Below are 115,343 nucleotides of genomic sequence, written 5' to 3'. Positions count from 1 at the left end.
TTTCGCTCGTAGAACAAGCCAACGCATTCAGAACATTAGCAAATATGGGGAACTGGTCACCGGTCCACTTCGTCGATATGCGCGATGATCGTGAATTTCCGCCGCGCCAGATCGTCACCCCCGCCGCCGCCTTCATCGTCGGCGACATCCTCGCCGACGCCTCGGCGCGCACCGACGCCTTCGGCGCCGACAGCGCGCTCCGCCTCCCCTTCTGGGCCGCCGCCAAGACCGGGACGTCGAAGGGCATGCGCGACAATTGGTGCATCGGCTGGTCCGACCGCTTCACCGTCGCCGTCTGGGTCGGCAATCTCGAGGGCGATTCGATGCGTGCCGTCTCGGGCACCTCGGGCGCCGCCCCCGTCTGGCGCGACGTGATGCTCGCGCTCCACGCCGGCAATCCCGGCAAGCCGCCCGCGATGCCCGAAGGCGTCGAGGCGCGGCAGATCGCGCTCCCCGGCACCCGCGAACCGCCGCGCCGCGAATATTTCCTCGCCGGCACCGCGCAAAGCGAAATGGCGGCCGCGCCGCACGCCGCGCGCCGCCCGCGCATCACCAGCCCGGTCAGCGGCAGCGTCTATGCGCTCGACCCCGACATTCCGATCGATCGCCAGCGCCTCGCCGTGATCGTCAGCGGCGATGTCGCCGGCTACCGCCTGATCCTCGACAAAAAGCCGCTCGGCGACGCCGATAGCGGCCAGCAGATATTGCCCCGCCCGGGCGGCCATATGCTGACGCTCGTCGATCCCGGCGGCCGGATGATCGACCGCGTGCGCTTTACCGTACGGTAAAGCCGCGCGGCGTGCGACGAAAGCTGGCCGCGCCCCCTGAAATTAAGTTGCGCTGACGCGCGGAGCGGCTAGTCTGCCCCGCCATGAGACGGGCGGCAGCTCAGCCGCTCCAAAGGGGAAGAATATGCTATTTGACCGCGTAAAGCCGTTGGATGCCATTTTGGCGACAGCGGAGAAAAAGTCGCTTACGCGCACACTCGGCGCTTTCCAGCTGACCATGCTGGGGATCGGCGCCGTCATCGGCACTGGGATTTTCGTGCTGACCGCCGAAGCCGCGCAAAAGGCCGGCCCGGGCATGATGATCAGCTTCATCATCGCCGGTTTCGTCTGCGCCTTTGCCGCGCTCTGCTATGCCGAAATGGCCTCGATGGTCCCCGTTTCGGGCTCGGCCTACACCTATAGCTATGCCGTGATGGGCGAACTCATCGCCTGGATGGTCGGCTGGGCGCTGATCCTCGAATATGCGGTCGCCGCGGGTGCCGTGTCGGTCGGCTGGTCGGGCTATGTGGTCGGGCTGATCGAACATGCCTTCAGCATAGACATACCCTCGGCGTGGGTGCTCGGGCCGTTCGACGGCGGGATGATCAACCTGCCGGCGATGTTCATCGCAGGCGTCGTGACCATGCTGCTCGTCATCGGCACGCGCGAATCGGCGACGATCAACGCGATCCTCGTCGTCATCAAGGTGACCGCGCTGACGCTGTTCATCATCCTCGCGGTCCCCGTGATGAACATGGAGAATTTCGAACCCTTCGCGCCGCTCGGCATCGGCGGCATCGGCGCCGCCGCAGCGTCGATCTTCTTCGCCTATGTCGGCTTCGACGCGGTCTCGACCGCGGCGGAAGAAACCAAGAATCCCCAGCGCAACATGCCAATCGGCCTGATCGGCAGCCTTGCGATCTGCACCATCTTCTATCTGCTCGTAGCCGCGGGCGTCATCGGCTCGGTCGGCGCACAGCCGGTCGGCATCGATGCTGCCGCGGGCCATGCACTCGAACCCGGCAGCCGCGAACTCGCCGCGGCCTGCGGCGCGATCGGCGATCAGGCGGTGGTCTGCTCGAAGGAAGCGCTGGCATGGACGCTGCGCGAAATCGGCTGGCCGCAGATCGGCAACCTGATCGGTCTCGCCGCCGGCCTCGCGCTGCCGTCGGTCATCCTGATGATGATGTTCGGCCAGACCCGCATCTTCTTCGTGATGAGCCGCGACGGCCTGCTTCCGCAGGCCTTCTCGAAGATCCATCCCAAGTTCAACACGCCGCACGTGATCACGATCATTACCGGTATCGCGGTCGCGCTGTTCGCTGCCTTCTTCCCCGTGGGACAGCTGGCGAACATCTCGAACTCGGGCACGCTCTTTGCCTTTGCCGCGGTGTCGATTGCGGTGATGGTGATCCGCCGCACCGACCCGGGCCGCCACCGTCCGTTCAAGACGCCGCTGATCTATATCACCGCGCCGATCGCGATCCTTGGCTGCCTCTATCTCTTCTTCAACCTCGACCAGAAGAGCATCAACCTCTTCCTGATCTGGGCCGCCATCGGTCTGGTCGTCTACTTTCTCTACAGCCGCTCGCGCAGCCATGTGGGTCAGGGACATGTCGAGGTGCATGAGGACGACGCCGACGCGCCCCCGCCGCCGGTCCCGCCGGCACCGTCGTTCAACGGATAAGGAAAAGGGGGCCTCGGCCCCCTTTTTTTGGCAAGTGCACCGGATGGTTCGCGTCGGCCGACGATCGGGAAGCGGACCTAATCCCACTCCCTCAAACGGGTAGGGAATTCAATTCACCAACGACAGGCTCACCATCCCGGAGCAACCCCGACCGCAGCCCACGGCCCGCGGATCGTCAAAAGGGGCTTTTCGGTGCGGTTCCCGGTCGGGTGAACAGCTTTCCGCGCTCGGCCCACAGAACGAGCAGCAATCCGATGGTCGCACAACCGAGAAAGGCATAGGCCAGCGGCACGGTCGATCCGTCATAGAGCTGGCCGATCAAGGCTCCCGCAGCAGCGGCGAGCAGCGTCTTGGCAAAGCTCTGGTACGAGGATGCGACGCCCGCCATATGACCGAAATCTTCCATCGCGATCGATCCGAAATTGCTGCCGATGAAGCCGATCAGACCGACATTGATCATCATCAGCACGGTGAACATCGCGAGCGTTTCCGCGCCGCTCAACGCCGCGCCGATCTGCGCGATCGACGTTGCGATGAAGGCGAAGACCGCCGTCTGCGACACCCGCCGCGCGCCGAAGCGCTCGACGATACGCGAGTTGGAGAAATTGGCGATCGCGATGCCGACGGCAACACAGGCGAAGATCAGCGGGAACAGCGCCTGCGCATCGAACACTTCGGCGATGATCTGTTCGCTGCTGTTGAGATAGCCGAACAACGCACCCTGCATCACCCCCGATGCGATCATATAGCCCGCCGCGCGGCGGTGGCGCGTCACCGTAGCCCAACCCGCGACCATCGTCCGCCAGTCGAGCGGCCGTACATCGGCGGGATCGAGCGTTTCGGGTAGCCGACGCAGCCAGAGAAGCATCACCACGCCCATCACCGCGAGGACGAGGAATATCCAGCGCCACCCCGCGATCGCCGCGACGCCCGCGCCAATCGTCGGCGCGATGATCGGCACGATCATGAAGACGAGGAAGATCAGCGACAGCCGCTTCGCCATCGCATCGCCCGCGAACAGGTCGCGGATAACCGCAACGACGATGACACCCAGCGCGGCGCTGACCATGCCGTGCCCGAAACGCAGCGCCAGCAGCATCGGAAAGCTCGTTGCAAGGCCGCAGCCGATCGCAAAGACGACATAGGCGATCAGCGCCGGGACGAGCACGCCCTTCCGGCCGAACCGGTCGGCGAGTGGTCCGTAGAGCAGGGCGCCGAGCGCGGTCCCGAGGAGATAGGTCGAGATGACATATTGGCGGTCGTTCGGGGTCCCGACACCAAGCGCTGCGCCGATCGCGGGCAGCGCGGGCAGCATCGCGTCGATGGCAAGCGCGTTGAGCGCCATGACCATCGCCATCATGAACACCATTTCGCGGTCGCCCGGCAGGCTCCGCTGAGGGGACTGGGCCGGTTTGTGCATGGCGGCAGCCTATGCGCCCATGGTGTCGCTTTGGATAGCCCCCAGAGTGAAAGGGCATTGCTATGCAAAGCAAAAGGGCCGCCCCGACAAGGCGGCCCTTCGCATTTTCCTGATCCCTGGTTCAGCCCTGGCGCGTGCCGGTCATCGCCATCGATCCGAACGCGCCAGCCTTGATCGTGCCGGTCAGCGCGTCGCCGTCGATCGTCGCTTCGCATTCGAGCGTCATCGGCATCGGCACCTTCATGTTCATGGTCCAGGTCAGCTTGTTGCCGTCGACCTTGCCATTTTCGACATCGAGCGAACCCATCGCGCCGGCATTCTGGCCGGTGAAGCTGTCGCCATTGCTGGTCACGGTGAAAACCGACTTCTGATCACCCATCGGCGATTTGGTGACGCAATCATAGCTGCCATCGACTTGGGACATTGGGGCTCTCCTTACTGAAACTGTTGTTAGTTAGCGGGAGACACCGTTTCCACCGGCAAACCCAATCCGTCAAGCTGCGGTTTCACCACCGCGGCATCGCCGACGACGACATAGACGAGACCGTCGGCGCTGAGCGCCTTGCGCGCGGCCGCGTCGATCGCGGCGGGGGTCATCGCCTCATAGGTCGCCGGCAGCGACTCATAATATTTGTCGGGGCGGCCGAACTTCACGATGTTGCGCACCCCGCCGAGCACATCGCCCGATGTTTCGAAGCTGCCCGGCAATTCGCGAATGCTGCCGTTGGTGCTCCACTCGCGCTCTTCGGGCGTGACGCCCTTGGCTCCGAGGAAGGTCTTGAGCTCGCTCTGCAACTCCTTGATCGAATCGCCGGTGCGGTCGGCCTGCACGGGCGCGGCAGCGACCCAGGTGATGCGATCCTTGTCGCTCGAAATGCGCGTGCGCACGCCATAGGACCAGCCTTTGGTCTCGCGCAGGTTCATGTTGAAACGCGACAGGAAATTGCCCCCGAAAATATCGTTCGCGGTGCGCAGCGCTTCGAGATCGTCGCCCCCCTTGGCGTCGAGGACGCGTCCGGCGAGGATCACCGACTGCGGCGATTTGGGCCGGTCGACGAGCAGGATGCGCGGCTGCGGCTTCGGGATCGCAATTTCGAAATGCTTGACCGGTTTTGCCGTCGCGGGCGCTTTCCACTGGCCGAGCGTCGCGTCGAGCTGCTTCTTCACCTCGGCCAGCGTCGTATCGCCGACAACGAAGATGCGGGCATTGTCGGGGCGGATCCACGTGGCGTGGAAGGCGGCGAGTTCGTCGCGCGTGACAGCCTTCACCGCCGCCTCATTGCCAAGCCCCGTCGGCGGGATTCCATAGGGGTGATCGGCGCCATAGAGAACCGGCAGCAACACGCGCGACGCCAGCGCATTCGGGTTGTTGAGTTCGGCCTTCAGCCGGTTCAGCTGCTGCGCACGGACGCGCTCCAGTTCCTTTCCGTCGAAGGCGGGATTGCGGATATAGTCGGCGAGCAGGCCGAGCGACGCACCGAGATTGGGCTTCAGCGCGAACAGGCTGAACACGGTCTCGTCGGCATTGGCGCTCGCGTCGATCTGCGCGCCAAGCCGCTCTTTCGCCTCGGCAAAGGCAATCGAATCGAGGTTTTGCGTGCCCTCGTCCATCAGGCTGAGCATCAGCGACTGGGTGCCGAGCGCGCTGTGCGGATCGGCGGCATAGCCCGCGTCGAAGCTCACCGCGACATTGACCGTCGGCACCGTCGTGCGGCGCGCAAAGATCACTTCGACGCCATTCTTGAGCTTGGCGCGTTCGATCGCGGGAAAATCGAGCGCGGTGAGGTCGGCAACCGCCGGCAGCTTCGACCGGTCGGCGAAGGACGTCGTGCCGCTCATCGCCGGGCCCGTATCGCCAAGATCGGGGTTCCAGTAGCGGTCGGGCTGGATCGCCGCGGCGACCTTGCCGTCCTTCACCGCGCCCCCGCGGTTCTCGCCGCCCTCGGTACGCTCGCCGGGCGTATAGGTGAGCGAGAAGGCCGGACGCGACAGCCATTTTTCTGCGACGGCCTTCACCTGCTCGGGCGTTGCCTTCGCCATGCGGTCGAGCTCGACCTTGTAATAAGCGGGGTTGTTCGAATAGAGCGCGCCCTCGGCGAGCGTCACCGCCTTGCCGCCGAAACCGCCGACTGACTCCAGCCCCGAAATCGTCCCGGCCAGATAGCTGGCGGCGGTGCGCTGCAATTCATCGGCGGTCGGTCCGCTGGCAAGGAAGCTCGCAATCTCCTCGTCGAGCCGCTTCGCGACGACCGCCGGTTCGACGCCCGGCTTCACATCGGCCTGCACCAGCAGGATGCCGGCATCCTCGAACGGCTGGGCAAAGGCCGAGACGCTGACGGCGACCGGTTCCTTGCGCACCAGCGCATTGTCGAGCCGCGACGACGACAGGCCGCCAAGTACGCTCATCGCCATCTGCAGCGGCACCGCTTCGGGATCGTTCAGCCCCGGAATCGCCCACATGCGATAGATGCGCGTCGTCGGGATCAGATCCTTGACCTCTTTCGCCAGCGGCGCGGGCAGTGTCGGGACCGAGGTCGCCGGGGCCGTCACTTCGGGGCCGCGCGGGATGTCGCCGAACCATTCCTGCACCTTCGCCTTTGCGGTGGCGATATCGACGTCGCCCGCGAGCACGAGCACCGCGTTGTTCGGGCCATAATTGTCGGTGAACCATTTCTTCACGTCGGTGAGGCTGGCCGAATTGAGGTCGCCCATCGAACCGATCGTGCTGTGGTGATAGGGGTGGCCGGTCGGAAAGAGATTTTCGAAAATCTCGTAACGCAGCAGGCCATAGGGGTTGTTGTCACCCTGGCGCTTTTCGTTCTGGACGACGCCGCGCTGGTTATCGAGCTTTTCCTGCGTCACCGCGCCGAGCAGATGCCCCATGCGGTCGCTTTCGAGGAACAGCGCGCGGTCGAGCGCACCCGTCGGCACCGTCTCGAAATAATTGGTGCGGTCGACGTTGGTCGTCCCGTTGCTGTCGGTCGCACCGACCTGCTGCAGCGGCTCGAAAAAATCGCCCGGCGCATTTTCCGATCCGTTGAACATCAGATGCTCGAACAGATGCGCGAAACCCGTCTTGCCCTTCGGCTCATGCTTCGATCCGACGCGGTACCACACCGACACCGCGACGACCGGTGCCTTGCGATCCTCGTGCACGATCACGCGCAGGCCATTGTCGAGCGTGAAGCTCTGGTAGGGGATATCGACCGCCTTCACGAGCTCCGAAATCGGTGCCGGATCGCCGCCCTTCGCCTTGGCGAGTGCGGGGCCTGCGGCAACAAGCGAGGTGGTGACCGCGAGGGCCAGGGCGAAGCGGTGGAAACGGGGCATGGAAATCCTCTTTGCGGCGCAGGCCGGACCTGCTTTCGACCGGGTGCCGGACGGCACTGTATCAATGGTTTAGGACAGCGATCCGCGGCTTTCAAGGCCGATAGAATCGCGCCCCGCTGGCTTTCAGCGCCGCCGGATCGAACAGCACGGGCTTCAGCTTGTGCGCCACGAACAGCGGCGCCTGATCGTTATAATGCGGACTGCCCGGACGCGTCGTCGCCGAACCGAACGGCTGGATCGACTCCGACCGGACGCGTCCGTCCCGGTCCCATGTCACGAACATGATGAAGCTGTCGCCGTGGCGCACCTTCAGCCGCCCGTCGGGCTCGGCGTCCCAGAGCGTCGACGCGCGCACCGTATCGTTGCCGCCGTCGAGCGGCAGGTCGACGCGGCTTGCACCCTCTCCGTGACGCAACCTGAGCACGGTCCCCAATTTCGGGTCGAGTCCGTTGAAATGCTCCTGCAGATGCGCGACCGTCTCCTTGAGCACGGTCCGCGGATCGGGTTCGGCGCGGCGCTGGTAATGGCTGCCGTTCGCGGGCCGCAGCACCATCAGCGCCAGCGCGTCGCCCTTGCCCCGGCCGTCGAGGTTCCAATCCCATTCGCCGAGCAGCGTCTGCGCGCGCGCCAGCGCCGGATCGTCTTTCGTATCGAGCGCGAGCAGCCGGTCCATCCACCGCTTCGCATAGCCGGTCTTCGCATAGGCGGTGTCATATTTGATCGTCTTCAGCCGCGCCTCGTCGATCTGCCCCGACGCTTCGAACAGCTCGATCAACCGCGTCGCGCGATTGGTCATATCGTCTTCGATCCCGAGCAGCGGCGAGAAGGCGGCGGCATCGAGTTCGTCGCCCGGACCCGCCGCGACCCACGGCGTATTGTTCGCGTTCATCACATAGCCCGAGCGCGGATTGACCAGCGCCGGCACACGGTCGAACGGCAGCGTTTTCGTCCACAGATCCGCCGACGTGTCGCCGGGCAGCACGCCGCGCCAGTTGAACCCCGCCGGTCGATCGGGGAACATCGCATTATAGAACAGGCCGATATTCCCCTTCGCATCGGCGTAGATGAAATTGGTCGCGGGCACGCCCTGCCCCGCCATCGCCGCGCGCCATTCGGCGAAATCCCTCGCCTTGTTGAGCCGGTAATATTGGGTGACCATATTCGCCTGGTCGATCCCGGCATAACGGATCGCAAAGGCGCCCTTTTCATTCTTCACCACCGGCCCGTGGACCGAGCGATAGATCGTCCGCGGGACGGGCAGCACGAACGGGCCGACCTTGACCTTCAGCCAGATGCGCTTTTCCTCGAGCGGCCGCCACTGGCCGTCGAAGCGGTAATTCTTCCCGCTCTCGTCGAGCTTCAGCTGGTACACGTCGATCAGATCGGGCCGGTTCACCGTGTTGGTCCAGCCGAGAAATTTATTGTGGCCGAGGAAGGGATAGGGCGATCCGGGGAAGTTCGCCCCGGCAAAATCCCAACCCTCGCCCGAATGGACGACCAGTTCGTACCAGGCGACGCCGCCGGTCCATGGCTGGTGCGAGTTGGAGACGAGGCGCGTCGCGCCATCGGTCGACCGCGCCGGCGCGACCGCCATGCCGTTCGACCCATTGTCGGCGGGGTCGGTGCCGACCGGGGTCAGCTCGCGCGGAACGAGCTTGCCCGTCGCGTCGAGCGCCGGGCCGCCCTCGCGCCCGATCGCCTTGTCCTCGACGAGCGATCCCAGCACCGAATCGAGCCCGAAGAAAAAGGGCGAGCGCAGCACGAAGCCCGCGACGACATCCTCGCCGGTGACGGGGAACAACCCCGACAGCCGGACCTCGTCGGGATGTTTATCGGCATAATGGTTGAGCCCCGCCGCATAGGCGGTGAAGAGCCTTTTTACATCGTCGGGCAGTCGCGGCCAGTCGCGCGCGGTCGTCGCCCGAACACCGAGCAGCGCCTCGGCATAATCGATCTTCGCGCCATCCTCGCCCAGCATCGCCCCCGCGCGCCCGCGCGTCATCGCGAGCACTTCCTGCAGGGTCGAAAAATCATCCTCGGCGTGAGCGTAAGCGACGCCGTAAGCGACATCGGCGTCGGTCTTGCCAAAGATGTGCGGCACGCCGAACCTGTCGCGCGCGATACGAACGTCGGTCGGCTTGAAATTCGGCGCGGCCGGCGCCTCGGCGGTCAGCGGTTCCCAGAGCGCGAGCGACGCCGCGGTCAGGACCAGCAGCAACAGAAAACCCAGCAAAATCCGTCGCAGCATCTTTGGTCCTCTTGCGCCTGTCCGCGCGACTTGTGACCGCCATGTCGTCCGATGGCAAGCGACTGTCGTTCGTCGAGCCGGATTTGCGGTCGGGACGTGTCGGGCTATGCAAGCGCAGGTCATTGAACAACGGGGAATATCGAACCATGCGTATGAAGAGCCTGCTCCTGTCCGCCTGCCTGTCGTTTGCGCTCGCGCCCGCCGCGATGGCGCAAACCGTCGCCGGATCGGGGGTCGTCCCCGCGACCGCTGCGAACAGCACCGAACGTACGATCGGCTTCGCAGCCAACGCCCCCGCCGGCGCCGCGCTCGTCGTCGTGATGACCGATGCGACGCTGCCCCCGCTCGATGGCGTCGCGCTGGGTGCCGCCGAACGTCAGGCGGTAACCGCGGCGGTTGCGGCGGCGAACTTCGACGGCAAGACGGGATCGACGCTGTCGCTGCGCGGTATCGGTGCGCATCCGCGCATCCTGCTCGTCGGCACGGGCGCGGCGCCCTCTTCGCTCGCGCTCGCCGAAGCCGGCGGCAAGGCCGCGCAGGAACTGAAAAGCGAGGCGCAGCCGGTGACGATCGCAGGCGCCTTCGGCGACGGCGCAGCCGCCGACGTCGCTTATGGCTTCGCGCTCGGCCAATATCGTTTCGACCGCTACAAGACCGTCGACAAAAAGGCGCCGCCCACCGGCGCGGTGACACTTGTCGGTGCCAACCCGTCGGCCGCCGAAGCCGCTTTCGCGAACCGCTGGAAACCCCTTGCCGACGGCGTCCGCCTGTCACGCGACCTTGCGAACGAGCCCGCCAATGTGATCTATCCCGAAAGCTTCGTCGCGCGCGTCCGCGAAGCCTTTGCCGGAACCGCCGGGGTCAGCATCGAGGTTCTCGACGAAGCCGCGATGCGCAAGCTCGGCATGGGCACGCTCGTCGGTGTCGGACAGGGCAGTCCGCGCGGATCGCGCCTGCTCGCGGTGCGGTATCGCGGCGCGGGCGCGCCCGACGCGCCGGTCGCCTTCATCGGCAAGGGCATCACCTTCGATTCGGGTGGCATCTCGCTGAAACCCGGCGCGGGCATGTGGGACATGAAGGGCGATATGTCGGGCGCCGCATCGGTCGTCGGCGCAGCGCTGTCGCTCGCCAAATCGCGCGCGCCCGTCCATGTCGTCGCGGTCGCCGCGCTCGCCGAGAATATGCCCGACGGCAATGCCCAGCGCCCGGGCGACGTCACACGCACCATGTCGGGCAAGACGATCGAAATGCTCAATTCCGACGCCGAGGGCCGCCTCGTCCTCGCCGACGCCAATGAATATATCGCGCAGGCCTACAAACCGCGCGCGATCGTCAACATCGCGACGCTCACCGGGTCGATCGTCGGCGCGCTCGACGATCAATATGCCGGCCTGTTCGCCCGCGACGAAAAGCTCGCCGCCGCGCTCCTCGCGGCCGGAACCGCCAGCGGCGAGGAACTGTGGCGCATGCCGCTACACAAAAATTACGCCGAAAAGCTCAAATCGGACATCGCCGACATCCGCAACATCGCGCCCAGCCAGGGTCCGGGCGCCAGCCTTGGCGCGCATGTCATCGGATTCTTCGTCGACGAGGCGACCCCTTGGGCGCATCTCGACATCGCCGGCGTCAACCAGGCCGACAAGGCGACCTCGCTTGTTCCCAAGGGGATGAGCGGCTTTGGCGTTCGCCTGCTCGACCAGCTCGCGCGGAGCGAGGGCGAGACGAGCGCGGACTAGTCGATCCTAGACCTGCTTCTTGCGGACCGACCAGACGAAGCTGTCGTACCAGAAATGGAGCAACGACGTCGCCACGAAGGGCGCCATCAGGATCGCGATCCCCGCGCCGCTGGCAAGGTGATAGGCGACCCCCGCGGCGCCGCAGGCGCCACCAAACAGGAGGAAGGTCGCACGCCGCGACCGGCGGGCGAGCGCCGTCATGCGCTCGCCTTCCTTCAGCCAGACGAGCGCGAAATACTGGACGGCATGGTAGATGTTGATCGCGATCAAGGCGACGAGCGGCGACGAAAAGCCCCATGCGACGAGCGAGACGAACCCCGTCGTCCCCATCAGCGCCAGCTTGTGTGCCGCCGGACGATATCCCGCCTTCATCGCCGCGCGATAATCGATCGCTGCCCACAGGAGGACCGCGACATAGGCGGTGATCGCGATCAGGCTGACCAGCGGCAATTGCCCTTCCATCACGCCGGGCAGCTCCGAAATCTGTTGCAGGCTGGTACCGCGCAAATCGTCGAACGCGTGCAGGTGCGTCATCAGCGACGCGCCGGCCGCGAGCGGGCCGACATAGAGGATCCAGTTCAGCCGCAAATCGGCCCGGCGCAGCAACTGCGGGCCGTTCCCCGCCTTCATGTCATAGATACGCGACAGGCCGAAATTCTGCATCGCGCTGTGGTGGACATCCCAGAAGAAGGCGACGATCCCGCCGGCGATCAGCAGCAGCGGAAACGACAGCAGCCCCGCGAGCAGGAGGATCGGCACGACCGTCAGCCGGAAGCGGTTCTGTTCGAAAACCTCGCGATTGAAATAGGCGCGTGGCGCAACGGCAAACAGATGCGCATTGGTCAGCACGAGCGTGAAAAGCGTCAGCGCATAGACCATATTCTCGCCGGAATGCTCCGGCAGCGCCGACGCCGCGCCCAGCCACAGATCGACGAACAGAAGCGCAAAAACCGGGCTGCCCCAAAAAAAGAGCAGGTCGAACACCGGTCCCCGGATCGCGCGCGCCGGATCGCTCAGCGCGGCAACGAACCGGCGACCGCGATGCGCCGCAAATACGCCTGTCGGAACCGTCGCCATACCCCACGCTTTCTATGCCAAACGTCGGCGCGGGCATAACCGATCAAGGTTAACAGCCTCTTGAAAGCGCGGTCGCGCAGGATGAGCGGCGGGTTCATCTTGTGTTGCACAATGGCAACACTATCTTGGTGTCGAGAAAGGGGCTTTCCTCAATGAACCTCGAAAAATTTACCGACCGCGCCAAGGGCTTTTTGCAGGCCGCGCAGACGATCGCGATCCGCATGAACCACCAGCGGATCAGCCCCGAGCATATCGCCAAGGCGCTGCTCGAAGACAATGAAGGCATGGCCGCCGGCCTGATCGCGAAGAGCGGCGGCAACGCCGCGCGCGCGGTGCAGGGCATCGACGCGCTGCTCGCCAAGGTCCCCGCCGTGTCGGGTTCGGGCGCGCAGCAGACGCCGGGCCTCGACAATGATGCCGTGCGCCTGCTCGATCAGGCCGAACAGGTCGCGACCAAGGCGGGCGACGGCTTCGTCACCGTCGAGCGCCTGCTGCTCGCGATGGTACTGGCAGCGGGCACGCCCGTCGCCAGGGCCTTCGCCGACGCCGGCGTGACCGCCGACGCGCTCAACAAGGCGATCAACGAGCTGCGCGGCGGCCGCACCGCCGACAGCGCCAGCGCCGAAGACCGTTACGAAGCGCTCAAAAAGTTCGCGCGCGATCTCACCGAAGTTGCGCGAGAGGGCAAGCTCGACCCCGTCATCGGCCGCGACGAGGAAATCCGCCGGACGATCCAGATTCTGGCGCGCCGGACCAAGAACAACCCGGTGCTGATCGGCGAAGCCGGCGTCGGCAAGACCGCGATCGCCGAGGGCCTCGCGCTGCGCATCGTCAACGGCGACGTGCCCGACAGCCTGAAGGATCGTCGCCTTCTGTCGCTCGACATGGGCGCGCTGATCGCGGGCGCCAAATATCGCGGCGAGTTCGAGGAGCGCCTCAAGGGCGTGCTCGACGACGTCAAGGCCGCCGCGGGCGAGATCATCCTGTTCATCGACGAGATGCACACGCTCGTCGGCGCGGGCAAGGGCGAGGGCGCGATGGACGCCTCGAACCTGCTCAAGCCCGCATTGGCGCGCGGCGAACTCCACTGCATCGGCGCGACGACGCTCGACGAATATCGCAAGCATGTCGAGAAGGACCCCGCGCTCCAGCGGCGCTTCCAGCCCGTCTTCGTCGGCGAACCGACGGTCGAGGATTCGATCTCGATCCTGCGCGGGATCAAGGAGAAATACGAGCTGCACCATGGCGTGCGGATCACCGATGGGGCGATCGTCGCCGCCGCAACGCTGTCGAACCGCTACATCTCCGACCGCTTCCTGCCCGACAAGGCGATCGACCTGATGGACGAGGCCGCGAGCCGCATCCGCATGGAGGTCGAATCGAAGCCCGAGGAGATCGAGAGCCTCGACCGCCGCATCATCCAGATGAAGATCGAGGAAGCCGCGCTGTCGAAGGAAAGCGACGCCGCGTCGAAGGACCGGCTCGCCGCGCTCCGGACCGAACTCGCGAACCTCGAGCAGCAGTCGGCCGAGCTCACCCAGAAATGGCACGCCGAGAAGGACAAAATCCACGCCGAAGCCAAGATCAAGGAAGAGCTCGACGCCGCGCGTTCGGCGCTCGACCAGGCGCAGCGCGCGGGCGACCTCGCAAAGGCGGGCGAGCTCAGCTACGGCACCATCCCCGGCCTCGAAAAACAGCTGGAGGCGGCGCAGGCCGCTGCGGGCAATGCGATGCTGCGCGAGGAAGTCACCGCCGACGATATCGCCGCGGTGGTGAGCAAATGGACCGGCATCCCCGTCGACCGGATGATGGAGGGCGAGCGCGAGAAATTGCTGGCGATGGAATCGACGCTCGAAAAGCGCGTCATCGGGCAGGACGATGCGGTACGCGCGGTGTCGACCGCCGTCCGCCGCGCGCGCGCCGGGCTTCAGGACCCCAACCGTCCGCTCGGCAGCTTCCTCTTCCTCGGCCCCACCGGCGTCGGCAAGACCGAACTCACCAAGGCGCTCGCGCGATTCCTGTTCGACGACGACAATGCGATGGTCCGCATCGACATGTCCGAATTCATGGAAAAGCACAGCGTCGCGCGGCTCGTCGGCGCGCCCCCGGGCTATGTCGGCTATGAAGAGGGCGGCACGCTCACCGAAGCGGTGCGCCGCCGGCCCTATCAGGTCGTGCTGTTCGACGAGGTCGAGAAGGCGCATCAGGACGTGTTCAACATCCTGCTTCAGGTGCTCGACGACGGGCGCCTCACCGACGGGCAGGGGCGCACGGTCGACTTCACCAACACGCTGATCATCCTGACCTCGAACCTCGGCAGCCAGGCGATCGCCGCGCTTCCCGACGACGCCCCGGTCGAGCAGGCCGAACCCGCGGTCATGGAAGTGGTGCGCGCGCATTTCCGGCCCGAGTTCCTGAACCGCCTCGACGAGATCGTGCTCTTCAACCGCCTCGCGCAGCAGCATATGGGCGGCATCGTCGATATCCAGGTCGCGCGCGTCCAGAAGCTGCTCACCGATCGCAAGGTGACGCTCGACCTCACCGACGCCGCGCGCGCGTGGCTCGGCCGCGTCGGCTATGATCCGGTGTACGGCGCACGGCCGCTCAAGCGCGCGGTGCAGAAATATCTGCAGGACCCGCTTGCCGATCTGATCCTGAAAGGCGAAGTGAAGGACGGGTCGACGATCCGGGTCGACGAAGGCGACGGCGCGCTGAAACTGGCGCCGGCATAGGAGCGGTTTGCGTGAACGAGGAGTGGGCGCGGCTTGATGCCGCTGCGGGGCGGAGCATCGGACTGGGACGCCATTCGGAAGCCGCCGTGCTGCTCCGGCAAGCGACGGCGCTCCGGCCCGATCACGCCGACGGCTGGTTCAACCTCGGCTATGTGCTGCGCCAGATGCGCGCCTATCCCGAAGCGCTCGAGGCTTATGCCGAAGCGTTGCGCCGGAATGTTTCGGGCCCCGAGGCGGTGCACGTCAACCGCGCCGCGATCCTCTCCGAATATATGGAACGGACGGCCGAGGCCGAGGCCGAGCTGCGTGCCGCGCTGGACAAAAATCCCAAATTCCTGCCCGCCTGGCTCAACCTTGGCGGCCTGATGGAGGATATCGGCCAGGCCGACGCCGCCGCCGACGCCTATCGCGCGGCCCTGCGGATTGCCCCGGGCAACGGCCGCGCGCGCGGCCGGCTCGCGGCGATCCGCGTCCACAAGGGCGAAGCCGAACCCGCGATCCGCGATCTGGAGGAAAGATTGCAAAGCGGCGCCGACAGCCCCGACGATGCCGCCGAGCTTCTCTTCGCGCTGGGCAATGCGCTCGATGCGGTCGGAAGGTACGACCATGCGTTCGCGGTGGTCGCCGAGGCGAACCGGATCAACGAATCGATCCGCCCCGCCCCGCGCCGCTACAATCGCGCCGCGCAGGAACGGCTGGTCGACGATCTCATCGCCGCCTTCCCCGATCGCCCGAACGCATCGACGGCCGACGACAAGGGCGCGCAGATGATCTTCATCTGCGGCATGTTCCGGTCGGGCTCGACCGTGATCGAACAATTGCTCGGCCGCCACCCCTTGGTGCGGATCGGCGGCGAACTCGACCTGATCCCGTCGATGGTCCACGAGCGGCTGATGCCCTATCCGGCTGCAATCGCCGACCTGACCGCGAGCGGGCTCGACGAGCTGCGCGACCAGTATCTGGCGACGATCCGCACCAACTTCCCCGATGCCGCCTGGGTGACCGACAAGCGGCCCGACAATTTCCTGCATATCGGGCTGATCAAGACGCTCTTCCCCGCAGCACGCATCGTCCACACGCAGCGCGAGACGCTCGACAATATCCTGTCGATCTTCTTCCTGAACTTCGCCGAGACGATCAATTACAGCGACCGGATCGAGGATGCGCTCCACTATGTCGGCCAGTATCGCCGGCTGATGGCGCATTGGGAGCGGATCTTCGGCGCCGACATCGTCACGGTCGACTATGACCGGCTCGTCCGTGCGCCCGATACGGTGATCGCCGATGCGTTTCGCGATCTCGGCCTGCCCCCGGTCGATCCGGCGGCGGCGGAATCAGGAGACGCGCCCGTCATTCGCACCCCGAGCAACTGGAAAGCGCGCTCGGCGATCCACAGCCAGTCGTCGGGACGCTGGAAAAATTACGCCGCCGAGCTTGCGCCCGCCCGGTCGGCGCTGACAGCCATGGAGCGCGCGTAATCTTCCGGCGGCCGCAATCTAACGGTCGCGCGACGTAATGTCGAAAAAGCGCGCGAGCAGGTCCTGCTCGGCGGGCGACAGATAGGGATTCCAGACGTCGAAAATCAGCACGACGCGCGGCTCGGCACTGCGATTCCACGCCTCATGCTCGATCGTATCGTCGAACGCGAATGCTTCGCCGACGCGCCATTCGCGCGTCTCGCCGCCGACGCGAAAGGCGCAATCGGACGGAACCACCAGCGGCAGATGGACGATCGCGCGCGTATTGGTGACGCCGGTGTGCGGCGGAATATGCGCGCCGGGTTTCAGGATCGAGAAAAAGGCCGACGGCGCCTTGCCCGGAACGCGGTTCTGCGGGATCGCGTCGAGCGCGGCCGCCGTTTCGGGGCAAAGCGCGCAAATGCTCTCATTCTTCTCGCCATATTCCCACAGGAAGCAGGCGCTCCAGTTCAGCGAATTGTCGAGCGTCGACCATTTATTCTCGGGCGTTCCGGGGTCCTGCCGGACATAGGGGCGGATCGCCTCATTGCCGTTCGCGAGCAGCGCCAGCGCCTCGCCGCGGATGGCCTCGGTCCGCGCCTCGATTTCGGCGAACCAGGGAAAATGCGACCGGTCGAAAAACTCGTCGGCGGGCAGGAACGGATAGAAAAGACCGGCGCATTCATTCTGGTAGATGCGGCGGCGGCCGAGGCTGTTGTCGACGCAGGCCGTGAAGCGGCGCGCCCCCGCCCCCATCGCGGCCAGTTCGGCACCCAGTTCGCGGTCGACGGCGTCGGCGATCGCGCCATTGTGACGTTCGAGGAAGGCGCGGCCGTGTTGCAGCGCCTCTTCGACGCGCGGCGGCCGCTCGTTCATCGCGCTCGCCATCTGCACGATATTGCTCCACCGCTGCGCCGCTTCGGCTTCCTCGCCCAGCCGCTCGTGCAGTTCAGCGATACGGAGCAACGCGATGAAATGCCGGCGGTCGATGTCGAGCGCGCTTTGCAGCGACCGCCGTTCGCCCTCGTCATCGCCCGCGGCGCGGCACGCGGTCGCAAGGTTCAGCCACAGCGCCGGTTCTTTCGGATCGGCGGCCGCGGCGGCGGCGAAGCTCGCCTGCGCCTGTCCGAAATCCTGGTCGGCGAGCGCGCGCATGCCGCGTGCATTGTGCAGCCGCGGATCGGCCCGATATTGCTTCAGGGCTTCATCGAGAATCCGGCGTTCGCCAGCCGCATCCCCACGCTGCCGTGCCTGCATGGCGGTCGCCAGCACCTGTTCGATCGCTTGGATATCGATGGTCATAGGACCGGCTAATCCACTAGCCGCGCGCGCGCAAGCGAAGGCGGCAGTTGAAGCAGCGGCGATATAGTTGCACACCGAATCCATGGCATCGAAGGCCGGCGAAAGGGACGAATGATGAGGACGCCGGAATGGCTCGCCCACCGATATGACGAGGGGCAAGATGCGGTGCATTTCGTGCGTGCGCCGCGCGCGCTGCGTCGTTCGGTCCCGTTTCTGACCGACGACCATCTCGAAGCGACCGACGCCCCGACGATATCGAAGCGCGGCGACGCGCTTGCCGGGGCTGGCGGTGCATCCCCGACGCATTTCATCTTTCATTCGGCCTATTGCTGTTCGACCCTGCTTGCGCAGGCGTTCGACATTCCGGGCGCTGCCCATTCGCTCAGCGAACCGCAGATATTGAACGACATGGTCGGCTGGCGGCATCGCGGCGGCAATCCGGCAGAGATCGGCATGGTCACCGACAGCGCGCTGCAATTGCTTGCACGCCCGTTCGTCGAGGGCGAGGTGACGGTCATCAAGCCGTCGAATATCGTCAACGGGCTGGCGACAGCGCTCTTGTCGATCCGCCCCGACGCAAGGGCGGTGCTGCTCCACGCGCCGCTGCGACTCTTCCTCGGCTCGATCGCCCGCAAAGGCATGTGGGGGCGGCTATGGGTTCGCGAGCTGCTCTCCCGCCAGCTCGCCGAGGGCATGGTCGACCTCGGCTTCGAGCCGCGCGACTATCTGCTGCATACCGATCTCCAGGCCGCGGCCGTCGGCTGGCTCGCGCAGCATCGCCTGTTCGCCGACATGGCACGGAAATGGCCCGAGCGCGTCCGGACGCTCGACAGCGAAACGCTGGTGGCCCGGCCCGGCGAAACGATGGCAGCGCTGGCCGGCCTGTTCGACGTCGCACTGACCGAAGCGCAGATTGCGTCGGTGGTTGCCGATGTCTTCGCGCGCGATTCGAAGAGCGGGAAAGCCTTTGCCAGCGGCCAGCGCGCGGCGGACCAGTCGGCCGCCGAAGCGATCCATGCCGACGAGATCGAAAAGGTCGGCAGCTGGGCCGAGGCTGTCGCCGCTTCGGCGGGCATCGACATGGCATTGCCCGCGCCGCTGCTGGACTGATCTCCACGGCCCTCGGTTACCGCCGCTTAGGGGTGGAGAGCGGACGCTCTACAGTCCAAAATATCGCGCGCGCACAAGTCTACCAAAGTAGAAACCTGCGATGGCCCCTGCCGATGGCCAGAGGGGTCCGAACATAAAATCTAGCGCACTTGTGGAACGCAAATTTTCTGGGTGCTGGTTCTGCCACTGGCTTATGTATGCAATCATGATGATTGGAACCGGCAACAAGGCTAAACATCCTACCTTGTGGCTCGGCATTACCAGGCCGACAAAAGAGCCAACAACGAAACCGATAATTAGAAGGGCTTCGATACCAAGCATATGCACTTTTAGGGACTATGACCGACGTCCGCAATCGGTCGAAACCCGACATGATCGACGGGCAAAAAAAAATGGGGCGGTCCGAAGACCGCCCCATCCTTTTTCCTCCGATCGGTGCGGATCAGAACTTGAAGTGCACCGATGCAGCGTAACGGCGACCGATCGTGTCGTAGGTCGACGGATAGGTGTTGCCGCCGTTGAAGGTGGTCGAACCGGCGCTCGAACCGACGATCGGGGGCTGCTTGTCGAACAGGTTGAACGCCGACAGGGTCAGGTCAACATTGTCCGAGAAGGCGAAGCGCGCCGTCAGGTCGAAATAGTCGTACGCCTTGATGCGGTTGAAGTTGACCTGGCGACCAACCAGTTCGCCCTTGCCCGTGATGGTGCCCGAGAAGAGCGGCGGCAGGCCGGGTTCATACTGCATGCCGTCGATGTGACGCCACAGCAGCGACAGGTCGATCTTGTCGAACGCGAGGGTCGTGCGCTGGGTCCACTGGAACTCAGGCTGCAGCGAACCGACGGTCAGACCGTTCGAGATACCGCAGTTGGTGCTGTAAAAGCCCGTGCACTCGCGCTCGACGGCCGACGGCGACGCCTTGAAGCTCGAGTTGAACGTGTAGTTACCAGCGAAGTTCAGCTGCAGTTCCGCGAAGCCCAGATCGGTGCGGTAGTTGACCGTGAGGTCGATACCGTCGGTCTTGAGCTGGCCGTTGTTGGTCAGCGGCGTCGGCAGACCCGGGATCGGGTTTGCGACGGTCGACGTACCGCTGAGGCGGCCGTTGATCGCGTTACGACGGATGCTCGTACAAGCCGGATCGGCCGCCGAAGCCGCGGTGATGTTACCGAAGCAAGCGGCGATGACGTCGCCCGGCGTTGCTGCCGTGATCGCGTCCTTCACCTTGATGTTGTAGTAATCGAGCGTGATCGTCAGGCCGCTGATCAGATCCTGCGGACGGAGCACGACGCCAACCGAGTAGGAGTCGGACTTTTCCGGACGCAGGTTCGGATTGCCGCCACCCGTCGAGTTCGCCTGACCGGCACTCGGGTTCTGGATCGCGCCGATCGAAGCCACCGGTGCACCCTGTGCGATACAGACTGCCGCCAGGTTGGCGTTCGTGGTCGGAGCCGCGCCCGCGCAGGGGTCGATCAGCAGGTTGGTCAGGCCCGTCGACACCGGTGCGAACAGTTCGCCGATGTTCGGGGCGCGAACCGCGCGCTGATAGTTACCGCGGAACTTGATCGCGTCGGTCGGCGACCAGTTCAGACCGAACTTGTAGGTGGTCGCGTTGAACTTCGGCGTGCCGGTCGCGTCGATCTTGTACTTCGAATAACGGACACCCGCTTCGAAGGTCAGTTCGTCGAAGAAGGGCTTGTCCGAAACGAGCGGAACGATGAGTTCGCCGAACGCTTCCTTGACGTCGAAGCCGCCGTTCAGCGGAAGGATCGCGCCGCCGGCGCCACCGAGTTCGCCCGGGATCGAAGCGAGGTTATCGGGTGCGCGCTGTGCGGTGTAGTTGCGATACTCGCCACCGACCGCGAACGAGACGGGTTCCGATGCCCACGGCAGGGTCGCGCCGCCGAAGTCGCCCGACAGGACGCCATGGACCTGCGCCAGCGACGTGCGGTTGACGATCGTGCTGCTGATGCCGCCGATGAACGCACCCATTTCCGGGGTGATGCTGCCCTGCGGGCCGAACAGGTTGAGCGGAACGCAACCGTTGGTCGTGTTCTGGCAGGTCGTGGTGTTCGTCGCGTTCAGCGCCTGCTGGACGCGCGAGTTGGCCACATAACCCGTACGGGTTTCGGCGTTTTCGCTTTCACCGTACGAACCATAGACGTCGAGCTTCAGCGAGTCGTTGAACGAATACTTCAGGCCGGCCGTATAGTCGAAGAAGGTCGTCACATATTCGCTGATGCGCGGCCCGAGTTCCACCGAACGGCGATAGACCGTCTGCAGCGGAATGGCGGGGTTGTTGTCGCACGTCGGGCCCAGCGCGATGCCGGCGAAGCCGCAAAGCTGGTTGCGGATCGTGGCGTTCAGATAGGGGTTCTGGCCGGGGACGGTCAGACCGGCGGTGCCGAAGATACCCGAAGCGGCGATGATCGAGCTGACGCGGTTCTTCGAGAAGAGGCCGCGGGCATAGACTTCCAGCTTGTCCGAAACTTCGTAGCGCGCCTTGCCGTAGAAGCTGAAGCGCTCGAACGGCGTCGTGTAGACGTTGAACGGGTTGAAGTTGAACGCGTTGTAGAAGGGCACGAGGCTCGAGCCGTCGGGCGAGATCTGGAAATCGTCGGTCGCGGTCGAAATGCCGGTCGGCGACGAGGTGAACGAGTCACCCGACGACACGCCGGTGGCCGACGAAATGGTGAATTCGCCGAACGGACGCGCACCGAAGTACAGCGGATCGGCTTCCTGGTAGCTGACGGCCAGGACGGCGTTACCGCGGCCATCGTCGAAGTTCGCACCGAGAACGAGGTCGGCACGGAAGACGTTGGTGTCGCCGCGTTCGCTGATCTGTTCGCTGATGGTGGCGTCGAGGCCGGCGAAATCCTGCTTCGTGACGAAGTTCACGACGCCCGAAACCGCGTCTGCACCATAGCTGGTCGAAGCGCCGCCGGTCAGGACGTCGACGCGTTCGATCAGCGCGACGGGGATGTTGTTAAGGTCGACGATGCCCGAGAAGCTCGACGGCGCGAGGCGCTGCGAGTCGAGAAGGACGATGTTGCGGTTCGCGCCGAGGCCGCGAAGGTCGACGCGGGCGCTGCCGACGGTGCCGTTGTTGACGTTGCCGCCAAGGTTCGGCGTCACGCCCGGCAGTTCGCGCAGGAGCTGTTCGGCGTTGTTGGTCTGGCGAAGCGCGACTTCGTCGGCGCCGATCACGGCGACGGGCGACGAGCTTTCGAGGTTCGGGTTGCGAATCAGCGTACCGGTGACGACGATTTCGGCGCTGCTGGCCGTGTCTTCAGCCGGTGCGTCCTGCGCGAAGGCAGGAGCCGAAACCAGCGCAACGCTCATGACGAGCGGCGCGGCGCCGAGCTTCAGCTTGGAATATTGAGTTTTCTTCACAGTGCAGTCCCTTGCTACTGATGGATGAACTACCTGGACCCCCGTTGCGACGGCAAAAGCCGGCACGTAAATGCCCCGATAGCGTGCGGGATGGCTTCTCGTTCATCGGGAGTAAAGGAAATTCCCGCCGCTTTCCGTCGTTTCAAAAGCCATTGTGACGTATTTGCAACAAGTGCGGGACGCGGCGAAATACAATGCGCGAAAAGCGCAGCCTTCACGACATTTTGTTTCATCGGTTACGAATTCGCGGGCAAGGTCCGCAGGGCTCAGCGCGCCACTGGCCCCGCGAGTTTTCCGGGATCGAGGCGGGCGTCGCGCCATTTCAGCCCCCAGTGCATATGCGGTCCGGTGGCGCGCCCGGTGCGCCCCACCGTGCCCAATTGCTGCCCCTGGACGACGCGGTCGCCGACCTTCACGTCGAGCCGCTGGCAATGGAGGAAAGCGCTGCTCAGGCCCATGCCATGGTCGACGATCAGCAGATTGCCTTCGAGCGTGAAGGGGGCGCTCGCCGCCAGCGTCACGACCCCATCGGCGGGCGCCACGAACGGCGTGCCCGCGGGCACCGCGACGTCGGTGCCGCTGTGATAGCTGCCCGGCTTGCCCTGATACACGCGCTGCGAGCCGAAGAAGCCCGACAGGCGCCCGGCGACCGGCCAGCGGAACGCCTGCCGCCAGCCGTCGGATTCGACCGGCACGCTGCGCGCGGCGGCGATCTGCGCGAGTTCGGCGGGCCGCCGTCGCTCGAAATCGGCGTCGCTCGACGCGCTGCCGCGATACGGCGCGTTGATATGCTCGAGCCGCCAGCTGCCCGGCGCAACCGCGATGGCGCGCTCGACCGTGCGCCCGTCGGCCAGCGTCGCGACCAGCCGCGCGGTCACCGGAGCATCGCGGTCGAACGCGATCAGGAAGCCGCCGTCGGCCACGACCGGAATCGGCTTTCCGTCGAGCGCGAGTGCGCGCGTGTCGCTCGGCACCCGCCCGACCATCGCCGCGCCCTGTTCGGCGATTCCCGAAAGCGTGAAGTCCCGCCGCGCCGGCGCACGCGGCGGCGCCGGAACCGGGGTGGTCACGGGGCCAGATACCCCCGACGGGCGCGGTGCCGGCTTCGCCTCGGTCTCGGCGGCCGGGACGCAACCGGCAGCGACGATCAGAAGCGCAAGCGCCGTTCCGTGCCGCCGCCAATCCTTCACAAAGCTCATGCCCGGCGCGCAGCGTCCAGTTCGGCCTGCACCGAAATCTCGGCGGTCGCATAGGGCTCCTGCCGCGCGACCGACCAGTAGCGCAGCTCGTCGAGCCCGATCGGAGCGCCGCTCACCGCGCACAGCACATGGTCGCCGGGCGCGAGGACGCGAAAACCGTTCGGTCCGTACTGCAGGCGGGCAAGGCGGTTGCGGCTGGCGATCAACATGATTCTCTATCCATTCGGCGGTACGTCGTTGCGGCGACTATAACAGCATCGCGCCACGCAGCCACCCCCGGAAGCTCAGAAAAGCTCGCCCTGCCCTCGCTTCGGCTCCGCCGGCGGCACTTTGCGGACCGGCTTCGGCGCGGCAGGAGACGGCGCATCATCGCCGCCGATCGCGACCGGCACCTCGCCATCGGCGAACTGCAGCTGCAGATGCCCGGCAGCACGCGCCTTCGCCGCCGTCGTCACGATCGCGCCACCGCTATCGCGCACCATCGCATAGCCGCGCGACAGCAGCGCGCGCGGATCGAGACTGTCGAGCAACCGCCCCAATCCCTCCAGCAGCGCGCGGTCGCGGTCCCAGCGCCGCGCGAGCAATGCGGGCCGCAGCGCCGCACCGCGCGTCGCAAGCCGTTCCGAAATCACCGCCAGCCGGTGGCGCTGACTCCGGTCGAGCCGATCGCCCGCATCGTCGAGCCGCTGGCGCTGCGGCGCGTAAAGCGCGTCGCGCTTCGGCAAATGCCGCGCGAGTGCGGTCAGTCGCTCGCCTGCCAGCGCCTGATGCCGGTTCGCCGCGCCGATGATGCGCCCGTTCCACGTCGCGAGCTGCGACATCAGTTCGGCGCGCACCGGCACCGCCATTTCGGCCGCGGCGGTCGGGGTCGGGGCGCGCACGTCGGCAGCATAGTCGGCGAGCGTCACATCGGTCTCGTGCCCGACCGCGCTGATCGTCGGGATGCGGCAATCGGCGATCGCGCGCACGACAATTTCCTCGTTGAACGCCCACAGATCCTCGATCGATCCGCCGCCGCGCGCGACGATGACCAGATCGGGGCGCGGCACCCGCCCGCCGGGTTCGATGGCGTCGAAGCCGCGGATCGCATTCGCAACCTGCGCCGCCGCGCCGTCACCCTGCACGAGCACCGGCCAGACGATCACATGCGTCGGGCAGCGGTCGGCGAGCCGATGAAGGATATCGCGGATCACCGCGCCGGTCGGCGAGGTCACGACCCCGATCGTGCGCGGCAGATAGGGCAGCCGGTCATATTTGCGCCCGCGGTCGAACAGCCCCTCGGCGCCGAGCCGCGCCTTCAGTTTCTCGAAGAGCAGCATCAGCGCGCCTTCGCCCGCGACCTCGAGCGTATCGACGACGAGCTGATATTTCGACCGCCCCGGATAGGTGGTGAGCTTGCCCGTCGCGATCACTTCGATCCCGTCCTCGGGACGGAAGGCGAGGCGCCCCGCCTGCCCCTTCCACATCACCATGTCGATCAGCGCATTATCGTCCTTCAGCGCTGCGTAGAAATGCCCCGACGCCGCGCGTTTCGTCCCCGACAGCTCACCCCGCACGCGCACGCGCGCGAAGCCATCCTCGACGGTGCGCTTGATCGCCGCCGACAATTGGCTGACCGACAAGGCAGGCGCATTGTCGCCGGGCGCCGCCTCGGCTAACAGCCGCGCTTCGGTGCCATCGTCGGACGCCGTATCGGGAAAAGGGACTGACATGAATATCCTGCTGGTCGGATCGGGGGGCCGCGAACATGCGCTCAGCTGGCAGTTGGCACAATCGCCAAGCTGCGCCAAGCTCTATGCCGCACCGGGCAACCCGGGGATCGAGCTCTATGCCGAATGCGTGCCGATCCCGGTCGACGACATCGACGGGCTGATCGCCTTCGTAAAGGCGCATGCGATCGATTTCGTCGTCGTCGGCCCCGAAGCGCCGCTCGTCGCGGGCCTCGCCGACCGCCTCGCCGCGATCGGTATTCCCGCTTTCGGTCCGAGCGCCGCCGCCGCGCGGCTCGAAGGCTCGAAGGGCTTCACCAAGGATCTCTGCGCGCGGGCATCGATCCCGACCGCGGCCTATGTCCGCTGCACCAGCGCCGAGGAAGCGCTTGCCGTCCTCGAAGGCTTTTCGATCCCCGTCGTGATCAAGGCCGACGGCCTCGCCGCGGGCAAGGGTGTGATCATCGCCGAAACGCAGGCCGAAGCCGAAGCGGCGATCGACGACATGTTCGACGGCGCCTTCGGCAGCGCGGGCGCCGAGGTGGTGATCGAGGAATTTATGACCGGCGAGGAAGCGAGCTTCTTCGCGCTCTCGGACGGCACCGACGTCATCGCCTTCGGCAGCGCGCAGGACCATAAGCGCGTCGGCGACGGCGATGTCGGGCCGAACACCGGCGGCATGGGCGCTTACAGCCCCGCCCCCGTGCTCACCGCCGATCTCGAAGCCGCGGTGATGGATCGTATCATCCGCCCGACAGTTAAGACGCTCGCAGCCGAGGGCACGCCTTATGTCGGCGTGCTGTTCGCCGGCCTGATGCTCACCGGCGAAGGCCCGAAACTGATCGAATATAATTGCCGCTTCGGCGACCCCGAGTGCCAGGTGCTGATGATGCGCTTCAAGGGCGATTTCGCCGCGCTGCTCCACGCCGCGGCAAGCGGGACGATCGCAACCGCCGAGACGCCGGCCTTTTCGCACGACTATGCGCTCACCGTCGTGATGGCGGCCCGCGGCTATCCGGGCACCCCCGAAAAGGGCGGCGCGATCCACCGCATCGCCGATGCCGAAGCGGGCGGCGTGCGCGTCTTCCACGCCGGCACCGCGCGCGAGGATCGCACGCTCGTCGCCGCCGGCGGCCGCGTGCTCAACGTCACCGCGACGGGCAAAAGCGTCACCGAGGCGCAGGCGCGCGCCTATGCCGCGGTCGACAGGCTCGACTTCCCGAGCGGTTTCTGCCGCCGCGATATCGGTTGGCGCGAGGTCGCGCGCGAAGCGGAGTGACGTTTTCGGGCGAGCAAATTCATGGTGGCCCGCTCGTTAAGGTAGACCCGGCGCATAAGCCCGCATAGGCTGACCGAAAATCAGGAGTGGAGACAATCGTGGCCTGGCTTCAGGAAAATTACATAATCGCGGTCGTCGGTCTCGTCGTCGCCGTCGTGCTGCTCTGGTGGCTGTTCGGCCGGTCGAAGCCCGAAGAGATTGCGCCGCCGTCGGTCGAGCCCGCCAAGCCCGCCAAGCCGCTCGAACCGGTGAAGCCCGAAATCATCGCCGCCGAACCCGCACGCTTCAAGCCGATCGAACCCAAAGCGCCGCCCGTCGCGCCGGTCGCGCCGCCGCCGGCGCCCGAACCCGCCGCCAAGGCGCCGCCCGCCACGCCTGAGCCCGCACCTGTCGCGGAACCGGCTGCGGAGGCCCCGCCTCCCGCACCCAAACCCGCGGCGAAGCCGAAAGCGACCGCAAAACCCGCAGCGAAGAAAACCGCTGCCAAGGAACCGGCGGCGAAACCCGCTGCAAAGCCTGCGACAAAGCCGGCCGCCAAGCCCGCAGCCAAAAAGGCTGCAAAACCCGCCCCCGCCAAGGCCGCCGCGGCCATCCCCGAAGAACCGACCGTTCCACCGCCGCCCGCCGCGAAGCCCGCTCCGGCACCGGCTCCGGCGAAAACGGGAGCGGATAATCTGCAATTGCTGAAGGGCGTCGGCCCCAAGCTCGCCGTTCTTTTGAGCGGTCTCGGCGTCACCAGCTTCCAGCAGATCGCCGACTGGACCGACGCCGACATCGCGCGGATCGACCCGCAGCTCGGCGCCTTCCAGGGCCGTATCGCACGCGACAATATCGTCGATCAGGCGGGCTATCTCGCGCGCGGCGACAAGGCCGGCTTCGAAGCGAAATACGGTGCGCTGGGGAGCGAGCTATAAAACCGGTTTCGACCGATGGTGGTCGCTCACCGATGGTCATTCGCGGCCCGAAACCGGCCGTGCATTCAGTGGCAATCGAAAGCTGAATGACCAAATCGTCAGTTAGCTGCCCTTGACCCCGATTGAGACGACGCTAGCCTCTCTTGGATGATAACAGCACGCCTGTACTGCTTCGGCTACGAGACACCAGCGCAGTTTGAGAATAACGCCCGTCACGGTTGGGATGATGAAGATAGCGCGGCTGTCTGGATCGCCGCGGCGTCAGAAGAGGCTGCTCTAGATTGGGGGCGATCCATCGCCGAGGAGTTTGTGTCTTTCTTGTTCAAGTGCGATGGTAAGGAAGGATATTCATGGGCAGGAGAGAATTTCGCTAGCTGGATCGAAACCGATCCTAACATTTTAGCTCATGCACTAGAGTTTCCGGCCGTTTCGGTGGGTGAAATGCCGGACTTTAACATTCTGTCCGGCAGAGCTTAAACTCCGCAAATAGCACCATTGGTGCTGGATACTTTTCCCCTAGAAGCGTCAGCAATCGTCGATCCGTTCCCCAAAAGCAGACAATTCGCTCACCACCCCAAAGCAGACCTTCGAATAACGCTTTCCTACATTATCCGACCATGCTTCAAACTGGTCGATGGAACAAAGCCCCCCGCCCGCCGAGCTGCTCGCCGGCACAGTCCTCGCCTTCCAGCCCGTCCCGCAGCAACGCCGCCGCGCCGACGGATGGACGCCCGAAACGCAAGCCAATTTCATCCGCGCGCTCGCAGCGATGGGCTCGGTCGGAAAGGCCGCCCATGCCGTCGGCATGGGCCGTGCGTCCGCTTACCGCCTCCGCGAACGGAACGCAGCGGCAAGTTTCGCTGCTGGTTGGGAACGCGCGATTGCGATGGGACGCACGCACCAGTTCAGCATCGCGATGGACCGCGCCCTCAATGGGGTCACGATCGTCCGCGTCCTGAAGGGCGGCGCCATCGATGTCAGCGGCGGCCCGGACATGACGGTCGTTCACGCCGCGCTGCGCGACGAGGCGATGCCCCCGCACCTCCTTAAAGCGACAAAGGAGACAGAATGACCGCGAACGTCCGTATCTTTTGTTGCTTTAAGACCGAAATCGGCCCGAGGTCATTCGTCCTCGTCGTCCTTGGGTTTCGACAATTCGGTGACGAGCAGCTTGTCGATCTTGCGCCCGTCCATGTCGACGATCTCGAAGCGCCAGCCCTTGTCGGTGAATTTCTCGCCTTCGGTCGGCAGATGCTTCAGGATCGCAAGGACGTGCCCCGCGGCGGTCGCATAATCGCGGTCCTCACCGAGTTCGATCCCCAGCCGTTCGGCCATCTGGTCGGCGGGCATCGAGCCCGCGATCAGCAGGCTGCCGTCGTCGCGCTCGACGACGAAGGGTTCGCTGCCGATATCCTGGTCCGATGCGAATTCGCCGGCGATCGCCGACAAAAGGTCGGCGGGCGTCACCAGCCCGTCGAAATGACCATATTCGTCATGGACGAGCAGCATCGGCACCTCGGCCGCGCGCAGCCCCTCGAGCGCATCCATCGCGTCGATCTGGTCGTGGATGACCTTCGCCGGACGCATCAATTGCTCGAGGTCGATCACCTCGCCGCGGAACAGCGCCGCCGCGATGTCGCGCGCCTGCACCACCCCGACGATATCGTCGACCGACCCGCGCGCGACCGGCAGGCGGCTGTGCGGCGTTTCGACCAGCTTGTCGCGGACGCCGCGCGCGTCGAGCGAGATATCGATCCAGTCGACATCCTTGCGCGGCGTCATCACCTCGCGCACCGGCCGGTCGGCGAGGCGCACGACGCCCGAAATGATCGCGCGTTCGCTTTCCTCGATCACCCCCGACTTCGAAGCCTCGGCGACGATCAGGTGCAGTTCCTCGGCCGTCACCCGGTCTTCCGATTCGCGGTTGAGCCCGAGCAGGCGGAACACGAGCCCCGAACTATTGTCGAGCAGCCAGACGAGCGGCGCCGCGACGCGCGACAGCCAGTACATCGGGACGGCCACGAAGATCGCGATCCGCTCGGGCGAGCGCAGTGCGAACTGCTTGGGCACCAGCTCGCCCGCGATCAGCGAGAAATAGGTGGTGAGCGCGATGACCGCAGCGAAGCCCGCCGCTTCGGCGGTCTCGGCATCGAGGCTCAGCCAGGCGGCGAGCCGGTCGGCGACCGGCTGCCCTAGGCTCGCGCCCGAATAGGCGCCGGTCAGGACGCCGATCAGCGTGATGCCGACCTGCACCGTCGACAGGAAACGCCCGGGATCGGAAGCGAGCTGGCGCGCAATCTTGGCGCCGCGGCTGCCGCGCTTCTCGGCCGCCTGCAGCCGCGGGTCGCGCGACGAGACGATGGCGAGTTCGGACATGGCGAAAACGCCGTTGAGGAGGACGAGGATCGCGATGATCGCAACGTCGGACCAGGGAAAAGGGCTCATCGGGCGGTCGTGCGGCGCGTCGGCGCCCGGCCCCTGTCAGCGTCGGTCATGTCAGCCCTATAGGCGAAAGTCATCGCAATGCACAATGGCACACACCTGAACACCCGGCTCATCGATCGTTCAGCCGGATTCTGGAACCAGATCGCCAGCCATATGTTATCCGCACGACGGGCGGTATATGCAGGACCAGAGGCAACCGCCGAATAAAGGGAGCGAAAAGATGAATAGCAGGACGATCAAGCTCACCATCCTTACCAGCATCGGAGCGATCGCGCTGACCGGCTGCGTCACCGATCCGGTGACCGGCGAGCGCAAGATATCGAAAGCCGCGATCGGCGGCGTCGGCGGCGCGCTTGGCGGTTATCTGCTCGGCGACCTGATCGGCGGCAAGAACAGCCGCACCGAGGAAATCGTCGGCGCGGGCATCGGCGCGGTCGCCGGCGCGGGCGTCGGCTATTATATGGACCAGCAGGAAAAGAAGCTGCGCGAACGCACCGCGGGCACCGGCATCGATGTCGAGCGGCAGGGCGACCAGCTCGTGCTCAACATGCCCGGCGACGTCACCTTCGACCTCAACAGCGCGATGGTGAAATCGCAGTTCCGCAGCGCGCTCGACAATGTCGCCTCGACGCTCGCCGAATATCCGAGCACCTATATCGACGTTTACGGCCACACCGATTCGACGGGCAGCGACAGCTATAATCAGGGCCTGTCCGAGCGCCGCGCCTCCTCGGTCGCCGACTATCTCGCCGGTCGCGGCATCCAGCGCGCGCGCATGGCGACGCTCGGCTATGGCGAATCGCAACTGAAATGCTCGCCCGAACGCAGCGAGGCCGATTATCAGTGCAACCGCCGCGTCGAAATCCGCATCGCGCCGGTCACACAGGCCGACGTCAACGCGGCGCGCTGACAGGGTTCCATTCCCGTGGAAAAGAGAGGGCGTCGCCTGCGGGCGGCGCCCCTTTTTATCCGAGGCTGGGGAAGCTCGCCTTGAGCCCGTCGATCACGAACTGTGCCGCAAGCGCCGCGAGCAGCACGCCGAGCAGCCGGGTAATCACCGCTTCGCCCTTGTTGCCGATGAGGCGCATCAACGGCCCCGCCGACAGCAGCGCGGCAAGCGTCAGCAGCAGGACGAGCAACAGCGCGCCAAAAATCACGAACGCACGGTCGAGCCCGTTGTTCTGCGACACGAGCAGCATCACCGATGCGATCGATCCCGGTCCGGCGAGCATCGGCATCGCCATCGGAAACACCGACACATCCTCGATCTCGGGGGTCGCCATGACCTTTTCGGCACGCTGCTCGCGCCGTTCGGTCCGCTTTTCGAACACCATGTCGATCGCGATGATGAACAGCATGATCCCGCCCGCGATGCGGAAACTGTCGAGATCGATGTGAAGGAAGCTCAACAGCGCTTCGCCGAACATCGCAAAGAAAACGAGGATCAGCCCCGCGATCACCGTGGCGCGGATCGCCATCGAACGGCGCTGCTGCGGGCTCGCCCCCGTCGTCAGGCTGGCATAGATTGGTGCGCAGCCCGGCGGGTCGATGACCACGAACAGCGTGACGAAGGCGGAGATGAAAAGATCGATCATGGCTGCTTGGGCGCCGCGACCTGATCGTCGATGACGGTCGCCATCGCCTTGCCGTCCCACAGACGGACCGTCAGGCGGCGCGACTTGTCGCCGCGAACGGTCGACGTCCAGCTCAGCGTCTGGTCGGGCGACAGGCCGACCGCCATATCCTCACCCTCGCCGCCCGCCTCGATCGGCACGGCGGGGCGCGATCCGCAGACCGCCTGCTTCGACGCAATGAAATCGGATGCCTCGCGCGGCGTCGCCAGCGCATCGCCATGGTCAAGCGTCCAGGCGAGCTTGCCCTTCTTGGGGTCGCGCAACCAGACCGTGGTGAAATAGCCGTTGGCCGGCCCCTTCTGCCAAGCACCGGTGGTGACACCGACATTGCCGTCGCAGCTGATATAGACCGCGTGCGGCTGCCACTTCACCGCCTCGGCGGGATCCTTCTGCGACTTCAGCCAGTCGCGCGCATTCACGCGCTGCGGCACGAACATCACGGCCTCGGGCGCCGCGGTTTCGCGAAACGCGGTCCACTGGCCTTTTTCCTGCGCAAGCCGCGCAAAGCCGATTTCGGCGGCGATGAAAGCGCTGGGATTCGCGGCGAGGGGGTCGCGTTCGCGTGCGATCACCGCGCCGCCCGCAATCATCGAAAGCGAAGTCGCCGCGATGGCCAGACGCCGCATCAAAAACCCTCCGGATCGACAAGCCCCGCGCGGCGATGCGCGGCGACGAGCGTATTGCGCAGCAGGCAGGCAATCGTCATCGGGCCGACGCCGCCGGGCACCGGCGTGATCGCATCGGCGACTGCCGCGGCTTCGGCATAGTCGACGTCGCCGACCAGCCGCCCTTTCGCCTCGCCTTCGCCAGCCGGCAGGCGATTGATACCCACATCGATCACTATCGCGCCCGGTTTTATCCAGTCGCCCTTCACCATCTCGGCGCGGCCGACCGCGGCCACGACAATGTCGGCACGGCGGACGAGGTCGGGCAGATCGCGGGTGCGGCTATGCGCCATGGTAACGGTGGCATTCGCGCCGAGCAGCAATTGGCCCATCGGCTTGCCGACGAGGATCGAACGCCCGACGACGATCGCATCCTTGCCCGACAGGTCGCCGAGCCGGTCCTGCAACAGCAACAGGCAGCCATAGGGCGTGCATGGCACCATGCCCGGGATGCCGAGCGCGAGCCGTCCGGCGCTGACCGGCGTCAGTCCGTCGACATCCTTGTCGGGGTGAATTGTGGCCACCGCCGCCTGTTCGTCGAGATGGCCGGGAAGCGGCAATTGCAGCAGGATGCCATCGACCGCCTCATCGGCATTGAGCTGGCGCAACAGGGCCTCGACCTCGTCTTGTGTCGCAGTCGCGGGCAGGCGGTGCTCGAAGCTTGCCATGCCGGCCGCAACGGTCGCCTTGCCTTTCGACCCCACATAGACCGCGCTCGCCGGATCGTCGCCGACCAGTACGACCGCAAGGCCAGGCGCGCGGCCGGTTGCAGCCTCGAATGCCGGAACCGCTTCGGCGATCCGCGCGCGCAGGCTCGCGGCGAAGGCCTTGCCGTCGATCATGTGCGCGCCGTCGGCCATGTCAGATTGCCCCGCTGTTCATGCCGAGCGTATAAAGATAGGAAATCACCGGCCCCTGCAGGATGATGATCAGGATCAGCACCACCATCGGGGTCAGATCGAGCCCGCCGAAGTCGGGCATGATACGGCGGAAGGGGCGGTAGAGCGGTTCGGTGATCCGTTCGAGGACCTGCCAGAGCTGGTTCACGAAATCATTATGCGTGTTGATAACATTGAAGGCGATCAGCCACGACATCACCGCCTGCACGATGATGATCCACCACAGGATGTTGAGGAGGATCGACAGGATTTGAAGAAACATCAGATACATTGGGGGCTCCGGCCGGAAGGTCGAGAAAAGCGCTTTTAGCGGTGAATGAGCGTCCCCGCACCCCTTGCGGTGAAAATTTCCAGCAACATGGCGTGCGGGATGCGGCCATCGAGGATGACCGCGGCTTCAACTCCTGCATCGACCGCGGCCACGCAGGTTTCGACCTTGGGTATCATGCCGCCGGTGATCGTGCCGTCGGCCTTGAGCGTGTCGATCGCCGAACGGTCGAGGTCGGTCAGCAGCGCCCCCGATTTATCAAGCACGCCCGCAACGTCGGTCAGCAGGAAGAAACGTTTCGCGCCGATCGCGCCCGCGATCGCGCCCGCCATCGTGTCGGCGTTGATATTATAGGTCGCGCCATCGGCACCGAGCGCGACGGGCGCGACGACCGGAATGAAATTGTCGTTCGCCAAATTGGTCAGGATCGTCGGGTCGACCGCAACGGGTTCGCCGACAAAGCCGAGATCGACATGGCGCTCGATCCCCGAATTGGGATCGGGTTCGGTGCGGCGAACCTTCTCGGCAAGGACAAGATTGGCATCTTTCCCCGAGATACCGACCGCACGGCCGCCGAGCCCGGCGATCCAGCTGACGATTTCCTTGTTGATCTTGCCCGCGAGGACCATTTCGGCGACTTCAGCGGTCGCAGCGTCGGTGACGCGCAGGCCGCCGACGAAGGTCGATTCGATCCCGAGCTGCTTCAGCATCCGGCCGATCTGCGGGCCGCCGCCGTGCACGACGATCGGGTTGATGCCGACCGCCTTCAAGAGCACGACATCCTCGGCAAAATCGCGCTGTGCCTCGGGATCGCCCATCGCATGACCGCCATATTTGATCACGAAGGTCTCGCCGGCATAACGCTGCAGATAGGGCAGCGCCTCGACGAGCGTTTCGGCCTTGGCGAGCAGGTCGGGCATTTTCGAAGGATCGGTCATCGATATCATCCGGCGTTCTTCGCATCGAGGCTGCGGCCGAGTGCAACCAGCCCGGTGATGACGAAAGGAATGACGAGCACCGACAGCGCGACCTTGGCGAGCATCTGTCCGCCCATCAGGTTGGCGATCGGGAACACGCCGTAAAAGGCGATGGTGACGAACAGCAAAGTATCGACGATCTGGCTGAGCGCGCTGGCGATCGCGCCGCGGATGGCGATCCATGTCGCCCCTGTGCCGGCGCCTTCGCGTCCGCGAAGCTTCGAAAAGATCGTGACGTTCAGGAATTGCGACGTGCCATAGGCGACGATACCCGCCGCCATCAGCCGCGGGCTTTGCCCGAGGATCATGTCGAACGCCGCGAGCCGCTCGGGCTGCATTTCGGGCGACGCCGGGAGCGCGAGGACCAGCGCGGTGAGCATGATCGAAAGGACCAGCGGCACGAAACCCCAGAGCACGAGGCGGTTCGCGACCGACTGGCCATGCAGTTCCGACACCGCGCTCGACAGCGCGACGAGGATCAGGAAGGCGAAGATACCCGCTTCGACCGCCAGCCAGCTGCCGAGGGCGACCTGCTTGTTCCCGAGCACCCCGGCGAGCACGACCATGCCGCCGTAGACGATGCTGAACAGGAAGAGGGAAGGCGAAAGTGTGCGCGGCAGCGCCGCCGAGGTCGGTTCGGTCATGCCGCCCGATAGTCGCTTTTGCGGGCGCTGGAAAGACCGCGAAACAACGGCGGCGTCCCATCGCGACCCGGCTCATCCACGCCCGCCGGCACCGTGCATATTTCGCTGTCCTACGTTATCCGCGCGCCATAAGGTCGCCCGATGGCCAACGCCGACCGCTCCACCCAGTCCCCGCACCCTTTCATCGCCCGCCCCGCGAGCGAAACTGAGGGGGTGCGTAGCGTGACCTTCGTGACCTTTGAAATAAAATTACGCCGATCATCGAAGCGACCCGGCAGCGATCCCGGTATCGCCGCGCGCCCGTACCCACGCCCTGCCGCGGAGCTCTTGCCCCGGCGCCAAAGCCCGCTAGACAGGCCCATTAAACTTGCGGGGGACGCAGCTAAATTATGGAACGCCTGATCGGTCTGCTCGGCATTATCGCATTGCTTGCGATTGCCGTGCTTTTTTCGTCGAACCGCCGCTGGATTCGCCCGCGTATCGTCATCCCCGCTTTCCTGCTCCAGGCCGGTTTCGCCGTGCTCGTCATCGGCACGCCATGGGGCCGCGCGGTGATCCAGGCCATGTCGAACGGCGTATCGAATCTGCTGAGTTATGCTGACGAGGGCACGAAATTCCTGTTCGGCGAGGTGCTGACGCAGGCGCCCTATGGCAAAGCCGTCTTCGCGATCGGCGCGCTGCCCGTGATCATCTTCTTCGCCTCGCTGATCTCGGTCCTCTATTATCTCGGGATCATGCAGTTGATCATCAAATGGGTCGGCGGTGCGATCCAGAAGGTTACCGGCATCACCAAGGTCGAAAGCCTCGGCGCCGCGGCGAACATCTTCGTCGGCCAGTCCGAATCGCCGCTCGTCATCCGGCCCTATCTTGCCGGCCTGACCCCGCCGCAGCTGTTCACCGTGATGACGGTCGGCATGGCCGGGGTCGCGGGGACGATCCTCGGCGCCTATGCCGGAATGATCGGCCCGCACCTCCTGCCCTATCTGCTCGCCGCGAGCTTCATGTCGGCGCCCGGCGGCATCTTGATGGCCAAGATCATGATGCCCGACGATCCCAAGGATATCGGCATCGAACCCGTCGTGATGCCCGAGGCAAGCCACGACGAGGAAAAGCCCGCGAACATCATCATGGCAGCGGCACAGGGTGCACAGACCGGCGTCAAGCTGGCGGTTGCGGTCGGCGCGATGGTCATGGCCTTCGTCGCGCTCGTTGCTCTCGCCAACGGCATTCTCGCCGGGATTGGCGGCTGGTTCGGCATCGACGGCCTGTCGTTCCAGGCAATCATCGGCGCGATCTTTCGCCCCGTCATGTGGCTGATGGGCGTGCCGTGGGAGGAAAGCGCGACCGTCGGCGGGCTGTTCGGCAGCAAGGTCGTGCTCAACGAATTCGTGGCCTTCATCGACCTTGGCCGGGCGCAGGGCGACATGTCGATGGCAGCGGTCGCGATCGCGACCTTTGCGCTTTGTGGTTTCGCCAATTTCAGTTCGATCGCGATCCAGATGGCGGTGACCGGCGGGCTTGCGCCGAACCAGCGCCCGATGATCGCCAAGCTGGGCCTGAAGGCGCTGCTGGCGGGCAGCCTGTCGAACCTGATGTCGGCAGCGCTCGCGGGGTTGATGCTCGGCATCGCGCCGCCGCTTGCCAAACCCGTGCCGGCCACCCCCGTTGCACCGGTCGCATCGCCCGAGGCCGCGCCCGCGCTGCCCGCCGCAAAGGCTCCTTAACGCGGAGCGCCTCATCGCCCCGAGGATTTGGGAGAATTTGCAAGCTGCCCGCGAATGCCGTAAACTCAGGGATATAACGAATCCCGGGTCGCGTTCGCAAAATGGGAGGCTGTGATGAAAACCGCTTATCGTTTGTCGATCGTTGCCGCGGTTGCGGCGTCGATAGGGGCGGGGTTCCTCGCCACCTCATACGCGCAGACCGCCGAAACCGAACGATACCGCCCCGAGCGCCCCCCGGAAGCCACCATCTATCGCGATGCGGGCTATCGCGGCCCCGCGGTGTTCATCGGCGAAGAAAAGCCGAACCTTGGCCTCGCCTGGCCGGTCAATTCGATCCGCGTTCCGAACGGACGCTGGGAACTATGCGAGAAGACCCGCTTTCGCGGCAATTGCCGGACGGTCGATCGCGACACGCCGATGCTCAACAACGTCCTGCGCGGCCTGACGATCCAGTCGATCCGTCCGGTCGGCGGCGGTGGCGGCTGGAACCCCAACCCGCCCGCCAATGACCAGGTCGCGCGCGGCAATTTCGCCGAATTCCATACGCAGCCGTCCGAGCGAAACTATCGGGTACTTGCCTGCACCAGGGGTTCGGCGACCGCCAATTGCGCCGCGCAGGCGGCCGATACCTGGTGCCGTTCGATCGGCTGGAACGGGTCCGCGCGCGAACATATGGAAACGATCAACGGTCGGGTATACCTCGCCGACGTCCTTTGCGTCCGGTCGGGCTATTAAGGGGAAATGGGGATGAAAACGACGACATTTTTCGCAGCCGGCGCTGCGATCCTCGCACTCGCGGCCTGTTCGTCGGTACCGCGCAACACCGGGACCAGCTATGATTGCAACCGCGGCACCAAGCTGAAGGTCGATTATGTCGGCAGCACAGCCATCGTCCGTGTCAACGGCATGCGATCGATGGTGCTGAAACAGACCCCGTCGACCGGCGGGGCGGTGTACGAGAACAAGAAGGGCGCGCGGCTCCAGCGCAGTGGCAATGAGGTGACATGGAACACCGCGCTACGTTCGGCGCCCGAAAGCTGCCGGGTCGTCTATACCCCGCTCTGACGGCGGGACTCAGGGGCGGGCCGGCGCCTTGCAGCCGCGTTCGAGACCGACACCTTTCAGGAAACCGCGGCGCACCGTGCCCGCATAGACGGCGAGCGCGTACCGACGCCGTTCGGCATTGGCGCCGGTGACTTCGCCGATAAGGCCGCGAAAGGGGATGATCGACCCCGCCACATTTCCTGCAACGCGGCCGGCGGTTTCCTCGCGCTTCTTGGCACGGCTCTTGTCGACCTGTTCATTAACGTCCGCACCGAGCACCTCGTTGAGCTCGCCGACTTCGCGGATGATCGCAGCGCATTTGCCCATTCCGTCGAGCGAATAGGGATTTTCCTGGATCGCCAACAGTTTCGGTGGAACCTCCTTGCCATCGAACGGCTCGGTCACGTCGTTGGCGGTATCCTTGATCGTCGATTCTTCGGGAGCCCCCTGCTGGGCATGAACGGGGACGACCAAGGCTGCGGCGGCGAGGCAGATCAGAATGGGACGGCGCATCGACTTTCCCCTGTTGCGGTTAATGAACCAACGCACAGCAGCCCAAACGGCTGCGACCCTGCCGTCCTATATCGATTTTCGACCATCCGGTAGCCGCGTTCCGCACGCACCCCGCTGGCCCGGCGCCAGCCTTACCGCGTCGGCACGGGCGCCTCACCCGTCCAGTCATAAAAGCCGCGACCCGCTTTCTTGCCGACCCAGCCGGCATCGACATATTGGACGAGCAGCGGCGCCGGGCGGAATTTGGGATCGCCTGTACCGCTGTAGAGCACGCGGATGATTTCAAGGCAGGTGTCGAGACCGATGAAGTCGGCGAGCGTGATCGGCCCCATCGGGTGATTGAGGCCGAGCCGGCAGCCGGTGTCAATGTCCTGCATCGTCGCAACGCCCTCGCCGAGCGCAAAGATCGCCTCGTTGATCATCGGCATCAGCACACGATTGACGATGAAGCCCGGCGCATCATTGGCATGGACGATTTCCTTGCCGAGCCCGCGGCCGAACGCTTCGACCTTCGCCAGCGTATCGTCGCTGGTCGCAAGGCCGCGGATCAGTTCGATGAGGCCCATGACGGGCACCGGATTGAAGAAGTGGACGCCGATGAAACGCGCCGGGTCGGGTGCGGCCTGCGCAAGGCGGGTGATCGGGATCGAGCTGGTGTTGGTCGCGAGGATCGCCGTGTTCGAAAGATGCTTGCCGACATTCGCGAAGATCGACCGCTTGATCTCTTCGCGCTCAGTCGCTGCCTCGATCACCAGATCAGCGGGGGCAAAGGCGTGATGCTCCTCGACGGGCCTGATTCGGTCGAGCAGCGCATCGACGTCGGCCTGGCTCATCTTTTCCTTGGCGACGAGCCGGTCGAGGCTCTTCGCGATTCCGGCCTTGCCCGCTTCGGCACGGAAAAGATTGATGTCAAAAAGCAGTACGTCATGGCCCGCGGCGGCCGATACCTGCGCGATACCCGCGCCCATCTGGCCCGCGCCAATCACCCCGACGATCATAATCTTCCTTTCGCTGCTTCGTGCCCGCGCCACTAGGCGCTGGGCGGCCTGCGTCAAGGGGCGGATCGAAAGGCGGTGGCTTCGGCTAGGATCAGCGCAAAGGCGGGATCGGCGTCGTCCCACGTCGCGATCGGGGTCCACCCGCCCGCCCGGAGCAAGAGATTCGCGTCGCGCGGACCATATTTATGGCTGTTCTCGCTGTGAATCGTTTCGCCCTTCATCATCGCATAGCGCCGGCCATCGATCGAAAATTCGACGTCGCAGGCAGCCACCAGGTGCATTTCGATGCGCGCATGCACATCGTCCCAGACCGCGCGATGGCTGAAATTTTCGACCGGGATGTCGCCGCCGAGTTCGCGGTTGATGCGTTCGAGCAGGTTGAGGTTGAACGCTGCCGTCACCCCCGCCGGATCGTCATAGGCGAGTTCGAGAATCACAATATCCTTGATGCGGTCGATCCCGATCAGCATCAGCGAACCGTCGCCGAGCGCCGCGCGCCAGTTGCGGAGCAGGTCGATCGCGGTGCGCGCGACCATGTTGCCGATCGTCGAGCCGGGAAAGAAGCCGAGTTTCGGGAGAGGACAGATTTCGCGCGGCAGGTCGACGCGCTGGGTGAAGTCTGCCTCCACCGGATAGATCGGGAGTTGGGGAAAGCGCGCGGCGAGCGCATTCGCGCTATCGCGAAGGAAGTCGCCCGAAATGTCGACCGGCACATATGCCGAGGGTTCGATCGCGTCGAGCAGCAAGGGAGTCTTGGCCGAACTGCCCGAACCCAGTTCAACGACAGCCCGGCCCGCGCCGATCGCTGCGGCCATGTCGGCGGCGTGACGGACAAGCAGGCCGGTCTCACTGCGCGTCGGATAATATTCGGGAAGCGCGGTGATATCCTCGAACAGCGCCGAGCCGGTCGCGTCGTAGAACCACCGCGCGGGAATCGCCTTCTGCTGCTGAGACAGCCCGGCATGGACGTCGGCGCGGAAAGCGATATCGACGCCGGCGTCGTCGGCCGAAACCTGACGAAGATTGCGCACAACGCCCATGTCAAAGATCCTTGGCAAGGCGCAGGCCGGTGAATTGCCAGCGCTGGTGGGGGTAGAAGAAATTGCGGTAGGCGGCGCGTACATGGCCGCGCGGCGTCGCGCAGCTGCCGCCGCGCAGCACGAACTGGCCGCTCATGAACTTGCCATTATATTCGCCGACCGCGCCGGGCGCGGCGCGGAAGCCGGGATAGGGGCGATAGGCGCTGCCGGTCCATTCCCACACGCTGCCGAACATCTGTTGCAGGTCGGTGTCGCTGTCGGCGGGCGTCGGCTTCACTGGTCCTGCGGCATCGAGTTGCTGTCCGCCGTGCGGGTCGAAGGCCGCTGCGGCTGCTTCCCATTCAAACTCCGTCGGCAAGCGCGCACCCGCCCAGCTGGCGAAGGCGTCGGCTTCGAAAAAGCTGATGTGTGTGACCGGCGCGGCGGGATCGATTTCGCGCCAGCCCGACAGCGTGAACTGGCGGTCGCCGTCCCAATAGGCGGGGGTATCGATACTGTCGGCCTGCACCCATGCCCAACCGTCGCTGAGCCAGAGCGAGGGCGTGTGATAGCCGCCGTCGGCGACGAATTCCTGCCATTCGCCATTGCTCACCGGGCGGCTGGCGAGCGCGTGCGGCGTCAGCAACACCTCGTGGCGCGGTCCCTCGCAGTCGAAGGCGAAGCCGTCGCCGCCATGGCCGATCGAGACGATCCCTTCGACGCCCTTCACCCATTTCATGGCGCAAAACTGCCGAACTTCATTCGCGATCGGCGTGCCCCACACCGCCGGGCCGAGCGGGTTTTGCGCGAAGAGATGCTTGAGGTCGGTGAGCAGCAATTCCTGATGTTGCTGCTCGTGATGGATGCCGAGCTCGACGAGCGTCAGCACGGCCGCCGGCAGGTCGGGCAGCGCAGTCTGCACCGCGGCATCGACATGCGCGCGCCACACGCAGACCTCGTCGAGCGAAGGGCGCGTCAGCAGGCCGCGATGCGGGCGCGCGTGACGCGGCCCCTCGGCCTCATAATAGGAGTTGAAGAGAAAGGGATAGCGCGCATCGAAGGGCGCATAGCCCGGCACATGGTCGCGCAGGATGAAGGTTTCGAAAAACCATGTCGTGTGTGCAAGATGCCATTTGGCGGGCGAGGCGTCGGGCATCGACTGCGCGCTCGCGTCGGCATCGGAAAGCGGCGCGACAAGATCGAGCGACAGCCGCCGCGTCGCGGCGAAGCGGCGGGTCAGCGCCTCGATCGGGTCGGCGCGGGTCGAAGCATCGGTGCGGCTGGCCATGGTTAGACAATCCCCCGAGGTGTGATTCGGTTTCGCTGGCTGGCCAATTATGGTTACGCCGCGACGGAAAGTCTAGAACATTAAGGGAACATGGACACTCGCCGTCCCGCCGGACTCGATCCGGCATCCATTTTTCCAGCGTTGCAGAGGACCCCGGATCAAGTCCGGGGTGACGAATGGCGGGTCAACGCGTCGCGCCGGGTTTCCAGAGGATGTCGCCGCCCGCCACAGCGTTGAGATGGCGGGTGAGGACGAAGAGATGGTCCGACAGGCGGTTGAGATAGGTGAGCGCCTGGGGGTTGAGATCGCGGTCCGCGCCCGCCGCGACCGCGGCGCGTTCGGCGCGGCGCGCGATCGCGCGCGCAAGATGCAGCCGCGCCGCCGCTTCGGTGCCGCCGGGCAGGATGAAGCTGCGCAGCGCATCGAGATTGTCGTTCATCGCGTCGATCTCGTCCTCGAGCCGCGCGATCTGGCTCGGCACGATGCGTAGCGCCATCTCGTGCGGGCCGAAACCGAACTGAATGTCGGGGGGCGTCGCGAGGTCGGCGCCAAGGTCGAACAGCTCGTTCTGGATGCGCGACAGCATCGCGGCCTCATCGCTCGCCGGATCGAGCACGGCCGCGGCGATACCGATCGCGCTGTTCGCTTCGTCGACGTCGCCGATTGCCGCCATCAGCGCGTCGGATTTCGCGATGCGCGAACCGTCGACAAGGCCCGTCGTGCCGTCGTCGCCGGTGCGCGTGTAGATCTTGTTGAGCTTGACCATATTTGTCTGCCTAGCGGCGCCGCATACGCAAAGCGTTATTTGCCGGCGGCGAGCAGGCCGATCAGGACGAGCAGGATGATGGTGATCGCCTGCCATTTGACGCGCGACATCATCATCTTGTTCTGCATCACCTGATTCTCTTGCACCGTGCCTTCCATCTGGGCGCGGTGGCCCTGCGAGAAATAGAAGAGCCCGCGTGCGAGCGAGAAGAGGACGAAGCCGGCGGCAATCACGACGCCAAGGATGAGCAGGATTTCCATGCGCCCACTCTAGGGATTTTGCAGCGAATAGCCAGCGGGAAGCCGCCCGGCCGCCAAATCGGCGGCGAGCGACGGCCCGTCGATCCCGGCCACGCGGAGCGAAGCGAGCGACGCCGCCGCGTCACGTTTCGCGAGCCTTTTGCCGTCGGGACCGCAGACGAGCGCATGATGGCGATAGAGCGGGACGGAGAGGTCGAGCAGCGCCTGGAGCAGGCGGTGGACGTCGGTCGAGGCGAGGAGGTCGGCCCCGCGGATGATGTGCGTCACCCCCAGCGCGGCATCGTCGAGCGTGCTCGCGAGATGATAGGAAGCGGGCGCGTCCTTGCGCGCGAGCACGATGTCGCCATGCGCGGCGGGATCGGCCACGCGCAGCCCCTGCCCCGCCTCTTGCCAAAGGAGTTTGCCCGCCTCCGCGGTGGCGCGCCCCATGTCGAGCCGCCAGCAATGCGGCTCGGCCGCCATGCGGCGCGCACGCTCGGCATCCGGCAGGTTGCGGCAGGTCCCCGGATAGACGACACCCGAAGGCCCATGCGGTGCCGACAGGCTGGCGGCGATGTCGGCGCGCGTACAGAAACAGGGATAGACGAGACCCCGCGCGCGAAGATTGTCGAGCGCCGCCGCATAGCTGTCGAGCCGGTCCGACTGGCGTAGCGGGTCGCCGTCCCGATCGATCCCGAGCCATTCCAGATCGGCGAGCGCGGCCGCGACATGTTCCTCGCGCGAGCGGCTGCCGTCGATATCGTCGATGCGGATCAGGAAACGCCCGTTCGCGGCGCGCGCGGCGCCATGCGCGAGCACCGCGCTATAGGCGTGGCCGAGGTGCAGCTCGCCGGTCGGACTCGGAGCGAAACGCGTCTGCATATGCCGGTCCATGAATCCATATGCTGTGCCGAGTCAAAGCGAATCATTCCATATCTTGCGGACAGAAGCCCCCTTGACGTCAGAATCTGATAGGGCATGTAATGACAGTGTCATGCGCGGGAGGCAGTGGCGCGCCATCCCGTGAAGCAATGGGGGCAGCGTTTTCTAGCCATGTTCCATCCCGATCTTGCCCGGCATCCCGATAGCTGCCCGGCGCTCGTTCTCAACGCCGATTACACGCCGCTGAGCTATTATCCGCTGAGCCTCTGGCCCTGGCAGACCGCGGTCAAAGCGGTGTTCCTCGACCGGGTTACCATCGTGGAAAATTACGAACGCGAAATCCATTCGCCGACGCGGACGATGCCGATCCCGAGCGTCATTGCGCTGCGCCAATATGTGAAGCCGTCGGAGCATCCAGCGTTCACGCGTTTCAACCTGTTCCTGCGCGACCGTTTCGCGTGCCAATATTGCGGGTCGGGCAAGGATCTGACGTTCGACCACGTCGTGCCGCGCCGGCTGGGCGGGCGAACGACGTGGGAAAATGTCGCGACCGCCTGCGCGCCGTGCAACCTCAAGAAGGGCGGCCGCACGCCGCAGCAGGCGCATATGCCGCTTTATCGCCAGCCGTGGCGCCCGACGAGCTGGCAGCTGCAGGACAATGGCCGCGCCTTTCCGCCCAATTATCTCCACACAAGCTGGATCGACTGGCTCTATTGGGACGTTGAACTGGAAGGCTGACGGCCGCACAACAATCGGGACAGCATGGGTTCACCTCGATGGCACTAGGCGGCCGCCAACCATCGAAAAAAGGAGAAACATCATGGTTCGCGTCACCCGCGTCCTCGCCGCCAGTGCGATCGCCGCCCCCCTGCTCGCCGCCTGCGCGACGCTCATGCCGCCGTCCGAAGCGCCGGTGTCGGTCACCGGCAACATCACCTATCGCGAGCGCATGGCATTGCCCCCGACGGCGCAGGTCGAAATCCAGCTTTCCGACGTCAGCCTGATGGACGCACCGTCGAAGACGATCGCGCAGCAGTCGTTCACCGCCGACGGCCGGCAGGTGCCCTTCGCCTTTTCGCTGACCGTCGACGAGCGCAAGCTCGACCCGCGCGGCCGCTATTCGGTTTCGGCGCGCATCACCGACGCGTCGGGGAAGCTGATGTTCATCACCGATACGCATAATGGCGTGACCTTCGACGGCCGCCCGCGGATCGATATGGGCACGCTGGTCATGGTGCGGACGCGCTGACCGCATCAGCCCTGCTATTCGGAGCGGGGTCTTTGCGGCATCCCGTTCAGGGGCGCCTGCAAGTGAAGCGTGATGTTCCGCGCTTTCCATTCCCCCGCTCCGACGATTTTCAGACGCACGTTTTCGGGACCGTATTTTTCGATTTTGGCGATAATATTTCCGACCGCGCCGATGGTCGAGTTCTGCGTTGATCGCGACGTAATGGCCCAAATCGGCTCCATATCCACGCCCGAAGCCAATTCGAAAGCCACCGGTTCGCACTTCGGTTCGTTATAGTCGAACGCGAGGTTGGTATGACCATCGGAATAAATCGCAACCTCGGCAAACTCATAGGTTCGATCGATCACAAGGTCGCGAGCATCGCAAATGGATTGCGGATTTTGCCCGGCGCAAGCCGTCTGCAAAACCATCGGCAACAAAAGCATCGTCGGAAATAATGGCCGCACAGCCTCTCCTCTTCATGGGGACAGCATTAGGCGGTTAAGCTAGGCATAGCTATGCGCGGCTTGACCCTGCTTCTTCGCAGGTGCAGCAAGCTGGGCCCATGGGCCCGCCTATCCAGATCTCGCAAAATCCCGACATCCGCTATTTGGGGCGGATCCTCGGCGACGTCATCCGCGCCTATGGCGGCGACAAATTGTTCCGCCAGACCGAATATATCCGCTCGTCGAGCGTCGACCGGCACCGCGGGATCGCGGGCGCCGAGGCGATCGATCCGGGGCTCGATGCGCTGAGCCTCGACGACACGATTTCTTTCGTGCGCGGTTTCATGCTGTTTTCGATGCTCGCCAACCTTGCCGAGGACCGGCAGGGGGTCGCCGCCGAACCCGAGGCGACCGTCGCGGCGGCGATCGCGAAGCTGAAGGGCGACGGGATCGACGGCGATGCGATCGCCGCGCTGCTCGGCGCCTCGCTCGTCGCGCCGGTGCTGACCGCGCATCCGACCGAGGTGCGCCGCAAGTCGGTGCTCGACCACAAGAACCGCGTCGCCGAACTGATGCGGCTGCGCGATGCCGGGGAGGGCGAGACGCCCGAGGGTGATGTGATCGAGGAAGCGATCCGGCGGCAGGTCGTCCTCCTCTGGCAGACGCGCCCGCTGCGCACGCAGAAACTGTTTGTCGCCGACGAAATCGACAATGCGCTCACCTATTTGCGCGACGTCTTCCTGCCCGTGGTACCCAAACTCTATGCGCGCTGGGAAAAGGAGCTGGGGCAGCGCCCCGCGAGTTTCCTGCGCGTCGGCAGCTGGATCGGCGGCGACCGCGACGGCAATCCCTTCGTCACCGCCGAAACGCTGCAACAGGCGACGTCGCGCAACGCCGCCGCAGTGATCGGCCATTATATCGACCAGGTCCATGCGCTCGGCGCCGAACTATCGGTGTCGTCGAGCCTCGCCGCGGTGCCCGAGGCGGTCGAAGCGCTCGCCGAGGCGAGCGGCGACGGCGCCGCAAGCCGCGGCGACGAACCCTATCGCCGCGCGCTGTCGGGCATTTATGCGCGGCTGTCGGCGACCTATGTCGCGATCACCGGCAAGGCGCCGCCGCGTCCCGCGCCGCTGAAGGGCGAGGCTTATGCAACCCCGGCCGATTTCCGCCGCGACCTCACCACCATCGCGAGCGGGCTGGCATCGAGCGGCAAGGGGCAGTTCACAGGGATCGGCGCGCTCGGGCGGCTGATCCGCGCGGTCGAGGTGTTCGGTTTCCACCTCGCGACGCTCGACATGCGGCAGAACAGCGCGGTGCACGAGCGCGTGCTCGCCGAATTGTTCAAAATATCGGGGGTCGAGGCCGACTATCTGGCGCTGGACGAGGAGGCGCGTGTCGCGCTGCTACGCCGCGAGCTCGCCGTCAACCGGCCGCTCGCGGCGAGCTGGCACGAATGGAGCGAAGAGACCGCAGGCGAACTCGCGATCGTCCACGCCGCCGCCGCCGTGCGGAAAAAACTCGGCAACGACGCGATCGTCCAGTGGATCATCAGCAAGGCCGAGAGCCTGTCCGACCTGCTCGAGGTCCATGTCCTCGCGCGCGAGGGCGGGCTGTGGTCGTCGGAAAGCACCGACACGCTGATGGTCGTGCCCCTGTTCGAAACGATCGCCGACTTGGACGACGCGCCCGCGATCATGACCGCCTATTTCGCGCTGCCCGAAATCGCCCCGCACGTCGCGGCGCGCGGGCATCAGGAAGTGATGATCGGCTATTCGGATTCGAACAAGGACGGGGGCTATATGACCTCGACCTGGGGGCTGCACCAAGCGTCGGCGGCGCTGACCCCGGTGTTCGAGGAAGCCGACACGGCAATGCAATTGTTCCACGGCCGCGGCGGCGCGGTCGGGCGCGGCGGCGGCAGCGCCTTTGCCGCGATCCGCGCGCAGCCCGCGGGAACGGTGCAGGGCCGCATCCGCATCACCGAACAGGGCGAGGTGATCGCCGCCAAATATGGCACGATCGACAGCGCGGCAACGAACCTTGAGGCGATGGTGTCGGCGAGCCTGCTCGCGAGCCTCGAGCCCGAGGCGAAGAGCGGTGCCGACGGCGCGCGCTTTGCCGAGGCGATGGACGCGCTCTCGGATACCGCGTTCGGCGCCTATCGCGGGCTCGTCTACGACACGCCGGCGTTCCGCGACTTCTTTCGCGCGATGACGCCGATCGCCGAGATCGCGGGGCTCAAGATCGGGTCGCGGCCATCGAGCCGCACCAAATCGACCGCGATCGAGGATCTGCGCGCGATCCCCTGGGTGTTCAGCTGGGCGCAGGCGCGCACCATGCTGCCCGGCTGGTACGGGACGGGTGAGGCGTTCGCAGGCTTCGGCGACAAGGCGCTGCTCGCCGACATGGCGGAAAGCTGGCCCTTCTTCGCCGCATTGCTCGGCAATATGGAGATGGTGCTCGCGAAATCGGACATGGGGATCGCGGCGCGCTATGCCGAGCTCGCGGGGCATATCGACGGGCATGAAGCGATTTTCGGCCGCATCCGCGACGGGTGGCACCGCGCGCATGACGGGCTGCTCGACATCACCGGCCAGACGCGGCTGCTCGAGAAGAATCCGGCGCTCGAGGCGTCGATCCGGTTGCGGCTGCCCTATATCGAGCCGCTCAACCTGCTCCAGATCGAGCTGATGAAGCGCCACCGCGCGGGCGAAACCGACCCGCGCATCGCCGAGGGTATCCAGCTGACGATCAACGCGATCGCGACGGCGCTTCGGAACAGCGGCTAAGGGCCCCACCAATCCCGTCACCCCGGCGAAGGCCGGGGTCTCGACCCCTCGCCAGTACGCAACGGCGAGATCCCGGCCTTCGCCGGGATGACGATCATAGGGTTGGTGAGACTCAGACCTTCGTGATCACGACCTCGCCCTTGGCGGTCGCGCCGTCGGGGACGAAGTTGATGCGGAAGTCGGCGCCGTCCTTGTCCTTGCCCGCGAGCGTGTCGCCGGTGCGGGTGACCTTGACGCCCTTTTTCGCGAATTCGCCCGCCATCCAGTCGGCGGCTTTGGTCGGCGCGGCGGGCGAGGTGAAGCCGAGTTTGACCGTCGCCGTGTCGGCGCCATTCTTGTCGGTCGCGTCGACGTCGACCTTGGTGATCTTGCTGCCCGGGTAGAGCTTGACCCCGTCGATATCGAAGTCACTCTCGATATCGAGATCGACGAAATCGGGGACGTCGATATTGATCGCAGCGCCGCCGCCGCCGATCTTGATCTTGCCGCCGTCCTTGCCGGTCTCGATATTGACGCCGCCATGCTCGTCGCCGGCGTTGATCGACACTTGGGTGCCTTCGCCGGATTTCTTCTCTTCCGACCCGCAGGCGGCGAGGAGCATCATCGGTGGAATCAGGAAGGCGAGACGCATGGACAATCTCCTTGGTGGATTAGTTGCATAATACACCTTCGAGATAGTCGAGTCAAATTCCTCCTTCGTCACCCCGGACTTGATCCGGGGTCCCGTTATTCGATGGCACGAAGCGGGATGCCGGATCGAGTCCGGCATGACGAGAAAAGGGAAGTCAGGCGTCGATGCTGGTCTTCAAATCGCCGTGGACAAGCCCGCCGTCGACGGTGATCGTGTCGCCGACGACATAGTCGCCCGCCTTCGACGCGAGGAAGATCGCGGCGCCCGCCATATCCTCGGGCACGCCGATGCGCTTGACCGGGATGCTTTTTGCCACCGCGTCGCCGTGGTCGCGCGCAGCCTTGTTCATGTCCGACTGGAAGGCGCCGGGCGCGATCGCGGTGACGAGGATGTTATCGGTCACGAGACGCGCGGCGAGGCGCTTGGTGAGGTAGAGGATCGCGGCCTTCGAGGCGTGGTAGCTGTAGGTTTCCCACGGATTGAGCCGCTGGCCGTCAATCGAGCCGATATTGATGACCTTTGCCGGGCGCGCAGCACTGCCGCCCGCCTTGAGCAGCCCGTGGAGCGCCTGCGTCAGGAAGAAGGGCGATTTGACGTTGATGTCCATCACCTTGTCCCAGCCCGCCTCTGGGAAGCCCTCGAACGGTTCGCCCCACGCCGCCCCGGCATTGTTGACGAGGATGTCGAGGTGTTCCTCGCGCGCTTCGAGTTCCTTGGCGAGCGCGCGGCAGCCTTCGACGGTCGAAAGATCGACGGGCAGGCCGATGACCTTGCCGGGGTAGCGCGTTTCGAAATCGGCGACGGCCTCCTCGATCTGCGCCGTCTTGCGCGCCGAGATATAGACGCGCGCGGCGCCCGCGGCGAGATAGCCCTCGACGATCATCTTGCCGATGCCGCGCGAACCGCCGGTGACGAGCGCGATGCGGCCGTCGAGGCCGAACATGTCATTGAGGTTCATTGTCGTTCTCCGATATTCCCCTCCCGCTTGCGGGAGGGGTTAGGGGTGGGCCAGCGACGGTGCGGTTGCCCACCCCGCTGCGAGTAGCGAGCAAGCTCGCAACTCTCGCTGCCCCTCCCGCAAGCGGGAGGGGATAGGTTCAACTCAGTACCCGTTCATGCGGGCGACCTGGTCGATGTGATAATGCACATCGCCCATGTATTCGGCGAGCGCGCGGTCGCGTTTCATATAGAGGCCGATGTCATATTCGTCGGTCATGCCGATGCCGCCGTGCATCTGCACGCCTTCGCGCACCGCGAGGTTGGCGGCGCGGCCGGCCTTGGCCTTCGCGACCGAGACCATCAGCTTCGCGCCTTCGCTGCCCTGATCGAGCAGTTCCTGCGCCTTCATCACGGTGGCGCGCGCGACTTCCATCTCGCCATAGAGATGCGCGGCGCGGTGCTGGAGGCCCTGGAACTCGCCGATCAGCTTACCGAACTGCTTGCGTTCCTTGAGGTAGGTGACGGTCATGTCCATCGCGCCCTGCCCGACGCCAACCATTTCGGCGGCGGCGCCGGTGCGGGTCGCGGCGAGCAAAGCGTCGAGAATCTCGCCGCCCGCGTCGACCTCACCGATCACCGCGTCGGCATCGACCTCGACGCCATCGAGCGTGACATGGCTCGCGAGGCTGGAATCGACGAGGCGGCGCGGATCGGCAGTGACGCCCTTGGCATCCTTCGGCACCGCGAACAAAGTGATGCCGCCGTCGGTCTTCGCCGCGACGATGCTGACATCGGCGACATGTCCATGAAGAACGAAGCTCTTCTTGCCGTCGAGGCGGAAGCCGTTCCCGGCGCGCGTCGCGGTCGTCGCGATGCGGTCGGGACGGTGCTTGGCGCCCTCGTCGATCGCGAGCGCGACGATCGCCTCACCCGATGCGATCGCAGGGAGCCAGCGCCCCGCCTGCGTGCCGCCCGCCTTCGCGAGCGCGGCGACGGCGCCGACGCTCGTCGACAGGAAAGGCGACGGCGTCAGGTTGCGGCCGATCTCCTCGAGCACGATGCCCGCCTCCATATGCCCCATGCCGAGCCCGCCATGCGCCTCGGGAACGAGCATGCCGGGCAGGCCCATTTCGGTGAACTGCGCCCAGAGATCGCGCGAAAAGCCGGTCGCGTCGGCGGTGTCGCGCAGCTTACGGAGATGCGAAACGGGAGCCTGTTCGGCCACGAAGGGGGCGACGCTGTCCTTGAGCATCGCCTGGTCGTCATTGTGATACAAAGGCATGGGTCAGGCTCCGGGCAGGTCGAGGATACGCTTGGCGATGACGTTGAGCATGACTTCGCTCGTCCCGCCTTCGATCGAATTGGCCTTGGTGCGCAGCCAGCCGCGCGCGCGGGCGCCGCCCTTCGTCTCTTCGCTGTCCCATTCGAGCGCTTCGCTGCCGCCGCCCGACATCACCAGCTCGTGACGCCGCTTGTTGAGCTCGGTCCCGACATATTTCATCATGTTCGAGCTCGCCGGATGCGCGCGGCCGGTCTTCCACATGTCCATGAAGCGTTCGCCCATCGCGCGGTAAGCAAAGACATCGACGTCGAACGCCGCCATTTCGGCGCGCAGGATCGGGTCGTCGAGCTCGCCGGCCGCATTCTTGCCAAACGCCTTGGCGAAAGCGCCCCCGATGCTGACCATGTCGCCGCCGGCGCCGCCGCCCGAGATCATCTCGCGTTCGTGGCCGAGCAGATATTTGGCGACGTCCCAGCCGCGGTTGATCTCGCCGACGAACTGCGTCTTGGGCACCTCGACATCGTCGAAGAAGGTTTCGCAGAAAGGCGAATTGCCCGAAATCAGCAGGATCGGCTTGGTGGTGACGCCCTTGCTCTCCATGTCGAAGAGCATGAAGGTGATGCCCTGATATTTGTTCGCCTTGTCGGTGCGGACGAGGCAGAAAATCCAGTCGGCCTTGTCGGCGTAGCTCGTCCAGATCTTCGACCCGTTGACGACCCAGTGATCGCCCTTGTCTTCGCCGAAGGTCTGCAAGCTGACGAGGTCGCTGCCCGAACCGGGTTCCGAATAGCCCTGGCACCAACGAATCTCGCCACGCGCGATCGGGTTGAGGTAATGGACCTTCTGCTCCTCGGTGCCGAATTGCAGCAGCGCGGGGCCAAGCATCCAAATGCCGAAGCTGTCGAGCGGCGAGCGCGCCTTGATGCGCTTCATTTCCTGTTTGAGGATCTTGGTCTGCTCGGGCGTCAGCCCGGCGCCGCCATAAGGCTTTGGCCAGTCGGGTACAGTATAGCCCTTCGCGACGCAGGCATCGAGCCACGCTTTCTGGGCGGCATTCTTGAATTTGAAATTGCGTCCGCCCCAGCAGACGTCGTCCTCGTCGCGGATCGGTTCGCGCATTTCGGCGGGGCAGTTCGCCTCCAGCCATTCGCGCACCTCGGTGCGGAAAGCGTCCAGTTCGCTCATCCTTTTGGCTCCTCTTCTGCCCCAAATCTACGTCCGCTTCGCTACTTTACGCAAGCGTCAACTTGGCGCGTCGAAGCGACGCTACGGCGCCGTAACGGAAGGTTGAGGGCCGTTGACGGGGGCCGCTTCGCGCCTAAGCTAAGTGGCAAAAGAAAACGGGAGCAGAGATATGCGATTCGCAGGCAAGGTCGCCGTCGTCACCGGCGCGGCATCGGGTATCGGCAAGGCAAGTGTCCTCAAACTGGCGGGCGAAGGCGCGCATGTGTTTGCCGCCGACATCGACGAAGCGGGCGGTCGCGCGCTCGCCGAACAGTCGAACGGCAAGATCGACTTCGTGCGATGCGACGTCACCGTCCCGGCCGATATCGAGGCACTGATGAACGCCGCTGCGGCGAAGGCCGGCGGGATCGACATCGTCTTCAACAATGCCGCCGCGGGCGGCGACCGCGCGCCGATCGACGAGATCAGTCCCGAAGGCTGGGACCGCACGATGGACCTTGTCCTGAAATCGGTCGCGATGGGTATTCGCTACGCCGCGCCCCACATGAAGGGGCGCAAGGGCGCAAGCATCGTCAACACTGCGAGCGTCGCCGCGCTCGGCGCGGGCTACTCGCCGATCGCCTATGCCGTCGCGAAGGCCGGCGTGCTGCATCTCTCCAAGGTCGCGGCAACCGATCTGGCGCAATATGGCATCCGCGTGAACGCGATCTGCCCGGGCTTCATCAACACCAATATCTTCACCGCCTCGCTCGACGTGCCGGGCGAGTTCAAGACTCAGGCGAATGCGGTGATCGCCGAGATGAGCGCGAACGCGCAGCCCGTCGCGCGCGGTGGCCAGCCCGAGGATATCGCCAACGCGGTCGCCTATCTCGCGAGCGAGGAATCGAGCTTCATGACGGGCACGCACCTGCTCGTCGACGGCGGGCTGACAATCGGGCAGCGGCATGCGTGGGACAAGGAAACGCCGGGCATGTTCGACGCCCTGCTGGCGATGGAGGAAGCGGCGAAAGCCGGAGCCGCGGCGTGAACGCGGCGAGTGTCGCAGCACCCAAGGCCGAACGCCTGCCCGTCTGGTTGAAGGTCACGCACGGGCTCGGCAGCATCGCCTATGGCGTCAAGGACAATGGGTTTTCGACCTTCCTGCTGCTCTTCTACAACCAAGTGATCGGGCTCGACGCGGGGATCGTCGGGTTCGCGATCATGGTCGCGCTGATCGCCGACGCTTTCGTCGATCCGGTGATCGGCGAACTCACCGACCGCACGCGCAGCCGCTGGGGCCGCCGCCTGCCCTGGCTCTATTTTGCGCCGATCCCGCTCGCGGTCGCATGGATGCTGCTGTGGAGCCCGCCGTCGGAGATGAGCGACGCGATGACGATCGGCTGGCTGATCGGCTTTGCAATCATCGTCCGCTCGCTCGTGTCGATGTGCGAAGTGCCGTCGGTCGCGATCGTTCCCGAGCTGTCGTCCGATTATGACGAGCGAACCGTCGTGATGCGCTATCGCTATCTGTTCGGATGGGGCGGTGGATTGCTGATCCTCTGGCTTGCCTACGCGATCTTCTTCAGCGGCGAACTCGGCCTCGTCGATCCGGCGGGCTATTTCCCCTACGCGCTGACCGGCGCACTGCTGATGGCGGGCGCGGTGCTGCTTTCGGCGGCGGGACAGCACAGCCGTATCGCGGTGTCGAACCTCGACCAGCCCAAGCCGGCGGCGAAGCTCAGCCATGTCTTGCGCGACATGCGCGACACGCTGTCGAACCGTGCCTTTTTGTGGCTGACCTTCGCGGCGCTCTTCGCCTTCATCAACCAGGGCATCACCTTCTCGATGACCAATTATCTGCTCGGCTTTTTCTGGCAGCTGACCGGCGCGGAGATGAGCCTTTACGTCTTCCTGCTGTTCGGAACGATGATCGCCGCCTTCCTGCTCGTCGCGCCGCTGTCGGCAAAGATGGGCAAGAAGGGCGGCGCGATCCTCGCCGGCGCGATCGCACTGCTCGTCAACAGCGGCATGTATCTGATGTGGATTCAGGACGTCTTTCCCGGTCTGCCGGGCAAGCCCAGCGTCGCGGCCTTTTTCGGCATGGTCTTCGTCGGCAACACATTCTCGATCATCCTGATGATCCTCTCCTCGTCGATGATGGCCGATGTCGTCGAGGCGTCGCAGGGCGAGACGGGACGCCGGTCCGAAGGCCTGTTCTTCGCGGGCTATTTCTTCATGCAGAAATGCGCGACCGGCGTCGGCATCTTCCTTGCCGGGCAGATATTGTCCTTCGCCGCCTTCCCTGCCGCCGCGAAACCGGGCGAGGTCGGCGATGCGGTGCTCACCAGCCTTGCCTCGAGCTATGCGCTTGCGATCCTCGTCATCGGGACGATCGGCCTGATCGTGATGCGCAAATTCCCGATCTCGCGCGCCGATCATGAGGCGCGGCTGGCGCTGCTCGACGACACCGCGCGCGCCGAGCCCGATGCGAGCGGGGCGCACCCGTAAGCGAAAAATGCGCGACATGACCAAATGAGGTAATTTTCGGACCGCAGGACTTGGCAAGGCCGGCGAATCGGTCCAAGGGTTTACGTGAACGTAAAGGGAAGGATGCGGAGATGGATTTCGATCTCACCGACCGGCAGGTCTATTGGCGCGACCGGGTGCGCGACTTCATCGAACGCAAGGTTCGCCCCGCCGTTCCGACCTATTATGAACAGGACAAGGTGGGCGACCGCTGGAAGGTCATCCAGATCGTCGAGGACCTGAAGGCCGAGGCCAAAGAGGCCGGCATCTGGAACCTGTTCATGCCGCCGCGCAGCGCCGCGCACCACCATGTCGACGAAACGTTCGAGTTCGAAGGCCCGGGCCTCACCAACCTCGAATATGCGCTGTGCGCCGAGGAAATGGGCCGCGTCGGCTTTGCGAGCGAAGTCTTCAACTGCTCGGCGCCCGACACCGGCAATATGGAGGTGTTCCACCGGTACGGAACGCGCGCGCAGAAGGACAAATATCTCGGCCGGCTGATGAACGGCGAGATCCGCTCGGCGTTCCTGATGACCGAACCGCGCGTCGCCTCGTCCGACGCGACCAACATCGAGACGCGGATTGAGCGCGACGGCGACGACTATGTGATCAACGGCCGCAAATGGTGGTCGTCGGGCGCAGGCGATCCGCGCTGCGAAGTCGCGATCGTGATGGGCAAGACCGACTTTGCCGCGAAGCGCCACGCGCAGCAGTCGATGGTGCTCATGCCGCTGAACACCCCCGGCGTGAACATCCTGCGCCACCTGCCCGTCTTCGGTTATGACGATGCGCCGCACGGCCATATGGAAATCGAATTGAAGGACGTCCGTGTCAATGCCGAGGAAGCAATGCTGCTCGGCGAAGGCCGCGGCTTCGAGATCGCGCAGGGGCGCCTCGGGCCGGGGCGTATCCATCACTGCATGCGCACGATCGGCGTGGCGGAAGAAGCGATCGCCAAGATGGCAAAGCGCCTCCAGTCGCGCGTTGCGTTCGGGAAAAAAGTCGCCGAATACAGCATCTGGGAACATCGTCTGGCGCGCGCGCGCATCGATATCGAGATGACGCGCCTCCTCTGCCTCAAGGCGGCCGACATGATGGACAAGGTCGGCAACAAGACCGCCGCGGCCGAGATCGCAATGATCAAGGTGCAGGCACCCAACATGGCGCTGAAGATCATCGACGATGCGATCCAGGCGCATGGCGGCGGCGGCGTGTCCGAAGATTTCGGGCTGGCCAAGGCCTATGCGCACCAGCGCACGCTACGCCTTGCCGACGGTCCCGACGAAGTCCACGAACGCGCGATCGCGCGCATCGAATTCGCCAAGCACAGCGAAGCGAGCGAGCCGGGCTTTTCGTCGGGCGACATCGGCGTTTCACGTTAAAACCAGAACCGGAGAGATAGTGTGACCAAAGCCGCGATCCTGATCGAGCCGGGCAAGCCTTTGTCCGTCGAGGACGTCGTCGTCGCCGATTGCGGTCCGCACGAGGTGCGCATCCGCACCGCCGCGTGCGGGCTTTGCCATTCGGACCTGCATTTCATCGACGGCGCCTATCCGCACCCGCTACCCGCGATCCCCGGCCATGAGGCGGCGGGCATCGTCGAGGCGGTCGGCAGCGAAGTGCGTACGGTCAAGGTCGGCGACGCGGTCGTCACCTGCCTGTCGGCTTTCTGCGGCCATTGCGAGTTCTGCGTCAGCGGGCGCATGTCTTTGTGCATGGGTGGCGATACGCGGCGGCCGGCGGGATCGGCCCCGCGCATCACGCGCCCCGACGGATCGCCGGTGAACCAGATGCTCAACCTCTCGGCCTTTTCGGAAGTGATGCTCGTCCACGAACATGCGTGCGTCGCGATCGACCCCGATATGCCGCTCGACCGCGCGGCGGTGATCGGCTGCGCAGTGACGACGGGCGCGGGCACGATCTTCAACGCGTGCAAGGTGACGCCGGGCGAGACCGTCGCGGTCGTCGGCTGCGGCGGCGTCGGGCTCGCGACGATCAACGCCGCGAAGATCGCGGGCGCGGGGCGCATCATCGCCGCCGATCCGGTTCCCGAAAAGCGCGCGCTGGCGGTCAAGCTTGGCGCGACCGACGTCGTCGACGCGCTGTCGGACGATGCCGCGAAGCAGATCCTCGAGATCAGCAAGGGCGGCGTCGACCATGCGATCGAGGCCGTGGGCCGCCCCGCTTCGGCCAGCCTCGCGGTCGCCTCGCTGCGCCGCGGCGGCACCGCGACGATCCTCGGCATGATGCCGCTCGCCGAAAAGGTCGGGCTCAGCGCGATGGACCTGCTGTCGGGCAAGAAATTGCAGGGCGCGATCATGGGCGGCAACCGCTTCCCCGTCGACATCCCGCGCCTCGTCGACTTCTACCTCCGCGGGCTGCTCGACCTCGACTCGATCGTCGCCGAGACGATCCCGCTCGCCAAGGTCAACGAAGGCTTCGACAAGATGCGAAAGGGCGACGCCGCACGGTCGGTGATCGTGTTCGACCAGTGACGCTCGACGCGCAAAAGGCCTTCAGCGGCACCGTCGCCCCCGAAGGCGCCGACTTGCTCGACGAGGCGAAGCTGACCGCATGGATGGAAACCAATGTCGAGGGCTTCGAAGGTCCGCTGACGCAGGGCAAATTCGCCGGCGGTCAGTCGAACCCGACGTACAAGATCTCGGCTCCGTCGGGCAATTATGTCCTCCGCCGCAAGCCTTTCGGCCCGCTGCTTCCCTCGGCGCATGCGGTCGACCGCGAGTATAAGGTGCAGTCGGGGCTGCATAAGATGGGTTTTCCCGTCGCGCGCCAGTACGGCCTCTGCACCGACGACGATGTCGTCGGCAGCTGGTTCTATGTGATGGGCATGGTCGACGGGCAGACGATCTGGGACGGCGCGATGCCGGGATCGACGCCGGAGAACCGCCGCGCGACCTATGAGGCGATGATCGATACGCTCGCCGCGCTGCACAGCGTCGACATCGAGGCGGCGGGGCTGTCGGACTTCGGCAAGCCCGGCAATTATTTCGGCCGGCAGGTCGACCGCTGGACCAAGCAGTACCGCCTCTCCGAAACCGAGACGATGGACGAGATGGAGCAGCTCATTAGCTGGCTGCCCGCAACCTTGCCCGAGCAGACGCGCACCAGCGTCGTCCATGGCGACTATCGCATCGACAATATGATCTTTGCGAAGGATCGCCCGCAAGTGCTCGCGGTGCTCGACTGGGAGCTGTCGACGCTCGGCGACCCGCTCGCCGATTTCACCTATGTGGCGATGGCATGGGTCACCGAGAATGGCGGCCGCTCGGGGGTCTCGGACCTCGACCGCAAGGCGCTCGGCATTCCCGAGCTCGACGAGATGGTCGAGCGTTATTGCCAAGCTACCGGCCGCGACGGCGTGCCCGACATGAACTGGTATTTCGCCTATAATTTCTTCCGCCTCGCGGGGATCATCCAGGGCATCAAGAAGCGCGTGATCGAAGGCACCGCCTCGTCGCAGCATGCCAAGGACATGTCCGAACGCGTCCGTCCACTCGCCGAAAAGGCGTGGGACTTTGCACGAAAGGCCGGCGCATGAGCCTGTTCGACATGACAGGGCAGGTCGCGCTGATCACCGGATCGTCGCGCGGCATCGGCAAAGCGACCGCCGAAGCGATGGCCGAACAGGGCGCGAAGGTCGTGATTTCGAGCCGCAAGCAGGACGCTTGCAACGCGACCGCTGCCGAGATCAACGCGAAGTTCGGTGACGGCACCGCGATTTCGGTCGCCGCCAATATCTCGTCGAAGGACGACCTCCAGAATCTGGTGAACGAGACGCGCGCCGCCTTCGGCAAGATCACCGCGCTCGTCTGCAACGCGGCTTCGAACCCTTATTATGGCCCCGGTCTCGGGATCAGCGACGATCAGTTCCGCAAGATCATGGACAATAATATCCTGTCCAACCACTGGCTGATCACGATGGTCGCGCCCGAAATGCTCGAACGCGGCGAAGGGTCGATCACGATCATCAGCTCGATCGGCGGGCTCAAGGGATCGCCGATCATCGGCGCGTACGGAATTTCGAAAGCCGCCGACATGCAGGTCGCGCGCAATTTCTCGGTCGAGTTCGGCCCGCGCGGCGTGCGCGTCAACTGCATCGCGCCGGGGCTGGTGCGCACCGACATGGCGCGCGCCTTGTGGGAAAATGAAGAGAATCTGCGGCGCTCGACCGCCGCATCGACGCTGAAGCGCATCGGCGAGCCGCACGAGATCGCGGGCGCCGCGGTCTTCCTTGCCAGCAAGGCTGGCGCATTCACCACCGGCCAGACCATCGTATGCGATGGTGGAGCCACGATTTCGGGAGGCGCATGATGGGCGCGTTGGACGGCAAGGTTGCGATCATCACAGGCGCCGGCAGCGGCATCGGCCGCGCGAGCGCGCTGCGCTTTGCCGCCGAGGGTGCGAAGCTCGTCATCGGCGATAAGACGGCGGCCGTGCATGACACGGCAAAGCTGGTGAAGGATGCCGGCGGCGAGGTCGTCGCGCTCGAGATCGATGCCGGGGTCGAAGCCGATGTCGCCTTGCTCGTCGCTGCTGCGAAGGAAAATTTCGGCGCGATCGACATCGCCTTCGCCAACGCCGGGATCATCGGCGACATGGGCGGCATCTTCGATTTCGATCCCGCCCAATGGGCCGAAACGTTGCGCGTCAATCTGATCGGTCCGGCATTGATGGTGAAGCACGCCGGCAAGGCGATGGTCGATCAGGGGCGCGGCGGCGCGATCGTGCTGACCGCGAGCGTCGCCGGGATCAATTCGGGCGCGGGCCCGGGTGCCTATTCGGCGTCGAAGGCGGGGGTGATCAACCTTGCCAAGGTCGCGGCGCAGCAGCTGTCGACGAGCGGCGTGCGCGTCAATGCGGTGTGCCCCGGCCTCACCGAAACGGGAATGACCAAGCCGACCTTCGATTATGCCAAGGCCAAGGAGGTCACGCACAAGCTCGGCCAGCTCAATCCCTTGCGCCGCGCCGCGCAGCCCGAAGAACTGGCGAATGTCGCGCTGTTCCTTGCGAGCGATCAGGCAAGCTATGTCAATGGACAGGCGATCGCGGTCGATGGCGGCCTGACGAGTTCGCATCCGGTGACGCGCCAGTTGCTTGGCCAGACCTCGCACTGATAGATCGGCCGCATGACCCAAGGATTCGACCCCGCGCGGCTGGACCGCATTCCCGCTTTCCTCAAAGCCAAATATGTCGACACCGGCCGCCTGCCGCACGCCGCGACGCTCGTGTCGCGGCGCGGCGAGATCGCGCATCTGTCGTGCATCGGCGACGCCCGGCCGGGCGAGGCGCTGAAAGAGGACGCGATCTTCCGCATCGCGAGCATGACCAAGCCGATCACCAGCATCGCCTTCATGATGCTGGTCGAGGAGGGCAAGGTCGCGCTGTCGACCCCGCTCGCGAAAATCTGTCCCGAGTTCGCCGAAACCGGGGTGTTCGTTGCAGGTGGCGGCAATGTGCCCTTCCTGACGCGGCCGCCGTCGCAGCCGATCCGCATGGTCGACCTGCTCCGCCATACCGCCGGCCTGACCTATGGTTTCCAGGAGCGCACCCCGGTCGATGCGGCGTATCGCAAGGCGCGGATCGACGATTTCGACGCCGATTATACGATGGACAGCTTCATCGCCGACCTCGCGAAGATCCCGCTGCAATTCGACCCCGGCACGCACTGGAATTATTCGATGGCGACCGACGTGCTCGGCGCCGTCATCGAACGCATCGAAGGCAAACCCTTTGCCGAGGTATTGCAGGAGCGCATCTTCGGTCCGCTCGGCATGGTCGATACCGGGTTCAAGGTGCCCGCCGACCAGCAGCACCGGCTGGCCGACGCCTATGCCTTCCATCCGAAAGAGAAGATGCAGGGCTTCGACGCAGGCGCGCGCAGCCGCTGGGCGAAGGATCGCAGTTTCCATTCGGGCGGCGGCGGGCTCGCCTCGACACTCCACGACTATCACCGCTTCTGTTTGATGCTGCTCGGCGGCGGAAAATTGGGTGATGTGCGAATCATCAGCCGCAAGACGCTCGATCTGATGACGTCGAACCATCTTGTCGGCGGCGGCGACCTGACGCAGCATAGCGTCGGCATTTTCAGCGAGGACGAGAATGCAGGGGTCGGTTTCGGGCTCGGCTTCGCAGTCACGCTCGATCCCGCGAATGCCGGCATTCCCGGCTCTGCGGGCGACTATTATTGGGGCGGCATGTTCTCGACCGGTTTCTTCGTCGATCCGGTCGAAGAAATCTGCATGGTCTTCATGACCCAGCTCATGCCCTCCTCCACTTATCCCGTTCGGCGCGAGGTCAAGACGCTCGTCCACGCCGCCATCGACGACTGAAATGCAACACCCTTTCCGTTCGCCCCGCGCGAACGGGCCCCAGACACAAGGAGTCTCCCATGTCCGAAGAAACCCCCGTCAGCGTGACGATGGAAAAGGATGGCGAAGTCGCCGTCATCATCGTCAACAACCCGCCCGTCAACGCGCTGAGCTGGCACGTCCGGCAGGGGCTAGAGGATAATTTTACCGCCGCGCTCGCCGACGACAGCGTCAAGGCGATCGTGCTGCGCTGCGCCGGCGCGACCTTCATCGCGGGTGCCGACATCAGCGAATTCGGCAAGCCGCCGCGCGGCCCCGATTTCAACGCAGTGCTCAACAGCATCGAAGCGGCATCGAAGCCTGTCGTCGCCGCGATCCACGGCACGGCGCTCGGCGGCGGTCTCGAAACCGCGCTCGTCTGCCATTACCGCGTCGCCGTCCCCTCGGCGAAGCTCGGCGTGCCCGAAGTCAAGCTCGGCCTGCTGCCCGGTGCGGGCGGCACGCAGCGCCTGCCACGCGTCGTCGGCGTCGAAGCCGCCGCGACGATGACCTCGACCGGCGATCCGCTGCCCGCGTCAAAGGCGAAGGACCTCGGCCTCGTCGACGAACTCGCGGGTGAGGACAGCCTTGCCGCCGACGCGATCGCCTTTGCGCGCGCGAAGATCGCCGACGGCCCGCGCCCGACGCGCGAGCGCCCGGTGTTCGGCGATATCGCGGTGATCGAACAGCTGAAGACCGCCAACGCCAAGCGCTGGCGCGGGTTCGAGGCGCCTTATGCGAACCTCGCCTGCGTCGAGGCCGCGACGCGCCTGCCCTTCGAGGAAGGGCTCGCTTTCGAGCGCGAGCAGTTCATGAAACTGATGTTCGGCAGCCAGTCGGCGGCGCAGCGCCATATCTTCTTCGCCGAACGCCAGGCCGCGAAGATCGACGGCCTGCCCAAGGACACGCAGCTGCGCGACATCAAGAAGGTCGGCGTGATCGGCGCCGGCACGATGGGCGGCGGCATTTCGATGAACTTCCTCCAGAAGGGCATCCCCGTCACGATCGTCGAAATGGCACAGGACGCGCTCGACCGCGGCGTCGGCGTGATCCGCAAGAATTACGATGCGTCGGCGGCGAAGGGCCGTTTCAAGCCCGAACAGGTCGACCAGATGATGGGAATCCTGACCCCCAGCCTCAGCCTCGACGACCTGGCCGACTGCGACCTGATCATCGAGGCGGTCTATGAGGATATGGGCGTCAAGAAGGACATCTTCGGCAAGCTCGACCAGATCGCTAAGCCCGGCGCGATCCTTGCGTCGAACACCAGCTATCTCGACGTCGACGAGATCGCGACCGCGACGAGCCGCCCCGGCGACGTGCTGGGCATGCATTTCTTCTCGCCTGCCAACGTCATGAAGCTGCTCGAAGTCGTGCGCGGCGAAAAGACTGCGCCCGACGCGCTGGCGACCGCGATGGCGATCGGCAAAAAGATCGGCAAGGTCGCGGTGGTCGCGGGCGTGTGCGACGGCTTCATCGGCAATCGCATGCTGAAACCGCGCCAGCTGGAAGCGATGAAGCTGCTGCTCGAAGGCGCGACCCCGGCGCAGGTCGACAAGGTGCATGTCGAATTCGGCATGCCGATGGGCCCGTTCCAGATGAGCGACCTCGCGGGCGTCGACATCGGCTGGCACCGCGACCCGAACCGCATCGAAAGCATCCGCGACGCGCTTTGCGCCGAGGGCCGCTGGGGCCAGAAGAAGCAGGCGGGCTTTTACGACTATGACGAAAAGCGCAATCCGTCGGAAAGCGCGCGCGTCGCCGAAATCATCGAACAGTTCCGCCAGAAGGCGGGGGTCACGAAGCGCGAGATCACCGATCAGGAAATCATCGAGCGCACGCTCTATCCGATGGTCAACGAAGGCGCGCTGATCCTGTCCGAAGGCAAGGCGCAGCGCGCATCGGACATCGATGTCGTGTGGATCTACGGCTATGGCTGGCCCGTCTATCGCGGCGGCCCGATGTTCTGGGCGGGGCTCGAAGGTACCGACAAGATCGTCGCAGCGCTCGAAAAACATGGTTTCGAGATCGCGCCGCTGCTCAAGGAGAAAGCGGAAGCGAAGTCGGGCTTCTAAACCCTTCGCCGCTTACAAAGATCAGGCCGTCTGTCCCGCCGTGGGGCAGGCGGCCTTTCTTTTGTCTTTGCGCCGTCAAAGGTACGACCGAAAACTTGCGATTCAGGGTTAAAACGCTGGCAAGACCTGCCGTTACGGCAGAGCATGAACGCCATGTCCGCCCTCGCCGTCCTCTTGCTCGCCGGTAGCGCGCCGGCCGCCGCACCCGTGGCGGCGCCGCAGGTGACGGCCGTCGCCGTGGCCCGCGCGCGGATATTGGCACCCGCCGAGATAAGGCGCGTCGATGGGCGGATCGAGGTCCGCACCGGCGAGCGCAAGGCGCCGACGCAGCTGCACCGGACGACGCGCCGCGACGGCGGCGAAACCGCCGACTTCTACTGAAGCGTCTTGATGATCGCCGAAAAGTCGCGGCCGTCCTTGTCGGCCTCGACAAAGGCTTCATAGAGTTCGCGCGCCTTCGACCCCATCGGGACGTCGGCGTCGACGCTTGCCGCCGCTTCCATCGCGAGACGCAGATCCTTGAGCATCAGCGCCGCGGCGAATCCGCCCTTGTAATCATTGTCCGCGGGGGTCGTCGGCCCGACGCCGGGGAGCGGCGCATAGCTCGTCAGCGACCAGCATTGCCCCGACGACACGCTCGCGATGTCGAAGAATTTCTGCGGATCGAGCCCCAATTTCTGCGCGAGCGCGAGCGTCTCGCACGTCGCGACCATCGAGGCGCCGAGCAGCATGTTGTTGCAGATCTTCGCGCCTTGTCCGGCGCCGGCATCGCCCGCGTGGATCACCGCCTTGCCCATTTTGGCGAGGATCGGTTCGGCGCGTGCGAAACCGTCATCGGTGCCGCCGACCATGAAGGTCAGCGTCCCGGCGTTGGCGGCGGCGATGCCGCCCGACACCGGCGCGTCGACCGCGACGAGACCCTTGGCGGTGGCGGCGTCGATATTCGCGCGCGCGGTCGCGACGTCTATCGTCGAGCAATCGAGGAGCAGGGTGCCGGGGGCGGCATTGGGGAAGACGTCGGCTTCATAAACCGACGCGACATGTTTGCCCGCGGGGAGCATCGTCACGACCGCCTCGGCACCGGCCACGGCCCCGGCCGCCGACGCAGCGCGTATGCAGCCGGCTTCGACTGCACGCGCGAGCGCCTCTTCGCTAAGGTCGAAGGCGCGGACCTCATGCCCCGCCTTGGCGAGATTGGCGGCCATGCCGCCACCCATATTGCCGAGTCCGATAAAGGCGATTTTCATGTCAGCGACCTTTCCAAACGCCTTCGCGCTTCTCGATGAAGGCGGCCATGCCTTCGGCCTTGTCCTCGGTCGCGGCGAGGATCTGGAACAGGCGGCGTTCGTAGATCAGCCCCTGATCGAGCGTCGTTTCGAATGCGGCGTTGACCATATCCTTGTTCACCATCGCGGCCATCGGCGGCATGCTCGCAATCGTGGTCGCGGTTTTCACCGCTTCGTCGACCAGCGTCGCATGTTCGACGACGCGCGCGACCAGCCCTGAGCGTTCGGCTTCGGCAGCGTCCATCATCCGGCCGGTGAGGCACATTTCCATCGCTTTCGCCTTGCCGATCGCGCGCGTCAGCCGCTGCGACCCGCCCATGCCGGGCGCGACGCCGAGCTTGATTTCGGGCTGGCCGAATTTCGCCTTGTCGGAGGCGATGATGAAGTCGGCCATCATCGCGAGCTCGCAGCCACCGCCGAGCGCGAAGCCGTTGACCGCGGCGATCCACGGCTTGCGCACCTTCTTCACGAAATCGCTCGTCCATTTCGAGAAGAAATCTTCGAGGTAGAAATCGGACGCGGGCTTGTCGGCCATTTCCTTGATGTCGGCGCCGGCGGCAAAGGCCTTGTCGCCCGATCCGGTGAGCACGGCGCAGCGCTGGCTGTCGTCGGCCTCGAACGCAGCGAAGGCCGCGATCAGGTCATCGAGCACACCCGAGTTCAGCGCATTGAGCGCCTGCGGGCGGTTGAGCGTCACCAGCGTGACGGCCCCGCGCGTTTCGACGAGGAGGGTTTCATAGCTCATGGTCTTGTCCTGTGTCAGCGGTTGGCGTCGATATTGCGCAGCAGCACTTCGAGCTGCGCCGGGGTGGCATGTTGATGCGCTTCGTCGGTCGAGGTCGGCTGGTTGTCGTAGGGGATGGGCTCGTCGAACTGGTCGGCCGCGAGATCCCAATAGCGCCCGTCGATCCGGTTGTAGAAATGCGTGCCGCCCTTCGTCGCGGTCTTCATGATGTCGCCGCCGAAATGGTGATGCACGGCGAGCGCCGTGACCGCGCACTGGTTGCGGCACGGGTTTGCGGGGTCGAACGGGTCCGATATCGTTTCGGCCGACCAGCTCCGCTTTACCACATGATAGAGGGCGACCGGATCGGCGAAGCTCATAACGGCGTCCATTTCTTGTTTTCGGGGAGCGGCGCGAAGATCGCGTCGATCCAGTCGTCGGTGACGGCTTCGGGGGTCGGCGGATCCCATTTGGGGCTGTTGTCCTTGTCGACAATCAGCGCGCGGACGCCCTCGATAAAGTCGTGCATCGCGACGACGCGGCTGCCGATCGCATATTCCTGACCCATCTGCGCCGCGAAGTCGTGCATCTCGCCGCCTTCCTTGAGCTGGCGCAGCGCGACCTTGCACGTCTGCGGCGATTTGCCGCCGAGCGTGGCGAGTTCCTTCGTCGCCCACTCGCCGCCGTCGGCCTCGAGCGCGGCGAGGATATCCTCATAGGTGTCGCTCGCGAACAGCCGGTTGATCCGGTCGAGATGCTGGGTGATCGCGGCGGGCGGTGCGGTGACCGACAGCTCGCCCAATATGCCGCCGATGCGGTCGGGGTGCGCCGCGATGCGCGCTTTCGCCTCGGCGAGCTTTTCGGACGGCAGATAATGGGTGGCGAGACCGAGCGCGAGGCATTCGGCACCGTCGAGCCGCGCGCCGGTGAGCGCGAGATATGTGCCGACGCGCCCTTCGAGCCGCGGCAGGTACCAGCCGCCGCCGACGTCGGGGAAGAGGCCGATCCCGGTTTCGGGCATCGCGAAACGTGTATGTTCGGTCGCGACGCGATATTTCGCCGGCTGCGAAATCCCGACCCCGCCGCCCATGGTGATGCCGTCCATGAAGGCGACGACGGGCTTGGGGTAAGTGAAGAGCAGATGATTGAGGCGATATTCGGTGTGGAAGAAAAGCCGTGCTTCCTTGCCGTCCTTCGCGCCGCTCTCGGCGAGCATGCGGATATCGCCGCCGGCGCAGAAGCCGCGGCCCTCACTATGGTCGATGATCACCGCCTCGACCGCATCGTCATCGCGCCATTTCAGCAGCGCATCGATCATCGCTTCGCACATCGGCAGGTTGAGCGCGTGGATCGCCTTCGGACGATTGAGCGAAATGCGGCCGACGCGGGCGTCGACGCTGGTCAAAACATCTTCGGTCATTGGCGCAGCAGGTCCCTTCCGACGATCATCCGCATGACCTGGTTGGTTCCTTCGAGGATCGAATGGACGCGCAGGTCGCGCCAGAAACGCTCGATCGGATAGTCGCGGAGATAGCCATAGCCGCCGAACAGCTGGAGTGCGTCGTTGACGATCTTGCTGCCATTGTCGGTCGCGAGCCGCTTCGCCATCGCCGAGAAGCGCGACTTGTCGGGGGCGTTCGCGGTGACCTTTGCTGCCGCGAGATAAAGCAGCGCGCGCGACGCTTCGAGGTCGGTCGCCATGTCGGCGAGCATGAACTGCGTGTTCTGGAAATCGGCGATCGGGGACCCAAACTGCTGGCGATCCTTGGTGTAGGCGATCGCTTCGTCGAGACAGCGCTGCGCCCCGCCCAAGGAACAGGCGCCGATGTTGAGGCGACCGCCATCGAGCCCCGCCATCGCGAAACGGAAACCGTCACCCTCGGCGCCGACCAGATTTTCCACCGGAACGCGGCAATCCTCGAAAATCACCTGCGCGGTCGGCGAAGCGTTCCAGCCGAGCTTTTTCTCGGGCGCGCCGAAGCTGAGGCCCGGGGTGTCCTTTTCGATGACGAGGCAGGAGATGCCCTTCGACTTCTCCTCGCCGGTGCGAACCATGCAGACATAGATGTCGTTATAGCCCGCGCCCGAGATGAACTGCTTGGTGCCGTTCAGCACATAATGGTCGCCGTCCTTTTTCGCGGTCGTCTTGAGCGCCGCGGCGTCGGATCCCGAACCGGGTTCGGTGAGGCAATAGCTCGCGATCTTTTCCATGCTGACGAGCGACGGCAGGAAACGGTCCTTGATCTCCGCGCCGCCGAAGCGGTCGATCATCCACGTCGCCATATTGTGGATCGAGACATAGGCGCTGGTCGCGGGGCAACCATAGGCCATCGCCTCCATGATCAGCGCGGCTTCCAACCGGCCGAGTCCGATCCCGCCCGATTCCTCGGCGACGTAGATCGCGCCGAAGCCGAGCTCGCCCGCCGCCTTCCACACATCGACGGGATAATGGCTTTTCTCGTCCCACTCGGCCGCAAAGGGCGTGATGCGGTCGGCGGTGAATTTGCGCGCCATATCCTGGATGGCGAGCTGGTCGTCGGTAAGCTGGAACTGGTCGGTCATGGTCACTTCTCGATAATGGCTTCGGCTTCGATTTCGACTTTCCACTCGGGCCGGATCAGCGCGGGCACAACCAGCATCGTCGATGCCGGACGCACATTTTTGAATGCCGATCCGTGCGCAAGCCCGACCAGATCGGCGTCGGCGGCGTCGGTGATGTACATCCGCGTGCGTACGACGTCGGCATAGCTGCCGCCGAGCGCTTCGAGCGCTTCACCGATAATCGTCAGGCATCGCGCGGCCTGAGCCCCGGCATCGCCGGGGGTCGACGATCCGTCGGGCTCGATCGGCGCGCAGCCCGCGACGTCGATGCGGTTCCCCACCCGGACCGCGCGGCTGTAGCCGTAAACCGGTTCGAACGGGGATGCCGAGCTGTGGTTGCGGCGGCTGGGATCAGCCACAGCTGATCCGCTCGATCTTGAGCGCATCGTCATAGGATACGGTCAGGCGGTCGGGGCGGAAGTCCATGGTAACCGCGGTGCGCGGCGGCACCCAACGCAGCGTCGTCGCGCCGCTGCCCTTGAGCAATTGGCCGCCGACTTCGGCAGTCGCGGTCTGGCCGACGAGCGACTGCACCGCGTCGGCATTGCAGGCGGCTTCGGCGGGCGGGGTCGGGGTCGATTCGACCGGCGTCCGTTCCTGCGTACAGGCGGCGAGCGGCAGGAGGGCGGCAATTGCGATCAGGCGAATATCCATCTCAAATCTCCCTTTTCCCATGTGTCAGGTACAGCGCGTATAGCGCATCGGACCGGCGGCGGCACCATCGCCCTCGTCGCGGCGAACGAGCGTCTTGCCGCCATCGGCCAGTTCGAGCTGCATCCGGCGATCCCATTCGATCCCCTCGCCGCTGAACCTGTAATCGGCGACGACGCGGCCGGAGTCGCTCTCGCGAACCCGCGCCAGTTCACCGTGCGATTCGTAGAAGCGCAGGTTCGCCGCATCGATCGTCAGCGCGGTGAGGTCGGTGCCCTTCCGGGCCTTGCAGTCCGCAACCTTCAGCGCCCAGCGACCGCGGATCGCGGGCGGGATCGTCTTGCCGTCGGCCGGCGCCTTGGTTTCGGGCGTCTCGACGGGCTGCTTGGCCTTTTCAGGCAAGTCGGCGTCGACCGCCGTTTCGGCGGGCGCGGGGCGCTCGGCCTTTTGCAGCGGGCCGATCGTAGCACTGGCTTCGGGACCCGATTCCTCATCCTTGCCGCCGCTGCACGCGGCAAGCAGTAACAGGGTCGTGGGAAGCATCTTGCGGATCATCTCTCGTCTCCTTCGAGAAGAGAAATGCCCGGCGCGAGGCGCGGGTTTCATCGCCGGCCGCATCATTCGCTTAGCACCTGTTCGCGAAACACCGTGGTGGCGAGATCGGTCTGATTATAGCGATACCAGCGCGGCGCGGGCACGCCGGCCGCCCATGCGAGCGCTTCGGTCAGCGTGCCGTTCGCCGCCGGCACATCGGGCATTTCCTGGCCAAGCGGGTCGGCGTAGGCCGCATCGGCGCTGACGACGGTCCAGCCCGCCCTGCGCAGCGCGCGAACAAGGTCGCCGATATAGAGCGCGGCTAGGTCGGTTTCGTGGAGCAGCATCACCTGCACCGGCTGGCGGCCGGTGACCTGTTGCAACAGGCCGTCGGCAAAGTCGGCGGCCTCGACATGCCAGGTGACGTAGAGGTCGCCGAGCGCCGCACGGTCGACCGGCTTGCCCGCCTGCACGGCTTCGCGTGTCAGCGTTTCGAGATGCCAGTCGGACGATTCGGCGGTGACATAACCGTTGCGGAGGCCGCGCGCGGCGAGGCCGGCCCGGACCGCATCACGCTTGACCTTGTCCTTGCCGCCTTCGTCGAGGAAGGGAAAGCGGAACCAGGGGCGATAGCTGGGCCGCCCCTTGAGCCATGCCTCGGCCGCGTCGATGTCGGCGAGGTAGGCGTCGGCGGTCGTCGCGCCCAGATGTGGATGCGTATTGCTGTGGTTCGCGATGACATGCCCCGCGGCGACATAGGCAGCGATGCGTTCGGCGCCGCCGACGCCATCGCCCTGCCCGATCGCAGCGGGATTGACGAAGAAGACCGCTTGCGGCGCGTCCGCCTTCTTCAGCTCGGCGATGATGCGCTGCGTGCGCTCGTCGGGCGTGAAGAAAGCGCCCCGGCCGCGCGGGGCGTCGTCGAACGACAGCGCGATCATCTTCTGCGCTGCCGCCGGAACCGGCAGCAGCAACAGGAGCATCAGGGGAAGAAGCAGCCGGCGCAGCAACGCCGGCTTACCCCATCGTCGGGATGACGAAGGCGTTGCCGCCGTCAGGCGAGCCGTCGGGCCAGCGCGCGGTGATCGTCTTGACCTTGGTCCAGAATTTCACGCCTTCCATGCCGTGCTGGTTGGTGTCGCCGAAGCCCGAACGCTTCCAGCCGCCGAAGCTGTGATAGGCGACGGGCACCGGGATCGGCACGTTGATGCCGACCATGCCGACCTGCACGCGCGCCGCAAATTCGCGCGCGGCGTGGCCGTTGCGCGTGAAGATCGCGACGCCGTTGCCATATTGGTGCTTCGACGGCAGTTCGAGCGCGGTTTCGAAATCGGGTGCGCGGACGATCTGCAGCACAGGGCCGAAGATTTCTTCCTTGTAGCTTTCCATGTCGGTGGTGACATGGTCGAACAAGGTCGGGCCGACGAAGAAGCCCTTTTCATGCCCCTGCAAGGTGAAGCCGCGGCCGTCGACGACCAGCTCGGCGCCCTCGTCGGCGCATTTGGCGATCCAGCCTTCGACCTTGTCCTTGTGCGCCTGCGTCACGACGGGGCCATAATGCGCCTCGGCATCGGTCGACACGCCGACGCGCAGCGCCTCGATCGCCGGGATCAGCTTTTCGCGCAGGCGGTTCGCGGTGTCCTCGCCGACGGGGACGACCACGGGCAGCGCCATGCAGCGCTCGCCCGCCGAGCCGAAGGCGGCGCCGGTCAGGTCATTGACGACCTGATCGAGGTCGGCGTCGGGCATGACGATGCCATGGTTCTTCGCGCCGCCCATCGCCTGCACGCGCTTTCCGGCGGAGACGCCGCGGTTGTAGACATAATGCGCGATGTCCGACGATCCGACGAAGCTGACCGCGCCGATGTCGGGATGGTCGAGGATCGCATCGACCATTTCCTTGTCGCCATGGACGGTCTGGAAAATGCCCTCGGGCATGCCGGCCTCGAGGAAGAGTTCGGACAGGCGGACAGGGACCGAGGGGTCGCGTTCGCTCGGCTTCAAGATGAAGGCGTTGCCGACCGCGGTCGCGACGCCGCCCATCCACAGCGGGATCATCGCGGGGAAGTTGAACGGCGTGATGCCCGCACCGATGCCGATCGGCTGGCGCATCGAATAGACGTCGATGCCGGGGCCGGCGCCCTGCGTATATTCGCCCTTCAGCACATGCGGGATTCCGCAGCAGAATTCGATGACTTCGAGCCCGCGCTGGATGTCGCCCTTCGAGTCCGCGATCACCTTGCCATGCTCCGACGAGAGCATTTCGGCGAGCTGGTTCATATTCGCTTCGACGAGGCGCTTGAATTCGAACATCACGCGCGCGCGGCGCTGCGGGTTGGTCGCGGCCCAGGCCGGCTGTGCGGCCTTCGCGGCGGCAACGGCGCGGTCGAGGATCGCGCGATCGCCCAATGCGACCTGCGCCTGTACGCCGCCATTATTGGGGTCGAGGACATCGCCGAAGCGGCTGCCGCCGCCGGCACCGCCGGCAATATGGTGGTCGATCTGTCGCATATCCGAGTCTCCCATAAGATGTTGCCGCTGCCACAGCCGAGTTACGGGGCGATTGCAAGGGATAGACTTGCAGGCGCATCCTGCATATTTGCAGTCTATGGACTGGGACAAGCTGCAATATTTCCTGTTCGTCGCCCGCCACGGCACGCTCGCGCGCGCCGGCGCGGCGCTGCACGTCGATGCGACGACGGTCAGCCGTCAGGTCAGCGCGCTCGAGGCCGCACTTCAACAGACCTTGTTCGAACGCGCGCCGACGGGTTTCGTTCTGACCGCAGCGGGCCGCGCGCTCGTTCCGCACGCCGAAGCGATGGCGGCGGCGGCGGCGCGCATCCATTCGGCGCAGGCAGGCGGATCGGCCTTGTCGGGGCAGCTTCGCGTCAGCGTCTCCGAAGGCTTCGGCAACAGCTTCATCGCGCCGCGGTTGGGCAAATTCGTCGCCGCGCATCCCGAACTCGAAATCGACCTCGTCGCCTCGTCGGGTTTCCTCAACCCTTCGCGGCGCGAGGCCGATATGGCGGTGCTGCTTGCGCGCCCCAGAAAGGGCCCGCTGATCACGCGCAAGCTGTCGGACTATAGCCTCGGCCTCTATGCCCCCGCCGACCGGCCCGACTGGCAGGATGCCGTGTCGACCGCACCGCTGTCGCGCGCGGGCATCCCGGTGATCGGCTATATGCCCGACATCCTCTACGCGCCCGAACTCGACTATCTGGGTGAAATCGAGCCGGGGCTGCGCGCCAATGTGCGCTCCTCGTCGATTCTCGCGCAGCGACGGATGATCGCGGGCGGCGCCGGCGTCGGCGTCCTCCCCTGCTTTCTCGCGAGCGGCGATCCGGGGCTGGTGCGCGTGCGCCCCGATCAGGTGATCGCGCGCGCCTTCTGGCTTGCGCTCCACCGCGACGTCGCACCGCAACCGCGTATCCGGGCGTTCATCGACTGGCTCGATGCCGAAGTAAGGGAGAGCCGGGGTCTGCTGGTGCCGGCCTAGGCCGGCCGCCAGTCCGAGGCGACCAGTCCGCCCTCACCGAATATCCGTTCGATCGCATAGGGACCCGCCGCTGCGGCCCGCAACCGGTCGGCAAGCGGGTCGTCGATCGGACGGTCGCTCCGCAGGAAGGCGATCCACGCAGCAATCGCCGCTTCGAGCGATCCGCAACGCGCGCCACGCTTCTGATGCCACGCCAAAGTTTCGAGCCAGCGCTGCGGGATCTTCTGGCTGCCATCCATCGCAATCTGGATCAGCCGGTGATGGAGCGCCGGATTGGCGAAGCGGGCGAGCAGCGCATCGGCATAGGCGGACAGATCCTGCCCCGGTGCGGCGTCGATCGTCGGCGCGGCTTCATCGCGCATCAGCCGTTCGATCACCGCGCGGATCGCGGGATCGGCGATCGCCTGATGGACATAGTCATGCCCCTTCCCCAGCCCGATATAGGCAAGCGCCGAATGCGCGCCGTTGAGCATGCGGAGCTTCGCGGTCTCGTAGGGCGCGACATCGGCAACGAGTTCGGCACCGACATTCTCCCAGCGCGGGAGCGGGCCGGCAAAATCATTCTCGATTACCCACTGGCTGAAGCCTTCGGTGACCACCACGCCTTCGTCGCGGACGCCAAGCGCGGATTCGATGGCCGCGCGGTCGGCGTCGGTCGTCGCAGGGACGATGCGGTCGATCATCGTCGCGGGACAGCGGCACTGCGCGTCGAACCAGTCGACGAGGTCCGGATGGTCCGAGGCGAGATATTCGCGCATCAGCCGGCGCAGCACCGCGCCATTGTTCGCGAGATTGTCGCAGCTGAGCAAGGTCAGCCCGGACAGCCCGGCCGCATGCCGTGCCGCCAGCGCCGCACCGACGAAACGGTAGAGGCTCGACGGTCCCTTCGCAGCAGCAAGATCGAGCGAGCCGTCGGCAGTGCGCAAATAGCCCTTCTCGGTGACCGTGAAGCTGACGATATGCGTCGTGGGCGCGGCGATGGCGTCGATCACGGCCTGCGGATCGTCCGCCGCGACGAGCACCTTCTGCACCGCGCCGATCAGGCGCAATCCGGTCCCCACTGCGCTACGCGCGCTGACTGTATAGAGCCCATCCTGCGGGTTCAGCTGCGAGGCAACGTCACCCGAACGCAGCGAGACGCCGATTATGCCCCAGTCGCGCTCACCCGCCGCCATCGCATCGTCGGTATAGACGGCCTGATGCGCACGGTGGAACGCGCCGATCCCGATATGGACGATCCCCGCAGTCTGCGCCGCGCGGTCGTAACCCGGCGCCTGCACCGACGCCGGGATCAGCGTTTCAGCCGACAGCCTCACAGCTTGTACGCGGCCTTGGCGAGATTGTAGCTGAGATCGGCCGCGAGTTCGGCGGCCTCCCATTCCTCCATCCGGTGCTCGGCGACGAGCTGCGCGAGGAAACCGCAGTCGATGCGCCGCGCGACATCGTGGCGCGCGGGGATCGACAGGAAGGCGCGCGTATCGTCGTTGAAACCGACTGTATTGTAGAAGCCGGCCGTCTCGGTCATCTGGTTCCTGAAACGGCGCATCCCTTCGGGACTGTCGTGAAACCACCAGGCGGGGCCGAGCTTCAGCGCCGGATAATGGCCCGCGAGCGGCGCGAGTTCGCGCGCATAGCTCGTCTCGTCGAGCGTGAAGAGGATGATCGTCAGCCCCGCTTCATTGCCATATTTGCCGAGCAGCGGGCGCAGCGCGTGGACATAGTCGGTCGCGGTCGGGATATCGGCGCCCTTGTCGCGGCCATAATGGTCGAACAGCCACGGGTTGTGGTTGCGGAGCGCGCCGGGGTGGATCTGCATCACCAGCCCGTCGTCGAGGCTCATCCCCGCCATCACCGTAAGCATATGCGCGCGGAACAGCTCGGCATCGGCGGCGCTGACATCGGCGCCGGTGACGCGCGCGAACAGCGCCTCGGCCTCGGCGTCCGACAGGTCGGCAGTCGCGGCGGTCGGATGACCATGGTCGGTCGAGGTCGCGCCCATTTCGGCGAAGAAAGCGCGGCGACCCCGGTGCGCGGCGAGATAGCCGGCATAGGAGAAGGCGTCTTCGCCCGACAGGTCGGAGAAGCGTTTGAGGTTGTCGCGGAAGCCCTCAAACTCGGGATCGATCACCGGGTCGGGGCGATAGGCTGTGATGACGCGTCCCCCCCACTCGCCGCTCGCATTGGCGGCGCGGATCACGGCATGATGTTCGAGCGTGTCGAGCGGGCTTTCGGTCGTCGCGATCACCTCGATCCGGAAGCGGTCGAACAAGGCGCGCGGGCGGAAGGCATCGGTCGCGAGCGCATCGGTGATGCGGTCGTAATAGAGATCCGACGTTTCGGCCGAAAATTGCACGTCGAAGCCGAAGGCTTCGGCAAACACCCAGTCCATCCACATGCGGCTCGGCGTGCCTCGGAAGAGATGGTAATTTTGCGCAAAGATCCGCCAGCTTTCGCGCGGGTCGGCTTCCCTGTTCCGGATACCGAGCGCACCCAAAGAAATGCCCTGCGAATAGAGCATCCGGAAGACATAGTGATCGGGATGGAGCAAGAGCTCCGCCGCATTGCCGAAGGGTGCATTGCCCGCGAACCAGCTCGAGTCGGTATGCCCGTGCGGGCTAACGATCGGCAGGCCCGCCACCTCCTTGTAGAGCCGGCGCGCGATATCGCGCTGCGCCGGATCGGACGGAAAGAGGCGGTCGGGGGAGAGTAGCAGCGGACGCGGCATCGGATCAGGCTTTGCTTTCGACAGTCACCGGCGCGAGGCGCGGGCTGAGGATATGGATTGCCAGCACGGCGAGGAAGTAGACGACGGTACAGGCGGCGAAGATGACCGTGTAATTGCCGCCCGTCGCATCGAGGACGAGCCCGGTCGATTTTGCCATGATCATGCCGCCGACGCCGCCCGCGAAGCCGCCGAGCCCGATCACCGAACCGACCGCGCGTTTCGGGAACATGTCGGGCGGGATCGACAGGATCGTCGACGAAAAGGCCTGATGCCCCGCGAGCGCGATGCCGATCAGCACGACCGCGAGCCACATATTGTCGAGCCCCGAGACGAACAGCAAAGGCAGCACGCAGCAGCCCGCGCCGAGCATCGTCGCCTTCCGCGCAAAATTGACGCTGTGCCCCGACTGGATCAGCTTCGACGACACCCAGCCGCCGAGGATGCTGCCGACGTCGGACAGCAGGTACATGATGATCATCGGCAGCAGCACGACCTTCAGATCGACATTGTAGGTCGTGCTGAAATATTTGGGCAGCCAGAAGAGCATGAGGAACCAGACCGGGTCGGTCAGGAACTTGCCGGTCGCATAGGCCCAGGCTTCGCGCTTGGTGACGATGGCGCCCCAGCCGAGGCGCTCGATCTTTTCGGGCGGATCATGTTCGATCCACGCGAGTTCGGCGTCCGAGACCTTCCCGCTTTCGCGCGGGTTGCTGTAGAGCCAGAGCCAGAGAATCAGCAGCAGGACCCCGAAAGCCCCTGTGTAGATGAAGGTCTCGCGCCAGTCGAAGCCCATCCAGACCATGAATAGCGCGATCGTCGGCGCGGTCAGGATGACGCCGATCGTCGTCGCGCTGTTGACCCAGCCGATCGCGTAGGAGCGTTCCTTTTGCGGGAACCATTCGCTCGACGCGCGGACGACCGACGGGAAATGCCCCGCCTCGCCAACCCCGAGGATCACACGCGCCATCATGAAGGAGACGACCGACGAGGCGAAACCGTGCGCGACATGGCCGACGGTCCAGATGCTGATCGCGATCGCATAGCCGACCTTCGGCCCGAAACGGTCGATCAGCCAGCCCATGAGGAGGAAGCCCAGCGCATAAGCGGCCTGGAAGGCGGTGACGATATTGCCATAGTCATTCTCGCTCCACCCCAGCTCGGTGCCGAGCGTCGGGGCGAGCAGGCCGAGCATGGTGCGGTCGATATAATTGACCGTGGTCGCGGCAAACAGCACCGCGACGATCAGCCAGCGGTAACGCCCCGACTTCGGCACCGGCGCCGCCGCCCCTCCGTCCGCGAATGCCTGTGCCATAATCCTCTCCCGTAATTTGCTTTAGTAGCTTTTGATCGAGCAGCCGACGCGGATTTTTCCGTCGAACAGCGCTTCGGCGCGTTGGCCGGGCCTGATTTCATGGATGCCGGTGATCGCGCCCGCCGACACCCAGGTGCCCGGCGGGATCGCGATACCCCGCACGCGCAGGATTTCGATCAGGAACAGCGCCGATCCGAACGGACCGTCGAGCATGGCCTCCATCGTCGCCGCGCCCACCGTCTCGCCGTCGATCGCCATTTCGACCGGCATGCGGATCAGGTCGGCGTCCTGCCAGCCGGCGATCGACGGGCCGAGGATCAGCCCCTTGTTGTTGCCATAGTCCGACGCGGTGACCGCAGGGCCGTGGCGATTGATTTCGGGAAAGGGCGAGCTTGCGATCTCGATGCCCGTGCGGACGTCGGCAATGCAGCCGCGCACGCTGTCGATATCATAGTCGCCCGTACCGACGTCGCCGAAGCACAGCAGTATCTCGGCTTCGGCCGCGGCAAAGCCGTCGGCATAGACGGGCATCGCCGGTTCGTCGGCGCCATCGAAAATCTCGTCGACAAAGATCGGGCCGGTCAGGCGGTTGCCGCCATAACGGTCGACGAGGTCGGGGGCGATGCGTCCGACCTTCCACCCGCCAACGCGGCGGCCGTCATAAGCGATCGCACTATCCTGGATCGCATAGGCCTCGGCCATCGTCTGCGGCATCGCGCCGGGATAGACGGTAAGCGGTGTCTTTCCCGCACGCGCGTCGATCAAAGCGCGCGCTACATTCTGTTGATCGCTTGTCGCCAGCATCTTTCTCATTTCCCTCTTCCGCGAAGCGGTGTAAGAGACACCGGTGTCAAAAGCAAGCCAATATCGGATGTATGACAAATTCCTTCGCCCCGACGATTGCTGAGCAGCGATGACCGGCGACCGCATAATCCGCGCGATGCGCGTCCATGACGCCGACAATGTCGCGACCGCGATTGCCGATATCGCCGCAGGTGAAGCGCCGTTCGCCGAGTCCGGCGTGCGGGCTTCGGTCGATCTGGGACGCGGGCACAAGATCGCGCTCGCGCCGATCGCGCGCGGCGCCGCAGTGGTCAAATATGGCTTTCCGATCGGCACCGCGACCGCCGACATCGCCGCCGGCGAGCATGTCCACAGCCACAATCTGGCGACCGCGCTCGGCGGGGACGGCGACTATCTTTATGCCGGGGCGCCGGCCGAGGCGCCGCTCGCCGACGTGCCGGCCCGCCGCTTTTCGGGCTATGTCCGCGCCGACGGCCGCGTCGGGACGCGCAACGAGGTCTGGATCTTGCCGACCGTCGGCTGCGTCGGCAATCTCGCCGCGCGCGTCGCGCGGATCGCGGGCGAACGCCACGCCGGGCGCATCGACGGCATCCACGCCTTCAAACATCCCTTCGGCTGTTCGCAGCTCGGCGACGACCTTGGCCATACGCGCGCGCTGCTCACGGCGCTCGCGCAGCATCCCAATGCCGGCGGCGTGCTGATCGTCGGCCTCGGGTGCGAGAGCAACCAGCTCGGCGCGCTTCTCGACCTCATCCCGGCCGAACGCCGCGCGCATATCCGCACGCTGTCGGCGCAGGCCGTCGAGGACGACGAAGCGGCGTGCCTCGAACATATCGACGCGCTGGTCGCGGGATGTAGCGACATGCCGCGCAGCGAAATACCGCTGTCGAAGCTTGTCCTCGGCGTGAAGTGCGGCGGCTCCGACGGCCTTTCGGGCCTCACCGCCAACCCGCTCGTCGGACGCATGGCTGATGCCGTCGCGGCGGCGGGCGGCAAGGTGGTGCTGACCGAGATCCCTGAAATTTTCGGCGCCGAGCAGATATTGATGGACCGCGCGGTGTCGCAGTCCGTGTTCGACGAGACCGTCACGCTCGTCCGCGACTTCAAGGAATATTTTATCCGCAACGGCGAGCCGGTGAGCGAAAATCCGTCGCCCGGCAATATCGCCGGCGGGATCACCACGCTCGAGGAAAAGTCACTCGGCGCGGTGCAAAAGGGGGGCAAGGTGCCCGTCGTCGACGTCCAGCGCTACGGCGGCGAAGCGACGCTGCCGGGGCTGACGCTTCTCGAGGCACCGGGCAATGATGCGGTCTCGTCGACCGCGCTGACCGCAGCGGGCGCGACGATCATCCTGTTCACCACCGGACGCGGCACGCCGCTCGGCTTTCCGGCGCCGACGCTGAAGATCGCATCGAACAGCGCGCTGGCGGAGCGCAAGGCGGGGTGGATCGATTTCGACGCCGGGACGGTGCTCGACGCGGGATTCGATGGCGCGGCGGGCGCACTGCTCGACCTGATCGCCGCGACCGCCTCGGGCGCGCCAACGAAGGCCGAAGCCAATGAAGAGCGCGACATCGCGATCTGGAAATCGGGCGTGACGCTTTAGTCGAGCGCGCGGAAGGCGAAATTGCGAAAGCGCGCCTCGCCCTGCCCGGCCGAATAGAGACCGGGGCGCAACATCAGGAAGCCGCCGCGCACGTTATGGTGGTATCCCGAGACCTCCATGCCGCGGTCGAACCTGACCCACGTCTTCCCGCCGTCGCCGCTGGTGTCGTAGGTGACGATATGGCGGTCGTTGGTCACGCGCATCCGCATCTTCGAACCGTGCGGATTCGCGGGGCGGGCGCGTTCGATGCCATATTGGTGCGTGACGAAACGTTCGCCGTCGAACCCGAGCCCGCAATAGAGTTTCTCGTCATAGAAGAGGATCAGCCCCGCAGTGCCGCCGGGCGCGATCTCGATATCGCATTCGAAGCGATACGCCCGATCGCCCGCGATCAGCAGCAAAGGCGATGAATCGACTGGGGCCCTGCCGCGTGCCTTCAACACCAGCGCGCCTTCCTCGGCGCGCGCCCGGCTGCGTTCGTCTGCAGCAGGCTTGAAGAAATTCCATTTCGCACCGAGCGCGAGCGCGCTGAAATCGTCCGACAACGCCATGCCGTGCGGCCCCGCGACCGTTCCGCCCTTGGGCTTGGCGATCGGCTGCGACAGGTCGCCGCCCTTCATCCTGAACCAGCCGTCGGCGGTCCATTCGATCGGGTCGAGCAGCGCCTGCCGCCCCAATGTCCAATAGCCATTTTCATAGCCATGATAGACGCTCCACCAGTCGCCTGCCGGCCCTTCGACGAGCGTCGCATGGCCGCGCGACCACCATTTTTCGTCCGCCGACTTGGTGTGGACGAGCGGGTTGGCGGGGCAATTCTCCCACGACCCGTGGATCGATTTCGAGCGCGCCGCGATCACCATATGCCCTGTGGGTGGCCCCGCCGTGCCGCCGACCGCGGTGACCATGTAGAAATAATCGCCATGGCGCGTGATCTTCGGCCCCTCGGGCGCGAACCCCTCGACCACCCAGTCGGGGGGATAGCGCCAGGGGTCATAGACATGCTCGGGCTCGCCGATGCGCGACAGGCCGTCGTCGGACAGGCGCACGCGATCGCCGCCCGACAGGAACAGCCAGCGCGACCCGTCCTCGCCGACAGCATGGCCGGGGTCGATATGATTGGGCAGATTGAGGTCGACGGGCTCGCTCCACGGCCCCTCGATCCGGTCGGCCCAGATCACCCAGCTCGTGTTCGGGCCTTTCGTGGGAATATAGAGATAATAGCGGCCCTTGTGCTTCACGAGCTCGGGCGCCCAGACCGACCCGATATTCTTCGTCAGCGCGGGACCGATCGGGCGCCAGTTCACCAGGTCGCGCGAATGCCAGATAACCAGGCCCGGATAGGAGTCGAAGGTCGAAAAGGTCATATAATAGTCGGCGCCATCCTTCAGGATCGAAGGATCGGGATGGTCGCCGGCCATGATCGGGTTGAGGAAACGCCCGTCGCCGAGGTCGGCCTTGCGCTGGCCGTCGAAGCCCTTGGCCCAGACCAGACCGGCTGCGCCCGACGCGGGGTCGGCCGCGAAGACCGACGCCCCGCCGAGCCCCGAAAGGCTGCTTGCCAGCAGGCCCCCGCTTGCCAGTTTCAGCACATCGCGCCGATCGGTCACACCCTTCTCCTCTTCCGAAAAAGAAAGGCCCGGTCCCCGAAATGGAAACCGGGCCTCACCGGGACGAACCCGTCGGCGTCAGATCTTGACGCGCGCGCCGAACAGGAAGGTTCGGCCGAAATGATTATTCTCGTAATTGCGGTCGGCATCGATATCGGTGAAACGATAGCGATATTCGTCGGTCAGGTTGATACCCTCGACCGAGATTTCGATATTCTCGGTGATCGCATAGCGCATCGACGCATCGACGTTGATCGTCGAACCATAGCCTTCGAACACGTTGCCGGTGCCGCTGTTGGCGTCGGCATAGCGGCTGCGATAGCTGATCGAGGCGCGCGCGCTGAACTTGCCATCGTCATAATAGAGCGTGCCGTTATAGGCGCGCTTCGACAGGTTGAAGAGCGTGCCGTTGCGGACCGCGTTGACGAGCGGCCCGAAGGCGCAGTTCGGCGCGACGCAAGTATCGATCGCGGGCCCTGAAACGCTGTAATCGGCGTCGGAATCGACGAAGGTCGCGTTCACGATCCCGCCGAAGTTCGACAGGAAGCCCGGCAGGAATTTGAACGGCGCCTGGAGCGACAGTTCGACGCCCTTCAGCTTCGCCCCCTCGCCATTGCCGATCGAGGTAATCGTCCATAGCTGGCGTTCGGGATCCCCTGCGGCGGGGCTGCTCGGCGGGATGACCGACAGCGGCAAGCCCGTCGACGCGAAGGTCCCGCTGGTCGTCGTCGCAACGGGGAAGCTCGCGATATCCTTCTTGAAGAAGGCGACCGAGAAGATCGATTGCGGCGCGAAATACCATTCGAACGCGAGGTCGTAAGAGGTCGCGCGGAAAGGATCGAGCACGGGGTTGCCGTAGTTGATACGATAGTTGAACCCGTCGACCGTCCCGCCGGGCGTCAGATTGCCGAGCGTCGGGCGCGTCATCACGTCGGCGACCGCCGCGCGGATGATGATGTCGTCGTGCGGGAACAGCGCGAGGTTCATCGACGGCAACCAGTCGTCATAGCTGCGCTTCAGCGTGACGAGCGTACCGCTGGTGAGCCCGCTCGACGTCTGGTCGGTCTTCACATAGCGGACCCCGGCATTGAGCGCGTAGCGCAGGCCGGCGATTTCGCCCTTGGTGTCGAACTGCAGATAGCCGCCCTTCACCTCTTCGCGCACCGCGCGGTTGTTGCCGGCATCGAGCGTCGGCACGCGGTCGTAAAGCTTGGTGAACGCCGTCGTCGCGTCGAGGTTGGGGACGAGCCACTGCGTCGTCGTCCCCGCCGGCTGCCCCGCCTTGCCCAGCGTGAACAGGTCGGCCAGCGCCGAGGTCACCGGGAAGCCATAAATCGCGTTCGGACCGAAGGCCGAGGTCGGCGAACAGGCGATCGTGCCGAGCACGCGGTCGATCCCGCCATTGCCGCACACGACGGTGTCGCGGGTGAAGGCGATGCTGCTGAAGTCGAAACGGCGATAGACGCCGCCCGCCTTGACCGTGAAGCCGTCGGTGACGTCCCATTCGGTGCGCAGCTGTATCGTGCGGAACTTGTTCACCACTTCCGACGGGCGGTCGCGGATTTCGGCGAGCTGGAAATTCGCCGGATCGGTCACGCTGGTCCCGAAGGACAGCAGCGGATTCTTCATATCGCTATAGTCGTAGCGATAGTCCTGCGCGTCGCGGTCGTCGAAGACGATCGTCGTTTCGAGCGGGATCGACGCCGTCGATTTCGACAGGCCGCCGAGCAGGGTGAAACGGAACGTATCGCTGACGTCCTGGTCCCAGGTCGCCCCGACCTGCCAGAATTCGGTCTTGGCCTTGCGCAGATAATGTTCGGTGCGCACCCAGGCATCGTCGAGCGTTGCCGAGATGAGATTGTTGTTGTCGTCGATCACATAGTCGCTGACGTTGATCGAGCGCTCGTTGCTGCGCAGCAGCACCTCGCCCCAGCGTTCGCGGCGCTGATGCTTGAAGTTCGAATAAAGCGCGTCGAGCGAAATCTTGGTCGCGTCGGTCGGCGCGAACTGGATCGATCCGGTCAGGCCGAGACGTTCCTTGTCGTGCGCGATTTCGCCATAGCGCGGAATGCGCGGGTGAAAGGCGAGCGCGACGTCGTCGCAGACTTCGCTGCGGATATAGGATCCGCCCGAGTTCGGCGTGGTCCAGCAGGGCGTGCCGTCGACCGAGTCGAAGCGCCCCTGCGCCCAACGGACGCTGTTGTTGCCGAGTTCGAGCGTCTTCTGCTTCGAATAGGCGGCCGACAGCGCAAAGCCGAGCGTGCCGGCATCGTTGACCCAGCTGAGCAGGCCCGCGACGCGCGGGCCGACCTTTTCCGAAAGATCGTTGTAGCTGCCCTGCGCCGACAGGACGGCGGTGAAGCCGCTCTTGCCGCCGAGCGGGTTGCCGGTGTTGAGGTCGACGACGGCGCCGAGCGAGCCTTCGTCGAGGTCGGCCGACGCCGTCTTGTGGACGACGATCGAGGTGAAGAGTTCGGACGCGAAGACGTTGAAGTCGAACGCGCGGTCGCGGTTCGCCGAAGCGCCGTCGGTCGAGGTCGCGACGGTTTCGAGGCCGTTGACGCGGACGCGGGTGAATTGCGATCCGAGCCCGCGCACCGTGATGCCGCGACCTTCGCCGCCATCGCGCTGGATGGTGATGCCGGGAATGCGCTGGAGCGATTCGGCCAGATTCTGGTCGGGGAATTTGGCGATATCCTCGGCAACGATCGCATCGACCGCGGCGACCGATTCGCGCTTCACGTCGAGCGCCTTGTCGAGCGAGGCGCGGAAGCCGGTGACGACGATCTCGTCCTCGGTCGCGACCGTTTCGTCCGCTGCTGCGGTGTCCTGCGCATAGGCCGGGGCCACCACGAGCACCGCCAGCGACGCGCCGCATGCCAGCCGGGTCAAAGCGCGAACGCTCCGCATTGCATGAATTGCCATTATCATCCTCCCTTGTGCCCCGTTGCCCCCGCTCGCGCAAGAAATGACACCGGTTACTTTGCTGGACAAAGCGATATGGCGCACCGCTTCATCCGTCGATTTTACAGAGAGTGAGATGGGCCGCCGCCATGCGCGACGAACCGGATCAGACCCTCTCCCTGGGAAATATTTTCTCGTTGACCGATTGGGGTAACCGGTGTCAGAAAGATTGCGGATTGCGACGAACATGTCAATACCCCAATGACGAGGAGAGACGGGATGGCCAAAAAGCCTTGGATAACTGCGCTTTTTCTGGCCCTTAGCCTGTCATCCGTTCCCGCGATGGCGGCTGGCGGCGCCGCGCTGGCCTTCCCCGGCGCGGTCGGTCCGGCCGCGCAGACTCCGGGCGGCCGCGGGGGCCAGATCCTCCGCGTCACGACGCTCGCACCCGACGGTCCGGGGTCGCTGAAGGCCGCGATCGAAACACCGGGTCCCCGGATCGTCGTGTTCGAGATAGGCGGCGTGATCGACATGGGCCGCGAGACGATCGAGATCAAACATCCCTATCTGACAATCGCCGGACAGACCGCCCCGGGGCCCGGCATCACGCTGATTCGTACGGGGATCGACGTGAAGACGCACGACGTCGTGATGCGCCATTTGCGCATCTACACCGGCGTCGACGGCCAGCCGAAGCGGAGCGGCTGGGAAGCCGACACCTTCTCCACCGTCGCGGCGCACAATGTCATCGTCGACCATTGCACCCTGATGTGGGGGATCGACGAGAATATGTCGGCGTCGGGCCCGCGCTTCACCGGCAACAGCGTCGATGAATGGCGGAAGGGCACGAGCCACAACATCACTTTTTCGAACAATCTCGCCGCCGAAGGCCTCGCCGACGCCAGCCATCCGAAGGGCGAGCACAGCAAGGGATCGCTGATCCACGACAATGCGACGGGCATCGTTTTCTATCGCAACGTCTGGGCGCATAATGTCGAGCGCAACCCGCTGATCAAGGGCGGCGGGCAGGCGCTGATGATCAACAACCTGATCTACAACCCCCAGCACCGCGCGGTGCATTACAACCTGATGAACCTCGAATGGGTCGGGCACGACTATGTGACGGGACAGATCACCGCGATCGGCAATGTCATGCGCGGCGGCAACGACACCGACAAGGACCTGCCCTTCCTGATGCTCGGCGGCGACGGCGACCTCGAATATTATGGCAGGGACAACCTCCACGTCGACCGCCACGGCGCACCACTTCCCGAATTCGGCCGCTATGGCGAAACGCAGGCGAAACTGATCCGCGCCAAGACGCCGCTCGCGCCGGTCGCCGGCTACAAGATCCTGCCGGTGCGCGATGTCGAAACCTCGGTGCTGTCGACCGCGGGCGCGCGGCCCTGGGCGCGCGACGGCGAGGAGATTCGCGTGCTTTTCTTCGTTGCCGAGGGGCGCGGCGAGGTGATCGACGACGAAAAGGAAGTCAGCGGTTACCCCAAGGTCAAGGAAGTGCGTGCCCCCTTTGTCGAGGGCGACTGGGACCTTGCAACGATGGAGCCCAGGTCGGGCAACTATCCCGGCCAGACGGCGCCGCTGCCACAGGAAAACCTGTCGGCGCGCGACCGCGCGTCGCGGACGGGGAATTGACGATGGGCGCGCTCGTCGCGCTGCTGCTTGCCGGAAGCGCGGCGCCTGCACCGGCGATGGTAGTGATCGACGAGGCGACGACGGTCCGTGAGGAAGCCCCGCCGCATGGGCAAATCGGCATGTCGACCGCCTACCGGATCAGCGACAGCGTCCCGGCGCCGCGCAGCTTCGAGTTTCGTAAGCGCGCACTGCATGTCGGCGCCGCGATCGGCATTCACCCCATCGACCATGACGAGATTTACTATGTCCTGTCTGGCACCGGCGTCGTCCATTCGGACGGCGACGAGAAAGCGTTGAAGGCAGGCACGGCCGCGTGGCTCTACCGGGGCGCCAAGGTCGGTATTCGTCAGACGGGGGACGAACCGCTGGTGTTGATCATCGCCTATCCGAACAAGGCGCCTGCGCCATGACGCTGGACCGGCGCATGCTGCTGTCGGCAAGCCTTGCACTGCCTTTTGCCAGTGCCGCCGCGAAAGAGGCATGGACGCGGCCCACGGGCCTGGCGCCCGACGCGAGCATCGCGCTCTGGCCCGAGGGGCATATCCGGCCGCCCTCGGGGCTCGTCGAAGCGGTCGTCCAGCGCAGCGACGATCCGAACGCCAGCGACCGGATGCTCGAGAAGATCACACGCCCGCGCCTCGACATCTTCCGCCCGGCAAAGCCCAATGGCGCCGCCGTCGTCCTCGCGCCGGGCGGCGGCTATCGATATGTCGTGGTCGACAAGGAAGGCTATGAGCTCGCGCGCTGGCTGAAAGCGCGCGGCGTCACCGTTTATGTCCTCTTCTACCGCCTGCCCGGCGACGGCTGGGCGAACGGCGCCGACGTGCCGCTCGCCGATGCGCAGCGCGCGATGCGGCTGGTGCGCAGCCGCGCAAAGATCGATGGCATCGATCCGGCGCGCGTCGCCTTCGGCGGCTTTTCGGCGGGCGGGCAGGTCGCGACGAGCCTGCTCACGCGCTTCGATGCCAAGGTCTATGATCCGGGCGATGCGGCCGACAGCCTGTCCGCGCGGCCCGATGCGCTCGCCGCCATCTACCCTGTCGTGTCGATGGACCCGGCGATCGCACACGCCGTGAGCCGTGGGAAACTGATCGGCGCCAATCCCGACGCCGCGCGCGAGACGCTTTATTCGCCCGAGCGCAACGCCCGCGCCGACCAGCCGCCGCTGTGGCTGCTCCACGCCGAGGACGACGAGGTCGTGAAGGTCGAGAACAGCGTCCGGCTACGCGAGGCGACGCGCGCCGTCGGGGCACCGATCGAAGCGCATTTCTTCGAACGCGGCGCTCATGGCTTCGGGCTTATGAAGACGGCAGGGCTACCCGTTGCGATCTGGCCCGAGCTGCTGTGGAACTGGCTCGGCGCGCACAAGATCGTCTAGCTGCCGGGCTGGATGTACGGCACCCGCGCGAACAGCTCGCGTTCCCACTGCCGCGGGTCGTTTTCGACGCGGCTCCTTGTATCGAAGATCATCGTCTGCCGCCTCGCAAGCGTGTAGGCTGGCCAGCCCGGATCGCCGGTACGCGCGAAGCGGACGAAAGCATCCATCACCCGGTCGCTCATCGCCTGCTGCGCTGGCGTCGGGTCGGGGATCGTGCCGAAGCTGAGCGCGATATCGTCGGCATGTTTCGCCTGTTCGAAATCGAGCTGGTAGACGAAGCCCGGATGCCCCGCCCGATCGCGCGCCTCGGCTTCCTCGACCTGCCCGCGCCAGCTCCGCGCCGAGGTCACGATGCGATGGAACAGTTCGAGCGGTTCGGCTTTCGGATAGCGGGCGCGAAACTGACCAACGACCCACGACGGCTCGATATCGATCCGCATTTCGGGCGCGATGCGCTCGGCGAGATTGTCGAAATCCAGGCCCGCGAGTTGCTTGCCCTCGGGCGTGTAAAAGGCACGCGTCTCCATCACGGTGTTGCCGAGCATCATCGGGATGCCCAGCGACTGCGGCGCGGCATCGGGCCAGAAGGGATGGCGCGTCAGATGCTTCATATCGAGCACCGGCCCCATATAGACCGAGCCACCGAGGATCGGGTCAGTCGCCGACAGCGCGGCTATAAATTGGTCGACCGGCGCGGTCGCCGGATCGACGCCCTTGCCGAGTTTGTCGAGAAACGCCTGCGCGCGCTTCGTTGCATTGAGCGGACCCGAGGCGGTGACCTGTTGCCCGCTCATCGTGATCGCCTTGTGGAAGAGGCCCTTCGCCTCGGGCATCGCCATCAGCGTCGCGATCTTCGCGCCGCCGCCCGACTGGCCAAAGACGGTGACGTTGCCCGGATCGCCTCCGAACGCCGCGATATTGCGCTGCACCCATTGGAGCGCGACGATCAGGTCGAGCTGACCCGCATTGCCGCTGTCGGGAAAGCGCGGATCGAGGCGCGCGAGATAGAGATAGCCGAGCGCGTTCAGCCGGTGGTTGACCGTGACCACCACGACATCGCCGCGCGCGGCGAGCGCTGCGCCGTCGTTGACCGGATCGGTGACGCTGCCGGTCGAATAGGCTCCGCCGTGGAAATAGACCATCACCGGCTTTTTGCGGACGGGCTTGCGGTCGGGTGTCCAGACGTTGAGGAACAGGCAGTCTTCGTCCTGCGGACGGTATCGGTCGCCGCTTTGCGGGCAAGCCGGTCCGAAGGCGGGAAAGCCAGATCGATATTGTTCGGCCTCGCGAACCGGAACCGGGGCCTGAAAGCGCGCAGCTCGCGCATAGCGGATACCACGGAAGGATCGGGGCGCGGTTTTTGTGAACGCATCTTCCCGGCTCTCGTAAAAGCCGTCAGGCGCCGCCACGCCACTGGTCGCGTTGATTGCCTCGAATCGGAACCCGGACAGAGCGAACCCGGCCGCAGCGCCGAGCACCGCCCGGCGCCCGACACCCTCAACGCCGGACATCTAGTCCGCCGCCGTGGAAGGCGTCGATATCGGCCTGCCCGAAACGGCTCGCATCGCCGGGCAGCGAATGTTTGAGGCAGGTAAGCGCGAGGCCCGATTCGGCCATGGCGCGCGCATCGCCGCCACCGAGATGCGCATGAAGGACGCCCGCGGCAAAGGCGTCGCCTGCACCGATGCGATCGACGATGCCGGTAACGTCGATCTCGGCCGTCTGGTGACAAGTGTCGCGCAAGTCGACGCGCGCCGCGATGCGGTGATGGTCGGCGGTGACCGTGTGCCGCGCGGTCGAGGCGATCAGCCGGAGCCCCGGGAAGGCCGCGAAGCCCGCCTCGGCCGCCTCGCGTCGCCGGTCTTCGCCGTCGCCGCTGAATTCCTTGCCCAGGACCAGCGACAGGTCGCGGTGGTTGCCGAACAGGATATCGGCGCTGCCGATCAGTTCGGACAGAACCTTGCGCGGGTCGCTGTCCCACGCGTCCCACAGCATCGCGCGATAATTGCCGTCGAAGCTGACCGGCACGCCGAGCCGCTTCGCCGCGTGCGCCGCCGCCAGCGCGGCCTCGGCCGAGCGCGGCCCGAGCGCAGGGGTGATGCCCGACAGGTGGAGCAGTCCGGCGCCCGCGAGCAGGCGATCGAAGTCATAGTCTTCCGGCCCCGTCGCTGCGAAACTCGACCCCGCACGGTCGTACACGATCTCCGACGCGCGCAGCCCGGCCCCGACGCTCAGGAAATAGAGCCCCATCCGCCCCGGACAAAGCGTGACGGCCGTGCAATCGACGCCCGCGCCGCGCACCGCCGCCACCGCTCCGCGACCCAGCGCATTCCCGGGAACACAGCTCACCATCGCGCAATCGTGGCCAAGATGCGCGAGCCCGATCGCGACATTCGCCTCGGCTCCGCCGACATGAAGCGACAGCGCCGGCGACTGCATCAGCAGCTCGTTGCCCGGCGCCGTCAGGCGGATCAGCAATTCGCCGAAAAAGACAAGGCGACCGTCGGTCATCTCACTCCCCGCTCACCCTCTCTGTTGCGGAGGGCGATCCGTTGTTGTTATCGCGCGAGCCAGCCGCCGTCGACGGCGAGGATATGGCCCTGCACATAATCCGACGCCGATGACGCGAGGAACACCGCGGCGCCGCCGATGTCGCTCGGGTCGCCCCAGCGGCCCGCGGGGATGCGCTCCATGATCTGGCGGTTGCGCGTCTCGTCGCCTTGCAGCGCGGCGGTGTTGTTCGTCGCGATATAGCCGGGCGCGATCGCATTGACCTGCACGCCCTTCGCCGCCCATTCGTTCGCGAGCAATTTGGTGAGCCCGCCGACGCCCGATTTCGACGCGGTATAGCTCGGCACGCGGATGCCGCCCTGGAAGGTGAGCATCGAGGCGATGTTCACGATCTTGCCCGATCCGCGCGCGATCATGTGACGACCGACGGCCTGACACAGGAAGAAGAGCGTCTTGAGGTTGGTGTCCATGACGGCATCCCAATCCTCTTCGGTGAAGTCGACCGCGTCGGCGCGGCGAATAATCCCGGCATTGTTGACGAGGATGTCGATGCGTCCGAACTCGGCGAGCACCGCGTCGACGAGCGGCTGGACCGCGCCGACGCTCGACAGGTCGGCGGCGAAATTTTCGCCCTTGCGGCCGAGCCCGCGCACCTTGCCCACCGTCTCATCGGCTGCCGAGCGGCCGGCGGCGGCGATATCGGCGCCGGCCTCGGCGAGCGCGAGCGCGATGCCCTGCCCGATACCCGTGTTGGCGCCGGTGACGAGCGCCACCTTGCCCGAAAGATCAAACAGCTTGCTCATGTCAGGCGAGCGCCGGCTCCGCCGACAGGCTCTTGAGATAGGCGCTGATCGCTTCGTCCTGCGAATTGGCATAGAAATAGTCGGCGAACTTCTCGCCCGCGATCGCGGCGCGCAGCAGCTCCTGGTCGACCGTCTTCAGCACGGTCAGCATGTCGTGACATGACGCCGCCTTCAGCTCCTTCAGGATGCCGCGGTTCTTGCGCATGATTTCGGCACGCTCCTTGGGATAGCCGAGGCCGCGCTCGCCATCGAACAGCTTGCGGTAGACATCGCGAAGATTGAGTTCGGCCGCCCAGCCGAAACCCTTGGCATAGGGCATCGAAATCGCGTTGCCGTCGTTGATCTGGCCGAACAGGAATGCGTCGGTCGGGTCGATGATCAGGCCGCAGAAGACGCCCGGCATCGCATTGCACGCGAGCATCGAGCCCATGCCCGTGCCGCAGCCGGTCACGACGAAATCGGCCGCCTTGGAATTGAGCAGGATCCCGGCCAGCAGGCCGTTCATGATATAGGTCAGCGACGCCTTGTCGTCGGCCGAATACATGCCGTAATTGAAAACCTCATGGCCCAGCGGCTCGGCGACCTCGGCCAGCGCCTCATGAATGATGCCATTCTTGGCGGCCTGGCTGTTCTCGGTGATCAGCGCAATCTTCATGATCGGTTCCTTTACTTCCTGTCGGTTCGATTTCCGGCTTGCCGCCTTGCTAGATTTGATGGTAACCGGTGTCAAGAACTATCGGCGGCCCCGGCGGACGGTTGATTTTAGCGGATCGAGCGCCCATCAGCATGGAAAGCGCGAGCGCGGCCAAGGGCTTGCAGGGGAAAGACGGAATATGGCGGCACAGGACAAGGGGCCGGGCAAGGGACCGGGAGGCAAGCAGCCGACGATCAACGACGTGGCGGCGCTGGCCGGGGTTTCGAAAAAGACCGTCAGCCGGGTCATCAACCGTTCGGAATTCCTGACCGAAAAGACGCGCGCGACGGTCGAAAAGGCGATCGAACAGCTTGGTTTCGTGCCGAATCCGCAGGCGCGTGCGCTGGCCTTTCGCCGTAACTTCCTGATCGCGCTGCTCCATGACAATCCCAACGCGCAGACGGTGCTCAACTTCCAGCGCGGCGTGCTCGACGCGATCAAGGACAGCGACCTTGCCTTGCTTGTCCGCCCGGTCGATCGCGGGTCGGACAAAATGCTCGACGATGTCCGCACCTTCCTCGAGAAACAGCGCCCGATCGGCGCGATGCTGCTGCCGCCGATTTCGGAAAATGACGATCTCGCCGCGCTCTGCGAGGATCTGGGCGTGCGCTATGTCCGCATCGGATCGGCACGGATCGACGATGCCAAACATTGCATCTCGTCGAACGACCGCGAGGTCGTGGCCGAAGCGGTGCGCGGGCTGGTCGCGCTCGGCCACCGCCGCATCGGCTTCGTGCGCGGCCCGATCGGCTTCCGCTCGGCGGCCGAGCGCGAAGAGGGCTTCCGCGAAGCGCTTGCCGAGGCGGGGCTCGACCTGCCGGCCGAACTTTATGCCCCCGGCAATTATCGTTACACCGCCGGCATCGAGGCGGGCGAAGCCCTGCTCTCGCTGTCCGCGCCGCCGACCGCGGTCTTCTGTTCGAACGACGAGATGGCGGCGGGCGTGATGAGCGTCGCACATGGCAAGGGCATCAAGGTGCCCGGCGAATTGTCGATCATCGGTTTCGACGACAGCCCGACCGCGACGCATATCTGGCCCGCGCTCAGCACCGTCCGCTGGCCGATCCGCGAGATGGGCATCCGCGCCGCGCAGACGCTTGTCCCCGACTTCCTCGGCCCCGGCGCCAAGGCATCGAACGACGAGACCACGGTCCTCGCGTCGACTTTCGTCGCGCGCCAGTCGGTCGCGCCGCCGCCTGCCCGCTAGGGCTCAACGCCGCCGGCGCGCGAGCTGATAGTCGTAGAGCGACGGCACGGCATCGACCGCCTGCCCCGTCCCCTCGATATAGGGCGCGGGATTATAGCTCACGCTGATCTTGCGGTTCGCATGCAGCCCGACGATCCGCTCGCCCGGGCCTTCGAGCCCGCTCGTGATCGCGACCGTCGCATCGGCGGGAACGCTGCCCGGCATCACCAGCTTCGCATTCCACAACGTGTTGTAGAGCCCATGCCCCGGCTTCCAATAGGGCGCGCCGCCGCCGACCCACAGCTGGTAATGCCAGCCGTCCTTGCCCTGTTTGGGGTCGATGTGCATTTCGATCGCGTCGAACAGATTCTGGTGGTTCGATCCGCTGTGCTGGTCGATGATCGCATCGCGGTCGACGACCGAACGCAGGAAAACCGACCGCGTCGAGCGCGTGTTGATGCTGACCGGATGGATCACCGGGTTCGCGACCTTCAGGTCCTTGACGAGCACATTGTGGACGGCGCCGACATGCACCGAATAATGCGCCCGCCGATTGCCCGTCGTCGTGACATCGGCGATCGTCAGGCTGGCTGCATTGTCGGTCAGCACGCCGCTGTCCGAACTGTCGATCGTCAGTTTCCGGACCCAGCCGTCGAACACGCCGGTCATATAGATGCCGTTATAGCCCTGTTCGAGGTGATGGCCGAACGACGGGGCGTCAGGGAACTGCAGCCGCAAATTCTGGATGCCGACGTTGGTCAGATGCGTCCAGTCGGCGACGACCGCAGGCTGGTCGGCGCGGATGTCGTGGAGCAGCGGATCGCCGAGCGTGACCGTCTTGCCGCGCACCGCCGCGACACGCGTCGCCTGTACGACGACCGGCCGGTTCGGCGAGGTCCAGTGATGCGACCCGATCGGCAAGTCGGTATCGCCATAAAGCGATTTCAATATCTGGCTCTTCGGCCCGTCGACCGAGAACCATTGCAACTGCACGACGTCGCCGGCCTTGAGCTTCGACCCGTCGTCGACGGTCAGCGTACGGCCGAATTGCTTGCCCGCCACGCCGTTCGCGAGCACCGGGTCTCGGACATCCTTGCTGCCGTCGTAGGAGACGGGCCGGCTCTTTTCGGGTGCGACGAGGATCATCCCGCCGGCCCAGCTATATTCGGTGAACAGATAGTCGATATTATGCTCGGGCTCGACCTGCTGCTTTTTCTCGCGCACCAGATATTCGCGCAGCTCGTCATAGTCGCGGCTCTGATCGATCAGCTTCAGCGGGCGCGGGAACCAGAGTTCGCTGCCCCCCGCGCCGTCGCCCGCACCGTCGAGAATGATATCGCTGCGCGTGATGCGCAGCACTTCGGTGATCTGCGTGCGCCCTTTCGGGAAACGCAACGTCACCTTGCCCTTCATCGCATTGGCCGCGGCGAGGGCGCGCAGCACCGCTTTCGTATCGTCGAGCCCGTCGTCGGGAATCGCGCCATGGTCGGTCACGTCGATAATCGTTCCGGCATCGGCCGGAATGGCGGCGAGCCCGAACCCATAACCCGCATAGCTGAAATCGGGCAGCGGATTGGCCTTTGCGACAGCAGGATCCGAAAGGATCGCGGGCAATTTCGCGGGCTGCGCCTGCGCGGGGAAAATCAGCGCCGCGCCCAACGCCAATCCAGAAACGAGGCGCGCAGCCCGGCTACCCATCATCATCAAATACCACTCCCTGCGACCCTTTGGACCATGCCGCCGCCGCGACCGGCGGCACCACTCCAGCTGATCAGAATTTCGCGCGCAACCCGACCGAGAAACGCCGCTCGGACAGGGCATAGCTGTTGAGCGCGGTCGTGTTGAAATTGCTATATTCGGTCGTCGCCGATTTCTTCGGCATCAGATTCTGCGCCTGCAACGACAGCGCGAAATTCTTCGTGATGTCGAGCCCGACCTGCGCATCGAGCTGCGAGCGCGAACCGACGAAGCTCGGCCGGCCTTCGGAAAATTCGAACACCGCCTCGTCGCGGTAATTATAGGCGATGCGCGCCGAGAAAGGCCCCTTCTCGTACAGGCCGACAAGATTGTAGCTGTTCTTCGACACCGCCACGAGCGGGAAGCCCGCCGCATCCTTCGAATCCGAATAGGTGTAGTTCGCGATGATCCCGAAGCCGTCGAGCGGCGACGGCAGGAAATCGAAGAATTGCTGGACGCCGATTTCGAAGCCCTTGATCTTCGCGCTCGACAGATTTTCGGGCCGCGAGAAGGTCAGCTCGCGCCCTTGGTCGTCGAGGCTGAGATCGACGCCGGTGGTCACGAAGCTGGCGATGAAATTCTTGACGTCCTTGTAGAAGACCGCGCCCGAGATCAGCGAGCTTTTGCCCGTATAATATTCGAAGCTGATATCGGCCTGCGTCGAGATCGGCGGTTCGAGATTCACATTGCCGCCGGTGACCGACAGGTTGGTTGCGTTGAAGAAGGTCGACGGCGCGAGGTCGGCGATCGACGCCCGCTGCATCGTCTGCGACCCCGACACGCGGATCAGGAAATCGTCGGTGATGTTGAAGGCGATATTCGCGCTGGGCAGCACATTGGTATAGCGGTTCTTGTCGTTGCGAAGCGTGCTGACCGTGCCGACATTGACGTAAGAGTCGACCGACAGGCGCGTCGCGGCGATGCGGACACCGGCGTTGGCCTTGTACGATATGCCCGCAATCTCGCCCTCGCCCGACACCATCAGGTAACCGGCGAGCGTCTTTTCGCTGAAATCATAGTCGCGCTGGAGGTTGGGAAGCAGCGTCGAGCGCCCGTTCGGATCGGGATTGGGCTCGGCCGCCTGCGCGCGGGTGAAGACATAGTCATAGGTCGGCGACAGGCTGAGGAAATCGCGCGGGAAATTGCCCGCGATATCCGGCAAAAACCCGCCGATCGGCTTCAGGAACGGCTCGATCTCGCCGCGCGTCGGCGTGACCTGGCTGCGGAAGGCATTCGATCGCGCATGCAGGTCGGTGTAGCGCACGCCCGCCGCGATCGTCACGCCGCCGCCACTTTCGTAGCTGACGTCGAGCTTGCCGGTCCATTCTTCGAGCAGGCCGAGCAGGCGGTTGCTGCGCACGCCGTTGGTCGCCGGATTATAGGAGGCATAGTCGGTCGGATCGAAGGTGCCGCCCAGCGTCAGCGACGGAATCCTGTTATCGCGAAAATCGAACGCGCCCGGAACCGGTGCCGTCGCCTGCAGCGTGATGATCTGGATCGTCTGGTCGATCGTGCCCTTGCTGTAATAGCCGTCGGCTTCGATCGTCAGCCCGTTGTCGCCCTCATATTTGCCGTTGAGGCCATAGAGGAAGCTTTCGGTCGGCTCGTTGCGGATCTGTCCCGCGGTGGTCACGGTGCCGTTGGCGTTGCCCGCGACGACCATGCCGTCCTCGACAACGCGGTTGGTGACGGGATTGGCTCCGGTCGGCAGGCGGAAGGCAAAGAAATCCTGGCGGCGCCCGGTCTTCAGCTTCGAATAGAGCGCGTCGGCGGTGACGGTGAATTCGGGCGTCACCTCGAACTGGATCGCGCCGTTGAGCCCGAGGCGCGAGCGGTCGACGGTGAATTGCTCATATTGCAACAGCGTCGGCGTCGGGATCGCCCCGCCGCCGGTGCCCGTATAATTGCGGTTGAGGAAATTGTTGCGCTCGAACGTCTGCGTGCTCGAGGTCCGCTTCTGATATTCGCCCGCGAGCATCACGCCGATACGGCCGTCGGCGAATTTGGTTGTGGCGAACCCCGTGATCGCGGGTTCGAACTTGTCCGAATTTTGTGAATAGGTTCCCTGCGCGCGAACCGAGATCGTCGGTTCCTTGAACGACAGGGGTTTGGGCGTGACGAGATTGACCGTGCCGCCAAGGCCGCCTTCGGCATCGCTCGCGAGCGGAGACTTGCGGACCTCGAGCCGGCCGAACAGCCCCGACGGCACCGAATCGAGACCGGAAGAGCGACCGAGCTGGTCGTTTTCGGGCGGCGACAGGCGCGCCGACCAGCCGAGCAGCGTGCGTGCGTCGACCTCGACGCGGACCTGCTGCAGGCCACGCACCGACACCGACTGGCCTTCGCCGAAGACGCGGGTGATCTGCACGCCGGTGACGCGCTGCAACGCTTCGGCGACATTGGCGTCGGGCAGCTTGCCGACATCCTCGGCGGTGATGACATCCATCACCTGCGCCGCTTCGCGCTTGATGTCGGCCGCCTGTTCGAGCGAAGCGCGGATGCCGGTGACGACGATTGCATCCTCTTCGGTCGAGGCGGCCGGCGCGTCCTGCGCATAGGCCGGCGCCATCGCCAATGCCGCGAGCGAGGCTCCGCCCGCCAGCTTTGCCAAAGACCGGATCGCCCGCGCCGCCTGAATAGCCATTTTCATCCTCCCACCCGGCGCCGGATTTCCCGCCCGCCACGATTTCCCACGGAGATGCGCCCGTTGAGGGGACTTCCGGCCTGCCTGGCCGCGCATCCGATTTTCTGTTTCGTTGTCCGGCACTGGTAACCGGTGTCACGAATGATGCGGGAACTACCGACATCCTGTCAAGCGATAATTGTATGACAACTGACGATTGGTATGACAACTTTCCGCGCACCGGCCGCTTCGCGTGCGCCCCGAAAAAAGTGTCGCAATTTGTCTCAACCCGCCCATTGGGCTTGCCAGCAAGGGGGCAATGGGTTGAATAGGCGCAAATCCTCCCTTCCGCCGCGACCCGAAACGAGATTGACTCCTATGCTGGACAAGAGGCCGCTGCTCCGCGCCGGAGCCCTGTGTGCCATCGCCCTGTCGCTGGCGGCCTGCTCGGCCGAAGAAGAAAAGGGCGGCCGCGGCGCCCCCGAAGTCGGCTTCGTAACCGTCAAGGTCGAGCCGGTACCCGTGACCACATCGCTTGGCGGCCGCGCGGTCGCCTTTGAAACCAGCGAAGTCCGTCCGCAGGTGAACGGCCTGATCCGCCGCCGCCTGTTCACCGAAGGCGCTTTCGTCCGCGCCGGGCAACCGCTCTACCAGATCGATCCCAGCCTCTATCAGGCTAGCGTCGATCAGGCGGCCGCCAACCTTGCGAGCGCCCGCGCCAGCGCACAGGCGGCCGACGAACGCGCACGCCGCCTCGAGCCGCTGGCCAAGATGCAGGCGGTGGCCGAGCAGGATTATACCGACGCGCTGGCGCAGGCGCGCATGGCGCGCGCCGCGGTCGCGCAGAACGGCGCCGCGCTCGAAACCGCGCGCATCAACCTGCGCTTCGCGACGATCACCGCGCCGATCAGCGGCCGCATCGGCCGCTCGCTCGTCACCCCCGGCGGCCTCGTCAGCGCGAGCCAGGCAACGCCGCTCGCGCTGATCCAGCAGACCGACCCGATGTTCGTCGACATGCAGCAGTCGAGCGCCGAGCTCACCACGCTGCGTCAGGCGATCGAAAACGGCGGGGTCACCGCGGGCAGCACATCGGTGCGCCTCCGGATGGAAGACGGCAGCGCCTATCCCTTTGCCGGCACGGTCGAGTTTTCCGATGTCACAGTGAACGAAGCCACCGGCACCGTCACGCTCCGCGCGCGCTTTCCCAATCCCCGTGGCATCCTGCTCCCCGGCATGTTCGTAACCGCGCTGTTCGATCAGGCGGTGAACCCAGAGGCGATCCTGTTGCCGCAGGCCGCGGTCCAGCGCGACTTCGACGGGTCGGCATTCGTCTATCTGGTGGGCAAGGACAATAAGGCGGCGCGGCGCAAGATCGTCGCCGACCGCACCGCGGGGGCAAACTGGGTGATCACCGATGGGCTCAAGCCCGGCGAACGCGTGATCACGCAGGGCATCGGCAATTTGCGGCAGGGCGCGCCGATCAAGCCCGTGCCCGCGAGCAGCGTGCAGCGCGTGGGGGCGCCCAAGGGCGGCGGCGCCGAAGCGAAGGGCAAGTAGCGGCCGATGTCGCGCCTTTTCATCAACCGGCCGATCTTTGCGTGGGTGCTGGCGATCATCGTCATGCTCGGCGGCGTCGGCGCGCTTTTTTCGCTGCCGATCGAACAATATCCCGATATCGCGCCGGCGCAGGTGAATATCCGCGCGACCTATCCCGGCGCATCGGCCGAGACGATCGAGAACAGCGTCACGCAGGTGCTCGAACAGCAGCTGACGGGAATCGACGGCCTCCTCTATTTCAGCTCGCAATCGAGTTCGCGCGGGCAGGCCAATATCACCGCGATCTTCGAAAAGGGCACCGACCCCGACATCGCGCAGGTTCAGGTCCAGAACAAGATCCAGTCGGCGATCTCGCGCCTGCCGCAACAGGTCCAGCAACAGGGCGTGCGCGTCACCAAGTCGAACTCGGACACCTTGCTGCTCGTCGGCGTCTATGACGAGACGAACACGCGCGTGAACCAGGACGTGTCCGACTATATGGCGTCGAACATCCAGGACCCGCTGTCGCGCGTCGAAGGGGTGGGCGAGGTCAATATCTTCGGCGCGCCACACGCGATGCGCATCTGGCTCAACCCGCAGCGGCTCGCGGGCGTCTCGCTGATGCCCAGCGACGTGATTTCGGCGATCACCGCTCAGAATAGCGAGGTCGCGGCGGGCGACGTCGGCGGCCTTCCGGCGCCGCAGGGGCAAATGCTCAACGCGACGGTCACCGCACAGTCGCGCATGCAAACGGTCGAAGAGTTCGAGAATATCGTATTGAAGACGCTGCCCGACGGATCGACGGTGCGGATCAAGGATATCGCGCGCGTCGAGATCGGCGCCGAAAGCTACGCCGTCATCAGCCGCATCAACGGCCATCCCGGCGCGGGCATGTCGATCTCGCTGTCGCCGGGCTCCGACGCGCTCGAAACCGCCGACCGCGTGAAGGCGCGCATGGAAGAACTCGCCGCCGATTTCCCCGACGGGCTGACCTACAGCTATGCCAACGACGCGACCGCCTTCATCAAGCTGTCGGTGAGCGAGGTGCAGAAGTCCCTGTTCGAGGCCATTTTGCTGGTCATCCTCGTGATGTTCGTCTTCCTGCAAAGCTGGCGCGCGGTGCTGATCCCCGCGATCGCGGTGCCCGTCGTGCTGCTCGGGACCTTCGCCATTTTCTATATGCTGGGGTTCAGCATCAACACGCTGACGCTGTTCGGGCTGACGCTCGCGATCGGCCTGCTCGTCGACGACGCGATCGTCGTCGTCGAGAATGTCGAGCGGTTGATGGAAGAAAATCCGGGCATGTCGGCGCGCGACGCGACGATCCAGTCGATGAAGGAATTGCAGGTCGCGCTGATCGCGATCGCGCTCGTGCTGTCGGCGGTGTTCATGCCAATGGCCTTTTTCGGCGGATCGACCGGCGTCATCTACCGGCAATTCTCGGTCACCATCGTTTCGGCGATGGCGCTGTCGGTGCTCGTTGCGCTGATCCTGAGCCCGGCGCTCACCTCGACCCTGCTCAAGCCCAAAAATCATGACGAGTCGGCGACCGGCGGCGGACGCTTCCCGCGCGTCCACGCCTTCCTCGAACGCGCGAAGAACGGCTTCAACACGCGGTTCGACCGCTCGGTCGAACGCTATGTCGGCAGCGTAACCAAGGTCGTCGACCGCAAATGGCTGTTCCTCGGCATTTATGCCTTGTTGCTCGTCTGGCTCGTGCTGCTTTTCCTGCGCCTCCCCAGCGGCTTCCTGCCCAACGAGGATCAGGGGCGCGTTTCGGTCCAGTTCCGCCTGCCCGCCGGCGCGACGCAAGCGCGCACGCTCGAAGTGCGCGACGAAATCGAAAAATATATGCTGACGCAGGAAAAGGCGAATACGCAGGCGCTGTTCCTGATCGCGGGCGGCGGCGGCGGCGCGGCGGCGGGCCAGAATACCGGCCAGGGCTTCGTCAACCTGACGCATTGGGACGACCGGCCGGGCAAGGAAAATACCGCCGATGCGATCGCCCAGCGCGCGCGCGCGGCGCTGAGCGGGCTGCGCGATGCCCAGATTTTTGCGCTCGTTCCGGGCGCGGTGCGCGGGCTCGGCGATTCGTCGGGCTTTACCATGCAGTTCCAGAACCGCAGCGGGATGAGCCGCGCCGAATTCGCCGCGGCGCGCGACCGCCTGCTCGCGATGGCGAACGAAAATCCCAGGCTCACCTCGGTGCGCCTGTCCGACCTGCCCGACGTCGCGACGCTGAAAATCGACGTCGATACGCAGCGGCTCACCGCTTATGGCATCAATAACGCCGACGTGAATTCGACGCTCGCGACCGCATGGGGTGGTCGTTACGTCAATGATTTCATCGACAAGGGACGCGTCAAGCGCGTCTATGTGCAGGGCGATGCCCCCTATCGCGCCAAGCCCGAAGACCTCGCCCAATGGTATGTCCGCTCGGCCGATGGCCAGATGTCGCCCTTCTCGGCCTTCGCCAAGACCGGCTGGTCGACGACGCCGAGCAGCAGCTCGCGTTTCCAGGGCGTTCCCGCCTTCGAAATCGCAGGCCAGCCCGCCCCCGGCACCAGTTCGGGCGAGGCGATGGACGAGATGGAACGCATGGCGGGCGAAATTCCCGGCACCAGCGTCGCCTGGTCGGGATCTTCCTATCAGGAACGCCTCTCGTCGGGGCAGGCGCCGCTGCTTTACGGCCTGTCGCTGCTCGTGGTCTTCCTCTGTCTCGCGGCGCTTTACGAAAGCTGGTCGATTCCGCTCGCCGTGCTGCTCGTCATTCCGCTCGGGCTGGTCGGCGCGGTGTTTGCGGTGAATCTGCGCGGGCTCGAGAATGACGTCTATCTCCAGATCGGGCTGCTCACGACGATGGGGTTAGCTGCGAAGAATGCTATCCTGATGATCGAATTCGCCGAACAGGAGGAAAAGAAGGGCAAGCGCGTCATCGAGGCAGCGATCGAGGCCGCCCGCATCCGCCTGCGCCCGATCCTGATGACGAGTTTCGCTTTCATCTTCGGCGTGCTGCCGCTCGCGATCGCGACCGGCGCGGGCGCGAACAGCCGCGTCGCGATCGGCACCTCGGTGATCGGGGGCATGCTCACCGCCGCCTTCCTCGCGATCTTCTTCATCCCGCTCTTCTTTGTCCTCGTCCGCCGCGGCGTGCGCGACGGCCTCGCCGCGGCGCGGGCGCGCTTCGGCAAGAAGAAGGATAGCGGCGAAGGCGCGGCGGAGGTGCCGGCATGATCGGAAAACGCGCCCTCCTGCTCGCCGGCATGCTCGCTCTTGCCGGCTGCTCGCTCGCGCCGAAGACGGTGCTCCCGGCGGCGCCGGTCCCGCAAAGCTGGCCTGCGGGCGACGCCTATCTGCTGCAGAGCGAAGCGGCGCTGCCGATCCTCTCCTACAAAAGCGTCTTCACCGATCCGCGGCTGCAGGCGCTGACCGATCAGGCGCTCGCGAACAACCGCGACCTGCGTGTCGCTTACGCCAATGTCGCGGCAGCGCGGGCGCAGGTACGCGTGACACGGTCGGCGCAATTTCCCGAACTCGGGGTGAGCGCGGGTGCGGGCTATGCGGACAATGGAAGCGGCGCCGGAAATGGTGGGGGCAGCGGCGATTTCTCGCTGCGCGGCGGCATCACGGCCTTCGAACTCGACCTGTTCGGCCGCCTTGCCAATGCGACCGAGGCCGACCGCAATCGCGCGCTCGGCACCGAGGCGGCATCGCGCACCGTGCGCCTCGCGCTCATCGCCAACCTTGCCGAAGCCTGGGCGACCTATGGCGCCGACCGCGACCTCCTCAGGATCGCCGAGGACACTTCGGCGAACGCGCGCGAAAGCGTGCGGCTGACCAAGGCGCGACTCGACGGCGGCGTCGCGCCGCGCACCGACCTCCGCCAGGCCGAACAGATTCTCGCGACCGCCGAGGATTCGATCGCGCAGCAACGCACCGCACTCGCGCAGGACGAAAACCTCATCCGCCTGCTCGTCGGCGGTGATGTCGACCGCGCGCTGCTTCCCGCGAGCCTGACCGAGGTCACGCCATCGATCGTGGCGCTGCCCGCCGGGGTGAGCTCCGAAATCCTGCTCCGCCGCCCCGATGTGATCGAGGCCGAATATGGCCTGCGCGCCGCCAACGCCGACATCGGCGTCGCGCGCGCGCGCCTCTTCCCGTCGATCTCGCTCACCGGTCTGCTCGGCTTCGCGAGCAACGCGCTCTCCAGCCTGTTCGACAGCGGGTCGTTCGGCTGGTCGGCGGGCGGCGATGCGACCGCGACGATCTTCGACGCCGGCGGACGCCGCGCCGGGGTGGCGGTTAGCGAGGCGCAGCGCGATGCCGCGCTCGCGGGCTATGAGGGCGCGATCCAGACCGCGTTCCGCGAGGTTGCCGACGCGCTTGCGGTGCAGGGCACGATTTCGGAACGCGTCCGCGCCGCCGCCGCGAACAGCGAAGCCGCCGCCGATACCGCAACGCTCACCGACGCGCGCTACAAGGGAGGGGTCGACAGCTTCCTTTCCAGCCTCGACGCACAGCGCAGCCTCTATTCGGCGCGGCGGAGCGAGATCGGGACGCAATTGCTGCTCGCCCAGAGCCGAATCGCGCTGTTCCGCGCACTCGGCGGCGACAGCAGCGCGGGAAGCGAAACAACCGCACGCTAACCCCTTCTAGTCGCACCATTTCCTGACCCTTCTTGACAAGCGCTATTCCGAAAGCGCTAATAGAACATATCAGGAACAAATGATGCGCGAGTCGTCCTCCCAACTCGCCGGGCTGCGCCAACGCATCGCCCGGATGGCCACCAGTGGTGGCTTCGAAAGCCGTCCGGCCGAGGGCTGGCTGGCGAGCGGGCACGCGCGCTTCGACGATGCGATCGGCGGCGGGCTCGCAATCGGACGCACCCATGAATTTTTCGCCGCCGACGCGCTCGACGCCACCAGCGCCGCCGCCTTTGCGGCGCTCATGGCCTTGCGTACGCCGGGCAAGGCGCCGCTGATCTGGCTGCGCACGAGCGATGCCGGGAAGCGCAACGGCCATATCTATGCGCCCGGCATCGCCGAACTCGGCGGCGACCCCGACCGGCTTTTGCTCGTCGAGACCGCCGATCCCAAAATGCTGCTCGCCTGCGCGAACGACGCGATCCGCTGCACCGGATCGACGGCGGTGATCGTCGAAAGCTGGGGCAAATTCCCTTTGCTCGATCTGACCGCGGGGCGCCGCCTCGCGCTCGGCGCGCGCGATGCCGGCACGACCTTGCTGATCCTCCGCCTGGGTGCCGTACCCGCGCCGAGCGTCGCCGAAACGCGCTGGAGCGTCGCCGCCGCGCCCTCGCACGAGCTGGAGGCCAACGCCCCCGGCGCCCCCGCCTTCGATCTCGAACTGCTGCGCTGGCGCGGCGGTGCTGCCGGCGCGCGCTGGCGACTGGACTGGAACCATGACGAAAAATGTTTCGGGGACCCGGCGCTATCTGGCGCTCTTCTTCCCCTTCCTTCCCGCCGAACGATGGCTGCGCACGGCGCCGCGGCGGCCTGAATCCCCGCTCGTCTTTGCCGAAAAGCAGCGCGGCGCGATGCGCCTCGCGAGCGTCGATGCGGCGGCGCTCGCGGTCGGGCTGCGGGCCGGCATGCCGCTCGCCGATGCGCGCGCGCAAATCGGCGAACTCGCCGTCGTCCCGCACGATCCGGTGCTCGACCATGGATGGCTCGACCGGCTCGCGCAGGGCTGTGCGCGCTACACGCCGCTCGTCGCGCTCGACGCCCCCGACGGGCTGATCCTCGACATTGCGGGGGCCGAACATCTCTTTGGCGGCGAGGACGGGCTGGTCGCCGACATCGACATGCGCCTCGCACGGCTCGGCCTGACATTCCGCCACGCACTCGGTCCGACCGCCGATGCCGCGCGGGCGCTCGCACGCTATCAGGCGCGCCCCGCGCCCGACGAGGCACAGGCCATCCGCCGCCTGCCCGTCGCCGCGCTCGAACTCGATGCCGAGGCGACGACCGCGCTCGTCCGCGCAGGGCTGAAGACGATCGGCGACCTCGCCAGCCGCCCGATGGCGAATCTCGCCGCACGCTTCGGCGCCGACGCCGCGATGGCGCTGCGCCGCCTATTGGGCGACGCACCGAGCCCGCTCGACCCGCGCGTCGCACCGCCGCCCGTGGTCGCCGAGCGCCGCTTTGCCGAGCCGCTCGGCAGCACCGCGCACGCGACCAAAGTGCTTGCCGAGCTCGTAGGCGAAGCGATCGAAGACCTCACCGAACGCGGCAAGGGCGGGCGCCATTTCCGGGCGACCTTCTTTCGCAGCGACGGCCTCGCGCGCAGCATCGCGATCGAAACCGGCCATCCGACGCGCGACACGGGCCTCGTCATGCGCCTCTTCGCCGAACGTATGGACAGCCTCGCCGACCCGCTCGATCCCGGTTTCGGCTTCGACATGATCCGCCTCGCGGTGCCGCGGCTCGAAGCGCTCGGCGCGAGCCAGCTCAAGCTCGAGGGCGGTGCGGTGAAGGAGGCTGCAATCGACGCGCTCGCCGACCGTCTCGCGACGCGGCTCGGTCGCGGGCGGGTGCGGCGTTTCCGCCCCGCCGACACGCATATTCCCGAACAGGCGCAGCTCGAGTTGCCCGCGATCGACGCCCCCGCGCCTTCGCCTTGGCAGGAGCCCGAACCCGGCGAGCCCCCGACGCGCCCTTTCCATCTCTTCGACCCGCCGCAGCCGATCGAAGTGATCGCCGAGGTGCCCGACGGCCCGCCGCACCAGTTCCGCTGGCGCCGGCAGGCGCACGCGGTCCGCCGCTACGAAGGCCCCGAACGCGTCGCCGCCGAATGGTGGCGCCGCCGCGACAATGGCGGGCTGACGCGCGACTATTACCGCGTCGAGGATGCGCAGGGCCGCCGCTTCTGGCTCTTCCGCCACGGCCTCTACGACGAAAAGCCCGACCCGCGCTGGTATATCCACGGGGTCTTTGCATGAACAACGATAGCGACATTTCGCCCGGCTTCGCCGAACTGGTCGCCGCGACCAACTACAGCTTCCTGCGCGGCGCCTCTCATGCCATCGACATGGTCGCCGAGGCGGTCAGGCTCGGCATGCCGGGGATCGGGATCGCCGACCGCAACAGCGTCGCCGGGGTGGTGCGGGCACTGACGGGGCTGCGCAAGCTAGGCGAGAAAGCCGCTGAGGAAGGCGTCGAGCTTCCACCACTCAAGATCGTCGTCGGCGCGCGTCTGGTGTTCGACGACGGCACGCCCGACATCATCGCCTATCCGACCACGCGCCACGGCTGGGGCCGCCTGACCCGCATGCTCACCATTGGCAATCGCCGCACCGAAAAGGGCGATTGTGTGATGAAGTTCGAGAATCTGCGGATCCATTGCGAGGACATGCTGCTGATTGCGATGGCATCGGACAAAGACGAATTCCTGTTGCGCCGCCTCGCACGATTGGCGCCCGCCGCGCTGTGGCTCGGCGCAACGATGCCGCACGGCGGTGCGGATCGGCGACGCCTGTCCCGATTGCAAACCTTGGCCGACCGGATCGGCATTCCGCTGCTCGCGACCAACGATGCACTCTATGCGACCCGCGAGCAGCGGCCGCTGCATGATGTCGTGACCTGCATCCGCGAGGGAACCAGCTTGGGTGACGCCGGTCGCCTACTTCGTGCCAATGGCGAACGCCATCTGAAATCGCCGCAGGAGATGCGTCGCTTGTTCCGCGGTTGCCCAGAGGCAGTCGACGAGAGCATCCGCATATTGGACCGCATCGCCTTCTCGCTCCGCGACCTCCAATATGAATATCCGCACGAGCCGGTGCCCGAGGGGTGGGAGCCGCAAAGCTGGCTCGAGCATATGGTGATGGCGGCGGCGAACAAGCTGCACCCCGATGAGCTACCGCAACGCTGGCAGGAGGTACTCGACGAGGAACTCACCCTCATCCGGAAATGCAATTTCGCCTGCTATTTCCTGACCGTCCACGACATCGTCAAATTCGCACGGACCCAAGACCCGCCGATTCTGTGTCAGGGGCGCGGGTCGGCAGCCAACTCGCTCGTCTGCTATTTGCTCGAAATCACCTCCATCGACCCGATCGCGAACAATCTGCTCTTCACCCGCTTCCTGTCCGAGGAACGCCGCGAGCCACCCGACATCGACGTCGATTTCGAGCACGAACGGCGCGAGGAGGTGATGCAATATGTATATCGCCGCTACACGCGGCGGCGCGCAGGTATCGCCGCGACGGTGATCCATTACCGCCCGCGCAGCGCAGTCCGCGAGGTCGGGAAAGCGCTGGGCCTCAGCGAAGATGTCACGCAGCGGCTTGCCGACACGACCTGGGGCAGCTGGGGCAGCGAAATGCCCGTCGAACGCTTCATCGAAGCGGGCCTCGACCCCGAGCTGGACGATATCGCCCGTCTGCAATGGATCGTTTCGCAGCTGCTGACCTTTCCCCGCCACCTGTCACAGCATGTCGGCGGCTATGTGTTGACCGAGGACCGGCTCGACGAGACGGTGCCGATCCACAACGCCGCGATGGAGGACCGCACCTTCATCGAATGGGACAAGGACGACATCGATGAGCTGGCGCTGATGAAGGTCGATGTCCTCGCGCTCGGGATGCTCACCTGCATTCGCAAATGTTTCGACCTGATGCGGCTGCACGACCTTGAGGATCATGATCTCAAGAGCGTGCCGCCCGAGGATCCCGTCGTTTACGACATGCTCTGCAAGGGCGACAGCATAGGGGTGTTCCAAGTCGAAAGCCGCGCACAGATCAACATGTTGCCTCGGCTCAGACCACGCAAATTCTACGATCTGGTGATTCAGGTCGCCATTGTCCGGCCGGGTCCCATCGAAGGCGATATGGTCCACCCTTATCTGAGGCGTCGCAACAAAGAGGAAAAACCGGAGCTGCCCCTACGAGCCGGGTCGGAAGCGAACGAACTCGAAGAGGTGCTCGGAAAAACCGAGGGCGTGCCGCTCTTTCAGGAGCAGGCAATGAAATTGGCCATCGTCGCCGCAGGCTTTACCCCCGATGAGGCCAATGGTCTCCGACGGGCGATGGCGACCTTCCGCAACGTCGGCACTATCCATCAGTACAAGGAAAAGATGATCGGCGGCATGACACGCCGCGGATATGAAGCTGATTTCGCGGCTCGATGCTTCAAGCAGATCGAGGGCTTCGGCAGTTACGGCTTTCCCGAAAGCCATGCCCAGTCCTTCGCCAAGCTCGTCTATGTTTCATCGTGGCTGAAATGCCATCACCCCGCCGTCTTCGCCTGTGGCATCCTCAATTCGCAGCCGATGGGATTTTATGCCCCCGCGCAGCTTGTGCGCGATGCGCGCGAGCATGGAGTCGAGGTGCGCGAGGTCGATGTGAATGCGAGTCATTGGGACAATAGTCTCGAGCGAAAGGGCGACGGCAGCCTCGCGCTGCGGCTCGGGTTCCGGCAGGTCGACGGGTTTCGCGAGGAGTGGGCCATACAGATTGCGAAGGCGCGGGTCGCTGCCTCTTTCACCTCGGTCGAGCAACTCGCACGCCGCGCCAACCTGCCATCGCGCGCGCTGCGCCTCATTGCGGATGCCGATGCGTGCCGGTCGATGGGGCTCGAGCGGCGGCCCGCGCTTTGGGATGCACGGCGCGTGCAGCAGGGGGTGCTGCCGCTGTTCGGCGCGGTGGAGGCGAACGAACTGGGCTTTGAAGAAGATGCAGCACTGCCACCGACGCCGATGGTCGAGCATGTACTGACCGATTACCAGACCACCCGGCTGTCGCTGAAAGGCCACCCGATGGCGTTCCTTCGCCGCGATTTCAAACGCGAGGGCGTGCTGAGCGCCGCTGAGGTCGCCAAGGCGAAGAACGGCTCAATCGTCCGCACCGCGGGCGTCGTGCTGATCCGCCAGCGCCCCGGCAAGGGCAATGCGATCTTCATCACGCTCGAGGACGAGGGCGGGATCGTCAACATATTGCTCTGGGCGCGCCATTTCGAACGCTATCGTCGCGCCGTCATGGCGTCACGGCTGATGCTTGCCGAGGGCGAAGTGCAGCGGAGCAAGGAGGGCGTGATCCACCTGATGGCGACGCGGATTCTCGACCGGACGGCGATGCTCGACACGCTGGGCAGCGATCGGCGTTTCGATCCAGACGTTTGCCACGCCGACGAGGTGAAACATCCGCAACTGCCACGCGGCCATGCGGCGAAGCACGGTCATCCGCGCGACGTCCGCATCCTGCCCAGGTCCCGGGATTTTCATTGATGCATCGTTTTCCGGCTGACACCGGAAGCAGCACCGGCCCGCTCCCCCACCCGACCTCCCATAGAATACTATGTGAGGAGGTCGGGTGGGGGAGCGGGCCGGTGCCGCGCCTTCGAGAAAGATGATGCCCCGGCTGTGGGGGCCGGGGCATCGTATCAGGCTATCTAAGGGACCAACCGAATATAGCCTGAAATTTGTTCGCGAAACTTAGCGAAGCAGGTTCATCACGCCCTGCGAGCTCTGGTTTGCCTGGGCGAGCATCGCGGTCGATGCCTGCGCCAGAATGCCGGCAGCCGCGAGGTTCGTCGATTCGACCGAGAAATCGGCGTCTTCGATGCGCGACTTCGATTCCGACAGATTCGTGACGGTCGACGTCAAATTGTCGACAGCCGAGGTCAGGCGGTTCTGCTGCGCACCCAGATTGGCGCGTTCGGTGGCGACCGTCTGGATCGCCGTGTCGAGCGTCGCGAGCGCACCCGAGGCGCCGGCAGCGGTCGAGAAGTCGAGGCCGTCGACGCCGAGGCCGGCGGCCTGGAGGTCTTCGATCACGACGTTCACGACTTCGCCGTCGTTGAGGCCGGTCTGGATGTCGAGATCGGCGGTGCCGTCGAGCAGCGCGGTACCGTTGAAGGTGGTGCGCGTTGCAACGTCGTCGATCTGCGCGATCAGCGCGGTGACTTCGGTCTGGATCGCGGTGCGGTCGTCGTCGCCGAGCGTGCCGGTCGAAGCCTGCATCGCGAGGTCACGCATACGGACGAGGATGTCCGCGATGCTGCCGGCGGCGCTGTCGGCGGTCTGCGCGAGCGAAATACCGTCGTTGGCGTTGCGGATCGCCTGCGTCAGGCCGCGGGCGCTGGCGTCCATGCGGGTCGCGATGGCGAGGCCGGCTGCGTCATCCTTGGCGCTGTTGATGCGCTTGCCGCTCGACAGGCGTTCCATCGCCTGCGACTGCATTTGGTTCGCGACGCGCGAGTTGTTCTGGGCGCGAAGCGCGCTCACATTGGTGTTGATGACAGTCATCTTTGTTCCTTTCCGGCCTCGATGGCCATTCCCGTGATGTGAGGGCTCGAGGAGCGGTCACGGAAAGCAGTAACGACAGGCGGCGGCGGCGCTTAAGCCCACCCCGTCAAAAAAACGCCGAAAGCGATCGGTAGACGGCACCCTCTTCAATCAAACACATGAAAACAAACGAATAAAATATTTGGCACGAGCTTTGCATTCTTCTTTGCGTGTGCGGCGCATTGCCGCGCATCAGGACGGATGAAGAAGCAATGAGCACGATTGACCCGAGCCGGCTGCTGCAGATGCGCAGCTCGATCCTCAATCAGAACCAGGCGCTGCAGCGCGCTGCAGGTCGCGGCGGCATCGGCGCGGCCGAAGGCGGCATCGAGAGCGCGGGCGGAACGCCCGATTTCGGCGCTGCAATCAACAATGCGCTGCAACAGGTCAATGCCCAGCAATCGAAGGCAAGCCAGATCAGCGAAGCCTATGAGCGCGGCGACACGCACGACATCGTCAGCGTGATGATCGAGCGCCAGAAGGCCTCGCTCGGCTTCGAAACCACCCTGCAGGTCCGCAACAAGCTGCTGTCCGCGTACCGCGACATCATGAACATGCCGGTGTAATCCATGGCCGAAGCCCAGATCCTTACCCCCGTCCCCAACGCGCTCGACGACGGGTCCGCCAACCGCCTTCCCGCCCCCCTCCTGGGCGGGCGGCTTGCGCCACTGACCCAGTTCATCCGCCAGCCCGCGGTCCAGCGCGCGCTGCCCGCGATCGCGATGACCTCGGCGATCGGCATCGCCGCACTCGCATATTTTACCATGCAGTCGGCGCCGCAGGCACAGCTGTTCGCCGGGCTCGACGACGCCGACAAGGCGGCGGTCGCCGACGCGCTGCAGTCGCAGGGCATCGCCCATAGCATCGACGCATCGACCGGCGCGCTGACCGTCGATGCCGACAAATTGCATCAGGCACGTATCGCACTCGCCGGACAGGGCCTGCCCAAGGCGGCACCGAGCGGCGACAGCCTGATCGCATCGCTGCCCATGGGGTCGAGCCGCGCGATCGAGGGCGAAGCGCTGCGTTCGGCACGTGAAGCCGACCTGTCGCGCACGATCGAGACGATCGACGCGGTCAAGAGCGCCCGCGTCCACGTCGCCGCGGCCGAACCCAGCCTGTTCGTCCGCGAAGACAAGCCGGCAACCGCTTCGGTGATGCTGACGCTGCAGAACGGCCGCTCGCTCAGCGACGGGCAGGTGCAGGCGATCCGCTTCCTCGTCGCCTCGTCGGTGCCCGGCATGAACGCCGATCAGGTGTCGGTGATCGACCAGCGCGGCGCACTGCTCTCCGATACCGCGTCGGGCAGCGACATGAAGGCCTTCCAGCTTCAGCTTCAGGTCGAAGACCGCTTCCGCCGCGCGCTCGACACCTTGCTCGGTCCGATGCTCGGCGCCGGCAATTATACCGTCGAGGTCCACGCCGATGTCGACATGTCCGAAAGCCAGGCGACGCGCGAAAGCTTTCCCGAGAACGACCGCGCGCTGACCAGCGAACAGATCACCCGGTCGACCAGCGGATCGGCCCCGGCGCCCGCCGTCGGCATCCCCGGCGCGCTGTCGAACCAGCCCCCGCAGGCGACGACGGTCACGGCGAACGGGCCGCAGCCCGTGCCCGCACCCACCCCTGCGGCCGGCACCGAAAGCAATGAGAATGCCGCGCGCGCCTATGAAGTCGGCCGCGAGATTTCGGTGACGCACTCGCCGCAGGGCAAGCTTCGCCGCGTCTCGGTCGCGGTCGCGCTCAATCAGGGCAAGAAGGCGCTGACACAAGCCGACCTGACCAAGATCGACAATCTGGTTAAGGGCGCAATCGGCTACGACGCCACGCGCGGCGACCTCGTTGCGATCAACCAGCGTCCGTTCGTCGCCGTCGAGGACACATCGCCCGCCTTTTACGACCAGGGCTGGTTCATGCCGCTGGTCCAGCAGGTCGGTGCCATCCTCGCCGCACTGCTCGCCTTCCTGTTCATCGGCCGCCCGATGATCCGCGCCGCGAAGGAACGCGCCGCGAAGCGCGCCGAACAGAATCAGGCGATCGAACAGTCGCTGCTCGCCGCGACCGACCGACCGGCGCTCGGCAATACCCAGAATAACCGCGAAATCACGCTCGAGATGATCGAACAGGCGCCGAGCTATGAGGCCCGCGCCAATCTGGTCCGCGCCTTCGTCCGCCAGGATTCGGCGCGCGCCGCGCTCGTCGTTCGCCACCTGATGCAGGAGGGCGCCCGTGCCTGACGTCGCCGAACTGGATACCCTGCCCGCAGCGCCCGCGATCGAAGGTTCGGCCGCCGCCGCAATCCTGCTGATGCTGCTCGACGAAAGCGAAGCTGCGACGATCCTGAAGCAGCTGGCACCCGAAGAGGTCCGCCAGCTTGCCAAGGCAATGTTCGACACCGCCAACGCCAGCGAACAGCAGATCGGGCAGGCGCTCGACCGTTTCGTGACGCGCAGCCGCGATGTCAGCGCGCTCGCGATCGGCGCCGACACGCGCATCCGCACCGTCATGAACGAAGCCGTCGGCAACGTCCGCGCCGACAATATCCTCGCCGCCGTCGCTCCGCAGCGGAGCGCCGCGTCGCTCGAGATCCTCCGCTGGATGGACGTCGACGCGATCAGCGGCCTGCTCGCCAGCGAGCATCCGCAGGTCGGTGCACTGATCCTCTCGGTGCTTGTCCCCGATATCGCCGCCCGCGCGATCGAGACGCTCGACGAAGTGCTGCAGGCCGACCTGGTGCTTCGCGCCGCGATGCTCACCTCGGTCCCCGCCGCCGCGATCGAAGATCTGGAATCGGTGCTCGCCAGCGCCAATGTCGATGGCCAGCGCGTCGCCAAGCAGGCGATCGGCGGTCCGAGCGACGTCGCGAAGATCATGAAAAAGATGCCGAAGCAGCTTTCGGAACGCACGATCCGCGCGCTCAAGAAACACGACCGCATCCTCGCCCAGACGATCGAGGAAGAGATGTTCATCTTCGAAAATCTGCGCGACCTCGACAAGAAGAGCCTCGGCAGCGTGCTGCGCTCGGTCGACGCGGCGCAGCTCGCGATCGCGCTGAAGGGCACCGACGAGGATATGGTCGATCTGTGCCTCGCAACGATGTCGAAGCGCGCATCGGAGACGATCCGCGACGAAATGGCCGAGATGACGATGGTCAAGCGCGCCGACGTCGACGAAGCGCAAAAGGGCATCATGCTGATCGTCCGCCAGATGGCGGCGGCCGGCGAAATCATGATTGCCGGCGGTGGCGACGACTATGTCTGATCGCACCGCCGAAACGGGCTTTGCTCCCGTCTCGCTCAGCGAAGCGATGGCGCGCAAGAGCGGCTTTCGTCCGCTGTCCTTCGCGCCCTCGCCTGCTGCCGAGCAGGCGGAACTGGAAAGCCCCTTGGAGATCGATCTCGACGATCCGTTCGCGCGCGGCCTTGCCGAAGGCCAGCGTATCGCCGAAGCAGCGTTCGTCGCCGAGCGCCACCAGTTGCTCGCGCTGCTCGCCGGCGCCGAAGCGCTGCAGGACGAACCGAGCGAGGAGCTGGCGCAGCTGATCGCCGAAACCGTAGAACAGCTGGTGCGCCAGATCGTGGCCACTGCACCGATCGATGCCGAATGGCTGCAGGCCCAAGCCGAAACCGCCGCTGCGATGGTCGCCGACGCCGACAACGCGCGCACCTTGTGGGTCCACCCCGACGACGCCGCCCTCCTCGCCGACTGCCCGCTGACGCTGGCCGTCGAAAGCGATCCGGCGATGGTACGCGGGACCATCCGCCTCGAAACCTCGACCGGCTGGATCGAACATGGTCGCGCCGTCTATCTCGACGAATTGCGCGCGGCGCTCGGCACGGGGGGGGGCGCATGACGCGCCGCCTCGCCCTGTCCGCACAGCAGCTTCTCGACACCGTCGACCTGGCGAACGCCAGCCCCCGCCGTATCGGTACGCTCGTCGCGCACGAGGGCATCATGCTCGAAGTGTCGGGTTTCCCGCAGCCGCTGGGCAGCAACGTCCGCATCAAGTCGGCCGACAATGATTATGTTTATGGCGAAGTCGTCGGCTTCCGCGGCCACCGCAGCCTCGTCCTGCCGTTCGACACCAACAAGCCTCTGGTCACCGGCGCGCCGGTCGAACCGCATGGCGCAAGTTCGATGGTCCCCGTCGGCAAGACGCTGCTCGGCCGCATCATGGACGCGCAGGGCAATCCCCTCGACGGCCGCCCGGCGATCAAGTCGCAGTTCCAGTGGCCGCTCGCCGGCCGCAAGGTCAATCCGCTCCGCCGCGGCCGCGTGACCAAGCCGCTCAACATGGGCGTGCGCGCGATCAACGGCCTGCTCACCGTTGGCGAAGGCCAGCGCGTCGCGATCATCGCGGGTTCGGGCGTCGGCAAATCGGTGCTGATGGGCCAGATGATCGCCGGCACCGAATGCGACGTCATCGTCGTCGGCCTGATCGGCGAGCGCAGCCGCGAAGTCAGCGACTTCGTCGAAACCAAGCTGCCCCCCGAAGTCCGCAAGAAATCGGTCGTCGTCGCGGTCCCCGCCGACCATCCGCCTTTGCTCCGCCTGCGCGCCGCGATGCGCGCAACCGCGATCGCCGAAGCGTTCCGCGCCGAGGGCAAGAAAGTCCTGCTGTTGATCGACAGCCTGACACGCGTTGCGCATGCGCAGCGCGAGATCGGCCTGACGCTGGGCGAACCGCCGACGATGAAAGGCTATCCGCCGTCGGTCTTCGCGCTCATTCCCTCGCTCTGCGAACGCGCCGGTATCGACCGCGAAACCGGCGGATCGGTCACCGCGCTCTACACCGTGCTCGCCGACGGCGGCGACATCGACGATCCGGTCGTCGACAGCGCCCGCGCGATCGTCGACGGCCATATCATCCTGTCGCGCCAGCTTGCCGAACAGGGCGTCTATCCCGCGATCGACGTCGCGCGTTCGCTGTCGCGTACGATGGCCGATTCGGTCGATCCCGAACATGCCGCCGCCGCGACGCGCTTTCGCCAGCTGTGGTCCGCTTATGAAGAGAACCGCGATCTGATGCTGATGGGCGCCTATGTCGCCGGCAACGATCCGGTGCTCGACGAAGCGATTGCCCGCCACGCCGACCAGTTCGCCTTCGTAACCCAGCCCGCCAAGGCGCGGGTCGATTTCGACATTTCACGCCAAACCCTGATTGAAGGATATTCTGCATGACCGCCCGTACCGCACGCCGCAAACGTATCATCCGCGTGCGCACCGTCGAACATCAGATGGCGGAGGCCAATCTCGCGCGCGCCAATGGCGAGCTGGCGAACCTCGTCGAACTGGCGAGGCGGCTCGAAACGCTGCGCGTCGACCTTGCGATGGCCAAAGGGGCGGTCGCCGGGGGTGCGCTCAATACGATCGGCGAACTCGCCATGCGTCTCGACATGGCGAAGGAGAATCTGACCGCGCCGCTCAGCAACGCGAGCGCGCGCCGCGACCATATGGGCGCGCTTGCGCAAAGCGCGATGATCAAGGAGGAATCGGCGGTTCGGCTGTACGAACGCAGCCGTAAATCGGCCGAAGCCGAGCAGGAACGCCGCAGCGACGCCAACCGCCCGCACCGGGCACGCGGCGGCATGCGCCTGCGCCTGATCGAAGGCGGTGCGGCATGACGAGCACCCCGTCTCTCCCCATGACGCAGCCCATGATGCCTGCGGGCTTCGCAGCCTTCCTCACCAATATCGGACAGGTTTCCGACGGTGGCGGCGAGGGCGGTTTCGACCAGTTGCTCGCCGCAGCACCGGTCGCAGCCACTTCGGCCGTGGGTGCCACAGTGGCGATCAGGATCGATCCGTCGCTGTCCGGCGCGACCCCCAATCCGCAAATCGAAAGCCCACCCGTCGAAAAGGGCGCCGCTGACGCTCCCGGCGTCAAGGAAAGGCCCGTCACGGCCGAACCGGCCCCGGCCGATGCCGCCGCCCTCGCTGCGACCCTGCTGATCGCGCTCAAAGGCGGTGCGTCGGATCCCGCGGCCGTTCCCGGCAAGCCGCGTCCAACCGAATCTGAAACCGACGTCATGCCCGATGCAGCAATCGCGGGTGATCCGCCTGCGAGCACCGTCGCAACGAACTGGGCCGCGATCGTTGCCGCGACCGTCCCGGTCGCAACCAAAGCCACCAAGCCGGCCGGGACGCCGTCCGCTCCGGAAGCCGATACGCCACCGACCGCACCGGCGCTGCCGCGCATGCGCGAGGCCGGGACCCCGATGCCGATCCTCGGCGGCGCCGAAATGCCGGTCGCAAAACCCGTCGAGGCTGCACCCTCGATGACGATCCTCTTCACGCAGCTTGGCACGCAAGGCACGGGGCTCTCCGAAACGGCGGCGCCCGCCGTCGTCGCCGAACGCGTGCTCGACATGGATAGCGACGGCGCATGGATCGACCAGCTGGCGCGCGATATCGCCGCGACCAAATCGGATAGCGGCGACATCAGCTTTCGCCTGATGCCCCGGCACCTTGGTCGCCTCGACGTCGCGATGCAAATGGGCGACGACGGCGTCGCGCTGAAGATGGATACGCATCACGAAGCCACGGCGACGATCGTCACCGCGGCGCAGGGCCGCCTCGTCGACGAACTGCGTCAGCAGGGCGTCCGCGTTACCGGCGCCGAAGTCACCTGTACGCCAGGAGAGACCGGCCGCCAGTCGTCCAGCCAGGGCCAGGGTCGTGCCGCCGCGCAGGACACCGCCCACCTCATCGAAACTGCCATCGAACGCGCCGAGCCGCGCGACGAAGACCGCGCCGCCGAACGCCGCGGCCGCTTCGCCTGATCAGAAAGGGTCCCATCATGGCCAAGGATAATGTCGAAGACGCGCCCAAGAAGAAGGGCAAGTTCAAGAAGCTGCTACTGATCAG

At 65.5% G+C, this 115,343-nt stretch carries 98 protein-coding genes and 1 pseudogene (2 of these 99 cut by a window edge); 47 read left to right on the top strand and 52 right to left on the bottom strand.

Features of this window, described 5'->3' with window-relative positions:
• A protein-coding gene (gene pbpC, locus VGU00_RS19260; RefSeq protein ID WP_327471436.1) for a penicillin-binding protein 1C crosses the window boundary here: on the top strand, positions 1–788 show its 3' end. The gene continues 1,357 nt to the left of window position 1, outside the view; the window shows 788 of its 2,145 coding nt (coding positions 1,358–2,145); the start codon falls outside the window, past its left edge; its stop codon occupies positions 786–788.
• 124 nt (positions 789–912) lie between these two features.
• Entirely contained in the window at positions 913–2,454 is a 1,542-nt protein-coding gene (locus VGU00_RS19255; RefSeq protein ID WP_327471434.1) for an amino acid permease, read from the top strand.
• A 175-nt stretch (positions 2,455–2,629) separates the two neighbouring features.
• Here VGU00_RS19255 and VGU00_RS19250 read toward each other — a convergent pair whose 3' ends face one another.
• The 4 genes from VGU00_RS19250 to VGU00_RS19235 form a co-directional block, all read right to left on the bottom strand.
• Positions 2,630–3,874, bottom strand: a complete 1,245-nt coding sequence (locus tag VGU00_RS19250) for a multidrug effflux MFS transporter (protein ID WP_327471432.1) — start codon at positions 3,872–3,874, stop codon at positions 2,630–2,632.
• Between the two features lie 121 nt (positions 3,875–3,995).
• The gene (locus VGU00_RS19245) at positions 3,996–4,298 is read right to left on the bottom strand and encodes a hypothetical protein (RefSeq protein ID WP_327471430.1); all 303 of its coding nucleotides are present in this window, start codon (positions 4,296–4,298) and stop codon (positions 3,996–3,998) included.
• A 26-nt stretch (positions 4,299–4,324) separates the two neighbouring features.
• On the bottom strand, positions 4,325–7,204 hold the full coding sequence (locus tag VGU00_RS19240; RefSeq protein ID WP_327471427.1) for a pitrilysin family protein: 2,880 nt from the start codon (positions 7,202–7,204) through the stop codon (positions 4,325–4,327).
• 91 nt (positions 7,205–7,295) lie between these two features.
• Complete coding sequence (locus VGU00_RS19235; RefSeq protein ID WP_327471425.1) at positions 7,296–9,452, bottom strand: acylase; 2,157 nt, start codon at positions 9,450–9,452, stop codon at positions 7,296–7,298.
• Positions 9,453–9,598: 146 nt separating this feature from the next.
• Here VGU00_RS19235 and VGU00_RS19230 point away from each other — a divergent pair, with 146 nt between their 5' ends.
• Entirely contained in the window at positions 9,599–11,188 is a 1,590-nt protein-coding gene (locus VGU00_RS19230) for a leucyl aminopeptidase (protein ID WP_327471423.1), read from the top strand.
• A 6-nt stretch (positions 11,189–11,194) separates the two neighbouring features.
• On the opposite strand, the gene VGU00_RS19225 is transcribed toward VGU00_RS19230, so the two are convergent.
• Positions 11,195–12,265 carry a hypothetical protein gene (locus tag VGU00_RS19225; protein ID WP_327471422.1) on the bottom strand — a complete coding sequence of 357 codons (1,071 nt, stop codon included), beginning with the start codon at positions 12,263–12,265 and terminating at the stop codon, positions 11,195–11,197.
• Positions 12,266–12,417: 152 nt separating this feature from the next.
• Between VGU00_RS19225 and clpB the strand changes: the two genes are divergently transcribed.
• Together clpB and VGU00_RS19215 are read left to right on the top strand one after the other, a co-directional pair.
• Complete coding sequence (clpB, locus tag VGU00_RS19220; protein ID WP_327471420.1) at positions 12,418–14,997, top strand: ATP-dependent chaperone ClpB; 2,580 nt, start codon at positions 12,418–12,420, stop codon at positions 14,995–14,997.
• 11 nt (positions 14,998–15,008) lie between these two features.
• Complete coding sequence (locus VGU00_RS19215) at positions 15,009–16,475, top strand: tetratricopeptide repeat-containing sulfotransferase family protein (RefSeq protein ID WP_327471418.1); 1,467 nt, start codon at positions 15,009–15,011, stop codon at positions 16,473–16,475.
• 18 nt (positions 16,476–16,493) lie between these two features.
• On the opposite strand, the gene VGU00_RS19210 is transcribed toward VGU00_RS19215, so the two are convergent.
• Positions 16,494–17,756: an aspartyl/asparaginyl beta-hydroxylase domain-containing protein gene (locus VGU00_RS19210; protein ID WP_327471416.1), complete on the bottom strand. Its 1,263-nt coding sequence runs from the start codon at positions 17,754–17,756 to the stop codon at positions 16,494–16,496.
• A gap of 111 nt (positions 17,757–17,867) precedes the next feature.
• Between VGU00_RS19210 and VGU00_RS19205 the strand changes: the two genes are divergently transcribed.
• Positions 17,868–18,866, top strand: a complete 999-nt coding sequence (locus VGU00_RS19205) for a hypothetical protein (RefSeq protein WP_327471414.1) — start codon at positions 17,868–17,870, stop codon at positions 18,864–18,866.
• A 442-nt stretch (positions 18,867–19,308) separates the two neighbouring features.
• Here the strand turns inward: VGU00_RS19205 and VGU00_RS19200 are convergent, their stop codons facing one another.
• The 4 genes from VGU00_RS19200 to xseA all read right to left on the bottom strand — a co-directional run bounded on the left by VGU00_RS19200 (position 19,309) and on the right by xseA (position 25,165).
• A complete protein-coding gene (locus tag VGU00_RS19200; protein WP_327471412.1) occupies positions 19,309–22,254 on the bottom strand; it encodes a TonB-dependent receptor domain-containing protein in 2,946 nt (981 codons plus the stop codon).
• A gap of 266 nt (positions 22,255–22,520) precedes the next feature.
• The gene (locus VGU00_RS19195) at positions 22,521–23,453 is read right to left on the bottom strand and encodes a M23 family metallopeptidase (RefSeq protein WP_327471411.1); all 933 of its coding nucleotides are present in this window, start codon (positions 23,451–23,453) and stop codon (positions 22,521–22,523) included.
• Positions 23,450–23,662 (bottom strand): DUF2093 domain-containing protein, encoded by a 213-nt coding sequence (locus tag VGU00_RS19190; protein WP_327471409.1) that lies wholly within the window; start codon positions 23,660–23,662, stop codon positions 23,450–23,452. Before VGU00_RS19190 ends, VGU00_RS19195 begins: the two co-directional genes overlap by 4 nt.
• 75 nt (positions 23,663–23,737) lie before the next feature.
• Entirely contained in the window at positions 23,738–25,165 is a 1,428-nt protein-coding gene (gene xseA / locus VGU00_RS19185; RefSeq protein WP_327471407.1) for an exodeoxyribonuclease VII large subunit, read from the bottom strand.
• Here xseA and purD point away from each other — a divergent pair.
• From purD to VGU00_RS19165, 4 genes are all read left to right on the top strand, one after another.
• Positions 25,164–26,441, top strand: coding sequence for a phosphoribosylamine--glycine ligase (purD, locus tag VGU00_RS19180; RefSeq protein ID WP_327471405.1), 1,278 nt, complete (start codon positions 25,164–25,166; stop codon positions 26,439–26,441). The genes xseA and purD overlap by 2 nt on opposite strands.
• A 98-nt stretch (positions 26,442–26,539) precedes the next feature.
• The gene (locus tag VGU00_RS19175; RefSeq protein WP_327471403.1) at positions 26,540–27,355 is read left to right on the top strand and encodes a hypothetical protein; all 816 of its coding nucleotides are present in this window, start codon (positions 26,540–26,542) and stop codon (positions 27,353–27,355) included.
• A gap of 147 nt (positions 27,356–27,502) precedes the next feature.
• Entirely contained in the window at positions 27,503–27,832 is a 330-nt protein-coding gene (locus VGU00_RS19170; protein ID WP_327471401.1) for a hypothetical protein, read from the top strand.
• 157 nt (positions 27,833–27,989) lie between these two features.
• Positions 27,990–28,427 (top strand): hypothetical protein, encoded by a 438-nt coding sequence (locus VGU00_RS19165; RefSeq protein WP_327471399.1) that lies wholly within the window; start codon positions 27,990–27,992, stop codon positions 28,425–28,427.
• Between the two features lie 50 nt (positions 28,428–28,477).
• On the opposite strand, the gene VGU00_RS19160 is transcribed toward VGU00_RS19165, so the two are convergent.
• Positions 28,478–29,800, bottom strand: a complete 1,323-nt coding sequence (locus VGU00_RS19160) for a hemolysin family protein (RefSeq protein WP_327471397.1) — start codon at positions 29,798–29,800, stop codon at positions 28,478–28,480.
• Between the two features lie 220 nt (positions 29,801–30,020).
• Here VGU00_RS19160 and VGU00_RS19155 point away from each other — a divergent pair, with 220 nt between their 5' ends.
• Positions 30,021–30,710 (top strand): OmpA family protein, encoded by a 690-nt coding sequence (locus tag VGU00_RS19155; protein WP_327471395.1) that lies wholly within the window; start codon positions 30,021–30,023, stop codon positions 30,708–30,710.
• A gap of 55 nt (positions 30,711–30,765) precedes the next feature.
• On the opposite strand, the gene VGU00_RS19150 is transcribed toward VGU00_RS19155, so the two are convergent.
• The 6 genes from VGU00_RS19150 to VGU00_RS19125 are packed head-to-tail and all read right to left on the bottom strand — an operon-like array spanning position 30,766 to position 34,887.
• Positions 30,766–31,395, bottom strand: coding sequence for a MarC family protein (locus tag VGU00_RS19150; protein WP_327471393.1), 630 nt, complete (start codon positions 31,393–31,395; stop codon positions 30,766–30,768).
• Positions 31,392–32,060 (bottom strand): hypothetical protein, encoded by a 669-nt coding sequence (locus VGU00_RS19145; RefSeq protein ID WP_327471391.1) that lies wholly within the window; start codon positions 32,058–32,060, stop codon positions 31,392–31,394. Before VGU00_RS19145 ends, VGU00_RS19150 begins: the two co-directional genes overlap by 4 nt.
• The gene (gene folD / locus VGU00_RS19140) at positions 32,060–32,959 is read right to left on the bottom strand and encodes a bifunctional methylenetetrahydrofolate dehydrogenase/methenyltetrahydrofolate cyclohydrolase FolD (RefSeq protein WP_327471389.1); all 900 of its coding nucleotides are present in this window, start codon (positions 32,957–32,959) and stop codon (positions 32,060–32,062) included. The genes VGU00_RS19145 and folD overlap by 1 nt, the downstream gene beginning before the upstream one ends.
• Position 32,960: 1 nt before the next feature.
• On the bottom strand, positions 32,961–33,269 hold the full coding sequence (locus tag VGU00_RS19135; protein WP_058803412.1) for a YggT family protein: 309 nt from the start codon (positions 33,267–33,269) through the stop codon (positions 32,961–32,963).
• 35 nt (positions 33,270–33,304) lie between these two features.
• Positions 33,305–34,213 (bottom strand): acetylglutamate kinase, encoded by a 909-nt coding sequence (argB, locus tag VGU00_RS19130; protein WP_414713581.1) that lies wholly within the window; start codon positions 34,211–34,213, stop codon positions 33,305–33,307.
• Positions 34,210–34,887: a queuosine precursor transporter gene (locus tag VGU00_RS19125; RefSeq protein ID WP_327471385.1), complete on the bottom strand. Its 678-nt coding sequence runs from the start codon at positions 34,885–34,887 to the stop codon at positions 34,210–34,212. Before VGU00_RS19125 ends, argB begins: the two co-directional genes overlap by 4 nt.
• 389 nt (positions 34,888–35,276) lie before the next feature.
• Here VGU00_RS19125 and VGU00_RS19120 point away from each other — a divergent pair, with 389 nt between their 5' ends.
• The 3 genes from VGU00_RS19120 (at position 35,277) to VGU00_RS19110 (ending at position 37,676) form a co-directional block, all read left to right on the top strand.
• Positions 35,277–36,611: a NupC/NupG family nucleoside CNT transporter gene (locus tag VGU00_RS19120; RefSeq protein ID WP_327471383.1), complete on the top strand. Its 1,335-nt coding sequence runs from the start codon at positions 35,277–35,279 to the stop codon at positions 36,609–36,611.
• 114 nt (positions 36,612–36,725) lie between these two features.
• The gene (locus VGU00_RS19115) at positions 36,726–37,346 is read left to right on the top strand and encodes a beta/gamma crystallin-related protein (RefSeq protein WP_327471381.1); all 621 of its coding nucleotides are present in this window, start codon (positions 36,726–36,728) and stop codon (positions 37,344–37,346) included.
• 12 nt (positions 37,347–37,358) lie between these two features.
• Positions 37,359–37,676, top strand: a complete 318-nt coding sequence (locus VGU00_RS19110) for an MliC family protein (protein ID WP_327471379.1) — start codon at positions 37,359–37,361, stop codon at positions 37,674–37,676.
• 9 nt (positions 37,677–37,685) lie between these two features.
• On the opposite strand, the gene VGU00_RS19105 is transcribed toward VGU00_RS19110, so the two are convergent.
• From VGU00_RS19105 to gluQRS, 7 genes are all read right to left on the bottom strand, one after another.
• On the bottom strand, positions 37,686–38,168 hold the full coding sequence (locus VGU00_RS19105) for a hypothetical protein (RefSeq protein WP_327471377.1): 483 nt from the start codon (positions 38,166–38,168) through the stop codon (positions 37,686–37,688).
• Between the two features lie 131 nt (positions 38,169–38,299).
• Complete coding sequence (locus tag VGU00_RS19100; RefSeq protein WP_327471375.1) at positions 38,300–39,166, bottom strand: 3-hydroxyacyl-CoA dehydrogenase NAD-binding domain-containing protein; 867 nt, start codon at positions 39,164–39,166, stop codon at positions 38,300–38,302.
• A gap of 53 nt (positions 39,167–39,219) precedes the next feature.
• On the bottom strand, positions 39,220–40,206 hold the full coding sequence (egtD, locus tag VGU00_RS19095) for an L-histidine N(alpha)-methyltransferase (protein ID WP_327471373.1): 987 nt from the start codon (positions 40,204–40,206) through the stop codon (positions 39,220–39,222).
• A 1-nt stretch (position 40,207) separates the two neighbouring features.
• A complete protein-coding gene (egtB, locus tag VGU00_RS19090; protein ID WP_327471371.1) occupies positions 40,208–41,473 on the bottom strand; it encodes an ergothioneine biosynthesis protein EgtB in 1,266 nt (421 codons plus the stop codon).
• 184 nt (positions 41,474–41,657) lie between these two features.
• Positions 41,658–42,239, bottom strand: coding sequence for a cob(I)yrinic acid a,c-diamide adenosyltransferase (locus VGU00_RS19085; RefSeq protein ID WP_327471369.1), 582 nt, complete (start codon positions 42,237–42,239; stop codon positions 41,658–41,660).
• 35 nt (positions 42,240–42,274) lie between these two features.
• A complete protein-coding gene (locus VGU00_RS19080) occupies positions 42,275–42,499 on the bottom strand; it encodes an HIG1 domain-containing protein (RefSeq protein WP_327471367.1) in 225 nt (74 codons plus the stop codon).
• A 9-nt stretch (positions 42,500–42,508) separates the two neighbouring features.
• Entirely contained in the window at positions 42,509–43,360 is an 852-nt protein-coding gene (gene gluQRS, locus VGU00_RS19075; protein ID WP_327471365.1) for a tRNA glutamyl-Q(34) synthetase GluQRS, read from the bottom strand.
• Between the two features lie 171 nt (positions 43,361–43,531).
• On the opposite strand from gluQRS, the gene VGU00_RS19070 reads away from it, so the two are divergent.
• Entirely contained in the window at positions 43,532–44,098 is a 567-nt protein-coding gene (locus VGU00_RS19070; protein ID WP_037553138.1) for an HNH endonuclease, read from the top strand.
• Between the two features lie 82 nt (positions 44,099–44,180).
• Positions 44,181–44,609, top strand: coding sequence for a YbaY family lipoprotein (locus VGU00_RS19065; RefSeq protein WP_327471363.1), 429 nt, complete (start codon positions 44,181–44,183; stop codon positions 44,607–44,609).
• Positions 44,610–44,623: 14 nt separating this feature from the next.
• Here the strand turns inward: VGU00_RS19065 and VGU00_RS19060 are convergent, their stop codons facing one another.
• Entirely contained in the window at positions 44,624–45,055 is a 432-nt protein-coding gene (locus VGU00_RS19060; protein ID WP_327471361.1) for a hypothetical protein, read from the bottom strand.
• Positions 45,056–45,153: 98 nt separating this feature from the next.
• Here VGU00_RS19060 and ppc point away from each other — a divergent pair, with 98 nt between their 5' ends.
• Positions 45,154–47,823, top strand: a complete 2,670-nt coding sequence (gene ppc / locus VGU00_RS19055) for a phosphoenolpyruvate carboxylase (RefSeq protein ID WP_327471359.1) — start codon at positions 45,154–45,156, stop codon at positions 47,821–47,823.
• A 112-nt stretch (positions 47,824–47,935) separates the two neighbouring features.
• On the opposite strand, the gene VGU00_RS19050 is transcribed toward ppc, so the two are convergent.
• The 4 genes from VGU00_RS19050 to VGU00_RS19035 form a co-directional block, all read right to left on the bottom strand.
• On the bottom strand, positions 47,936–48,454 hold the full coding sequence (locus tag VGU00_RS19050; protein ID WP_327471357.1) for a hypothetical protein: 519 nt from the start codon (positions 48,452–48,454) through the stop codon (positions 47,936–47,938).
• Positions 48,455–48,608: 154 nt separating this feature from the next.
• Entirely contained in the window at positions 48,609–49,412 is an 804-nt protein-coding gene (locus tag VGU00_RS19045) for an SDR family oxidoreductase (RefSeq protein ID WP_327471355.1), read from the bottom strand.
• Positions 49,413–49,556: 144 nt separating this feature from the next.
• The gene (locus tag VGU00_RS19040; protein ID WP_327471353.1) at positions 49,557–50,675 is read right to left on the bottom strand and encodes an acyl-CoA dehydrogenase family protein; all 1,119 of its coding nucleotides are present in this window, start codon (positions 50,673–50,675) and stop codon (positions 49,557–49,559) included.
• Between the two features lie 3 nt (positions 50,676–50,678).
• Positions 50,679–51,860, bottom strand: coding sequence for an acyl-CoA dehydrogenase family protein (locus tag VGU00_RS19035; RefSeq protein ID WP_192647583.1), 1,182 nt, complete (start codon positions 51,858–51,860; stop codon positions 50,679–50,681).
• 169 nt (positions 51,861–52,029) lie between these two features.
• Here VGU00_RS19035 and VGU00_RS19030 point away from each other — a divergent pair, with 169 nt between their 5' ends.
• The 10 genes from VGU00_RS19030 (at position 52,030) to VGU00_RS18985 (ending at position 63,189) form a co-directional block, all read left to right on the top strand.
• Complete coding sequence (locus VGU00_RS19030) at positions 52,030–52,887, top strand: SDR family oxidoreductase (protein WP_327471349.1); 858 nt, start codon at positions 52,030–52,032, stop codon at positions 52,885–52,887.
• Positions 52,884–54,347, top strand: coding sequence for an MFS transporter (locus tag VGU00_RS19025; RefSeq protein WP_327471347.1), 1,464 nt, complete (start codon positions 52,884–52,886; stop codon positions 54,345–54,347). Before VGU00_RS19030 ends, VGU00_RS19025 begins: the two co-directional genes overlap by 4 nt.
• Before the next feature lie 110 nt (positions 54,348–54,457).
• Positions 54,458–55,747: an acyl-CoA dehydrogenase family protein gene (locus VGU00_RS19020; RefSeq protein ID WP_327471346.1), complete on the top strand. Its 1,290-nt coding sequence runs from the start codon at positions 54,458–54,460 to the stop codon at positions 55,745–55,747.
• 21 nt (positions 55,748–55,768) lie between these two features.
• The gene (locus VGU00_RS19015) at positions 55,769–56,860 is read left to right on the top strand and encodes a Zn-dependent alcohol dehydrogenase (RefSeq protein ID WP_327471344.1); all 1,092 of its coding nucleotides are present in this window, start codon (positions 55,769–55,771) and stop codon (positions 56,858–56,860) included.
• Positions 56,857–57,924: a phosphotransferase family protein gene (locus tag VGU00_RS19010; protein ID WP_414713579.1), complete on the top strand. Its 1,068-nt coding sequence runs from the start codon at positions 56,857–56,859 to the stop codon at positions 57,922–57,924. Before VGU00_RS19015 ends, VGU00_RS19010 begins: the two co-directional genes overlap by 4 nt.
• Positions 57,921–58,697: an SDR family oxidoreductase gene (locus VGU00_RS19005; RefSeq protein ID WP_327471342.1), complete on the top strand. Its 777-nt coding sequence runs from the start codon at positions 57,921–57,923 to the stop codon at positions 58,695–58,697. The genes VGU00_RS19010 and VGU00_RS19005 overlap by 4 nt, the downstream gene beginning before the upstream one ends.
• Positions 58,697–59,500, top strand: coding sequence for an SDR family NAD(P)-dependent oxidoreductase (locus VGU00_RS19000; protein WP_327471770.1), 804 nt, complete (start codon positions 58,697–58,699; stop codon positions 59,498–59,500). Before VGU00_RS19005 ends, VGU00_RS19000 begins: the two co-directional genes overlap by 1 nt.
• Before the next feature lie 12 nt (positions 59,501–59,512).
• Entirely contained in the window at positions 59,513–60,715 is a 1,203-nt protein-coding gene (locus VGU00_RS18995; protein ID WP_327471340.1) for a serine hydrolase domain-containing protein, read from the top strand.
• A 59-nt stretch (positions 60,716–60,774) separates the two neighbouring features.
• Entirely contained in the window at positions 60,775–62,808 is a 2,034-nt protein-coding gene (locus VGU00_RS18990) for a 3-hydroxyacyl-CoA dehydrogenase NAD-binding domain-containing protein (RefSeq protein WP_327471338.1), read from the top strand.
• A gap of 153 nt (positions 62,809–62,961) precedes the next feature.
• Positions 62,962–63,189: a hypothetical protein gene (locus VGU00_RS18985; RefSeq protein WP_327471336.1), complete on the top strand. Its 228-nt coding sequence runs from the start codon at positions 62,962–62,964 to the stop codon at positions 63,187–63,189.
• Here the strand turns inward: VGU00_RS18985 and mmsB are convergent.
• The 10 genes and pseudogenes from mmsB to VGU00_RS18935 all read right to left on the bottom strand — a co-directional run.
• Positions 63,183–64,058, bottom strand: a pseudogene (gene mmsB / locus VGU00_RS18980) (3-hydroxyisobutyrate dehydrogenase); the annotation flags it as partial. The gene VGU00_RS18985 and the pseudogene mmsB sit on opposite strands and share 7 nt — an antisense overlap.
• Entirely contained in the window at positions 64,057–64,839 is a 783-nt protein-coding gene (locus tag VGU00_RS18975) for an enoyl-CoA hydratase-related protein (RefSeq protein ID WP_327471334.1), read from the bottom strand. The gene VGU00_RS18975 and the pseudogene mmsB, both read right to left, overlap by 2 nt.
• Positions 64,840–64,853: 14 nt before the next feature.
• A complete protein-coding gene (locus VGU00_RS18970; RefSeq protein ID WP_327471332.1) occupies positions 64,854–65,210 on the bottom strand; it encodes a YunG family protein in 357 nt (118 codons plus the stop codon).
• A complete protein-coding gene (locus VGU00_RS18965; protein WP_327471330.1) occupies positions 65,195–66,238 on the bottom strand; it encodes an enoyl-CoA hydratase/isomerase family protein in 1,044 nt (347 codons plus the stop codon). The genes VGU00_RS18970 and VGU00_RS18965 overlap by 16 nt, the downstream gene beginning before the upstream one ends.
• Positions 66,235–67,380: an acyl-CoA dehydrogenase family protein gene (locus VGU00_RS18960; protein WP_327471328.1), complete on the bottom strand. Its 1,146-nt coding sequence runs from the start codon at positions 67,378–67,380 to the stop codon at positions 66,235–66,237. The genes VGU00_RS18965 and VGU00_RS18960 overlap by 4 nt, the downstream gene beginning before the upstream one ends.
• Positions 67,381–67,382: 2 nt before the next feature.
• Positions 67,383–67,778: a RidA family protein gene (locus VGU00_RS18955; RefSeq protein WP_327471326.1), complete on the bottom strand. Its 396-nt coding sequence runs from the start codon at positions 67,776–67,778 to the stop codon at positions 67,383–67,385.
• Positions 67,771–68,073 carry an I78 family peptidase inhibitor gene (locus VGU00_RS18950; protein WP_327471324.1) on the bottom strand — a complete coding sequence of 101 codons (303 nt, stop codon included), beginning with the start codon at positions 68,071–68,073 and terminating at the stop codon, positions 67,771–67,773. Before VGU00_RS18950 ends, VGU00_RS18955 begins: the two co-directional genes overlap by 8 nt.
• 24 nt (positions 68,074–68,097) lie before the next feature.
• The gene (locus VGU00_RS18945) at positions 68,098–68,625 is read right to left on the bottom strand and encodes a hypothetical protein (RefSeq protein WP_327471322.1); all 528 of its coding nucleotides are present in this window, start codon (positions 68,623–68,625) and stop codon (positions 68,098–68,100) included.
• 62 nt (positions 68,626–68,687) lie between these two features.
• Complete coding sequence (locus tag VGU00_RS18940) at positions 68,688–69,587, bottom strand: polysaccharide deacetylase family protein (RefSeq protein ID WP_327471320.1); 900 nt, start codon at positions 69,585–69,587, stop codon at positions 68,688–68,690.
• Positions 69,588–69,621: 34 nt separating this feature from the next.
• Positions 69,622–71,115 (bottom strand): CoA-acylating methylmalonate-semialdehyde dehydrogenase, encoded by a 1,494-nt coding sequence (locus VGU00_RS18935; RefSeq protein ID WP_327471318.1) that lies wholly within the window; start codon positions 71,113–71,115, stop codon positions 69,622–69,624.
• Between the two features lie 97 nt (positions 71,116–71,212).
• On the opposite strand from VGU00_RS18935, the gene VGU00_RS18930 reads away from it, so the two are divergent.
• Positions 71,213–72,100 carry a LysR family transcriptional regulator gene (locus VGU00_RS18930; protein WP_327471316.1) on the top strand — a complete coding sequence of 296 codons (888 nt, stop codon included), beginning with the start codon at positions 71,213–71,215 and terminating at the stop codon, positions 72,098–72,100.
• Here VGU00_RS18930 and VGU00_RS18925 read toward each other — a convergent pair.
• The 4 genes from VGU00_RS18925 to VGU00_RS18910 are packed head-to-tail and all read right to left on the bottom strand — an operon-like array spanning position 72,097 to position 76,950.
• Positions 72,097–73,416: a mannitol dehydrogenase family protein gene (locus VGU00_RS18925; RefSeq protein WP_327471314.1), complete on the bottom strand. Its 1,320-nt coding sequence runs from the start codon at positions 73,414–73,416 to the stop codon at positions 72,097–72,099. The genes VGU00_RS18930 and VGU00_RS18925 overlap by 4 nt on opposite strands.
• A complete protein-coding gene (gene uxaC, locus VGU00_RS18920; protein WP_327471313.1) occupies positions 73,413–74,825 on the bottom strand; it encodes a glucuronate isomerase in 1,413 nt (470 codons plus the stop codon). The genes VGU00_RS18925 and uxaC overlap by 4 nt, the downstream gene beginning before the upstream one ends.
• A 4-nt stretch (positions 74,826–74,829) precedes the next feature.
• Positions 74,830–76,137: an MFS transporter gene (locus VGU00_RS18915; protein ID WP_327471312.1), complete on the bottom strand. Its 1,308-nt coding sequence runs from the start codon at positions 76,135–76,137 to the stop codon at positions 74,830–74,832.
• A 21-nt stretch (positions 76,138–76,158) separates the two neighbouring features.
• Positions 76,159–76,950, bottom strand: coding sequence for a 2-keto-4-pentenoate hydratase (locus VGU00_RS18910; protein ID WP_327471310.1), 792 nt, complete (start codon positions 76,948–76,950; stop codon positions 76,159–76,161).
• Between the two features lie 100 nt (positions 76,951–77,050).
• Between VGU00_RS18910 and VGU00_RS18905 the strand changes: the two genes are divergently transcribed.
• Positions 77,051–78,547: an altronate dehydratase family protein gene (locus VGU00_RS18905; protein ID WP_327471308.1), complete on the top strand. Its 1,497-nt coding sequence runs from the start codon at positions 77,051–77,053 to the stop codon at positions 78,545–78,547.
• Here the strand turns inward: VGU00_RS18905 and VGU00_RS18900 are convergent.
• A complete protein-coding gene (locus VGU00_RS18900; protein ID WP_414713576.1) occupies positions 78,544–80,154 on the bottom strand; it encodes a family 43 glycosylhydrolase in 1,611 nt (536 codons plus the stop codon). The two genes, VGU00_RS18905 and VGU00_RS18900, sit on opposite strands and share 4 nt — an antisense overlap.
• Positions 80,155–80,232: 78 nt before the next feature.
• Entirely contained in the window at positions 80,233–83,079 is a 2,847-nt protein-coding gene (locus tag VGU00_RS18895) for a TonB-dependent receptor (RefSeq protein WP_327471306.1), read from the bottom strand.
• A gap of 258 nt (positions 83,080–83,337) precedes the next feature.
• Here VGU00_RS18895 and VGU00_RS18890 point away from each other — a divergent pair, with 258 nt between their 5' ends.
• The 3 genes from VGU00_RS18890 to VGU00_RS18880 are packed head-to-tail and all read left to right on the top strand — an operon-like array spanning position 83,338 to position 86,089.
• Positions 83,338–84,711, top strand: coding sequence for a pectate lyase (locus VGU00_RS18890; RefSeq protein ID WP_327471304.1), 1,374 nt, complete (start codon positions 83,338–83,340; stop codon positions 84,709–84,711).
• A 2-nt stretch (positions 84,712–84,713) separates the two neighbouring features.
• A complete protein-coding gene (locus tag VGU00_RS18885) occupies positions 84,714–85,121 on the top strand; it encodes a cupin domain-containing protein (protein WP_327471302.1) in 408 nt (135 codons plus the stop codon).
• On the top strand, positions 85,118–86,089 hold the full coding sequence (locus VGU00_RS18880; protein ID WP_327471300.1) for an alpha/beta hydrolase: 972 nt from the start codon (positions 85,118–85,120) through the stop codon (positions 86,087–86,089). Before VGU00_RS18885 ends, VGU00_RS18880 begins: the two co-directional genes overlap by 4 nt.
• On the opposite strand, the gene VGU00_RS18875 is transcribed toward VGU00_RS18880, so the two are convergent.
• From VGU00_RS18875 to VGU00_RS18860, 4 genes are read right to left on the bottom strand one after another with little or no spacing between them, the layout of a single operon-like run.
• Positions 86,086–87,600: a carboxylesterase/lipase family protein gene (locus tag VGU00_RS18875; RefSeq protein WP_327471298.1), complete on the bottom strand. Its 1,515-nt coding sequence runs from the start codon at positions 87,598–87,600 to the stop codon at positions 86,086–86,088. The two genes, VGU00_RS18880 and VGU00_RS18875, sit on opposite strands and share 4 nt — an antisense overlap.
• A complete protein-coding gene (locus tag VGU00_RS18870; RefSeq protein WP_327471296.1) occupies positions 87,587–88,600 on the bottom strand; it encodes a sugar kinase in 1,014 nt (337 codons plus the stop codon). The genes VGU00_RS18875 and VGU00_RS18870 overlap by 14 nt, the downstream gene beginning before the upstream one ends.
• Positions 88,601–88,647: 47 nt before the next feature.
• Positions 88,648–89,403, bottom strand: coding sequence for a 2-dehydro-3-deoxy-D-gluconate 5-dehydrogenase KduD (kduD, locus tag VGU00_RS18865; RefSeq protein ID WP_327471294.1), 756 nt, complete (start codon positions 89,401–89,403; stop codon positions 88,648–88,650).
• A 1-nt stretch (position 89,404) separates the two neighbouring features.
• The gene (locus VGU00_RS18860; protein WP_327471292.1) at positions 89,405–90,058 is read right to left on the bottom strand and encodes an RpiB/LacA/LacB family sugar-phosphate isomerase; all 654 of its coding nucleotides are present in this window, start codon (positions 90,056–90,058) and stop codon (positions 89,405–89,407) included.
• A gap of 178 nt (positions 90,059–90,236) precedes the next feature.
• Here VGU00_RS18860 and VGU00_RS18855 point away from each other — a divergent pair, with 178 nt between their 5' ends.
• Positions 90,237–91,304, top strand: a complete 1,068-nt coding sequence (locus VGU00_RS18855; RefSeq protein ID WP_327471290.1) for a LacI family DNA-binding transcriptional regulator — start codon at positions 90,237–90,239, stop codon at positions 91,302–91,304.
• Positions 91,305–91,307: 3 nt separating this feature from the next.
• Here the strand turns inward: VGU00_RS18855 and VGU00_RS18850 are convergent, their stop codons facing one another.
• Both VGU00_RS18850 and VGU00_RS18845 read right to left on the bottom strand, forming a co-directional pair.
• Positions 91,308–92,987: a hypothetical protein gene (locus tag VGU00_RS18850; RefSeq protein WP_327471288.1), complete on the bottom strand. Its 1,680-nt coding sequence runs from the start codon at positions 92,985–92,987 to the stop codon at positions 91,308–91,310.
• A 67-nt stretch (positions 92,988–93,054) separates the two neighbouring features.
• The gene (locus VGU00_RS18845) at positions 93,055–95,664 is read right to left on the bottom strand and encodes a TonB-dependent receptor (protein ID WP_327471286.1); all 2,610 of its coding nucleotides are present in this window, start codon (positions 95,662–95,664) and stop codon (positions 93,055–93,057) included.
• A gap of 357 nt (positions 95,665–96,021) precedes the next feature.
• Here VGU00_RS18845 and VGU00_RS18840 point away from each other — a divergent pair, with 357 nt between their 5' ends.
• From VGU00_RS18840 to VGU00_RS18815, 6 genes are all read left to right on the top strand, one after another.
• The gene (locus VGU00_RS18840; RefSeq protein ID WP_327471284.1) at positions 96,022–97,200 is read left to right on the top strand and encodes an efflux RND transporter periplasmic adaptor subunit; all 1,179 of its coding nucleotides are present in this window, start codon (positions 96,022–96,024) and stop codon (positions 97,198–97,200) included.
• Between the two features lie 6 nt (positions 97,201–97,206).
• The gene (locus tag VGU00_RS18835; protein ID WP_327471282.1) at positions 97,207–100,413 is read left to right on the top strand and encodes an efflux RND transporter permease subunit; all 3,207 of its coding nucleotides are present in this window, start codon (positions 97,207–97,209) and stop codon (positions 100,411–100,413) included.
• Complete coding sequence (locus tag VGU00_RS18830; RefSeq protein WP_327471280.1) at positions 100,410–101,825, top strand: efflux transporter outer membrane subunit; 1,416 nt, start codon at positions 100,410–100,412, stop codon at positions 101,823–101,825. The genes VGU00_RS18835 and VGU00_RS18830 overlap by 4 nt, the downstream gene beginning before the upstream one ends.
• A 133-nt stretch (positions 101,826–101,958) precedes the next feature.
• Positions 101,959–102,696: a hypothetical protein gene (locus tag VGU00_RS18825; protein WP_327471278.1), complete on the top strand. Its 738-nt coding sequence runs from the start codon at positions 101,959–101,961 to the stop codon at positions 102,694–102,696.
• A complete protein-coding gene (locus VGU00_RS18820) occupies positions 102,599–104,137 on the top strand; it encodes a DNA polymerase Y family protein (RefSeq protein ID WP_327471276.1) in 1,539 nt (512 codons plus the stop codon). The genes VGU00_RS18825 and VGU00_RS18820 overlap by 98 nt, the downstream gene beginning before the upstream one ends.
• The gene (locus tag VGU00_RS18815) at positions 104,134–107,418 is read left to right on the top strand and encodes an error-prone DNA polymerase (RefSeq protein ID WP_327471274.1); all 3,285 of its coding nucleotides are present in this window, start codon (positions 104,134–104,136) and stop codon (positions 107,416–107,418) included. The genes VGU00_RS18820 and VGU00_RS18815 overlap by 4 nt, the downstream gene beginning before the upstream one ends.
• Before the next feature lie 207 nt (positions 107,419–107,625).
• Here the strand turns inward: VGU00_RS18815 and VGU00_RS18810 are convergent, their stop codons facing one another.
• Positions 107,626–108,438, bottom strand: coding sequence for a flagellin (locus VGU00_RS18810; RefSeq protein WP_327471273.1), 813 nt, complete (start codon positions 108,436–108,438; stop codon positions 107,626–107,628).
• Positions 108,439–108,689: 251 nt separating this feature from the next.
• On the opposite strand from VGU00_RS18810, the gene fliE reads away from it, so the two are divergent.
• The 8 genes in view from fliE to VGU00_RS18770 are tightly spaced (at most 20 nt apart) and all read left to right on the top strand, a layout consistent with a single transcriptional unit that may run on beyond the window.
• Positions 108,690–109,043 carry a flagellar hook-basal body complex protein FliE gene (gene fliE / locus VGU00_RS18805; protein WP_327471271.1) on the top strand — a complete coding sequence of 118 codons (354 nt, stop codon included), beginning with the start codon at positions 108,690–108,692 and terminating at the stop codon, positions 109,041–109,043.
• Positions 109,044–109,046: 3 nt separating this feature from the next.
• Positions 109,047–110,714, top strand: coding sequence for a flagellar basal-body MS-ring/collar protein FliF (gene fliF, locus VGU00_RS18800; RefSeq protein ID WP_327471269.1), 1,668 nt, complete (start codon positions 109,047–109,049; stop codon positions 110,712–110,714).
• Positions 110,707–111,738, top strand: coding sequence for a flagellar motor switch protein FliG (gene fliG / locus VGU00_RS18795; protein ID WP_327471267.1), 1,032 nt, complete (start codon positions 110,707–110,709; stop codon positions 111,736–111,738). The genes fliF and fliG overlap by 8 nt, the downstream gene beginning before the upstream one ends.
• Positions 111,731–112,330, top strand: a complete 600-nt coding sequence (locus VGU00_RS18790) for a FliH/SctL family protein (protein ID WP_327471265.1) — start codon at positions 111,731–111,733, stop codon at positions 112,328–112,330. Before fliG ends, VGU00_RS18790 begins: the two co-directional genes overlap by 8 nt.
• Positions 112,327–113,658, top strand: coding sequence for a FliI/YscN family ATPase (locus VGU00_RS18785; protein WP_327471263.1), 1,332 nt, complete (start codon positions 112,327–112,329; stop codon positions 113,656–113,658). Before VGU00_RS18790 ends, VGU00_RS18785 begins: the two co-directional genes overlap by 4 nt.
• The gene (locus tag VGU00_RS18780; protein ID WP_327471261.1) at positions 113,655–114,101 is read left to right on the top strand and encodes a hypothetical protein; all 447 of its coding nucleotides are present in this window, start codon (positions 113,655–113,657) and stop codon (positions 114,099–114,101) included. The genes VGU00_RS18785 and VGU00_RS18780 overlap by 4 nt, the downstream gene beginning before the upstream one ends.
• A gap of 20 nt (positions 114,102–114,121) precedes the next feature.
• Positions 114,122–115,258 (top strand): flagellar hook-length control protein FliK, encoded by a 1,137-nt coding sequence (locus VGU00_RS18775; RefSeq protein ID WP_327471259.1) that lies wholly within the window; start codon positions 114,122–114,124, stop codon positions 115,256–115,258.
• Between the two features lie 17 nt (positions 115,259–115,275).
• Positions 115,276–115,343: the beginning of a flagellar basal body-associated FliL family protein gene (locus tag VGU00_RS18770; protein ID WP_327471257.1), read on the top strand. 538 nt of this gene lie beyond the right edge of the window; 68 of the gene's 606 nt are visible here — the first part of the coding sequence; it begins with the start codon at positions 115,276–115,278; the stop codon falls past the right edge of the window.

It is taken from the genome of Sphingopyxis sp., from assembly GCF_035944815.1.
GTDB lineage: Bacteria > Pseudomonadota > Alphaproteobacteria > Sphingomonadales > Sphingomonadaceae > Sphingopyxis.
This window is presented reverse-complemented; position numbering and strand designations above follow the sequence as displayed.

What these genes read in the sequence shown, in the direction of transcription:
- clpB (WP_327471420.1), top strand. Translation starts at nt 12,418, where the DNA reads ATGAACCTCGAAAAATTTACCGACCGCGCCAAGGGCTTTTTGCAGGCC.
- VGU00_RS18875 (WP_327471298.1), bottom strand. Translation starts at nt 87,600, where the DNA reads ATGTCCGGCGTTGAGGGTGTCGGGCGCCGGGCGGTGCTCGGCGCTGCG.
- VGU00_RS19205 (WP_327471414.1), top strand. Translation starts at nt 17,868, where the DNA reads ATGATGAGGACGCCGGAATGGCTCGCCCACCGATATGACGAGGGGCAA.
- fliE (WP_327471271.1), top strand. Translation starts at nt 108,690, where the DNA reads ATGAGCACGATTGACCCGAGCCGGCTGCTGCAGATGCGCAGCTCGATC.
- purD (WP_327471405.1), top strand. Translation starts at nt 25,164, where the DNA reads ATGAATATCCTGCTGGTCGGATCGGGGGGCCGCGAACATGCGCTCAGC.
- ppc (WP_327471359.1), top strand. Translation starts at nt 45,154, where the DNA reads ATGGGCCCGCCTATCCAGATCTCGCAAAATCCCGACATCCGCTATTTG.
- VGU00_RS19065 (WP_327471363.1), top strand. Translation starts at nt 44,181, where the DNA reads ATGGTTCGCGTCACCCGCGTCCTCGCCGCCAGTGCGATCGCCGCCCCC.
- VGU00_RS18845 (WP_327471286.1), bottom strand. Translation starts at nt 95,664, where the DNA reads ATGGCTATTCAGGCGGCGCGGGCGATCCGGTCTTTGGCAAAGCTGGCG.
- VGU00_RS19135 (WP_058803412.1), bottom strand. Translation starts at nt 33,269, where the DNA reads ATGTATCTGATGTTTCTTCAAATCCTGTCGATCCTCCTCAACATCCTG.
- VGU00_RS19035 (WP_192647583.1), bottom strand. Translation starts at nt 51,860, where the DNA reads ATGAGCGAACTGGACGCTTTCCGCACCGAGGTGCGCGAATGGCTGGAG.
- VGU00_RS19005 (WP_327471342.1), top strand. Translation starts at nt 57,921, where the DNA reads ATGAGCCTGTTCGACATGACAGGGCAGGTCGCGCTGATCACCGGATCG.
- VGU00_RS18840 (WP_327471284.1), top strand. Translation starts at nt 96,022, where the DNA reads ATGCTGGACAAGAGGCCGCTGCTCCGCGCCGGAGCCCTGTGTGCCATC.
- VGU00_RS18850 (WP_327471288.1), bottom strand. Translation starts at nt 92,987, where the DNA reads ATGATGATGGGTAGCCGGGCTGCGCGCCTCGTTTCTGGATTGGCGTTG.
- VGU00_RS18935 (WP_327471318.1), bottom strand. Translation starts at nt 71,115, where the DNA reads ATGCGACAGATCGACCACCATATTGCCGGCGGTGCCGGCGGCGGCAGC.
- VGU00_RS18995 (WP_327471340.1), top strand. Translation starts at nt 59,513, where the DNA reads ATGACCCAAGGATTCGACCCCGCGCGGCTGGACCGCATTCCCGCTTTC.
- VGU00_RS18965 (WP_327471330.1), bottom strand. Translation starts at nt 66,238, where the DNA reads ATGACCGAAGATGTTTTGACCAGCGTCGACGCCCGCGTCGGCCGCATT.
- VGU00_RS18915 (WP_327471312.1), bottom strand. Translation starts at nt 76,137, where the DNA reads ATGGCACAGGCATTCGCGGACGGAGGGGCGGCGGCGCCGGTGCCGAAG.
- VGU00_RS19250 (WP_327471432.1), bottom strand. Translation starts at nt 3,874, where the DNA reads ATGCACAAACCGGCCCAGTCCCCTCAGCGGAGCCTGCCGGGCGACCGC.
- VGU00_RS18945 (WP_327471322.1), bottom strand. Translation starts at nt 68,625, where the DNA reads ATGATCCGCAAGATGCTTCCCACGACCCTGTTACTGCTTGCCGCGTGC.
- egtD (WP_327471373.1), bottom strand. Translation starts at nt 40,206, where the DNA reads ATGGGCGTTGTGCGCAATCTTCGTCAGGTTTCGGCCGACGACGCCGGC.
- VGU00_RS19225 (WP_327471422.1), bottom strand. Translation starts at nt 12,265, where the DNA reads ATGGCGACGGTTCCGACAGGCGTATTTGCGGCGCATCGCGGTCGCCGG.
- VGU00_RS19020 (WP_327471346.1), top strand. Translation starts at nt 54,458, where the DNA reads ATGGATTTCGATCTCACCGACCGGCAGGTCTATTGGCGCGACCGGGTG.
- VGU00_RS19170 (WP_327471401.1), top strand. Translation starts at nt 27,503, where the DNA reads ATGATAACAGCACGCCTGTACTGCTTCGGCTACGAGACACCAGCGCAG.
- VGU00_RS19145 (WP_327471391.1), bottom strand. Translation starts at nt 32,060, where the DNA reads ATGCGGCGTCTGGCCATCGCGGCGACTTCGCTTTCGATGATTGCGGGC.
- VGU00_RS18780 (WP_327471261.1), top strand. Translation starts at nt 113,655, where the DNA reads ATGACCGCCCGTACCGCACGCCGCAAACGTATCATCCGCGTGCGCACC.
- VGU00_RS18835 (WP_327471282.1), top strand. Translation starts at nt 97,207, where the DNA reads ATGTCGCGCCTTTTCATCAACCGGCCGATCTTTGCGTGGGTGCTGGCG.
- VGU00_RS19160 (WP_327471397.1), bottom strand. Translation starts at nt 29,800, where the DNA reads ATGAGCCCTTTTCCCTGGTCCGACGTTGCGATCATCGCGATCCTCGTC.
- VGU00_RS18970 (WP_327471332.1), bottom strand. Translation starts at nt 65,210, where the DNA reads ATGGACGCCGTTATGAGCTTCGCCGATCCGGTCGCCCTCTATCATGTG.
- VGU00_RS18940 (WP_327471320.1), bottom strand. Translation starts at nt 69,587, where the DNA reads ATGCTCCTGTTGCTGCTGCCGGTTCCGGCGGCAGCGCAGAAGATGATC.
- VGU00_RS18775 (WP_327471259.1), top strand. Translation starts at nt 114,122, where the DNA reads ATGACGCAGCCCATGATGCCTGCGGGCTTCGCAGCCTTCCTCACCAAT.
- VGU00_RS19040 (WP_327471353.1), bottom strand. Translation starts at nt 50,675, where the DNA reads ATGCCTTTGTATCACAATGACGACCAGGCGATGCTCAAGGACAGCGTC.
- VGU00_RS18860 (WP_327471292.1), bottom strand. Translation starts at nt 90,058, where the DNA reads ATGAAGATTGCGCTGATCACCGAGAACAGCCAGGCCGCCAAGAATGGC.
- VGU00_RS18825 (WP_327471278.1), top strand. Translation starts at nt 101,959, where the DNA reads ATGGCCACCAGTGGTGGCTTCGAAAGCCGTCCGGCCGAGGGCTGGCTG.
- VGU00_RS19230 (WP_327471423.1), top strand. Translation starts at nt 9,599, where the DNA reads ATGCGTATGAAGAGCCTGCTCCTGTCCGCCTGCCTGTCGTTTGCGCTC.
- VGU00_RS19235 (WP_327471425.1), bottom strand. Translation starts at nt 9,452, where the DNA reads ATGCTGCGACGGATTTTGCTGGGTTTTCTGTTGCTGCTGGTCCTGACC.
- VGU00_RS19050 (WP_327471357.1), bottom strand. Translation starts at nt 48,454, where the DNA reads ATGCGTCTCGCCTTCCTGATTCCACCGATGATGCTCCTCGCCGCCTGC.
- VGU00_RS19125 (WP_327471385.1), bottom strand. Translation starts at nt 34,887, where the DNA reads ATGACCGAACCGACCTCGGCGGCGCTGCCGCGCACACTTTCGCCTTCC.
- VGU00_RS18785 (WP_327471263.1), top strand. Translation starts at nt 112,327, where the DNA reads ATGACGCGCCGCCTCGCCCTGTCCGCACAGCAGCTTCTCGACACCGTC.
- VGU00_RS19030 (WP_327471349.1), top strand. Translation starts at nt 52,030, where the DNA reads ATGCGATTCGCAGGCAAGGTCGCCGTCGTCACCGGCGCGGCATCGGGT.
- VGU00_RS18975 (WP_327471334.1), bottom strand. Translation starts at nt 64,839, where the DNA reads ATGAGCTATGAAACCCTCCTCGTCGAAACGCGCGGGGCCGTCACGCTG.
- VGU00_RS19190 (WP_327471409.1), bottom strand. Translation starts at nt 23,662, where the DNA reads ATGTTGATCGCCAGCCGCAACCGCCTTGCCCGCCTGCAGTACGGACCG.
- VGU00_RS18905 (WP_327471308.1), top strand. Translation starts at nt 77,051, where the DNA reads ATGACCGGCGACCGCATAATCCGCGCGATGCGCGTCCATGACGCCGAC.
- uxaC (WP_327471313.1), bottom strand. Translation starts at nt 74,825, where the DNA reads ATGCCGCGTCCGCTGCTACTCTCCCCCGACCGCCTCTTTCCGTCCGAT.
- VGU00_RS18880 (WP_327471300.1), top strand. Translation starts at nt 85,118, where the DNA reads ATGACGCTGGACCGGCGCATGCTGCTGTCGGCAAGCCTTGCACTGCCT.
- VGU00_RS18820 (WP_327471276.1), top strand. Translation starts at nt 102,599, where the DNA reads ATGACGAAAAATGTTTCGGGGACCCGGCGCTATCTGGCGCTCTTCTTC.
- VGU00_RS19240 (WP_327471427.1), bottom strand. Translation starts at nt 7,204, where the DNA reads ATGCCCCGTTTCCACCGCTTCGCCCTGGCCCTCGCGGTCACCACCTCG.
- VGU00_RS19100 (WP_327471375.1), bottom strand. Translation starts at nt 39,166, where the DNA reads ATGATCGTCGGGGTGATTGGCGCGGGCCAGATGGGCGCGGGTATCGCG.
- VGU00_RS19165 (WP_327471399.1), top strand. Translation starts at nt 27,990, where the DNA reads ATGGAACAAAGCCCCCCGCCCGCCGAGCTGCTCGCCGGCACAGTCCTC.
- xseA (WP_327471407.1), bottom strand. Translation starts at nt 25,165, where the DNA reads ATGTCAGTCCCTTTTCCCGATACGGCGTCCGACGATGGCACCGAAGCG.
- VGU00_RS18815 (WP_327471274.1), top strand. Translation starts at nt 104,134, where the DNA reads ATGAACAACGATAGCGACATTTCGCCCGGCTTCGCCGAACTGGTCGCC.
- gluQRS (WP_327471365.1), bottom strand. Translation starts at nt 43,360, where the DNA reads ATGCAGACGCGTTTCGCTCCGAGTCCGACCGGCGAGCTGCACCTCGGC.
- VGU00_RS18895 (WP_327471306.1), bottom strand. Translation starts at nt 83,079, where the DNA reads ATGGCAATTCATGCAATGCGGAGCGTTCGCGCTTTGACCCGGCTGGCA.
- kduD (WP_327471294.1), bottom strand. Translation starts at nt 89,403, where the DNA reads ATGAGCAAGCTGTTTGATCTTTCGGGCAAGGTGGCGCTCGTCACCGGC.
- VGU00_RS19000 (WP_327471770.1), top strand. Translation starts at nt 58,697, where the DNA reads ATGGGCGCGTTGGACGGCAAGGTTGCGATCATCACAGGCGCCGGCAGC.
- VGU00_RS19110 (WP_327471379.1), top strand. Translation starts at nt 37,359, where the DNA reads ATGAAAACGACGACATTTTTCGCAGCCGGCGCTGCGATCCTCGCACTC.
- VGU00_RS18810 (WP_327471273.1), bottom strand. Translation starts at nt 108,438, where the DNA reads ATGACTGTCATCAACACCAATGTGAGCGCGCTTCGCGCCCAGAACAAC.
- VGU00_RS19085 (WP_327471369.1), bottom strand. Translation starts at nt 42,239, where the DNA reads ATGGTCAAGCTCAACAAGATCTACACGCGCACCGGCGACGACGGCACG.
- VGU00_RS18790 (WP_327471265.1), top strand. Translation starts at nt 111,731, where the DNA reads ATGTCTGATCGCACCGCCGAAACGGGCTTTGCTCCCGTCTCGCTCAGC.
- VGU00_RS18885 (WP_327471302.1), top strand. Translation starts at nt 84,714, where the DNA reads ATGGGCGCGCTCGTCGCGCTGCTGCTTGCCGGAAGCGCGGCGCCTGCA.
- VGU00_RS18990 (WP_327471338.1), top strand. Translation starts at nt 60,775, where the DNA reads ATGTCCGAAGAAACCCCCGTCAGCGTGACGATGGAAAAGGATGGCGAA.
- VGU00_RS19155 (WP_327471395.1), top strand. Translation starts at nt 30,021, where the DNA reads ATGAATAGCAGGACGATCAAGCTCACCATCCTTACCAGCATCGGAGCG.
- VGU00_RS19080 (WP_327471367.1), bottom strand. Translation starts at nt 42,499, where the DNA reads ATGGAAATCCTGCTCATCCTTGGCGTCGTGATTGCCGCCGGCTTCGTC.
- VGU00_RS19045 (WP_327471355.1), bottom strand. Translation starts at nt 49,412, where the DNA reads ATGAACCTCAATGACATGTTCGGCCTCGACGGCCGCATCGCGCTCGTC.
- VGU00_RS19195 (WP_327471411.1), bottom strand. Translation starts at nt 23,453, where the DNA reads ATGAGCTTTGTGAAGGATTGGCGGCGGCACGGAACGGCGCTTGCGCTT.
- VGU00_RS19070 (WP_037553138.1), top strand. Translation starts at nt 43,532, where the DNA reads ATGTTCCATCCCGATCTTGCCCGGCATCCCGATAGCTGCCCGGCGCTC.
- VGU00_RS19245 (WP_327471430.1), bottom strand. Translation starts at nt 4,298, where the DNA reads ATGTCCCAAGTCGATGGCAGCTATGATTGCGTCACCAAATCGCCGATG.
- VGU00_RS19105 (WP_327471377.1), bottom strand. Translation starts at nt 38,168, where the DNA reads ATGCGCCGTCCCATTCTGATCTGCCTCGCCGCCGCAGCCTTGGTCGTC.
- VGU00_RS19120 (WP_327471383.1), top strand. Translation starts at nt 35,277, where the DNA reads ATGGAACGCCTGATCGGTCTGCTCGGCATTATCGCATTGCTTGCGATT.
- VGU00_RS18855 (WP_327471290.1), top strand. Translation starts at nt 90,237, where the DNA reads ATGGCGGCACAGGACAAGGGGCCGGGCAAGGGACCGGGAGGCAAGCAG.
- VGU00_RS19255 (WP_327471434.1), top strand. Translation starts at nt 913, where the DNA reads ATGCTATTTGACCGCGTAAAGCCGTTGGATGCCATTTTGGCGACAGCG.
- VGU00_RS19115 (WP_327471381.1), top strand. Translation starts at nt 36,726, where the DNA reads ATGAAAACCGCTTATCGTTTGTCGATCGTTGCCGCGGTTGCGGCGTCG.
- VGU00_RS18870 (WP_327471296.1), bottom strand. Translation starts at nt 88,600, where the DNA reads ATGACCGACGGTCGCCTTGTCTTTTTCGGCGAATTGCTGATCCGCCTG.
- VGU00_RS18830 (WP_327471280.1), top strand. Translation starts at nt 100,410, where the DNA reads ATGATCGGAAAACGCGCCCTCCTGCTCGCCGGCATGCTCGCTCTTGCC.
- VGU00_RS18890 (WP_327471304.1), top strand. Translation starts at nt 83,338, where the DNA reads ATGGCCAAAAAGCCTTGGATAACTGCGCTTTTTCTGGCCCTTAGCCTG.
- fliF (WP_327471269.1), top strand. Translation starts at nt 109,047, where the DNA reads ATGGCCGAAGCCCAGATCCTTACCCCCGTCCCCAACGCGCTCGACGAC.
- argB (WP_414713581.1), bottom strand. Translation starts at nt 34,213, where the DNA reads ATGATATCGATGACCGATCCTTCGAAAATGCCCGACCTGCTCGCCAAG.
- VGU00_RS18910 (WP_327471310.1), bottom strand. Translation starts at nt 76,950, where the DNA reads ATGAGAAAGATGCTGGCGACAAGCGATCAACAGAATGTAGCGCGCGCT.
- egtB (WP_327471371.1), bottom strand. Translation starts at nt 41,473, where the DNA reads ATGGCCAGCCGCACCGATGCTTCGACCCGCGCCGACCCGATCGAGGCG.
- VGU00_RS18930 (WP_327471316.1), top strand. Translation starts at nt 71,213, where the DNA reads ATGGACTGGGACAAGCTGCAATATTTCCTGTTCGTCGCCCGCCACGGC.
- VGU00_RS19210 (WP_327471416.1), bottom strand. Translation starts at nt 17,756, where the DNA reads ATGACCATCGATATCCAAGCGATCGAACAGGTGCTGGCGACCGCCATG.
- folD (WP_327471389.1), bottom strand. Translation starts at nt 32,959, where the DNA reads ATGGCCGACGGCGCGCACATGATCGACGGCAAGGCCTTCGCCGCGAGC.
- VGU00_RS18950 (WP_327471324.1), bottom strand. Translation starts at nt 68,073, where the DNA reads ATGGATATTCGCCTGATCGCAATTGCCGCCCTCCTGCCGCTCGCCGCC.
- VGU00_RS18960 (WP_327471328.1), bottom strand. Translation starts at nt 67,380, where the DNA reads ATGACCGACCAGTTCCAGCTTACCGACGACCAGCTCGCCATCCAGGAT.
- VGU00_RS19150 (WP_327471393.1), bottom strand. Translation starts at nt 31,395, where the DNA reads ATGATCGATCTTTTCATCTCCGCCTTCGTCACGCTGTTCGTGGTCATC.
- VGU00_RS18985 (WP_327471336.1), top strand. Translation starts at nt 62,962, where the DNA reads ATGTCCGCCCTCGCCGTCCTCTTGCTCGCCGGTAGCGCGCCGGCCGCC.